General features: G+C 71.3%; 101 protein-coding genes, 1 pseudogene and 1 riboswitch (2 of these 103 cut by a window edge). Of the genes and pseudogenes, 66 read left to right on the forward strand and 36 right to left on the reverse strand.

Annotated elements, in window-relative coordinates; all coding sequences use genetic code 11:
• The 3 genes from B0675_RS17890 to B0675_RS17900 all read left to right on the forward strand — a co-directional run.
• Positions 1-624 carry the 3' portion of a response regulator transcription factor gene (locus B0675_RS17890; protein WP_081219815.1) on the forward strand. The gene continues 63 nt to the left of window position 1, outside the view, so the window shows 624 of its 687 coding nt (coding positions 64-687); its start codon lies beyond the left edge, outside the window; the stop codon is at positions 622-624.
• Between the two features lie 104 nt (positions 625-728).
• Positions 729-1,217: a DUF485 domain-containing protein gene (locus B0675_RS17895; protein ID WP_081219816.1), complete on the forward strand. Its 489-nt coding sequence runs from the start codon at positions 729-731 to the stop codon at positions 1,215-1,217.
• Positions 1,214-2,806, forward strand: a complete 1,593-nt coding sequence (locus B0675_RS17900; RefSeq protein WP_081219817.1) for a cation acetate symporter — start codon at positions 1,214-1,216, stop codon at positions 2,804-2,806. The genes B0675_RS17895 and B0675_RS17900 overlap by 4 nt, the downstream gene beginning before the upstream one ends.
• 115 nt (positions 2,807-2,921) lie before the next feature.
• On the opposite strand, the gene B0675_RS17905 is transcribed toward B0675_RS17900, so the two are convergent.
• Positions 2,922-3,614, reverse strand: a complete 693-nt coding sequence (locus B0675_RS17905) for a response regulator (protein WP_081219818.1) — start codon at positions 3,612-3,614, stop codon at positions 2,922-2,924.
• 161 nt (positions 3,615-3,775) lie between these two features.
• Here B0675_RS17905 and B0675_RS17910 point away from each other — a divergent pair, with 161 nt between their 5' ends.
• From B0675_RS17910 to B0675_RS17920, 3 genes are all read left to right on the forward strand, one after another.
• Positions 3,776-4,591, forward strand: coding sequence for an ABC transporter ATP-binding protein (locus tag B0675_RS17910; RefSeq protein WP_081219819.1), 816 nt, complete (start codon positions 3,776-3,778; stop codon positions 4,589-4,591).
• Entirely contained in the window at positions 4,581-5,444 is an 864-nt protein-coding gene (locus tag B0675_RS17915) for an ABC transporter permease (protein WP_081221853.1), read from the forward strand. The genes B0675_RS17910 and B0675_RS17915 overlap by 11 nt, the downstream gene beginning before the upstream one ends.
• A 74-nt stretch (positions 5,445-5,518) precedes the next feature.
• Entirely contained in the window at positions 5,519-6,580 is a 1,062-nt protein-coding gene (locus tag B0675_RS17920; protein ID WP_081219820.1) for an ABC transporter substrate-binding protein, read from the forward strand.
• Between the two features lie 36 nt (positions 6,581-6,616).
• Here B0675_RS17920 and B0675_RS17925 read toward each other — a convergent pair whose 3' ends face one another.
• From B0675_RS17925 to B0675_RS17940, 4 genes are all read right to left on the reverse strand, one after another.
• Positions 6,617-7,297, reverse strand: a complete 681-nt coding sequence (locus B0675_RS17925; protein ID WP_081219821.1) for a response regulator — start codon at positions 7,295-7,297, stop codon at positions 6,617-6,619.
• On the reverse strand, positions 7,294-9,012 hold the full coding sequence (locus tag B0675_RS17930) for a sensor histidine kinase (RefSeq protein ID WP_081219822.1): 1,719 nt from the start codon (positions 9,010-9,012) through the stop codon (positions 7,294-7,296). Before B0675_RS17930 ends, B0675_RS17925 begins: the two co-directional genes overlap by 4 nt.
• A gap of 250 nt (positions 9,013-9,262) precedes the next feature.
• Entirely contained in the window at positions 9,263-10,207 is a 945-nt protein-coding gene (locus B0675_RS17935) for a sucrase ferredoxin (RefSeq protein ID WP_081219823.1), read from the reverse strand.
• Positions 10,208-10,360: 153 nt separating this feature from the next.
• Positions 10,361-11,623 (reverse strand): citrate synthase, encoded by a 1,263-nt coding sequence (locus tag B0675_RS17940; RefSeq protein ID WP_081219824.1) that lies wholly within the window; start codon positions 11,621-11,623, stop codon positions 10,361-10,363.
• Positions 11,624-11,719: 96 nt separating this feature from the next.
• Between B0675_RS17940 and B0675_RS17945 the strand changes: the two genes are divergently transcribed.
• A complete protein-coding gene (locus tag B0675_RS17945) occupies positions 11,720-12,886 on the forward strand; it encodes a citrate synthase/methylcitrate synthase (RefSeq protein ID WP_081219825.1) in 1,167 nt (388 codons plus the stop codon).
• A gap of 244 nt (positions 12,887-13,130) precedes the next feature.
• Here B0675_RS17945 and B0675_RS17950 read toward each other — a convergent pair whose 3' ends face one another.
• Positions 13,131-13,367 (reverse strand): hypothetical protein, encoded by a 237-nt coding sequence (locus tag B0675_RS17950; RefSeq protein WP_081219826.1) that lies wholly within the window; start codon positions 13,365-13,367, stop codon positions 13,131-13,133.
• Between the two features lie 311 nt (positions 13,368-13,678).
• Positions 13,679-14,179 carry a DUF6082 family protein gene (locus B0675_RS17955; protein WP_081219827.1) on the reverse strand — a complete coding sequence of 167 codons (501 nt, stop codon included), beginning with the start codon at positions 14,177-14,179 and terminating at the stop codon, positions 13,679-13,681.
• Positions 14,180-14,502: 323 nt separating this feature from the next.
• Here B0675_RS17955 and B0675_RS17960 point away from each other — a divergent pair, with 323 nt between their 5' ends.
• On the forward strand, positions 14,503-15,576 hold the full coding sequence (locus B0675_RS17960; RefSeq protein WP_081219828.1) for a GTP-binding protein: 1,074 nt from the start codon (positions 14,503-14,505) through the stop codon (positions 15,574-15,576).
• A 26-nt stretch (positions 15,577-15,602) separates the two neighbouring features.
• Here the strand turns inward: B0675_RS17960 and B0675_RS17965 are convergent, their stop codons facing one another.
• Positions 15,603-18,062, reverse strand: a complete 2,460-nt coding sequence (locus tag B0675_RS17965) for a DNA topoisomerase IV subunit A (protein ID WP_081219829.1) — start codon at positions 18,060-18,062, stop codon at positions 15,603-15,605.
• Positions 18,063-18,417: 355 nt separating this feature from the next.
• Between B0675_RS17965 and B0675_RS17970 the strand changes: the two genes are divergently transcribed.
• From B0675_RS17970 to B0675_RS17985, 4 genes are all read left to right on the forward strand, one after another.
• Positions 18,418-19,764, forward strand: coding sequence for a pitrilysin family protein (locus B0675_RS17970; RefSeq protein ID WP_081219830.1), 1,347 nt, complete (start codon positions 18,418-18,420; stop codon positions 19,762-19,764).
• Positions 19,761-21,149 (forward strand): pitrilysin family protein, encoded by a 1,389-nt coding sequence (locus tag B0675_RS17975; protein WP_081219831.1) that lies wholly within the window; start codon positions 19,761-19,763, stop codon positions 21,147-21,149. Before B0675_RS17970 ends, B0675_RS17975 begins: the two co-directional genes overlap by 4 nt.
• Before the next feature lie 213 nt (positions 21,150-21,362).
• A riboswitch (cyclic di-AMP (ydaO/yuaA leader) is annotated at positions 21,363-21,521 on the forward strand.
• A gap of 12 nt (positions 21,522-21,533) precedes the next feature.
• Positions 21,534-22,298 (forward strand): M23 family metallopeptidase, encoded by a 765-nt coding sequence (locus B0675_RS17980; RefSeq protein ID WP_081219832.1) that lies wholly within the window; start codon positions 21,534-21,536, stop codon positions 22,296-22,298.
• Between the two features lie 197 nt (positions 22,299-22,495).
• Positions 22,496-23,191, forward strand: coding sequence for a GntR family transcriptional regulator (locus B0675_RS17985; RefSeq protein WP_081219833.1), 696 nt, complete (start codon positions 22,496-22,498; stop codon positions 23,189-23,191).
• 240 nt (positions 23,192-23,431) lie between these two features.
• Here the strand turns inward: B0675_RS17985 and B0675_RS17990 are convergent, their stop codons facing one another.
• The gene (locus B0675_RS17990; protein WP_081219834.1) at positions 23,432-23,713 is read right to left on the reverse strand and encodes an HPr family phosphocarrier protein; all 282 of its coding nucleotides are present in this window, start codon (positions 23,711-23,713) and stop codon (positions 23,432-23,434) included.
• Between the two features lie 177 nt (positions 23,714-23,890).
• Here B0675_RS17990 and B0675_RS18000 point away from each other — a divergent pair, with 177 nt between their 5' ends.
• From B0675_RS18000 to B0675_RS18015, 4 genes are all read left to right on the forward strand, one after another.
• Positions 23,891-26,728, forward strand: a complete 2,838-nt coding sequence (locus B0675_RS18000) for a bifunctional GNAT family N-acetyltransferase/acetate--CoA ligase family protein (protein WP_081219836.1) — start codon at positions 23,891-23,893, stop codon at positions 26,726-26,728.
• Positions 26,729-26,885: 157 nt separating this feature from the next.
• Positions 26,886-27,473 (forward strand): DUF5998 family protein, encoded by a 588-nt coding sequence (locus B0675_RS18005; protein ID WP_179165316.1) that lies wholly within the window; start codon positions 26,886-26,888, stop codon positions 27,471-27,473.
• Positions 27,473-28,660: a nucleotide pyrophosphatase/phosphodiesterase family protein gene (locus B0675_RS18010; RefSeq protein WP_081219838.1), complete on the forward strand. Its 1,188-nt coding sequence runs from the start codon at positions 27,473-27,475 to the stop codon at positions 28,658-28,660. The genes B0675_RS18005 and B0675_RS18010 overlap by 1 nt, the downstream gene beginning before the upstream one ends.
• A gap of 61 nt (positions 28,661-28,721) precedes the next feature.
• On the forward strand, positions 28,722-29,369 hold the full coding sequence (locus tag B0675_RS18015) for a thymidine kinase (protein WP_081219839.1): 648 nt from the start codon (positions 28,722-28,724) through the stop codon (positions 29,367-29,369).
• A gap of 42 nt (positions 29,370-29,411) precedes the next feature.
• On the opposite strand, the gene B0675_RS18020 is transcribed toward B0675_RS18015, so the two are convergent.
• A complete protein-coding gene (locus tag B0675_RS18020; RefSeq protein WP_081221854.1) occupies positions 29,412-30,215 on the reverse strand; it encodes a VOC family protein in 804 nt (267 codons plus the stop codon).
• 324 nt (positions 30,216-30,539) lie between these two features.
• Here B0675_RS18020 and B0675_RS18025 point away from each other — a divergent pair, with 324 nt between their 5' ends.
• Positions 30,540-31,367 carry a sulfurtransferase gene (locus tag B0675_RS18025; protein WP_081219840.1) on the forward strand — a complete coding sequence of 276 codons (828 nt, stop codon included), beginning with the start codon at positions 30,540-30,542 and terminating at the stop codon, positions 31,365-31,367.
• Between the two features lie 220 nt (positions 31,368-31,587).
• On the opposite strand, the gene sepH is transcribed toward B0675_RS18025, so the two are convergent.
• On the reverse strand, positions 31,588-32,673 hold the full coding sequence (gene sepH, locus B0675_RS18030) for a septation protein SepH (protein ID WP_081219841.1): 1,086 nt from the start codon (positions 32,671-32,673) through the stop codon (positions 31,588-31,590).
• 439 nt (positions 32,674-33,112) lie between these two features.
• On the opposite strand from sepH, the gene B0675_RS18035 reads away from it, so the two are divergent.
• Positions 33,113-33,922 (forward strand): hypothetical protein, encoded by an 810-nt coding sequence (locus B0675_RS18035; protein WP_081219842.1) that lies wholly within the window; start codon positions 33,113-33,115, stop codon positions 33,920-33,922.
• Here B0675_RS18035 and B0675_RS18040 read toward each other — a convergent pair.
• Both B0675_RS18040 and B0675_RS18045 read right to left on the reverse strand, forming a co-directional pair.
• Complete coding sequence (locus B0675_RS18040; protein ID WP_081219843.1) at positions 33,846-35,165, reverse strand: D-arabinono-1,4-lactone oxidase; 1,320 nt, start codon at positions 35,163-35,165, stop codon at positions 33,846-33,848. The genes B0675_RS18035 and B0675_RS18040 overlap by 77 nt on opposite strands.
• The gene (locus B0675_RS18045) at positions 35,125-36,363 is read right to left on the reverse strand and encodes an MFS transporter (protein ID WP_081219844.1); all 1,239 of its coding nucleotides are present in this window, start codon (positions 36,361-36,363) and stop codon (positions 35,125-35,127) included. The genes B0675_RS18040 and B0675_RS18045 overlap by 41 nt, the downstream gene beginning before the upstream one ends.
• 277 nt (positions 36,364-36,640) lie before the next feature.
• Here B0675_RS18045 and B0675_RS18050 point away from each other — a divergent pair, with 277 nt between their 5' ends.
• Both B0675_RS18050 and B0675_RS18055 read left to right on the forward strand, forming a co-directional pair.
• A complete protein-coding gene (locus B0675_RS18050; protein ID WP_081219845.1) occupies positions 36,641-37,768 on the forward strand; it encodes a ferrochelatase in 1,128 nt (375 codons plus the stop codon).
• Between the two features lie 8 nt (positions 37,769-37,776).
• A complete protein-coding gene (locus tag B0675_RS18055; protein ID WP_081219846.1) occupies positions 37,777-38,592 on the forward strand; it encodes an inositol monophosphatase family protein in 816 nt (271 codons plus the stop codon).
• Between the two features lie 155 nt (positions 38,593-38,747).
• Here B0675_RS18055 and B0675_RS18060 read toward each other — a convergent pair whose 3' ends face one another.
• The gene (locus B0675_RS18060; RefSeq protein ID WP_081219847.1) at positions 38,748-38,927 is read right to left on the reverse strand and encodes a hypothetical protein; all 180 of its coding nucleotides are present in this window, start codon (positions 38,925-38,927) and stop codon (positions 38,748-38,750) included.
• 416 nt (positions 38,928-39,343) lie between these two features.
• Between B0675_RS18060 and B0675_RS18065 the strand changes: the two genes are divergently transcribed.
• The 4 genes from B0675_RS18065 (at position 39,344) to B0675_RS18080 (ending at position 42,844) form a co-directional block, all read left to right on the forward strand.
• Complete coding sequence (locus tag B0675_RS18065; protein WP_081219848.1) at positions 39,344-39,997, forward strand: response regulator transcription factor; 654 nt, start codon at positions 39,344-39,346, stop codon at positions 39,995-39,997.
• Between the two features lie 5 nt (positions 39,998-40,002).
• Positions 40,003-41,232 (forward strand): HAMP domain-containing sensor histidine kinase, encoded by a 1,230-nt coding sequence (locus B0675_RS18070; protein ID WP_081219849.1) that lies wholly within the window; start codon positions 40,003-40,005, stop codon positions 41,230-41,232.
• 393 nt (positions 41,233-41,625) lie between these two features.
• Complete coding sequence (locus tag B0675_RS18075; protein ID WP_003997302.1) at positions 41,626-41,922, forward strand: DUF4193 domain-containing protein; 297 nt, start codon at positions 41,626-41,628, stop codon at positions 41,920-41,922.
• 13 nt (positions 41,923-41,935) lie between these two features.
• Positions 41,936-42,844 carry a hypothetical protein gene (locus tag B0675_RS18080; protein ID WP_081219850.1) on the forward strand — a complete coding sequence of 303 codons (909 nt, stop codon included), beginning with the start codon at positions 41,936-41,938 and terminating at the stop codon, positions 42,842-42,844.
• Positions 42,845-42,900: 56 nt separating this feature from the next.
• Here B0675_RS18080 and B0675_RS18085 read toward each other — a convergent pair whose 3' ends face one another.
• Entirely contained in the window at positions 42,901-43,383 is a 483-nt protein-coding gene (locus B0675_RS18085; RefSeq protein ID WP_081219851.1) for a DUF3093 domain-containing protein, read from the reverse strand.
• Between the two features lie 58 nt (positions 43,384-43,441).
• On the opposite strand from B0675_RS18085, the gene B0675_RS18090 reads away from it, so the two are divergent.
• The 9 genes from B0675_RS18090 to B0675_RS18130 all read left to right on the forward strand — a co-directional run bounded on the left by B0675_RS18090 (position 43,442) and on the right by B0675_RS18130 (position 52,346).
• On the forward strand, positions 43,442-44,026 hold the full coding sequence (locus B0675_RS18090) for a PaaI family thioesterase (RefSeq protein WP_081219852.1): 585 nt from the start codon (positions 43,442-43,444) through the stop codon (positions 44,024-44,026).
• Positions 44,023-44,547, forward strand: coding sequence for a dUTP diphosphatase (dut, locus tag B0675_RS18095; RefSeq protein ID WP_081219853.1), 525 nt, complete (start codon positions 44,023-44,025; stop codon positions 44,545-44,547). Before B0675_RS18090 ends, dut begins: the two co-directional genes overlap by 4 nt.
• A gap of 1 nt (position 44,548) precedes the next feature.
• Positions 44,549-45,313 carry a DUF3710 domain-containing protein gene (locus tag B0675_RS18100; protein ID WP_081219854.1) on the forward strand — a complete coding sequence of 255 codons (765 nt, stop codon included), beginning with the start codon at positions 44,549-44,551 and terminating at the stop codon, positions 45,311-45,313.
• Between the two features lie 252 nt (positions 45,314-45,565).
• Entirely contained in the window at positions 45,566-46,786 is a 1,221-nt protein-coding gene (locus B0675_RS18105; protein WP_081219855.1) for an alginate lyase family protein, read from the forward strand.
• A gap of 95 nt (positions 46,787-46,881) precedes the next feature.
• On the forward strand, positions 46,882-47,592 hold the full coding sequence (locus tag B0675_RS18110; protein WP_081219856.1) for an ABC transporter ATP-binding protein: 711 nt from the start codon (positions 46,882-46,884) through the stop codon (positions 47,590-47,592).
• A 180-nt stretch (positions 47,593-47,772) separates the two neighbouring features.
• On the forward strand, positions 47,773-50,316 hold the full coding sequence (locus B0675_RS18115) for an ATP-binding protein (RefSeq protein WP_081219857.1): 2,544 nt from the start codon (positions 47,773-47,775) through the stop codon (positions 50,314-50,316).
• The gene (locus B0675_RS18120; protein ID WP_081219858.1) at positions 50,313-50,996 is read left to right on the forward strand and encodes a response regulator; all 684 of its coding nucleotides are present in this window, start codon (positions 50,313-50,315) and stop codon (positions 50,994-50,996) included. The genes B0675_RS18115 and B0675_RS18120 overlap by 4 nt, the downstream gene beginning before the upstream one ends.
• 189 nt (positions 50,997-51,185) lie before the next feature.
• Positions 51,186-51,584, forward strand: coding sequence for an OB-fold nucleic acid binding domain-containing protein (locus B0675_RS18125; protein WP_081219859.1), 399 nt, complete (start codon positions 51,186-51,188; stop codon positions 51,582-51,584).
• A 3-nt stretch (positions 51,585-51,587) separates the two neighbouring features.
• Positions 51,588-52,346 (forward strand): DUF3159 domain-containing protein, encoded by a 759-nt coding sequence (locus B0675_RS18130; protein WP_081219860.1) that lies wholly within the window; start codon positions 51,588-51,590, stop codon positions 52,344-52,346.
• Positions 52,347-52,534: 188 nt separating this feature from the next.
• Here B0675_RS18130 and B0675_RS18135 read toward each other — a convergent pair whose 3' ends face one another.
• Both B0675_RS18135 and B0675_RS18140 read right to left on the reverse strand, forming a co-directional pair.
• Positions 52,535-53,212, reverse strand: coding sequence for a TrkA family potassium uptake protein (locus B0675_RS18135; RefSeq protein WP_081219861.1), 678 nt, complete (start codon positions 53,210-53,212; stop codon positions 52,535-52,537).
• Positions 53,212-53,883, reverse strand: a complete 672-nt coding sequence (locus tag B0675_RS18140) for a TrkA family potassium uptake protein (protein ID WP_081219862.1) — start codon at positions 53,881-53,883, stop codon at positions 53,212-53,214. The genes B0675_RS18135 and B0675_RS18140 overlap by 1 nt, the downstream gene beginning before the upstream one ends.
• Positions 53,884-54,307: 424 nt before the next feature.
• Here B0675_RS18140 and B0675_RS18145 point away from each other — a divergent pair, with 424 nt between their 5' ends.
• Both B0675_RS18145 and B0675_RS18150 read left to right on the forward strand, forming a co-directional pair.
• Positions 54,308-56,356 (forward strand): APC family permease, encoded by a 2,049-nt coding sequence (locus tag B0675_RS18145; protein ID WP_081219863.1) that lies wholly within the window; start codon positions 54,308-54,310, stop codon positions 56,354-56,356.
• A gap of 174 nt (positions 56,357-56,530) precedes the next feature.
• Entirely contained in the window at positions 56,531-57,859 is a 1,329-nt protein-coding gene (locus B0675_RS18150; protein WP_081219864.1) for a class I SAM-dependent RNA methyltransferase, read from the forward strand.
• Between the two features lie 540 nt (positions 57,860-58,399).
• Here the strand turns inward: B0675_RS18150 and B0675_RS18155 are convergent.
• Positions 58,400-58,570, reverse strand: a complete 171-nt coding sequence (locus tag B0675_RS18155) for a hydrophobic protein (protein ID WP_067385923.1) — start codon at positions 58,568-58,570, stop codon at positions 58,400-58,402.
• 130 nt (positions 58,571-58,700) lie between these two features.
• On the opposite strand from B0675_RS18155, the gene B0675_RS18160 reads away from it, so the two are divergent.
• Positions 58,701-59,918 (forward strand): PP2C family protein-serine/threonine phosphatase, encoded by a 1,218-nt coding sequence (locus B0675_RS18160; RefSeq protein ID WP_081219865.1) that lies wholly within the window; start codon positions 58,701-58,703, stop codon positions 59,916-59,918.
• Positions 59,919-60,007: 89 nt separating this feature from the next.
• On the opposite strand, the gene B0675_RS18165 is transcribed toward B0675_RS18160, so the two are convergent.
• The 5 genes from B0675_RS18165 to B0675_RS18185 form a co-directional block, all read right to left on the reverse strand.
• Positions 60,008-61,048, reverse strand: a complete 1,041-nt coding sequence (locus B0675_RS18165; protein WP_081219866.1) for a YdcF family protein — start codon at positions 61,046-61,048, stop codon at positions 60,008-60,010.
• Positions 61,049-61,171: 123 nt separating this feature from the next.
• The gene (gene dhaK, locus B0675_RS18170; protein ID WP_081219867.1) at positions 61,172-62,167 is read right to left on the reverse strand and encodes a dihydroxyacetone kinase subunit DhaK; all 996 of its coding nucleotides are present in this window, start codon (positions 62,165-62,167) and stop codon (positions 61,172-61,174) included.
• Between the two features lie 67 nt (positions 62,168-62,234).
• On the reverse strand, positions 62,235-62,891 hold the full coding sequence (dhaL, locus tag B0675_RS18175) for a dihydroxyacetone kinase subunit DhaL (RefSeq protein ID WP_081219868.1): 657 nt from the start codon (positions 62,889-62,891) through the stop codon (positions 62,235-62,237).
• A 118-nt stretch (positions 62,892-63,009) separates the two neighbouring features.
• Positions 63,010-63,861: an HAD-IA family hydrolase gene (locus tag B0675_RS18180; RefSeq protein ID WP_081219869.1), complete on the reverse strand. Its 852-nt coding sequence runs from the start codon at positions 63,859-63,861 to the stop codon at positions 63,010-63,012.
• 4 nt (positions 63,862-63,865) lie between these two features.
• The gene (locus B0675_RS18185) at positions 63,866-64,726 is read right to left on the reverse strand and encodes a class II fructose-bisphosphate aldolase (RefSeq protein WP_081219870.1); all 861 of its coding nucleotides are present in this window, start codon (positions 64,724-64,726) and stop codon (positions 63,866-63,868) included.
• A gap of 249 nt (positions 64,727-64,975) precedes the next feature.
• Between B0675_RS18185 and B0675_RS18190 the strand changes: the two genes are divergently transcribed.
• Complete coding sequence (locus B0675_RS18190) at positions 64,976-65,701, forward strand: CDP-alcohol phosphatidyltransferase family protein (RefSeq protein ID WP_081219871.1); 726 nt, start codon at positions 64,976-64,978, stop codon at positions 65,699-65,701.
• Here the strand turns inward: B0675_RS18190 and B0675_RS18195 are convergent.
• Positions 65,661-66,140: an adenylyltransferase/cytidyltransferase family protein gene (locus tag B0675_RS18195; protein ID WP_241539808.1), complete on the reverse strand. Its 480-nt coding sequence runs from the start codon at positions 66,138-66,140 to the stop codon at positions 65,661-65,663. The genes B0675_RS18190 and B0675_RS18195 overlap by 41 nt on opposite strands.
• A 366-nt stretch (positions 66,141-66,506) precedes the next feature.
• Here B0675_RS18195 and B0675_RS18200 point away from each other — a divergent pair, with 366 nt between their 5' ends.
• From B0675_RS18200 to B0675_RS18210, 3 genes are read left to right on the forward strand one after another with little or no spacing between them, the layout of a single operon-like run.
• Positions 66,507-67,712 (forward strand): glycosyltransferase, encoded by a 1,206-nt coding sequence (locus B0675_RS18200; protein WP_081221855.1) that lies wholly within the window; start codon positions 66,507-66,509, stop codon positions 67,710-67,712.
• Positions 67,709-69,400 (forward strand): lipopolysaccharide biosynthesis protein, encoded by a 1,692-nt coding sequence (locus B0675_RS18205; RefSeq protein ID WP_081219873.1) that lies wholly within the window; start codon positions 67,709-67,711, stop codon positions 69,398-69,400. Before B0675_RS18200 ends, B0675_RS18205 begins: the two co-directional genes overlap by 4 nt.
• Positions 69,397-70,710: a hypothetical protein gene (locus B0675_RS18210; RefSeq protein WP_347109072.1), complete on the forward strand. Its 1,314-nt coding sequence runs from the start codon at positions 69,397-69,399 to the stop codon at positions 70,708-70,710. The genes B0675_RS18205 and B0675_RS18210 overlap by 4 nt, the downstream gene beginning before the upstream one ends.
• A 38-nt stretch (positions 70,711-70,748) precedes the next feature.
• Here B0675_RS18210 and B0675_RS18215 read toward each other — a convergent pair whose 3' ends face one another.
• Entirely contained in the window at positions 70,749-72,239 is a 1,491-nt protein-coding gene (locus tag B0675_RS18215; protein WP_241539956.1) for an O-antigen polymerase, read from the reverse strand.
• Positions 72,240-72,374: 135 nt separating this feature from the next.
• On the opposite strand from B0675_RS18215, the gene B0675_RS18220 reads away from it, so the two are divergent.
• Both B0675_RS18220 and B0675_RS18225 read left to right on the forward strand, forming a co-directional pair.
• Positions 72,375-72,914: a WcaF family extracellular polysaccharide biosynthesis acetyltransferase gene (locus B0675_RS18220; RefSeq protein WP_081219874.1), complete on the forward strand. Its 540-nt coding sequence runs from the start codon at positions 72,375-72,377 to the stop codon at positions 72,912-72,914.
• Complete coding sequence (locus B0675_RS18225) at positions 72,911-74,020, forward strand: glycosyltransferase (protein WP_081219875.1); 1,110 nt, start codon at positions 72,911-72,913, stop codon at positions 74,018-74,020. Before B0675_RS18220 ends, B0675_RS18225 begins: the two co-directional genes overlap by 4 nt.
• A 64-nt stretch (positions 74,021-74,084) precedes the next feature.
• On the opposite strand, the gene B0675_RS18230 is transcribed toward B0675_RS18225, so the two are convergent.
• From B0675_RS18230 to gmd, 3 genes are all read right to left on the reverse strand, one after another.
• Entirely contained in the window at positions 74,085-74,774 is a 690-nt protein-coding gene (locus B0675_RS18230) for a hypothetical protein (RefSeq protein ID WP_081219876.1), read from the reverse strand.
• A 128-nt stretch (positions 74,775-74,902) separates the two neighbouring features.
• Complete coding sequence (locus B0675_RS18235) at positions 74,903-77,626, reverse strand: LamG-like jellyroll fold domain-containing protein (protein WP_081219877.1); 2,724 nt, start codon at positions 77,624-77,626, stop codon at positions 74,903-74,905.
• Positions 77,627-77,882: 256 nt separating this feature from the next.
• On the reverse strand, positions 77,883-78,896 hold the full coding sequence (gmd, locus tag B0675_RS18240) for a GDP-mannose 4,6-dehydratase (protein WP_081219878.1): 1,014 nt from the start codon (positions 78,894-78,896) through the stop codon (positions 77,883-77,885).
• A gap of 152 nt (positions 78,897-79,048) precedes the next feature.
• Here gmd and B0675_RS18245 point away from each other — a divergent pair, with 152 nt between their 5' ends.
• Complete coding sequence (locus tag B0675_RS18245; protein ID WP_081219879.1) at positions 79,049-79,993, forward strand: GDP-L-fucose synthase; 945 nt, start codon at positions 79,049-79,051, stop codon at positions 79,991-79,993.
• Between the two features lie 71 nt (positions 79,994-80,064).
• On the opposite strand, the gene B0675_RS18250 is transcribed toward B0675_RS18245, so the two are convergent.
• Entirely contained in the window at positions 80,065-81,468 is a 1,404-nt protein-coding gene (locus tag B0675_RS18250; protein ID WP_107482660.1) for an exopolysaccharide biosynthesis polyprenyl glycosylphosphotransferase, read from the reverse strand.
• 546 nt (positions 81,469-82,014) lie between these two features.
• On the opposite strand from B0675_RS18250, the gene B0675_RS18255 reads away from it, so the two are divergent.
• Both B0675_RS18255 and B0675_RS18260 read left to right on the forward strand, forming a co-directional pair.
• Positions 82,015-82,992 carry an LCP family protein gene (locus B0675_RS18255; protein ID WP_107482661.1) on the forward strand — a complete coding sequence of 326 codons (978 nt, stop codon included), beginning with the start codon at positions 82,015-82,017 and terminating at the stop codon, positions 82,990-82,992.
• 115 nt (positions 82,993-83,107) lie between these two features.
• Entirely contained in the window at positions 83,108-84,616 is a 1,509-nt protein-coding gene (locus B0675_RS18260; protein ID WP_081219882.1) for a glycoside hydrolase family 71 protein, read from the forward strand.
• Positions 84,617-84,722: 106 nt separating this feature from the next.
• Here the strand turns inward: B0675_RS18260 and B0675_RS41990 are convergent.
• Positions 84,723-85,052: pseudogene (locus tag B0675_RS41990) on the reverse strand (tRNA (adenosine(37)-N6)-threonylcarbamoyltransferase complex transferase subunit TsaD); the annotation flags it as partial.
• A 133-nt stretch (positions 85,053-85,185) separates the two neighbouring features.
• Here B0675_RS41990 and B0675_RS18270 point away from each other — a divergent pair.
• From B0675_RS18270 to B0675_RS18320, 10 genes are all read left to right on the forward strand, one after another.
• On the forward strand, positions 85,186-85,827 hold the full coding sequence (locus B0675_RS18270; protein ID WP_081219883.1) for a superoxide dismutase: 642 nt from the start codon (positions 85,186-85,188) through the stop codon (positions 85,825-85,827).
• 146 nt (positions 85,828-85,973) lie between these two features.
• Positions 85,974-87,440, forward strand: coding sequence for a WGR domain-containing protein (locus B0675_RS18275; RefSeq protein ID WP_081219884.1), 1,467 nt, complete (start codon positions 85,974-85,976; stop codon positions 87,438-87,440).
• 86 nt (positions 87,441-87,526) lie between these two features.
• The gene (locus B0675_RS18280) at positions 87,527-88,024 is read left to right on the forward strand and encodes a helix-turn-helix domain-containing protein (protein ID WP_081219885.1); all 498 of its coding nucleotides are present in this window, start codon (positions 87,527-87,529) and stop codon (positions 88,022-88,024) included.
• Positions 88,025-88,290: 266 nt separating this feature from the next.
• Positions 88,291-88,815 carry an SRPBCC family protein gene (locus B0675_RS18285; protein WP_081219886.1) on the forward strand — a complete coding sequence of 175 codons (525 nt, stop codon included), beginning with the start codon at positions 88,291-88,293 and terminating at the stop codon, positions 88,813-88,815.
• Positions 88,815-89,879, forward strand: a complete 1,065-nt coding sequence (locus tag B0675_RS18290; protein WP_081219887.1) for an LLM class flavin-dependent oxidoreductase — start codon at positions 88,815-88,817, stop codon at positions 89,877-89,879. The genes B0675_RS18285 and B0675_RS18290 overlap by 1 nt, the downstream gene beginning before the upstream one ends.
• A gap of 451 nt (positions 89,880-90,330) precedes the next feature.
• Entirely contained in the window at positions 90,331-90,912 is a 582-nt protein-coding gene (locus B0675_RS18295) for a hypothetical protein (RefSeq protein WP_241539809.1), read from the forward strand.
• A gap of 245 nt (positions 90,913-91,157) precedes the next feature.
• On the forward strand, positions 91,158-92,483 hold the full coding sequence (locus tag B0675_RS18300) for a hypothetical protein (RefSeq protein ID WP_081219889.1): 1,326 nt from the start codon (positions 91,158-91,160) through the stop codon (positions 92,481-92,483).
• A gap of 89 nt (positions 92,484-92,572) precedes the next feature.
• On the forward strand, positions 92,573-94,261 hold the full coding sequence (locus tag B0675_RS18305; RefSeq protein ID WP_081219890.1) for a hypothetical protein: 1,689 nt from the start codon (positions 92,573-92,575) through the stop codon (positions 94,259-94,261).
• Positions 94,262-94,778: 517 nt separating this feature from the next.
• Positions 94,779-96,053 (forward strand): AAA family ATPase, encoded by a 1,275-nt coding sequence (locus B0675_RS18315; RefSeq protein WP_081219892.1) that lies wholly within the window; start codon positions 94,779-94,781, stop codon positions 96,051-96,053.
• Complete coding sequence (locus B0675_RS18320; protein ID WP_081219893.1) at positions 96,050-97,318, forward strand: VWA-like domain-containing protein; 1,269 nt, start codon at positions 96,050-96,052, stop codon at positions 97,316-97,318. The genes B0675_RS18315 and B0675_RS18320 overlap by 4 nt, the downstream gene beginning before the upstream one ends.
• Before the next feature lie 246 nt (positions 97,319-97,564).
• Here B0675_RS18320 and B0675_RS18325 read toward each other — a convergent pair whose 3' ends face one another.
• Complete coding sequence (locus B0675_RS18325; RefSeq protein ID WP_081219894.1) at positions 97,565-98,344, reverse strand: SDR family NAD(P)-dependent oxidoreductase; 780 nt, start codon at positions 98,342-98,344, stop codon at positions 97,565-97,567.
• A 268-nt stretch (positions 98,345-98,612) separates the two neighbouring features.
• On the opposite strand from B0675_RS18325, the gene B0675_RS18330 reads away from it, so the two are divergent.
• The 4 genes from B0675_RS18330 (at position 98,613) to B0675_RS18345 (ending at position 101,487) form a co-directional block, all read left to right on the forward strand.
• Positions 98,613-99,002, forward strand: coding sequence for a cell division protein SepF (locus B0675_RS18330; protein ID WP_081219895.1), 390 nt, complete (start codon positions 98,613-98,615; stop codon positions 99,000-99,002).
• A gap of 318 nt (positions 99,003-99,320) precedes the next feature.
• The gene (locus tag B0675_RS18335; protein WP_081219896.1) at positions 99,321-100,478 is read left to right on the forward strand and encodes a biotin transporter BioY; all 1,158 of its coding nucleotides are present in this window, start codon (positions 99,321-99,323) and stop codon (positions 100,476-100,478) included.
• Positions 100,475-100,807 carry a nucleotide pyrophosphohydrolase gene (locus B0675_RS18340; protein ID WP_081219897.1) on the forward strand — a complete coding sequence of 111 codons (333 nt, stop codon included), beginning with the start codon at positions 100,475-100,477 and terminating at the stop codon, positions 100,805-100,807. The genes B0675_RS18335 and B0675_RS18340 overlap by 4 nt, the downstream gene beginning before the upstream one ends.
• 200 nt (positions 100,808-101,007) lie before the next feature.
• Positions 101,008-101,487, forward strand: coding sequence for a DUF6099 family protein (locus tag B0675_RS18345; protein WP_081219898.1), 480 nt, complete (start codon positions 101,008-101,010; stop codon positions 101,485-101,487).
• Between the two features lie 151 nt (positions 101,488-101,638).
• Here B0675_RS18345 and B0675_RS41390 read toward each other — a convergent pair whose 3' ends face one another.
• Together B0675_RS41390 and B0675_RS18350 are read right to left on the reverse strand one after the other, a co-directional pair.
• Positions 101,639-101,803, reverse strand: coding sequence for a hypothetical protein (locus B0675_RS41390; protein WP_179165317.1), 165 nt, complete (start codon positions 101,801-101,803; stop codon positions 101,639-101,641).
• Positions 101,804-102,160: 357 nt separating this feature from the next.
• Positions 102,161-103,084: an LLM class F420-dependent oxidoreductase gene (locus B0675_RS18350; protein ID WP_081219899.1), complete on the reverse strand. Its 924-nt coding sequence runs from the start codon at positions 103,082-103,084 to the stop codon at positions 102,161-102,163.
• 264 nt (positions 103,085-103,348) lie between these two features.
• Here B0675_RS18350 and B0675_RS18355 point away from each other — a divergent pair, with 264 nt between their 5' ends.
• Positions 103,349-104,338 carry an alpha/beta hydrolase gene (locus tag B0675_RS18355; protein WP_081219900.1) on the forward strand — a complete coding sequence of 330 codons (990 nt, stop codon included), beginning with the start codon at positions 103,349-103,351 and terminating at the stop codon, positions 104,336-104,338.
• A 20-nt stretch (positions 104,339-104,358) separates the two neighbouring features.
• Here the strand turns inward: B0675_RS18355 and B0675_RS18360 are convergent, their stop codons facing one another.
• Entirely contained in the window at positions 104,359-105,072 is a 714-nt protein-coding gene (locus tag B0675_RS18360) for an SDR family oxidoreductase (RefSeq protein ID WP_081219901.1), read from the reverse strand.
• Between the two features lie 98 nt (positions 105,073-105,170).
• Between B0675_RS18360 and B0675_RS18365 the strand changes: the two genes are divergently transcribed.
• The 3 genes from B0675_RS18365 to B0675_RS18375 all read left to right on the forward strand — a co-directional run bounded on the left by B0675_RS18365 (position 105,171) and on the right by B0675_RS18375 (position 110,119).
• On the forward strand, positions 105,171-105,782 hold the full coding sequence (locus B0675_RS18365; RefSeq protein WP_081219902.1) for a TetR/AcrR family transcriptional regulator: 612 nt from the start codon (positions 105,171-105,173) through the stop codon (positions 105,780-105,782).
• 318 nt (positions 105,783-106,100) lie between these two features.
• Complete coding sequence (locus B0675_RS18370; protein ID WP_081219903.1) at positions 106,101-107,579, forward strand: 3' terminal RNA ribose 2'-O-methyltransferase Hen1; 1,479 nt, start codon at positions 106,101-106,103, stop codon at positions 107,577-107,579.
• Positions 107,576-110,119, forward strand: a complete 2,544-nt coding sequence (locus tag B0675_RS18375) for a polynucleotide kinase-phosphatase (protein WP_081219904.1) — start codon at positions 107,576-107,578, stop codon at positions 110,117-110,119. Before B0675_RS18370 ends, B0675_RS18375 begins: the two co-directional genes overlap by 4 nt.
• Positions 110,120-110,609: 490 nt before the next feature.
• On the opposite strand, the gene B0675_RS18380 is transcribed toward B0675_RS18375, so the two are convergent.
• Together B0675_RS18380 and B0675_RS18385 are read right to left on the reverse strand one after the other, a co-directional pair.
• On the reverse strand, positions 110,610-111,503 hold the full coding sequence (locus B0675_RS18380; protein WP_081219905.1) for a hypothetical protein: 894 nt from the start codon (positions 111,501-111,503) through the stop codon (positions 110,610-110,612).
• The gene (locus tag B0675_RS18385; RefSeq protein WP_081219906.1) at positions 111,500-112,579 is read right to left on the reverse strand and encodes an SPFH domain-containing protein; all 1,080 of its coding nucleotides are present in this window, start codon (positions 112,577-112,579) and stop codon (positions 111,500-111,502) included. The genes B0675_RS18380 and B0675_RS18385 overlap by 4 nt, the downstream gene beginning before the upstream one ends.
• Before the next feature lie 165 nt (positions 112,580-112,744).
• On the opposite strand from B0675_RS18385, the gene B0675_RS18390 reads away from it, so the two are divergent.
• The 3 genes from B0675_RS18390 to B0675_RS18400 all read left to right on the forward strand — a co-directional run.
• On the forward strand, positions 112,745-113,968 hold the full coding sequence (locus B0675_RS18390; protein WP_081219907.1) for an arginine deiminase: 1,224 nt from the start codon (positions 112,745-112,747) through the stop codon (positions 113,966-113,968).
• A 220-nt stretch (positions 113,969-114,188) separates the two neighbouring features.
• A complete protein-coding gene (gene argF / locus B0675_RS18395; protein ID WP_081219908.1) occupies positions 114,189-115,196 on the forward strand; it encodes an ornithine carbamoyltransferase in 1,008 nt (335 codons plus the stop codon).
• A 104-nt stretch (positions 115,197-115,300) separates the two neighbouring features.
• Positions 115,301-115,343 carry the start of an amino acid permease gene (locus B0675_RS18400; RefSeq protein ID WP_081219909.1) on the forward strand. Its footprint extends 1,412 nt past the window's final position, so 43 of the gene's 1,455 nt are visible here — the first part of the coding sequence; the start codon lies at positions 115,301-115,303; its stop codon lies beyond the right edge, outside the window.

Here is a 115,343-nt window from a genome sequence, read left to right on the forward strand (position 1 = left end):
GTGCGTGAGGGCATCGTGATGCTGCTGGGCCTGCTGCCCGGGATCGAGGTCGTCGGCGCGGCTGGTGACGGGAACGAAGCGGTGGAGCTGGTGGCCAGGCTCGCTCCGGACGTCGTCCTGATGGACCTGCGGATGCCGCGCTGCGACGGGGTCGAGGCGACCCGGCGCATCCGGTCCGAGCATCCCGGGACGCAGGTGGTCGTCCTGACGACGTACGCCGACGACGAGTCGTTGTTCCCCGCACTCAGAGCGGGGGCCCGCGGCTATCTCACCAAGGACGCCGGGGGCGACGAGATCGTGCGGGCCGTGGAGAGCGTGCTCTCCGGGGACGCCGGCCTGTCGCCGAGCGTGCAACGAAGACTGCTGGAGCGCCTGTCGGATCCGCAACCGGAGCCGGGCCCGCCGCCGGAGGCGCCGGACGGGCTCACGTCGCGCGAGACGGAAGTGCTCCTGCTGATCGCCGAAGGCCTCAGCAACCAGGAGATCGCCCGGGCGCTCCATGTGTCCACGGCCACGGTGAAGACCCATATCAACAACCTCTTCGCCAAGACGGGGCTCAAGGACCGTGCGCAAGCCGTCCGTTACGCCTATGGGAAGGGTCTCGTACGGCCACCGGCGGGCTGAGTCACCTGATGGGGTGAAGAGCGCGGAGAGAAGAGTCCGGGATCTTCCCGATCTGCACATCCTTGGGCACGCGGCCGAAACGGGTCGCGGACAAGGAGAGTTCGGTGGAGAAGCACGACGGCGGCGACACCGGGGAGGTCCGGTTCGACGACCCCTGGTACGACGCGCTGGCTTCCGGTTGGGGTGAGTTGGACGGCACGGGAGCACCTGCTCCGGCCGTGCCGCCCGCCCGCTCGGAGCACGAAGGACGGACCGGCGGGGCGGCCGACGTCTATCTGGAGGTGCAGCGAAGTGCTGCTTTCCAGGAGGTGCGCAGCCGGTACCGCAGGTTCGTGATCCCTGCCGTCGCCGTCTTCTTCCCTTGGTACGTGGGCTATGTGGTGACCGCGACGACAGCGCCGGGGTTCATGGCGCGGCCGGTGGCCGGTGCGGTGAACGTGGCGCTGGTCGCGGGGCTCGGGCAGTTCCTGACGACGTTCGTCCTGGCCTGGGCGTACGCACGGCACGCGCGGTTGCGCAGGGACCGGGCGGCGCTCGACCTGCGCTGGGACACCCAGGAGCTGACGCGCAACGTCAGAGGCGGTGACCGGTGAGCGGGAACCATCAGACCCTGGCGTTGCTGCTGTTCAGCATGTTCGTGGCGGTGACGCTGGCCATCACGACGTGGGTGAGCCGCAACCGGCATGGCTCGGCGGAGGAGTTCTACGCCGGCGGGCGGTTGTTCTCGCCGATGGAGAATGGTTTTGCCATCTCCGGGGACTACATGTCGGCCGCGTCGTTCCTCGGCGTCACCGGACTCATCGCCCTCTACGGCTACGACGGCCTGCTGTACGTCGTGGGCTTTCTGGTGGCCTGGCTCGTCGTGCTGTTCCTGGTCGCCGAACTGGTGCGCAACTGCGGTCGGTTCACGCTCGCCGACGTCGTCGCCGCCCGGATGAGTGAGCGGCCGGTGCGGATCGCGGCGGGAACTTCCTCCGTGACGGTGTCCGTTCTCTATCTGGTGGCACAGATGGTGGGCGCGGGCAGTCTGGTCTCGCTGCTCCTCGGAGGCACGAGCGAGGCGGCGCGGAACTGGACGGTCATCGGGGTGGGCGCGCTCATGGTGATCTATGTGTCGATGGGAGGGATGCGGGCGACCACGTGGATCCAGATCGTCAAGGCGGTTCTGCTGCTGGGCGGGTCCGTCGTCCTCACCGTCCTCGTCCTGGTGCGGTTCCACGGGGACTTCAACGACCTGCTGCGTTCCGCCGCGGCGCGCAGTGGGCACGGCAAGGCCTTCCTCGTGCCCGGGCTGCGGTACGGCGGGGACTGGACGGCGCGCTTCGACTTCATGAGCCTCGGGCTCGCGCTGGTGCTCGGGACGGCAGGGCTGCCGCACATCCTGTCGCGCTTCTACACCGTGCCGACGGCACGGGCCGCCCGTCGCTCGGTGGTGTGGTCGATCGGACTGATCGGCGGCTTCTATCTGATGACCATCGTGCTGGGCTTCGGCGCGGCGGCGATCGTCGGTCCTGAGGCGGTCCGCGGGTCGAACGCGGCGGGCAACACCGCAGTTCCGCTGCTGGCCCTCGACCTCGGCGGCGGAGTCAACTCCACGGGTGGAACGGTTCTGTTCGCGGTCGTCGCCGCCATCGCCTTCGCCACCATCCTCGCGGTCGTCGCCGGAATCACTCTCGCGTCCTCGGCGGCGGTGGCGCACGACCTGTACGCGACCATGCGCCGGCGGAACGCGAAGCCGCGCAGCGAGGTCGCCGTCGCGCGTGCGGCCTCGGTCGGGATCGGCGTGGTCGCCATCGCCCTGGGGCTCCTGGCCCGCGATCTGAACGTGGCCTTTCTGGTGGGCCTCGCCTTCGCGGTCGCCGCGTCCGCGAACCTTCCTGTGCTGCTGTACTCCCTGTTCTGGCGCAACTTCACGACGCGCGGCGCCGTGTGGGCCGTATACGGCGGACTCGTGCCCTCGCTGCTGCTCGTCCTGTTGTCGCCTGTGGTGTCCGGGAGTCCCGGATCGCTGTTCCCGGGTGTGGACTTCCAGTACTTCCCGCTGGAGAACCCCGGTCTCGTCTCGATCCCCCTCGGTTTCGTGGCGGGCTGGCTCGGGACGGTCACCTCGCACGAGCCGCCGGACGAGGCCAAGCACGCCGAGATCGAGGTGCGCGCGCTCACCGGCGCGGGGGCCGTCTGACACAGGTCCGGCCGGTCAACATGAGGTGCCCGGGCCGCTGGGCGAAGGGGCCCGGGCAGGTCGTACGGCTGTCCGTCACGGCATCGCCCGAAGGATGCCGGCGCCTTGTGCCGCGCTAGGGCGACACCCAGGCGTACCGGTGTTCCGGGCGGCCCGTGTCGCCGTACTTGAGGGAGAGGCGCAGGCGGCCGACCTGTTCCAGGTGGCGCAGGTAGCGCTGGGCGGTGGACCGGCTGAGGCCCGTCTCGGCGGCCACCTCGTGGGCCGACAGCGGTTGGTGCGCGCGGTGCAGGACGCCGCAGATGAGATCGGTCGTCGGCTCCGAGTGGCCGCTCGGCAGCCCGGGAACGGACGGTGCGGGCGCGGCCCGCAGGGCGCCGAACATCCGATCGACTTGCTCCTGCCCGGTCACCCGTCGCCCACCCACCCGGTCCACGGTCCGGCGCAGGGCGGCGTACGAGTCGAGGCGGGTGCGCAGTGCGGTGAAGGTGAACGGCTTGACCAGGTAGTGCACAGCGCCCAGCCGCATCGCGGCACGGACGGTCGTCACGTCACTGGCCGCGGTGATCATGATGACGTCGGTGCCGTGGCCCTGTTCGCGCATCCGGTGGACGAGTTCGAGGCCCGTCAGGTCCGGCAGATAGTGGTCGAGCAGCACCAGGTCGACGGGCGTTCGCTCGACGGCGGCCAGAGCCTGGGCAGCGCTGTGCGCGCGGGCGACCACCCGGAATCCGGGCACCTTCCCCACGTAGCGCGCGTTGATCTCGGCGACGCGGAAGTCGTCGTCGACGACCAGGACGTCAATCATCTGGCCTCTTCCTCTCAAGGCCTGGCGAGCGTTGAGCCCGTGTTTCGGCTCCGCTGTTGTAGCGCGAGCAAAACGAGCACAACAGACCCTTGCAAGCAGAAGTAGGCCTTGTGCCCAGAAGACTGATGCTGTGGCCCGCGCCACATCTACGGTCCCGGCCCATGAGCGCAGACACCAGCCCCGCCATCGAGCTGCGGGGCGCGAGCAAGATCTTCAAGACCCCGTCGGGGGGTCTGCACACCGCCGTGCGGGAACTCGACCTCACCGTCGGACGCGGCGAGTTCGTCGCCGTCGTCGGCCCCACCGGCTGTGGAAAGTCCACCACCCTGACTCTGGTGAGTGGACTCGAGGAACCCACTGAAGGCGAGGTCCTCGTCACGGGGGAGCCCGTCTCGGGCGTCGGGAACAAGGTCGGTTTCGTCTTCCAGCAGGACGCCACGTTCCCCTGGCGCACGGTCCTGTCCAACGTGATGGCCGGGCCCCGTTTCCAGGGCGTGCCCAAGACCGAGGCGAAGGAGCGGGCCCGTGAGTGGTTGTCCCGGGTCGGGCTGACGGCGTTCGAGGACCGCTACCCGCACCAGCTCTCCGGAGGCCAGCGCAAGCGTGTCGCCCTCGCCGCGACCTTCGTCAACGACCCCGAGATCCTGCTCATGGACGAGCCCTTCTCGGCGCTCGACGTGCAGACCCGGGCGCTGATGTCCGACGAACTTCTCGAGCTGTGGGAGGGCACCGGCGCCTCGGTCGTCTTCGTCACCCACGACCTGGAGGAGTCCATCGCGCTCGCCGACAAGGTCGTCGTGATGACCGCGGGCCCCGCCACCGTGAAGCAGGTCTTCGACATCGACCTGCCGCGACCGCGCAAGGTCGAGTCCGTGCGGCTGGAGCCGCGGTTCATCGAGATCTACCGCGAGATCTGGGAGTCCCTCGGCGAAGAGGTCCGCATCACCCGCGAGAGGGGTGCCGCCGATGTCGCATGAGATTCTCAGCACCCCGGTCGTGGACACGGTGAAGACGCCGGGCCGCGAGCAGTCCCGCGTGCGGGCCGCGCGCAAGCGCAAGATCATGGTGAACGCAGCCCGGGTCGTGCTCCTGATCGCCGTCCTCGGCCTCTGGGAAGTGCTCTCGCGGGCGAAGGTCATCGATCCGTTCAACTTCTCGATGCCCTCGAAGATATGGGACCAGACCTACACCTGGATGACCCACGGAACCGCGCTCGGTTCCCTCGGCGAGCAGATCTGGTACACGCTGTACGAGGCACTGCTCGGCTGGGTCATCGGTGTCGTCGCCGGTGTCGTGTTCGGCATCGCGCTGGGGCGGATCACCTTGCTCGCAGACGTACTTGGTCCATACATCAAGGTGCTCAACTCGATACCGAGGATCGTCCTCGCGCCCATCTTCGTCATCTGGTTCGGGCTCGGGCCGGCCTCCAAGGTCGCCTCGGCCGTCGTGCTCGTCTTCTTCCCGGTGTTCTTCAACGCCTTCCAGGGCGCCCGGGAGGTCGACCGCAACCTCGTCGCCAACGCCCGGATCCTCGGCGCGAGCGACCGCCGCGTGACGCTCCAGGTCGTCATCCCGTCCGCCACGTCGTGGATCTTCACCAGCCTCCACGTCAGTTTCGGCTTCGCCCTCATCGGCGCGATCGTCGGCGAGTACATCGGCGCGACCAAGGGCATCGGCCTGCTCGTCGCGCAGTCACAGGGGACCTTCAACGCGGCCGGTGTGTACGCCGCGATGGTCATCCTCGCCGTCGTCGCCCTCCTCGCCGAAGGACTGCTCACCTTCGCCGAGCGCCGCATCTTCCGCTGGAAGCCGTCGGATTCCGACCGCTGACCCGCCACGGGCCCATCCGACCCGTGACCTGCCCCCGTACTGCTTCCCACCCCTTCACAAGGACGTGAATCCGCATGCGCATCACCGCCCGGTACTCCGCGTCGGCAGCCGCCGGACTGCTCGCTCTCACCTCGCTCACCGCCTGCGCCAATGACGCGGCCAGTTCGACGGCCGACTCCGGCAGCAACGGCGGTGGCGGCAAGGGGGAGCACGTCAAGATCATGGTCGGTGGCCTCGACAAGGTCATCTACATGCCCGCGATGCTCACGCAGCGGCTCGGCTACTTCCAGGACGAGGGTCTCGACGTCCAGCTCCTGAGCGAGCCGGCCGGTGTCCAGGCCGAGACCGCGCTCGTGTCCGGACAGGTGCAGGCGGCCGTCGGCTTCTACGACCACACACTCGACCTGCAGACCAAGGGCAAGGCGGTCGAGTCCGTCGTGCAGTTCTCGCACGCTCCCGGTGAGGTCGAGATCGTCTCCGACAAGCGGGCGGGTGACATCACGTCACCCAAGGACTTCAAGGGCAGGAAGCTCGGGGTCACGGGGCTCGGATCCTCGACCGACTTCCTCACGAAGTACCTCGCGGTGAAGAACGGTGTGAAGGTCAGCGAGTTCACGCCGGTGGCCGTCGGCGCCGGCCCCACGTTCGTCTCGGCTCTCCAGCAGGGTGCCATCGACGGCGGCATCACGACCGACCCCACCGTGGCCACCGTCCTGGCGAAGAAGCTCGGCAAGGTACTCGTCGACATGCGGACGCCCGAGGGATCGCAGGCGGCCCTCGGCGGCCCGTACCCCTCGTCCAGTCTCTACATGCAGACGGACTGGGTGAACGGTCACAAGGAGACGGTCCAGAAGCTGGCCGACGCCTTTGTGAAGACGCTTCGGTGGATGTCCACGCACAGCGCCTCCGAGATCGCCGCCAAGATGCCCGCGGACTACTCCCAGGGCGACAAGAAGCTGTACGCCGAGGCCATCCAGAGCACGCTCCCGATGTTCACCAAGGACGGCGTGATGCCCAAGAACGGTCCGGAGACCGTCGAGAAGGTCCTCAAGGCGTTCAACCCCAACATCCAGAACGCCGATGTGGACCTGAGCAAGACCTACACGACGGAGTTCGTGGACAAGGCCGCCGGCTGATCCCACGGACGCGGTCCGCCCGACCGTGCCATGCCGTCAGACGCGGGTCGCCCAGACATAGCGATGCTCCGGGCGCCCCGCGTCGCCGTATCTGAGGGTCAGTGTGGCCCTTCCGGTGCGCTCCAGCAGCTTCAGATAGCGCTGTGCGGTCTGCCGGCTCAGGCCGGTCTCCTCGGCGACCTCCTGCGCCGACAGCGGGCCCTCGGCGTCGATCAGGGCGCGCCGTACCAGCCCGGCCGTCGGGGGAGAGTGCCCCTTGGGCAGATCCGGTTCTGAGCTCGCCGAGAGGGTTCCGAAGATCCGGTCCACCTGCGCCTGTTCGGCCTCGCCGCCACCGTCCAGAGTGCGCCGCAGTTCCGCGTAGGCCTCCAGTTTTGTCCGCAGCCCGGCGAACGCGAACGGCTTAACCAGGTACTGGAGTGCCCCCTGGCGCATGGCCGCCTGAACGGTGGAGATGTCCCGGGCCGCGGTCACCATGATCACGTCCGTCTGACGGCCGCGCCGGCGCATCTCCCGGACCACCGAGAGGCCGGTCTCGTCGGGCAGGTAGTGGTCCAGGAGGACGAGGTCCAGGCGGGGCAGGGACTCCATCAGTCCCAGGGCCTCGGAGGCACTGTGCGCCTCTCCGGCGACGTGGAAACCCGGCACCTTCGCCACGTAGGCGGCGTTGACCCGGGCGACCCGGGTGTCGTCGTCCACGACCAGGAGCTCGATCATCGCGACTCCTCCTCGGTGTATCCGGTTTCCCGCGTTTCTTCCGTGCTCTCGACGGCCGCGCGCGCGGGATGGGCGTGCCCCGCGTCAACGGGCGTCTCCGCCGGCGCCTCCGTGAGCGCCTCGGGCAGCACGACGGTGAATTCGGCACCTCCGCCCTCCGCGTCCGCCACCTCCGCGCTGCCGCCCTGGCGTTCGGCGAACCGGCGCACCAGGGAGAGGCCGATTCCTCGCTTGCCGTGGGCCGGGGGCTTCTTCGTGCTCCATCCGTCGGTGAAGATCAACTCTCGCCGCTCCGCCGGGATGCCGGGTCCGGTGTCCTGGACTCGCAGCACTGCGGTGCGCTCTACCGACCGCAACTCGACCTCCACGCGTGCGTGGGGTGTGCCCGCGACGGCGTCCAACGCGTTGTCGACGAGGTTCCCCACGACGGTGACGAGCCCACGCGGGTCGACCAGCCGGTCCGGGAGCATCGTCCGGTCCGAGACCCACAAGGCCACGCCGCGTTCGGCGGCCACCGTCGCCTTGCCCACCAGAAGGGCGGCGAGGAGTGGATCGTGGATCTTCTCGGTGACCTGTTCCGCGGTGACCCGGTGGTCGCCGACCACCTCACCGACGAACTCCACGGCGTCGTCGTACATCTCCAGTTCGAGCAGCCCCAGAAGCGTGTGCATGCGGTTGGCGTGCTCGTGATCCTGCGCCCGCAGGGCATCGATGAGGCCGCGGGTGGAGTCCAGCTCGCGGCCCAACTGCTCCAGCTCGGTACGGTCGCGCAACGTGGCGACCGCACCGCCGTCGTCGGTGGGCATCCGGTTGGCGACCAGCACACGCTGTCCGCGGACGGTGAGCAGATCGGTGCCGGTGACCCGCCCGGCCAGTACGTCGGTCGTACGGCCGGATCCGAGCGCGTCGTCCAGCGGCTGCCCGATGGCCTCGGCACCGACGCCCAGCAGACGCTGCGCCTCGTCGTTCAGGAGGCGTACGTGACCGCCGCGGTCCAGGGCCACCACGCCCTCCCGGATGCCGTGCAGCATCGCCTCGCGCTCCGCCAGCAGTGCCGCGATGTCGGAGAAGGCCAGGTCACGGGTCTGCCGCTGCACTCTGCGGGAGATCAGATACGCGGCCAGCGCGCCGACGGCCATGGCTCCGCCCGCGTACGCGAACAACCCCGGGATCGCGTCGATCAACCGGGCCCGCACGCTGTCGTACCGGATGCCCACCGAGACCGCGCCGATGATCCTGTCGTCGGCGTCGCGCAACGGGACCTTTCCGCGCGCGGAGCGGCCGAGGGTTCCGGTGTCGATCTCCATGACGTCGCGGCCCTCCAGGGCCTTGCGCGGGTCCGTCGAGACCTGCCGCCCGATCTCCTTCGGGTCGGTGTGCGACCAGCGGATGCCCCGCGTGTCCATCACCACGACGTACTCGGCGTCGCTGGCCTTCCGTATCCGCTCCGCCTCGGCCTGCACGGGTCCGGCCGTGGAAGGACTCGTGCTCCTTAGATCCTCGGCGATCTGCGGCTGCACCGCCGTGGTCTGGGCGATCGCGAGGGCGCGCTGCATGGCCTGGTCGTCCAGTTGCGCGCTGAGCGGCGCCAGGAACAGGCCGGTGGCGAGAACGGCGACTCCCGCCGCGATCACGATCTGCATCAGCAGGACCTGCGAGAACACCCGCCGCGGCATGCCGAACCGCAGTCGTCGTGCGGGGGGAGTGGGCCTCATGCGTACGACCGTACGGGGGCGGGTGCAACGCATCGAAGGGGTTGTGGCAGGGATCTCTTGCTCCATACGGACCTGGTCCCCGCACGGAGGTCAACGCGAGGTGCGACTGGTCGACGATCGGCGATGGATGTCGATGAATGACGCGGCGCGGGTGTTCGTCGGCCGATCGATGATTGACGGAAGGCGGGTGTTCGTCGGCCGATCAACGGTTGTCGGCCGATCAACGGTTGACGGGCATGGATTCCGGCGATCAGCAGGCCACGGGGACGGCCGTCTCGTCCAGCTGCCGTACCGCCACCACGTCCATCCGGGCCGGGGAACCCAGCGCCGAGCCGCAGCTGTTGGGGCGGGGCGGCAATGAGGTTCCCTGAGCGACGGCCACCCTCCAGAGTCTGCCGTCGACATGGGCGACGGTGATCTCCCAGCGCGGAGCGGTTCCATCGGTCCGGACCACGGTCAGAGCGCCGGCGGCGTGCTCACCCGTCGCGTTTCGCACGGCCAGTTCGGCTGCCTGGCCGGGCCGCTCCCAGGCGGAGTTCCCACGGCACCCCTCGGTGACGACGCGGCCCTCGCGTACGCCCTGAAGGATCTCTTTGACGGCATGCGCTTCGGCACGGCCGTACGCGTAGCCGTGGGGCAGTACGAGCACCGTCGGGGAGAACCGATGACCGCCCAGATGAGTGACCTCCCACGCGCCGTTCACCCCGGAAGAGGCGAGTTCCGCCGCGAGAGGCCTGCCGAGCAAGGCACAGCAGCGGTCACGCTTTCCGTTCGTGCACACAAGGGCGAGCGGTTCGTCCGTGTGGGGCCGCGCGTCGAGGGCCGTGTCGAAGGACCGCGGGTCGCCCTGGCCGAGTGCGGCGAAGTCGAGGTCGAGGAGCAGCTCGGGATCGCACACCGTCGCGCCGTGCAGCCAGACGTTGCCCGGGGCTGTGTGGGCCGCGTAGACACGCCGCTCGGCGGGCGTACCGCAGTCCGCGTGGCGACCGGGGCGACGGATGAGCGCGATCCGCACGCCCGAGCCCTGCGCGGCCGCCTCGAGAGCGCGGCCGAGTGTGGGGTCCAGGTGGCTCGAAGTGAGCGCCTTGGCGCCCCAGGGCCCGGGCTGCTCGATCAGCAGCCATGTCCTCGCGGTGGCCGCGGTTCCCGCCAGGGGCTCGTCGAGGAGCCGCGACGCGCTTGTGCACGTACTCACAGAGGTGAGCCTAACCTGACTTCGACCGAAGTGGCTTCCTGCCGAGGCCACGGTCGGTGCACTCAGGGCGGTTGGCCGGCCCTTCGCATTGAGAAGAGGGCGGGCGCCGGGGCGGTTCTCGGCGGCACCCTCCCTGCTCGTCGGACGGGAGTCCTAGCTGCTGGGGAGCGGCTGTGGTGGGCGTTCGCCCACGTAGTGACCGCTCGGGCGCATTCTCAGCGGGCGTTCCGCGTACTCCTCCAGGGTGTGCGCGATCCAGCCCGCCGTGCGCGCGACGGCGAAGATCGTCTCTCCGGCGGAAGCCGGCATACCGGAGGAGACGGTGAAGGCCGCCAGCGCGAGGTCGACATTGGCGTGCAGGGGCGCGTGCCGGGCGGTGGTGGCCACGACGTCGTGCGCCGCCGCCACAGCCGGCGCCGCACCGGGTACGTCCTCCAGGAGTGCGAACAAGGCACGCGCGCGGGGGTCCTCGCCTGTGTACAGCCGGTGGCCGAGTCCGGGGACACGGCGGCCGGCGCGCAGCTCGTCCGCGACGACGGGGGCCGCGGTGCCCTGGTCGAGTACGTCGAGAAGCAAGCGGTGGGCGAGGCCGCTGGCCGCTCCGTGCAGCGGCCCTTCGAGGACGCCCAACCCCGCCGAAACGGCCGCGTAGGGGTGCGCCCGGGCCGACGCGGCGACCCGGACCGCCAGCGTCGACGCGGCCAGGTCGTGGTCCACCAGCAGCCCGAGTGCCGCGTCGAGGACCCGCAGTGACGGGACGTCGGGTGCGCGCCCGGTGAGCCTCGCCCACAGCCGACGGGCCAGAGGACCCTCGTCGCGGTGGTCGCGCCGGACCGGGGGCAGAGCGGCCACGAGGGTGGGGATGAGGGTCCGCCCGGTGCCGAGGACGGCGTTCTCGGAGAGGTCGAAGCGGAGCGGATCGGCGGCCGCCGCGGCGATCGCGGCGACGCGCAGACGGTCGGTGGGGCCGCTGTGCTCGGGCAAGGCGTCGACGCTGCGCCGAGCGGCGGTCACCGACGCCTCCGGGGCCGTGAACGTGACGCCTGGGCGCAGCTCGCCGGTCCAGAGCCATTCGGCGATCTCTTCATAGGAGTGGTGCGCCGCCAGCTCCGTCGCGTCGACGCCCCGGAAGTAGTAGCGGTCCTTCTCGATCAAAGTGATGCGCGTGCGGACGGAGAGTTCACCCGAACTTCCCGAACTGCCGCTGTTCTCGCGCCTGTTGCGTCGAGCGAGCGCCTCCACCTCCTTGGCGTCGAAGGTGCTTCCGCGCCCTCCTTGCTCGCGCCGGCTGCCGAGCTGTCCACGGCTCACATAGGCGTAGACGGTCTCCGGCTTCACGCCGAGCAACTCGGCGGTCTCCTTGGTGCTGAGCCGTCGGCCCTCGTGCCCTGGCGTTGCCGCTTCTCGATCCCTCATGGGCGCCACCGTATCTGTGGATCAAATATTGATCCAATCAATATTGACAGACATAGAGTCAAGCATGGACAGTCGAATCAAGTCCAGGGAGGAAACATGCCGATCAACCGAACCGCGTCCACCTCTGTCGACGTGCCGCGAGGACTCGCCGGTGTCGTCGTCACCGACACCGAACTGGGTGACGTCAGAGGGCTGGAGGGCTTCTACCACTACCGCCAGTACTCGGCCGTCGAACTCGCTCAGACCCGCGACTTCGAGGATGTCTGGTACCTCCTGGCGCACGGTGAACTGCCCGACCCGGCGCGCCGCGCCGCCTTCACGGAACGGACCGCAGCGCTGCGCCGGCTGCCGGACGACGTGGGCGCCGCACTGCCGGACATCGCCGCGGCGACCGGCCTCTCGGGTCCGCTCGCCGGTCTGCGCACCGCGTTGTCCCTGCTCGGCGCCTCGCTCGGATTCCGGCCCGTCTACGACATCGATGCGGAGCGCCGTCGCGACGACGGCCTCGCCGCGACCGCCGCCGTCCCGACCTTGCTCACCGCGCTGTACCGGATCGGGCAGGGGCTGGAGCCGGTCGAACCGCGCGAGGACCTGGGCTACGCGGCCAACTACCTCTACATGCTGACGGGCTCGGAGCCGGACACGCGCCGGGCCCGAGCGGTCGAGCAATACCTCATCTCAACCATTGATCACGGATTCAACGCATCAACGTTTACGGCACGGGTGATCGCGTCGACGGGGGCGGACGTCGCGGCCTGTCTCGTGGGCGCGGTCGGAGCGTTGTCCGGGCCCCTGCACGGGGGTGCTCCCAGCCGTGCGCTGGACACCCTCGACGCGATCGGAACGCCTGACCGCATCGACGGCTGGATCAGGGAACGCGTCCTCGCCGGCGACCGCATCATGGGCTTCGGGCACCCCGTCTACCGGACGGAGGACCCGCGTTCGCGGATGCTCCGAGGTATCGCCCAGGAGTTCGGCGGTCCTCTCGTCGACTTCGCCGTCGAAGTGGAACACCGCGTGGAGGCGATCCTCGCCGAACTGAAGCCGGGCCGCGAACTCCATACCAACGTGGAGTTCTACGCGGGCGTGGTCATGGAACTCTGCGGACTGCCCCGGGAGATGTTCACTCCCACGTTCGCCGCCGCCCGCGTCGTCGGCTGGAGCGCGAACATCCTGGAACAGGCGGAGGACTCGAAGATCATCCGCCCGGCGGCGCGCTACGTGGGGCCGGTCCCGCCGGTGACGGTGCCCATGCCGGACTGAGGGGTTCGGGTTCGGCACTCCGTGGACCGAGGGGCCCGGAGGCTCCAGGTTCGGGAGGCGGGGGACCCGGCGCGACGGGTGGCACGTAAAAGGCCCGGCCTCGTGACGATGCCGGGCCTCTGGTTCGCCGGGCAGGCCGACGAAGAAGTCCATCTGGTGGGGTGGGGCGAAAGCGGCGCGTGCTCCTCGTCGACCGGTCCGGGATCCACGTCCCGGCGCCCCGCGGGCGAACTCCGTTGCGAAGTCAGGCGTCCGGGATGTCTTTTTTGGCGCGCAACAGGGTGTCGCGGGTGATGATCACGATGCGCTCGTAATCGGCTCGTGCGGCGTCTGAGGGGAGCTCCGGGTCCAGCTCCTGGGTGGCCTCACGCCCGATGACGGCGAAATCACCGTCGGCGAGCTCGAAGATGTCGGGGCAGGACTGGCCAGAAGCGCTTCCGCGCTCGCGTGGACTGGCCCCGACACGTCGCACGATTCTCACGGGGTGCTACCAACCTTAGTTCGGGAACGACTGTCTGAGGTGTCGGCCGAGCGAAGGTTCCTCGGAGCGCGACGAACTCCGAGCGGAGATGTACGTCGGGGTAAGCGTCTCCGAGCGGGGGGTGTTCGTCGGAGGCATGGGTCTCCGAGCGCAGGGGTGTTCGTCCGGAGTGCTCAAAGATCTGGGCAGCGGTAACTTAGTTGATTTTTGCTGCCTGTGATGCATGAAACGTGAAACGTCAACCAGTCGGATGAATCTCGCCGACGCCGAGTTGACCAGAGTGGTGCGATCACCTGTGCCAGGCAGCAGGGTTACTCGTCGTCCGGCTCCCCGATCACCCACCATTCGTCGGCGTCGGCGTCCGCCTGATCCTGGATCAGTGTGTCCATCAGTCGGCCCAGCTGAGCCTCGTCCGAAGCGTCCGGCAGGCTCTTGCGGTGATGTTCCGTCGCCGCCCAGTACTCCCGGAAGATCGGGTTCTGGCAGATGATGCGGAAGTGACCGCGGAGCTCCGCCCGGTTCAGTGCCCCGATCCGGTGGAAGTACAGGGCATTGACGTAGAGCGCGTTCGCGAAGAGGTACTGGCGCTGCTTCTCGGGGCCGATCTCGGTCTCGTACGTGTTGAGGACGGCGGCGAGGGCGGGATCGTCCATGGCCTTGCACAACAGGTCGAAGTGGAGGCGGTGCTGCTCGGTGAGCACGGCACGCCTGCGATGCCGCACGCCGCGTTCCCTCACGGCGTGGGCCGCGGTGCCGATCCCGGCCCTGGCGGCCGAGCCGAACCTCCGTAGCGCGGAAATCTGTGTGGCCATGCCAACCCCCGAATCAGGCGACCGTCCGCCGGTCGTCGGTTGTGGGGCGACAGGGAGCGGACCGGCGAGCGGTGGGCGGCGCGCTTGCCGTCTCCCAGTCTTGCCGAGCGGCTCTGATCGGCAGGGAGGCGGAGAGGAGGCGCACGGAGGGACATGCGGATCGCGTTTCCCGGCGCCATGCCCAACGTGTGCCCCGCGAGCGCCGCGGACAATCGTTCAGTCAGGGGCGTTTCCTCCCGCTCGTATGCTGGGTCGGTATTCGTTCCCCGCGTGAGCGCCGGGCCCGTGAGCCGGTGCGCGCGCAGGTCTCAGAGAGGCGCACGTTGAGCCAGTCGAGCCCGCGGCAGATCCCCGTCATCGTCCTCGCAGGCTTCCTGGGCTCCGGTAAGACCACGCTGCTCAACCACCTCCTGCACCGCAGCGGCGGCAGCCGTATCGGAGCCGTGGTCAACGACTTCGGGGCGATCGAGATCGATGCGATGGCGGTGGCCGGAGCACTCGGCGACTCCACCGTGTCGCTCGGCAACGGATGCCTGTGCTGCGCCGTCGACGTGAGTGAACTTGATCAATATCTTGACCGGCTCGTTCGACCCTCCGCCCGGATCGACGTCATCGTCATCGAGGCGAGCGGCCTCGCCGAACCCCAGGAACTCGTCCGCATGGTGCTGGCCAGCGAGCACCCGGGCATCGTCTACGGGGGACTCGTCGAGGTCGTCGACGCCGCCGAGTTCGACGGGACGCGCGAGAAGCATCCCGAGATCGACCGACACCTCGCCCTCGCCGATCTCGTCGTCGTGAACAAGATCGACCGGGCCGATGACGGGGAGCGGGTGCTGCGCGTCGTCCGTGACCTGGCCGACCGCGCGGCGGTCGTACCGGCCACTTACGGCCGCGTGGATCCGGAGTTCCTCTTCGACTGCAGGCCGAGCGAGGAGCGCGTCGGGCAGCTCTCCTTCGACGATCTGCACGACCGGGAGAGCGACGGCCGAGACGTGGAGGGGCGGCCACGGGAGGGCGCGCACGAAGGCCACCTGCACAGCGCCTACACGTCCCTCTCGTTCACCTCCGACGTCCCCATGGACCCGCGGCGCCTGATGGCCTTCCTCGACAGCAGGCCCGAGGGGCTCTACCGGATCAAGGGCTACGTCGACTTCGGCGTCCAGGACACCCGCAACCGGTACGCCGTGCACGCCGTCGGGCGGTTCCTGCGGTTCTACCCCGAGCCCTGGGCCGACGCGGACCTGCGGCGGACCCAGCTCGTGCTCATCGGGTCCGCCATCGACACGGCGGCTCTCGACAAGGCGCTGGAGGGCTGCACGGAAGACGCCCCGCATGCCGACGAACACAGCATGTGGGGCGTCCTCCGCTACGTGCGGGAAACCGACTCCGAGAGCTGACCCGGACCGGACCGCGCCGGACCCGCCTACACCGGGCCCGCCACCACCGACACCGTCCGCCCCAGCGAGATGCCCGAGCCGTCACGGCGCGGGTCGATCTCCGGCAGGTCGACGGGCGTGCCGTTCTTCTGCGCCGCGCGTCCCGGCGTCGGGCCCGCCCAGGCCAGGGAGAGGCAGTCCTCGCCCTTCAGGAAGCGCTGGCAGCGCACGCCGCCCGTCGCGCGTCCCTTGCGGGGGTACTGGTCGAACGGGGTCAGCTTGGCCGTCGTCTGGACGGAATCGTCCAGCGTCCCCCGCGAGCCGGCCACCGTGAACACCACCGCGTCCACCGCGGGGTCGACGGCCGTGAAGGAGATCACCTTCGCGCCGTCGGTCAGCTTGATGCCCGCCATGCCCCCCGCCGCCCGCCCCTGCGGGCGGACCTGCGCGGCCTGATAGCGCAGCAACTGGGCGTCGTCCGCGATGAAGACCAGGTCCTCCTCGCCGGTGCGCAGCTCCACCGCGCCGACGATCCGGTCCCCGTCCTTGAGGGTGATGACCTCCAACTCCTCCTTGTTCGAGGGGTAGTCGGGCACCACGCGCTTGACGACACCCTGCTCCGTGCCGATCGCCAGGCCCGGCGACGACTCGTCGAGTGTGGTCAGGCAGATCACCGTCTCGCTCGGTTCCAGGCCGGACAGGAACTCCGAGACCGGAGCGCCTCCGGAGAGGTTGGGCGCCGACGCCGTCTCCGGCAGCCTCGGGAGGTCGATCACGTTCAGGCGCAGGAGGCGGCCCAGGGACGTGACGACACCGATCTCGCCGCGCGCCGTCGCCGGCACCACCGAGACGATCACGTCGTGCTTGGTGCGCTTGCCGTCCGGATCCTGCTCGAAGGGGTCGCCGTTCGCCGTGCGGGCCAGCAGCCCCGTCGAGGACAGCAGCACCCGGCACGGGTCGTCGGCGACCTGGAGCGAAACGGTCGGGGCCGGCGAGCCTGCGGACTCCAGGAGCACCGTGCGCCGGTCGGTGCCGAACTTCTTGGCCACCGCGGCCAGTTCGCCCGAGACCAGCTTGCGCAGCTCAGCGTCCGACTCCAGGATGCCGGTCAGCTCGTCGATCTCGCCCATCAGGCGGTCGCGCTCCGACTCCAGCTCGATGCGGTCGAACCGGGTCAGACGGCGCAGCGGCGTGTCCAGGATGTACTGCGTCTGGATCTCGGAGAGGGAGAAGTGCTCGATCAGGCGCTCCTTGGCCTGCGCCGAGTTGTCGCTGGAGCGGATGAGGCGGATGACCTCGTCGATGTCGAGGAGAGCGACGAGGAGACCCTCGACCAGGTGCAGACGGTCGCGCTTCTTGCCGCGCCGGAACTCACTGCGGCGGCGTACGACGGTGAACCGGTGGTCCAGGTAGACCTCCAGCAGCTCCTTGAGGCCGAGGGTGAGCGGCTGACCGTCCACCAGGGCCACGTTGTTGATGCCGAAGGACTCCTCCATCGGCGTCAGCTTGTAGAGCTGTTCGAGGACCGCCTCCGGCACGAAGCCGTTCTTGATCTCGATGACCAGGCGCAGTCCGTGCGCACGGTCGGTGAGGTCCTTCACGTCGGCGATGCCCTGGAGCTTCTTCGCGCCGACCAGATCCTTGATCTTGGCGATCACCTTCTCCGGACCGACGGTGAAGGGCAGTTCGGTGACGACGAGCCCCTTGCGGCGGGCCGTGACGTCCTCCACCGACACCGTGGCGCGGATCTTGAAGGTGCCGCGCCCCGTCTCGTAGGCGTCCCTGATCCCGGAGAGGCCGACGATCCGGCCGCCGGTGGGCAGGTCGGGGCCCGGGACGTGCTTCATCAGGGTCTCGAGGTCGGCCCCCGGGTACCGGATGAGGTGCCGGGCGGCCGCGATGACCTCGCCGAGGTTGTGCGGCGGCATGTTGGTGGCCATACCGACGGCGATGCCCGACGAGCCGTTGACCAGGAGGTTCGGGAAGGCGGCCGGCAGAGCCACCGGCTCCTGCTCCTGGCCGTCGTAGTTGGGCGAGAAGTCGACCGTGTCCTCGTCGATGGACTCGGTCATCAGGGACGTCGCGTCGGCCATCCGGCACTCGGTGTACCGCATGGCGGCCGGCGGGTCGTCGTTGCCGAGCGAACCGAAGTTGCCGTGGCCGTCGACCAGCGGCAGGCGCATCGAGAAGGGCTGCGCGAGTCGCACCAGGGCGTCGTAGATCGACGCGTCTCCGTGCGGGTGGAGCTTACCCATGACCTCGCCGACGACGCGGGCACACTTCACGTAGCCGCGATCGGGGCGCAGGCCCATCTCGTTCATCTGGTACACGATGCGGCGGTGCACCGGCTTGAGGCCGTCGCGGGCGTCCGGCAGGGCTCGCGAGTAGATGACCGAGTACGCGTATTCGAGGAAGGAGCCCTGCATCTCGTCCACGACGTCGATGTCGAGGATCTTCTCCTCGTACGAGTCGTCGGGCGGCGGGGTCTTCGTGCTGCGGCGGGCCATCGCTGCTGCGGCTCCTTCACAGTCTCTGCCGGGGCATGAACGGGTTCTGACGCGGACCATTGTGGACCGCCCCGCTGACAACGCCGACCGCGACCCGTCCGTAGCGGCCTCGCGGAGCGCCCCGCGGGTCCCGTCACGACCGTTCCCGAACCGTCGTCGTGACGTCCGCGGGACCCCTGCCTCACCCGTGCCGTCCCGGTGTCCGGGCGGTCCTCGGGGGCGTGCGGGGGGCGCTCGCGGTTCTCGCTCTCGGCGTACGAGGTGCGGGAACTTCGCCAGGCGTCCGCACGCTTGCATACAGTGGCAGGACCGACAGGAATGACGCAGTTCCGCGATCGAAGGGACGTACATGCCCATGGGTCACACGGCCACAGCTGAGGCAGGCTCCGGCGGCCTGACAGCGACCGAGCACCGCCTGGCCAACGGCCTGCGTGTGGTGCTCTCCGAGGACCATCTGACCCCGGTCGCGGCGGTGTGCCTCTGGTACGACGTCGGCTCGCGCCACGAGGTCAAGGGCCGGACCGGGCTCGCCCACCTCTTCGAGCACCTGATGTTCCAGGGCTCCAAGCAGGTCCACGGAAACGGGCACTTCGAACTCGTCCAGGGCGCCGGCGGCTCGCTCAACGGCACGACGAGTTTCGAGCGCACCAACTACTTCGAGACCATGCCCACCCACCAGCTGGAGCTCGCTCTCTGGCTGGAGGCCGACCGCATGGGCTCGCTGCTCGCCGCGCTGGACGACGAGTCCATGGAGAACCAGCGCGACGTCGTGAAGAACGAGCGCCGCCAGCGCTACGACAACGTCCCGTACGGCACCGCCTTCGAGAAGCTGACCTCGCTCGCGTACCCCGAGGGCCACCCGTACCACCACACCCCGATCGGGTCGATGGCGGACCTGGACGCGGCGACCCTGGAGGACGCCCGCGCGTTCTTCCGCACGTACTACGCGCCGAACAACGCGGTCCTGTCGGTCGTCGGCGACATCGACCCCGAGCAGACGCTCGCCTGGGTGGAGAAGTACTTCGGCTCCATCCTCGGGCACGACGGCAAGCCCGCCCCGCGCGACGGCTCGCTGCCCGAGACCATCGGCGAGCAGCTGCGCGAGGTCGTCGAGGAGGAGGTCCCGGCGCGCGCCCTGATGGCCGCCTACCGGCTCCCGGAGGACGGCACGCGCGCGTGCGACGCGGCCGACCTCGCTCTCACCGTCCTCGGCGGCGGTGAGTCCTCCCGGCTCTACAACCGGCTCGTACGCCGTGACCGCACCGCCGTCGCCGCCGGCTTCGGCCTGCTGCGGCTCGCCGGAGCGCCCTCCCTGGGGTGGCTGGACGTGAAGACGTCCGGTGACGTCGAGGTCCCGGTCATCGAGGCCGCCGTCGACGAGGAGCTCGCCCGGTTCGCCGAGGAGGGCCCGACGGCCGAGGAGATGGAGCGCGCGCAGGCCCAGTTGGAGCGCGAGTGGCTGGACCGCCTCGGTACGGTCGCGGGCCGCGCGGACGAACTGTGCCGGTACGCCGTCCTGTTCGGTGACCCGCAGCTCGCCCTGACCGCCGTACAGCGCGTCCTGGAGGTCACCGCCGAGGAGGTCCAGGAGGTCGCCAAGGCCCGCCTGCGCCCCGACAACCGCGCCGTGCTCGTCTACGAGCCCACCGCCCCCGAAGCCACCGACGCCGCTGACGACACCGACGAGGAGGCGGCGAAGTGACCGAGCTCGCCACCATGGACTTCCATCCGCAGCCCCAGGCCGGCCAGCCGAAGCCGTGGGCGTTCCCCGCCCCCGAGCGCGGCACCCTCGACAACGGCCTGACGGTCCTGCGCTGCCACCGCCCCGGCCAGCAGGTCGTCGCCGTCGAGGTGATCCTCGCCGCGCCGCTGGAGGCAGAGCCGGCGGGCCTGGACGGCCTCGCCACGATCATGGCGCGTGCCTTCTCCGAGGGCACCGACAAGCACTCGGCCGAGGACTTCGCCGCCGAGCTGGAGCGCTGCGGCGCCACGCTCGACGCGCACGCCGACCACCCCGGTGTCCGGCTGTCCCTCGAAGTGCCCGTCTCGCGCCTGCCCAAGGGCCTGGGCCTGCTCGCCGACGCCCTGCGGGCACCGGCCTTCGCGGACAGCGAGATCGAGCGCCTGGTGCGCAACCGGCTCGACGAGATCCCGCACGAGACGGCGAACCCGGCCCGCCGCGCGGCCAAGGAGCTCTCCCGGCAGCTGTTCCCGGCGACCGCGCGCATGTCGCGCCCTCGCCAGGGCACCGAGGAGACCGTCCAGAAGATCGACTCCGCGGCCGTACGGTCCTTCTACGAGAAGCACGTTCGTCCCGCGACCGCCACCGCCGTGGTGGTCGGCGACCTCACCGACGTGGACGTGGACGCGCTGCTCGGTGACACCCTCGGCTCCTGGACCGGTTCGACCGCCGAGCCGCGCCCCGTCCCGCCGGTGCACGCCGACGACACGGGCCGCGTGATCATCGTCGACCGCCCCGGCGCCGTCCAGACGCAGCTGCTCATCGGGCGGGTCGGCGCCGACCGGCACGACCGCGTGTGGCCGGCCCAGGTACTCGGCACCTACTGCCTGGGCGGCACCCTCACCTCACGCCTGGACCGCGTCCTGCGTGAGGAGAAGGGCTACACCTACGGCGTACGGGCGTTCGGCCAGGTTCTGCGTTCCGCGCCGGACGGCACCGGTGCCGCGATGCTCGCCATCAGCGGCTCGGTGGACACCCCCAACACCGGCCCGGCGCTGGACGACCTGTGGAAGGTGCTCCGCACCCTCGCGGCCGAGGGGCTGACCGACGCGGAGCGCGACGTCGCCGTGCAGAACCTGGTGGGCGTGGCACCCCTCAAGTTCGAGACGGCGGCGGCTGTCGCGGGCACCCTCGCCGACCAGGTCGAGCAGTACTTGCCGGACGACTACCAGTCGACGCTCTATCAGCAACTGGCCGCCACCGGCACGGTGGAGGCCACCGCCGCCGCCGTCAGCGCCTTCCCGACGGACCGTCTGGTGACGGTCCTGGTGGGCGACGCCGCGCAGATCGAGGAGCCGGTCAGGGCGCTCGGCATCGGTGAAGTCACCGTGGTCACCGCCGAGTAGGACCATGTGACCGAGATGGGCCCTGGTGACTGAAGAGTCACCAGGGCCCTCTTTTACGCGGACATCGCCCCCAAGATGTCCGTATTGGTACGGAGGTTGCCTTCTGTGCTGTGGGATGCGCTACAAAAACCGTGATCCGTTTGTTGTTCGAAAGATGCCACGTTTAGCGTCAGTCCGGCTGTTCGTCAGGCAGTGCGCCGCGCCCGCGGCACCGGACAGTCATCGCCGAGTCCCCGCATGGCGCGAGCCAGGGGAGCCGGGGACCCACGTAGTCCCTGGGGTGAATCGGACGCCCTCCCCGGAGGGGGTCCGTAGGAGACCTTCCTGCTCCGAACCCGTCAGCTAACCCGGTAGGCGAGAAGGAAGGAAAGGATCAGCCCTTACATGGCGTTCACCTGTGGCACCGGGAAGCACCGTCGTCCGAGCCGCGTGCAGCGCACCACGAAGAACGTAGTCGGCGTGGCGGCCCTCACCACCACCGGTGTCCTCGGAACCCTCGCGGCACCCGCGTTCGCCGCGGAGCCCTCCGCCGAGCAGACCGGGCTGACCCAGGCCATCACCATCGGTGACTCCGTGGCCGAGCAGATCGACGAGCAGGCCGACGCGCAGCAGCACGCGGCCGACGTGGCCGCCGCGCGGGAGAAGGCCGAGCAGGCCGCCCGCAAGAAGGCCGCCGAGCAGGCCGCGAAGGCGCGCGAGACCAAGGAGCGCGCCGCCCGTGCCGCCGAACGCAAGCGGCTCAACACCTTCGTCCTGCCGATAGCCGGCTCGTACGTCTCCACCGGCTACAAGACCGGCGGCAGCCTCTGGTCGTCCGGCAGCCACACCGGAGTCGACTTCCACGCGGCATCGGGCACCTCGGTGCACGCGGTCGGCGCCGGGACCGTCGTCACAGCCGGATGGGGCGGCGCCTACGGCAATCAAGTAGTGATCAAGATGCACGACGGCACGTACACCATGTACGGGCACCTGTCGTCCATCGGCGTCTCCGTGGGGCAGACGGTCACCCCGGGCCAGCAGATCGCGATCTCCGGCTCGACCGGCAACACCACCGGACCGCACCTCCACTTCGAGGCACGCACCACCGCGGAGTACGGCTCCGACATGGACCCGGTCGCGTACCTCCGCTCGCACGGCGTCAACGTCTGACGACCGCTTCGCGGCTTCTCCACCGTTTTCGATGCCCCGGCTCACCGAGCCGGGGCATCGTCGTTTCCGGAGGCCCGCTGTCCAAAAAATATCCATGGATTCAGGCCCGCCATCGGAAATTAAGGCTTCCTGCAATAGAGTCACTGAACAAGCGTCAATCGATGGCGTTTCGCGGGGATTAAAGCGGAGGTCCGGTCATGCGTATTCCGGCGCACTCGGTATGCACGGCGATCCGCGACGACATCGTCGCGGGCGTCTACGAGCGTGGCGGCCGGCTCACCGAGGAACTGCTCGCGCGGCGCTACGGCGTCTCGCGCGTCCCCGTGCGCGAGGCGCTGCGCACCCTGGAGGCCGAGGGCTTCGTGGTCACCCGGCGGCACGCGGGCGCCTGCGTCGCCGAACCCAGCGAGCAGGAGGGCGCGGATCTCCTGGAGATGCGCGTGCTGCTGGAGCCGCTCGCTGCCGCGCGCGCCGCGCAGCGCCGTACCGAGGCCCACCTCAAGGTGCTCCGCGGGCTGGTCAGGCTGGGCCAGGAGCGCTCCAGGAGGGGCAACAGCGAGGATCTGCGCTCCCTGGGCGGCTGGTTCCACGAGACGCTCGCACAGGCCTCCGGAAGCCCCGCGCTGACGTCGACCCTCTCCCAGCTGCGGCACAAGATCGCCTGGATGTACGTGGTCGAGGCGCCGGCCAACCCTGCCGAGTCCTGGGCGGAGCACGGCGGCATCGTCGACGCGGTCGCCCGGGGGGACGGCGAGCGGGCCCGCGCGATCACCGCGCTGCACGCGGAGCGCTCGGCGGCCGCGCACCGGCTGCGATTCCCCTCCGCCGCGGACCGGCAGGAGCGTGTGAGAACTTCGCAACATCCCGTAAACATGACGGGCCAGCGTCATTAACACGGGCACCGTATACAAAGAGGGTTATTCGGCGGGGCGCTATTTCTGCTGCCGTTTTATTCGCGTGCCGGGAATTTCCGGCACGCGTTCCTTTCGTTCACGCACGGTGTGATCCGGACGTGTCCCGTGAATTCCGGGACGGTGTACGAAAACGCGGGACGGCGTACGGAAACGGCTGAGCCGCGCCTCCCGGTGGGGGACGGCGCGGCTCAGCCGTGTGATGTCCGAGTGCCTGGGGGCTCAGACGGTCTCGGGGAGCTCGTCGAGCCCCTCGGCGACCAGCTTCGCCAGGCGGTCGAGGGCGGCGTCCGCACCCTCGGCGTCCGACGCGAGGACGATCTCCTCGCCGCCCTGGGCGCCCAGACCGAGGACCGCCAGCATGGAGGCCGCGTTGACGGGGTTGCCGTCGGCCTTGGCGATCGTCACGGGGACGCCGGAGGCCGTCGTGGCCCGGACGAAGATGGAGGCGGGGCGGGCGTGGAGGCCCTCAGCCCAGCCGACGTTGACGCGGCGCTCAGCCATGTGATGCTGCCCTTCAGCTGTTCAGGGTTGTCTAGACCAGTGTCCCATATCGTGAAGCCTGCCCGGACGGCACTGTCTCCGGCCCACGAGCAGCGTCCCACCGCGGCCCCGGTACGACGCCCGTTCCGCCCAGACTGCCTCGCGCCGTTGTCGTACGCGAGCCGTAGTCTGGGGCGCATGCAGACCCCGTCGGACCGGCACGAGTACCCCGCGCACTGGGAGGCCGACGTGGTGCTGCGCGACGGCGGCACCGCGCGCGTCAGGCCCATCACGGTCGACGACGCGGAACGTCTCGTCAGCTTCTACGAGCAGGTGTCGGACGAGTCGAAGTACTACCGCTTCTTCGCGCCCTACCCCCGGCTCTCCGCCAAGGACGTCCACCGTTTCACGCACCACGACTTCGTCGACCGGGTGGGCCTCGCGGCCACGGTCGGCGGCGAGTTCATCGCCACGGTGCGGTACGACCGGATCGACGCCCGGGGCCTGCCCGCGTCCGCGCCCGCCGACGAGGCGGAGGTCGCCTTCCTCGTGCAGGACGCCCATCAGGGCCGCGGTGTCGCCTCGGCCCTCCTCGAACACGTCGCGGCCGTGGCCCGCGAGCGCGGGATCCGTCGGTTCGCCGCCGAGGTGCTGCCCGCGAACAACAAGATGATCAAGGTGTTCACGGACGCCGGATACACCCAGAAGCGCAGCTTCGAGGACGGTGTCGTACGCCTGGAGTTCGACCTCGAACCCACCGACCGCTCGCTCGCCGTGCAGCGCGCCCGGGAACAGCGCGCCGAGGCGCGGTCCGTCAAGCGGCTCCTGGCGCCCGGCTCCGTCGCCGTCATCGGGGCGGGGCGCACCCCGGGCGGAGTGGGCCGCAGCGTCCTCGACAACCTCCGCGGGGCCGGCTTCACCGGCCGCCTGTACGCCGTGAACAGGGCACTGGAGGAGAAGGACCTCGACGGTGTCCCCGCGCACCGCTCCGTCCGGGACATCGAGGAGCCCGTCGACCTCGCGGTCGTCGCCGTCCCCGCCGAGCAGGTCCTCGACGTCGTCAGCGAGTGCGGCGAACACGGGGTGCAGGGGCTCGTGGTCGTCTCCGCCGGGTACGCCGAGAGTGGCGTGGAGGGACGCGAGCGCCAGCGCGAGCTCGTCCGGCACGCGCGCACGTACGGGATGCGGATCATCGGGCCGAACGCCTTCGGCGTCATCAACACCTCACCGGAGGTGCGGCTGAACGCCTCCCTCGCCCCGGAGATGCCGCGTCCCGGACGGATCGGGCTCTTCGCGCAGTCCGGCGCCATCGGCATCGCCCTGCTCTCCCGGCTGCACCGCAGGGGCGGCGGCGTCACCGGAGTGACCGGCGTGTCGACCTTCATCTCCTCCGGCAACCGGGCGGACGTGTCCGGCAACGACGTCCTCCAGTACTGGTTCGACGACCCGGACACCGACGTCGCCCTCATGTACCTCGAATCCATCGGCAACCCGCGCAAGTTCACCCGCCTCGCGCGCCGGACCGCCGCGGCGAAGCCACTGGTCGTGGTCCAGGGAGCGCGGCACGGCGGAGCGGCCCCCCAGGGACACGCCGTACGCGCCACGCGACTCCCGCACGCCACCGTCTCCGCCCTGCTGCGCCAGGCCGGCGTCATCCGCGTGGACACGATCACCGAACTCGTCGACGCGGGACTGCTGCTGGCCCGCCAGCCGCTCCCCAGGGGCCCCCGCGTGGCGATCGTCGGGAACTCGGAGTCGCTCGGCCTGCTGACCTACGACGCCTGCCTCGCCGAGGGTCTCCGGCCGCTGCCGCCGAAGGACCTGACCACGGCCGCCTCGGCGGCCGACTTCCACCGCGCGCTGTCGGACGCCCTCGCCGACGACGGCTGCGACGCCGTGGTCGTGACGGCCATCCCGGCGGTGGGGGAGACCTCCACCGCGGACGCCGCACTCGCCGAGGCGCTCCGCTCCTCCGCCGCGGCCGCCCCCGCCAAGCCCGTCCTCGTCGTGCACGTCGAGCTGGGCGGGCTCGCCGAGGCCCTCTCCGCCGCGGCCAGCACCGCCCCCCAGGCCGCCGAGGCGGCGACGGGCGGCGCGTCCGCCGCTTCCCGGCGCTTCCATCCCGCGGACGGGGCGCCGCCCGCCGAAGCGAGCGCCGACTCACCCGCGGACTCCCGGCTCATTCCCGCCTACCCCGCCGCCGAGCGCGCCGTCCGTGCCCTCGCGGAGGCAGTCAAGTACGCCCAGTGGCGGCTCGACGCCACCGAACCGGGCAAGGTCCCCGAGTACGAGGACATCGACGAGAAGGGGGCGGCCGAGCTGATCGACGGCCTCCTCGCGCGCGGAGAGGGACTGACCCTCGGCGGCGAGGACACCTGCGCCCTGCTCGGGCGGTACGGCATCGACGTGCACCGCGCGCTGCCCGCCTCCACCCCGGACGACGCCGTGGCCGCGGCGGACGCCATCGGCTACCCGGTGGCCCTCAAGACCACCGCACCGCACCTGCGGCACCGGGCCGACCTGGGCGGCGTCCGGCTGGACCTGGCGGATGAGGAGCAACTGCGCCGCGCATACGCGGAGTTGACCGAGCTGTTCGGGACCCCCGCGGTGCTGCGCCCGGTCGTGCAGGGGATGGCGCCGCGCGGCGTCGACACAGTGGTCCGCGCGGTGATCGACCCGGCGGCCGGGGCGGTGCTCTCCTTCGGGCTGGCCGGAGCCGCCTCCGAGCTGCTCGGCGACACGGCGCACCGGCTGATCCCGGTCACGGACCGGGACGCGACCTCGCTGGTCCGGTCGATCCGGACGGCACCGCTGCTGTTCGGCTGGCGCGGCTCCGCGCCGGTGGACACGGCGGCCCTCGAACAGCTGATGCTGCGGGTGTCCCGGCTGGTCGACGATCACCCGGAGGTCGTGGCCGTCTCCCTGGAGCCCGTGGTGGTCGCCCCGACCGGCGTGAGCGTCCTGGGCGCCACGGTGCGGCTCGCCCGCGCCCCGATCCGGGACGACCTGGGCCCCCGCACCCTTCCCGTCGTGTGACTCCGACGGCCGCCCGCAGGTCTCCACCCGGCGGAGTGACGTCCGACCGCGCGCGGACCCGGCCGCCCGGTCCCCGGGCCGGATCCGTGGGACCCGTCCACCACCGACCCGCCCGAGCGGTGCCTCGCAGTCAGTGGGCCCCCGTAGGATGGACGTCATGGCCAAGACCAGTACGACGACCCAGGGGCTGCGAGCGGCGATCGAGCGCAGCGGCTACTACCCGGCCCTCGTGGCCGAGGCGGTGGAGGCCGCGATCGGCGGCGACACCATCCGGTCGTACCTGGTCCATCAGGAGACGACGTTCGACGCGAACGAGGTGCGGCGCCACGTCACCGTGCTCGTCCTCACCGGCAACCGCTTCATCGTCAGCCACACCGACGAGCAGAACGCGGACACCACGTCTCCGACCCCCTACGCCACGACGTCGACCGAGTCCGTGAAGCTCGGCCGGATCTCGTCCGTCGTCGTCAGCCGCGTCGTCGCGAACCCCGAGTCGTACACCCCGGGCACGCTGCCCCGCGAAGTCGTCCTGACCATCGGATGGGGTGCCGTCAGCCGTATCGACCTGGAGCCCGCCGCCTGCGGCGACCCCAACTGCGAGGCGGACCACGGCTACACGGGCAACTCGACGGCCGACGACCTCAGCCTGCGCGTCAGCGAGGCGGGCGACGGCCCCGAGACCGTGCAGCAGGCACTCGCCTTCGCGCAGTCCCTCTCCGAAGCGACCGCGGACGTCACCCGCTGATGGCCCTGCCCACCTGGGACCACCCGGAACCGCTCGCCGTCGACTCCGCGCCCGTCCCCGAATACGGCGCCGGTTCCCTGGCCGACGTGCTGCCGACGCTCGCCGCCGGCATGTCCGTGCCCGGCATGACCGCCGCCATACCGGAACTGACCCCGGCCGACCGCAACTGCGTCTTCCTGATCGACGGTCTCGGCTGGGAGCAGCTCCGGGCCCACCCGGACGAAGCCCCCTTCATGACCTCGCTCCTCGCCTCCTCGCGCGGCGGCACGGGGCGTCCGATCACGGCGGGCTACCCGGCCACCACCGCGACCTCCCTCGCCTCCGTCGGCACCGGCCTGCCCCCGGGCGCGCACGGCCTGCCGGGCTACACCGCGCGCAACCCCGCGACCGGCGAGCTGATGAACCAGCTCCGCTGGAATCCGTGGACCGACCCGCGCGCGTGGCAGCCCCACCCCACGATCTTCCAGCTGGCCGACGCGGCGGGCGTGCACACCGCCCAGGTCTCCTCGCCCACCTTCCAGAACACGCCGCTGACGAAGGTCGCGCTGAGCGGCGGCACGTTCCACGGACGGCTGTCCGGCGAGGAGCGCATGGACCTCGCCGCCGAGCAACTGGCCGCGGGCGACCGCTCCTTGGTCTACACGTACTACGCCGAGGTCGACGGCAAGGGTCACCGTTTCGGCATCGACTCCGACCCCTGGCGCGGCCAGCTGATGTACGTCGACCGCCTCGTCCAGCGCCTCGCGGAGCAGCTCCCGCCGCGCTCGGTGCTGTATGTCACCGCCGACCACGGCATGATCGACATCCCGTTCGACGAGCAGCACCGCATCGACTTCGACGAGGACTGGGAGCTGCGCGCCGGCGTGGCCCTGCTGGGCGGCGAGGGCCGCGCCCGTCACGTCTACGCGGTCCCGGGCGCCCAGGCGGACGTGCTGACCTGCTGGCGCGAGGTCCTCGGCGAGCAGTTCTGGATCGCGTCCCGGGACGAGGCGATCGCGGCGGGCTGGTTCGGCCCGCGGGTCGACGAGCGGGTCCACGCCCGGCTCGGTGACGTCATCGCCGCCGCCCGCGACGACGTCCTGATCATCGCGTCCGAGCGGGAGCCCAAGGAGTCGGCGATGGTCGGCAACCACGGCTCGATGACCCCCGTCGAGCAGCTGGTCCCGCTTCTGCAAGTGCGTACCTGACGTCCGTCCCGGTCGCCGTTCCCGTCCCCCTGCCCCGCTGCCGAAAGGTGCTCGACTCCCCATGCCCGAGCTGGTGTTCTTCTCCGGAACGATGGACTGCGGGAAGTCCACGCTGGCTCTCCAGATCGAGCACAACCGCTCGGCACGGGGCCTGCAGGGCATGATCTTCACGCGCGACGACCGTGCGGGCGAGGGCAAGCTCTCCTCGCGCCTCGGCCTCGTCACCGACGCGGTCGAGGTGGCGGACGACCAGGACCTGTACGCCTACGTCGTCGACCACCTCTCCCAGGGCGGCCGGGCGGACTACGTGATCGCGGACGAGGCGCAGTTCCTCGCCCCGGGGCAGATCGACCAACTGGCGCGCGTGGTGGACGACCTCGACGTCGACGTGTTCGCCTTCGGTATCACCACCGACTTCCGCTCCAAGCTCTTCCCCGGCTCCCAGCGACTCGTCGAACTCGCCGACCGGGTCGAGGTCCTCCAGGTCGAGGCCCTGTGCTGGTGCGGAGCCCGTGCCACGCACAACGCCCGCACCATAGGCGGCGCGATGGTCGTCGAGGGCGCCCAGGTCGTCGTCGGCGACGTCAACCAGCCGGAGAACATCGGCTACGAGGTCCTGTGCCGCCGACACCACCGCCGCCGTATGACGGCCGCCACGGCTCACGCGGGCGCACTGTCGCCGGACGTCCTGCCGATCGCCCCTGTCTGATCCCGCGTGCCGCCCGCATGGATCACATGACGGTATTGATCATCACGTGACGGCATGGATCAACGAGAACATCGCCCCTTCGGGGTCCGCCACCGTCGCCACCCGTCCGTGCGGGGAGTCGTGGGCGGCCTTCAGAAGGTGCCCGCCGAGTTCCCCGACCCGCCGGACGGTGGCGTCGACGTCGGCCGCCTCGAAATAGGTCAGCCAGTGCGGCCCGCGGTCGCGCGGCAGGGCGTTCCCGACACCGTGGACGCCGGCCACCGGGACCCCGTCGATGTGCAGCGTCACGTAGTCGAAATCGGCGGAGACGGTCGGCTCCAGTTCGTACCCGAAGACCCCCTGGTAGAACTTGACGACGCTCTCGCTGTCCCGCGTCACGAGCTCGTTCCACGCCGGGGTGCCCGTCACACCCGTGATCGCGGTGCCGAGGTGGGCGGCTACCTGCCAGATGCCGAAGACGGCACCGGACGGGTCGGAGGCGATCGCGAGGCGCCCGGCCTCCGCCGCGTCGAGCGGACCCACGCCCACGGTGCCGCCGCTCTGCCGTACCGTCGCGGCCGTCCGGTCCGCGTCCTCCGAAGCGAAGTACGGCGTCCAGGCGATGGGCAGGTGCCGGTCGGGCGGCAACTGGCCGATGCCGGCCACCTCGTGGCCGTCGAGCATGGCCCGCGCGTAGGGGCCGAGCTGCTGCGGGCCCGGCTGGAACTCCCAGCCGAACAACTCTCCGTAGAACTCCTGGGTCGCGGCCATCTCGTGCACCATCAGGCTCACCCAGCAGGGTGCGCCGGGCGCGTGCCGAGCATGCGTGGTGCCGTTCAGGCCGGCCGACCCCCGTGCCTCGGTCATCGTCACTCTCTTCTCGGCCCCTCGCGGTGGCCGGTCACCTTCCGCCTACGAACACGCGTACCCAGTCGTGAACGTGCACGCCCCGTGCCCGATGTTCGCACCACCGGTCGTGCCGCGCGTCCTGGCCGCGCCGCCGTTCGGCGGCACACGGCCGGAGGATGCCCGGACTGCCGTTGCCCCGTCGTTTCGGAGCGATTGCCGCGTGGTGTCCATCGGTTGTACAGCATGTGCCCGATCCCGTACACGCGGTGACCGGACCTGCCCGGCCGAGCAGAGTAGCCGGACCTTGGCAACGCGGCCACCCCGTGCGCGAGGATGGTGGCCATGAACGCCACCATCACCGCATCCGAACTCGCGAGCGACCTCGCGGGACCGAACCCCCCGGTCCTCCTCGATGTCCGCTGGCAGCTGGGCGGCCCCGACCTGCGCTCCGCGTACGAGGAGGCACACATCCCGGGGGCCGTCTTCGTCGACCTGGATTCCGAACTCGCTGGTCCGGCCGGTGCCGCGGGGCGTCATCCGCTGCCCGACCCGGAGGTCTTCGGCGCGGCCATGCGGGCCGCGGGTGTCTCCGGGAACCGTGACGTCGTCGTGTACGACGGGGGGCAGGGCTGGGCCGCCGCGCGCGCCTGGTGGCTGCTGGGCCATTCGGGTCATCCGTCGGTACGCGTGCTTGACGGCGGGTTCGCCGCCTGGACCGGGCCGGTCTCCTCGGAGGTCCCCGCGCCGGCGCCCGGGACGTTCGTACCGGCGCCCGGTGCCCGGCCGTCGCTCGACGCGGACGCCGCGGCCGCGCTCGCCCGGTCCGGGCTGCTGCTGGACGCCCGCGCCGGTGAGCGCTACCGCGGCGAGGTCGAGCCGATCGACCGGGTCGGCGGACACATTCCCGGTGCCGTCTCCGCGCCGACCTCGGAGAACGTCACGGAGGACGGCCGCTTCCTGCCCGCTTCCGAACTCGCCGACCGTTTCACGTCGCTCGGCGCGACGCCCGCGGCCGAGGTCGGCGTCTACTGCGGTTCCGGTGTCTCCGGCGCCCACCAGGTGCTGGCACTCGCCGTGGCCGGGATCCCCGCCGCGCTGTACGTGGGTTCGTGGTCGGAGTGGTCCCAGGACGCGTCCCGCCCGGTCGCCGTGGGCCCCGACCCGCAGTAACGGCGGGCCTTCGCGAACCCGGGCCCGGAGCGACGGCGGGCCGTGGTGGTCCCCGGCCCGCCGTGGCGGCGGGGCTTGGCAACCCTGGAATCGAGCGAGCGTCGGGGCACGGTCCGCTGCTGTCCGCGACGACCTCCGGGCCGCGCGGCCTCTCGGGCACGAGGAGGACGTGGAAGGGGCCCGCACCGATCCGGTGCGGGCCCCTTCCACGTCCACGTGACTAGTCCTGCTTCTTCCGCCGTGTGCCGAAGACGATCTCGTCCCAGCTCGGGACGGCCGCTCTGCGGCCCGGACGGACCCCGTCGGCCTCGGCCTGGCGGTCGGTCGTGCCGACGAGCCGGTCGCGGTGGCTGCCGACCGAGCGGGGCATGAGGACGTCCGCGTAGGCGGACCCCGCGCCGGCCGAGGCGGCCGGAGCCGGGGGCTCCTCCTCCTCGGGCTCGGTGACGGGCTCCTCGCCGGCGGGACGCTCGGTGTTCGCCGGGCGCTCGGGCACCACCATGTCGCCGCGGAAGCTGGGCACCGCCTCCAGGAGACTGGTGAGCGAGTCCCGCTCGCCGGCCTCCTCGACCGGCTCCGGAGGAGCCGGGGGCAGGCTCGGCCGCTCCATCTGCCGGTCGAGCGCGCGGTCCAGCGGACGGTCTCGGGGGAGCCGGGCGATCCGCGGTACGAACGGGAAGCTCGGCTCGGGTGCCGCGAGGTCGTCGGACTCGCCGATCAGCGAGCGCGCCTCGTCGTCGACGGCCTGGACGAGCCGCCGGGGCGGGTCGTAGGTCCAGCTCGCCGCGTGCGGCTCGCCCGCGACGCGGTACACCAGCATGACTTCCCAGGTGCCGTCGTCGCGGCGCCACGAGTCCCACTGGACGGTGTCCTTCTCGGCACCCCGGATCGTCAGCCGTTCCTGAACGGCTTCACCGAGCTGAGGGCCGACGTTCTCGCCGGGCCGGCGCACGGGGGTCTTCCTGGCTCGCTCGGCCATGAAGGCGCGCTCCGCCAGGACGGGACCCTCGAAGCGGCGGACGCGGTCGACGGGGATTCCGGCGAGCTGGGCGACCTCCTCCGCGGAGGCGCCGGCACGTATACGCGCCTGAATGTCTCGGGGGCGGAGATGGCTCTCCACCTCGATCTCGATCTGGCCGAGGCGCGGACGGTCGCCGCGGACCGCGGCGCGCAGACGCTCGTCAATCGGAAGCGTGTACTCCGTGCTGTCCGCAGCCTTCAGCACCAGCCGTGTGCCGTCGTTAGAGACGGCCACGACACGCAGTTCGGGCATGGGGACCTCCCGGGTGGTGCCTGCCGACGTCACGTGCGTCGCTGCTTCCGCTAGTCGAGTGTGGCCTGCCCGGGTGCAGCCTGCCACAACCTTGCCGAGTTGCCCGGCGTGTCGGGCACGGGCCCGAGGCTGCCGTTATGGCACGGTTACCTATTCGCAACGCTAAGTGACGAACTCCATCACCCTGTGCAACGAGCCCCCTCCCGGCGGTCCTGCAAGGCCCCGGACACCCTGGCGGGAGTCCGGACCCAGGGCTCGCAACAGTACTCCATTCGGGCCACGCGCGTGGATCGCCGCGCCGCCCAACTTCGGGCGGGGGGTGGTAGTTGGCCGCCCCTGAGCGCGAATCCGGCGTCCGGGAACGTGGCGCACTTCACGGAATCACCAGAAACGGAACTAATCGTTTCGCCTGTACGTCCCTTTCTCGTGCGATCAGTCGATCAAGTACGGGAAAGGCAGGCAAGGTCCGGGAATGCGTGAGAAGCCGGGTGTCGGCGGCGAGGAGCCGGGTGCCGACACGGAACCGAGGAAGAAGAGGCTGGACCTGAGCGTCCCTCAGGTGGCGGGGAGCGCGGTCGCCGCGGTGGTCGCCGCGAAACTCGCGTCCTACTTCGGCGTCTACGGGACGATCCTGGGCGCCGGTCTGGTCAGTGTTGTCGCCACCAGTGGGGGAACGCTCTTCCAGCATTTCTTCCGGCGCACCGGGGAGCAGATACGCGAGGTGAGGGTGCAGCCGAAGCTGCGCACGCGGTCGCAGCAGGTGTCCGCGGCCGCGCCGGCCGGGACGCCGGGGGAGTTCACCCAGGGCACCGTCTACCGGGCCCGGGTCAGAAGCTGGAAGCGGCCACTGGTCGCCACCGCTCTCGTGTTCGGCGTCACGATGACCGGGATCACCACGTACGAACTGGTCTCGGGCAAGAGTTTCAGCGGGGACGGCACGAGCACGACCGTGGGCGACGCCTTCAAGGGGCACAGCTCGGGGTCGGGCGGTTCCGGCTCCGGCTCCGGTACGACACCGTCGCCGGACTCCTCGCCTTCGTCGTCGCCGCGGTCCCCTCAAGAACCCGGTCCATCCACCGGTGACGACGGCGCCGCTTCGCGGGAACCGGGAAGCGGCGGCACGACGTCACGGCCGACGCCCGATGGCGCGTCCTCGGACCCGGAGACCGGGGACAGCACCCCGACTCCGGACCCCAGCACGACCGCTACGACCCCAGCACCCTCCGCAAGTAGTCATTCGCAAAGCGCCGATCCGGGTCGAGTCGATCCCGGAGCGCCGTGAACTCGCCGAAGCGCGGGTAGACCCCGGAGAAGTACTCCGCGTCCCGCGTGTGCACCTTGCCCCAGTGCGGGCGCCCCTCGTGGGCGGTGAAGATCTGCTCGGCGGCGGTGAAGTACGCCTGGTACGGGGTGCCCCGGAACATGTGGACGGCGATGTAGGCGCTGTCCCGGCCGGACGCCGTGGACAGGGTGATGTCGTCGGCGGGCGCGGTGCGCACCTCGACCGGGAAGCTGACCCGCAGGGCGGAACGCTCGACCATCGACTTCAGTTCGCGCAGCGTCTCCACGAGGGCCTCGCGCGGCACGGCGTACTCCATCTCCACGAACCGCACCCGGCGCGGGGAGGTGAAGACCTTGTACGGGATGTCCGTGTAGGTCCGCGCGGAGAGCGCGCGGCTGGAGAGCCTCGCGATCGACGGGATGGTCACGGGTGCGGCGCGGCCGAGCAGGTTGACCACCTGGAAGAGGCCGTTGGAGAGGAACTCGTCCTCGATCCAGCCGCTGACCGCCCCCACCGGCTTCTCGGGGCCGGCGCTGCGGTTGTTGCGCTTGGTGTTGCAGTTGCCGGTGTGCGGGAACCAGTAGAACTCGAAGTGCTCGTTCTCGGTGAACAGTTCGTCGAAGTCGGCGGTGACCCTGTCGAAGGTCATCGGCTCCTCGCGGGCGGAGAGGAGGAACACGGGCTCCACGGAGAAGGTGATCGCCGTCACGATGCCCAGGGCGCCGATGCCTATCCGGGCCGCGGCGAAGACCTCGGGGTTCTCCTTCTCGGAGCACGTCAGCACCGATCCGTCCGCGGTCACCAATTCAAGGCCCTTGATCTGCGCGGCGATCGAGGCCGAGTCCCGGCCGGTGCCGTGCGTTCCGGTGCTGGTCGCGCCCGAGACCGTCTGCTCCATGATGTCGCCCATGTTCGTGAGCGACAGCCCCTCGCGCGCGAGGGCCAGGTTGAGCCTCTTGAGCGGGGTGCCCGCCTCGACCGTGACCGTCATGGCCTCCCGGTCGATCCCCCGGATGCCCGTCAACAGGTGAGGGCGGATCAAGACGCCGTCCGTGGCGGCGGCGGCCGTGAAGGAGTGCCCGGTGCCGACGGCCTTCACCGTCAGGCCGTCCTCGGCCGCCCGGCGTACGGCGGCGGTGAGTTCGTCGACCGAGGCAGGGGTGACCTCCCGTACGGGACGGGCGGTCACGTTCCCCGCCCAGTTACGCCACGTGCCGCTCTTCCCGCTCACTGTGGTGCTCATGAGACCCTCCCCGCTGCGGAACCGGCCTGCTGAGCCGGCGATACCCGAGGAAACCCACCGCGACCGCGACCGCTCCGGACACCGCCGGAACCAAGTACCCGGCCTTCGCACCGGAGGCGTCGATCACCCAGCCGGCCACGGAGGAACCGAGCGCGACCCCGACCGCGAGTCCCGTGCTCACCCAGGTCATGCCTTCGGTCAGTTTCGCGCGAGGTACGTGCTGCTCGATGAGGGACATCGTCGTGATCATCGTGGGAGCGATGGAGAGGCCCGCAACGAACAGCGCCACGGCCAGGAACGGCAAGTTTCCGACCAGTAGGAGGGGGATCATACTCACGGCCATCGCGCATATGCCCAGCAGCCACCTGCGTTCCGGCGCCCCCTTGAAGTGCAGGAGTCCGAAGACGGCCCCCGCGAGGCAGGAACCCGCCGCATAGATCGCCAGGACGATGCTCGCCCCGGCCTTGTGCCCCTGCTCCTCGGCGAAGGCCACGGTGACGACGTCGACGGCCCCGAAGATCGCCCCGGTCGCCACGAAGGTGGCCACCAGTACCTGGAGTCCGGCGGAGCGGAGCGCGGAACCGCCGGCGTGCTGCTCGCGCGGATGCGGTGCGGGCTCCGTCGCGCGCTGCGAGGTCAGCCAGAAGACACCGGCCGCGAGGAAGCAGGCGGCGAGCAGCGGACCGGCCTCCGGGAACCACACCGTGGACAGTCCGATGGAGATGATCGGCCCGAAGATGAAGCAGACCTCGTCGACCACGGACTCCAGGGAGTACGCGGTGTGCAGTTGCGGGGTGCCTCCGTAGAGGGCCGCCCAGCGGGCCCGGACCATCGCGCCGATGCTCGGGACGCAGCCGATGCCGGCGGCGCACGCGAACAGCACCCAGTCCGGCCACTCGAAGTGCGCGGCGAGCAGCAGGCCCGCCGCGGCGGCGAGCGCGAACAACGTGACGGGGCGCAGCACCCGCCGCTGCCCGTGCCGGTCGACCATCCTGGAGACCTGCGGGCCGAGCGCGGCGGCGGCCAGCGCCATGGTCGCGGAGAGAGCGCCGGCGAGCCCGTACCGCCCGGTGAGCTGGGAGATCATCGTGACCACGCCGATGCCCATCATGGACAGCGGCATCCGGCCGAGGAAGCCCGCTGCGGAGAAGCCCTTGGAGCCGGGGGCGGCGAACAGGGCGCGGTACGGGCTGGGCACGGGGGTCTCCGTCGGCTCGGCTCGGCCTCCCGGTCACCACGGGCGGCCCGAACGTCGGTAAGGCGTGAAGCTGGCTGATACAGCTTACGGGTTAGGGCACCCTAAAGCGCACGCCCGCAACGTGCCGGTCCGCACGCCCCCAGCGCCCCTGAACTCACCCGCGTCCGCGGCCGGAAGGGCCTGTCCCGCCGGCGCGCGGCGCGGCCCGCGGGCGTCGTTCCTCGTTCGCCACCCCGCCGTTTCTCGCATGTCAGTACCGGGTGGCAGGATCGGAGGCATGCCAGACGTGCTCGATGCCACCCCCTATGACGCCCTGTTGCTGCTCTCGTTCGGCGGCCCCGAAGGGCCGGACGACGTGGTCCCGTTCCTGGAGAACGTGACGCGGGGCAGGGGTATCCCCAAGGAGCGGCTCAAGGAGGTGGGGCAGCACTACTTCCTGTTCGACGGGATCAGTCCCATCAACGACCAGAACCGCGCCCTGCTCGACGTGCTGCGCAAGGACTTCGCCGACCACGGCCTCGACCTGCCGGTGTACTGGGGCAACCGGAACTGGGCGCCGTACCTGACCGACACCCTGCGGGAAATGGTCACCGACGGCCGGCGCCGGATCCTGGTCCTGGCCACCAGCGCCTACGCCTCGTACTCGGGCTGCCGGCAGTACCGCGAGGACCTCGCCGGGGCGCTCGCCGCCCTGGAGAGCGAGGGGCTGGAGCTGCCGAGGATCGACAAACTGCGCCACTACTTCAACCACCCCGGGTTCGTGGAGCCGATGACCGAGGGCGTCCTGCGGTCGCTGGCCGAGCTGCCCGAGGAGGTCCGCGCGGACGCGCACCTGGCGTTCACCACGCACTCCATCCCCACCGCCGCGGCGGACACCTCGGGACCGGTCGAGGGCCACGGCGACGGCGGCGCGTACGTCCGTCAGCACCTGGACGTGGCGCGGCTGATCGTGGAGGAGGTGCGCGAGCGGACGGGCGTCGACCATCCCTGGCGGCTCGTCTACCAGTCCCGCTCCGGGGCCCCGCACATCCCGTGGCTGGAGCCGGACATCTGCGACCACCTGGAGGAGCTGCACGGAGCCGGTGCCCCGGCCGCCGTGATGGTGCCGATCGGGTTCGTCTCGGACCACATGGAGGTCCTGTACGACCTGGACACGGAGGCGCGCGCCAAGGCCGCCGAGCTCGGTCTCCCGGTGCGCCGCTCGGCCACCGTGGGCTCCGATCCCCGGTTCGCCGCCGCGGTTCGTGACCTGGTCCTGGAGCGCGCCGCGGCCGAGAGCGGCCGCGGGGTGACACCGTGTGCCCTGGGCGCTCTGGGTGCGAGCCACGACCTGTGTCCGGTGGGCTGCTGTCCTGCCCGGACGCCCAAGCCCGCCGCCGCGGGCGCCGACAGCCCCTACGCATGAGGAGCCCCGTGACCGCGCCCCTGCAGACCGAACTGCTCCAGCTCGCGCACGAGGCGGCCCGCCGCGCCGGCGCGCTGCTGCGGGACGGCCGCCCCGCGGACCTGACGGTCGCCGCCACCAAGTCCAGCCCGATCGACGTCGTCACCGAGATGGACATCGCCGCCGAGAAGCTGATCACCAACCTGATCGCCGAACACCGCCCGCGCGACGGCTTCCTCGGCGAGGAGGGCTCCGCCACCGAGGGCACCAGCGGTATCCGCTGGATCGTCGACCCGCTCGACGGCACGGTCAACTACCTTTACGGACTGCCTACCTGGGCGGTGTCCATCGCGGCCGAACAGGACGGCGAGACCGTCGTCGGGGTCGTCGCGGCCCCGATGCGCGGCGAGACCTACCACGCGGTCCGCGGCCGCGGCGCCCGTGCCACCGGCGCCTGGGTCGGTGAGCGCCGGCTGACCTGCCGCCCGTCACCCGCCCTCGACCAGGCCCTCGTCGCGACCGGCTTCAACTACGTGACCGACGTCAAGGTCCACCAGGCCGACGTCGTCCAGCGGCTCATCCCGCTGGTCCGGGACATCCGCCGCTCCGGCTCGGCGGCGGTCGACCTGTGCGACGTCGCGGCCGGCCGCCTCGACGGGTACTACGAGCGGGGTCTCCACCCCTGGGACCTCGCGGCGGGGGACCTGATCGTCCGTGAGGCGGGCGCGGTGACCGGTGGACGCCCCGGAGAGCGCCCCGGAGGCGATCTCGCGGTCGCTGCCTCCCCGGGCGTCTTCGAGCCCCTCCAGCAGCTCCTGGAGGACTTCGGGGCCTGGCGCGACTGACGTAACGGAGCGGACGCGTCACGCACGGCGACCGGGGGCCCGCGGCGGCTCGCTGCCTGCCCGGTCACGGAACGCGGCGCGTCGGACGGCGGCGGAAAACGAAGCGGGACCCCGGCACTGGATCGATACCGGGGTCCCGCTGTCGTACGTACGGATCAGACGCGCGTCGCGCCCGCGCCGACCTCCACACCGTGCTCGGCGGCGAGGCGGTGCAGGTCGTCCAGCTCGGCCTGCTCTACCTCGGCGAGGAAGTCGTCACCTGTTTCGCGAGCACGCGTCAGGTCGGTCTCGGTCGCCCTTATGCGCTGCAGAAGTCCTGCGGTGAAAGCGTCCATGCTGCGCCCCCTCGTCCTGGGTCGTGGGTCGGGTGGCACGGGGGTGTGCCGATCGGAAGGGGCGATCACGTCTCCGAATGGGTGCCGCCCAGCGCAGCCCGGGCTGGGCGGCGACGGTGCCGGACACCCACGCCCGCTCTGCGGAAGCGGTTGGACGTACCACAAGGTGGCTTGCCACGTGCAGAGCGTGATCGCGGGGTGTAAAGCCGTCCTCCCCCCGCTCTCTTCCGTGGAAACCTCAACCCGGCGAGAAAATCCGGCATTCCCGGTCTCGCGCACCGGACGGTCGGCGCCCCACCCGCCTTACAGCCGGTTTATGGCCGAAAAGGGCAGGATGGAGCTCTCATCCGTGACAGACCTGCCCGCGGGGTGCCTGAAGACGTGCCGCGCCGGTGGACAGAGGAAGGACAAGCGACGTGCGCGTACTCGTCGTCGAGGACGAGCAGCTGCTCGCCGATGCGGTGGCCACCGGACTGCGCCGGGAGGCCATGGCCGTCGACGTCGTGTACGACGGCGCGGCCGCCCTGGAGCGCGTCGGGGTCAACGACTACGACGTGGTCGTCCTCGACCGCGACCTCCCCCTCGTGCACGGCGACGACGTCTGCCGCCGCATCGTCGAGCTCGGCATGCCCACCCGGGTGCTGATGCTGACCGCGTCCGGAGACGTCAGCGACCGTGTCGAAGGCCTGGAGATCGGCGCCGACGACTACCTCCCCAAGCCCTTCGCCTTCAGCGAGTTGACGGCACGCGTGCGTGCCCTCGGCCGCCGTACGAGCGTGCCGCTGCCCCCCGTCCTGGAGCGCGCCGGCATCAAGCTCGACCCGAACCGCCGCGAGGTGTTCCGGGACGGCAAGGAGGTCCAGCTCGCGCCCAAGGAGTTCGCCGTCCTCGAGGTGCTGCTGCGCAGCGAGGGAGCCGTCGTCTCCGCCGAGCAGCTGCTGGAGAAGGCCTGGGACGAGAACACGGACCCGTTCACGAACGTCGTCCGTGTGACCGTCATGACGCTGCGCCGCAAGCTCGGCGAGCCCGCGGTGATCGTCACCGTGCCCGGCTCCGGCTACAGGATCTGATCCGGGTGGCCACCACTCCCGCGCCGCCCACGGCGCCTCCCAAGCCCACCTGGGACCCCCGTCCCGAACCGCCGTTCCCCTGGCTGCGCCCGACCATCCGCATACGGCTCACGCTGCTGTACGGCGGCATGTTCCTGATCGCGGGCATCCTGCTGCTGTCGATCATCTACCTGCTCGCGGCGCAGGCGCTGAACGTCGGCAGCGAGCTCCCGTTCAAGATCACCGAGGGCAAGGTCACGAGCACCATGTGCAACCTGCCCGACAAGGCGTCTCCCGACGTGTTCAACAGCGCGATGAACGACTGCGTCAACGAACAGCGTCAACACGCCCTGGACAACCTGCTCAGCCGTTCCCTGCTGGCCCTGCTCGGTCTCGCCGTCATCGCCTTCGCGTTCGGCTACGCCATGGCGGGCCGGGTGCTGTCGCCGCTCGGGCGCATCACGCGCACCGCACGCGCGGTGGCCGGTTCGGACCTGTCCCGCCGCATCGAACTGGACGGCCCGGACGACGAGTTGAAGGAGCTGGCGGACACCTTCGACGACATGCTGGAACGGCTGCAACGCGCGTTCACCGCCCAGCAGCGCTTCGTCGGCAACGCCTCGCACGAACTGCGCACCCCGCTCGCGATCAACCGCACCCTCCTGGAGGTGCATCTGTCCGATCCGGGCGCACCCGTGGAGCTCCAACAGCTCGGCAAGACACTGCTCGCGACGAACGAACGCAGTGAGCAGCTGGTCGAGGGCCTGCTGCTGCTCGCCCGCAGCGACAATCAGATCGTCGAGCGCAAGCCCGTGGACCTCGCCGAGGTCGCCACCCAGGCCGTCGACCAGGTGCACGCCGAGGCGGTCGCCAAGAGCGTCAAGATCCACGGTGAGAGGCATCCCGTGATCGTCCAGGGCAACGGCGTCCTCCTGGAGCGGATCGCCCTGAACCTCGTCCAGAACGCCGTGCGGTACAACGTGCCGGAGGACGGCTGGGTCGAGGTCACCACCGAGGCCGAGCACGGTCAGGCGGTCCTGATCGTGTCGAACACGGGACCGGTCGTTCCCGCGTACGAGGTCGACAATCTTTTCGAGCCTTTCCGGCGGCTGCGCACCGAGCGCACCGGAAGCGACAAGGGTGTGGGCCTCGGCCTGTCGATCGCCCGATCGGTGGCCCGGGCGCACGGCGGTCACATCGTCGCCCAGCCCCGCGAGGGGGGTGGCCTCGTGATGCGCGTCACCCTTCCCGTCTGAGACCATGTCGCCGACACGCGTTGATGTTCGCTTTGCGCGGAATTTTCTGGTCGCCCACCCGGGCGGTCCGTGTGTGATCGATCACAAGGGCGAATTCCTGTCCATCCACTCTCCGTGATCATGCAAGCTGTCGGAAAGCCGGGAAAATCCGGGTTTTCGGGGGTCCTGATCACGGGAAGTACACGGTGGGACGCCTTTGATGTGCGGCCTTCGGACCGTGTACGGTCCGCATCGCCATCCAAGCCGATCACTCATGGGGAGTCCGGTTGGGTGTCGATTGAGTAACAGACCTTGATGTGAGGCAAAATCTCCGCCTCAGGTCGGGCACAAGTCCGGCCTCTCACGCGTTACGTGCGTCGAGACACCGCAGACACCCAGAGGGGGAGAGCTGACATGGCAACGGATTACGACACCCCACGCAAGACCGACGACGACGTCGACTCGGACAGCCTTGAAGAACTGAAGGCTCGCCGGAACGACAAGTCCACGTCGTCCGTCGATGTGGACGAGTTCGAGGCCGCAGAAGGCCTGGAGCTGCCCGGAGCGGACCTCTCGAACGAAGAGCTGGCCGTCCGGGTGCTGCCCAAGCAGCAGGACGAGTTCACTTGCATGAGCTGCTTCCTGGTGCACCACCGCAGTCAGCTGGCCCGCGAGAAGAACGGCCAGCCGATCTGCCGCGACTGCGACTGAGGCAGGGTCGGCCGTGACTGGCTCGACCCCTCCTTGGAAGCGCCGCTTCCCCAGGGGAGCGGACGGAGGGCCCCACGAGGGCCCTGAAGGCGTGCGTGACGACGAGCGGGGCTCTTCCGAAGAGGGATCAGCCTCGCTCGACCGGGCGGCCGCCACAGGCGACCTGACGGCCTCGCCGGACACTCCCGCACCCGCCGCGAGGCGGCGTGTGGCCGCGGTCCGGGACGGGGTCAAGAAGGGCGTCCAGAAGAGCGGCAGCCGGGCCAGGGCGGGCCTGGCGTATCTCGCCGACCGCATCATCGATCTCGCCCCGCGGGTTCCCGTTCGGGACCTCGCGACCCTCCGCAGGCAGTTCCCGGGCCTCGGCCCCGAAGAGCTCGCGGACAAGCTCGTGGCGGGTGCCGCCGCCGCGACCTCCACCGTCGGTGCCGGAGTCGGTGCCGCCGCCATGCTGCCGGTGCCGCCCGCCATGCCCACCGAGCTGGCCGCCGAGATCACCGGCGTCGCCGCGATCGAACTCAAACTGATCGCCGAGCTCCACGAGGTCTACGGCATCAGGCCGCCCGGCAACCTCAAGCAGCGCAGCACCGCGTATCTGAACTCCTGGTCGGGCGAGCGCGGGATCGACGTGACCAAGCCCGTGACGATCAATGCCGCGCTCGGCGGTCAGATGAAGCGCGAGCTGCGCCAGCAGATCATGAAGCGTACGGTCCGCGACCTGCCCAACCTGATGCCGTTCATGGTCGGCGCCGCGGTCGGAGCGGTGATGAACCGACGGGACACCAAGCGTCTGGCGGGTCACATCCGCAAGGACCTGCGCAAGATGCAGGTGCCGTGGGACGCCCTTCCGGAGCTTCCTCCGCTGGAGGAGCCGGCCGATCCGCTGCGGATCGGCGAGATCCCCAAAGAGCTGGGGCACTGACGAGCGGACGCCGGGAGCGTTCCCCAGGGCCTGCCGCCCGGATCAGGCCCTGGCGGTCATTCGTGCGGCGTGACCGGCCGACCGGACGCCCGCGCCGCTTCCAGAGCGGCGATCAGACGCTCCGGCTCCCGCGTCGACAGGTACAGGTAGGGCGTCGGGTCCGCCGGGTCCGTGACCTGGACGCGCAGGGCGGTCGGGATGTACGAGCGCAGCAGCATGAAGGCGCGGGTGTCGGCCTTGTGCGTGCGCCAGGCGCGCGCCTCCTCCTGGTCCAGGATCTCCGCGTCCCCGAGGGCCGCGACCGGGATCCTCGCGTCGCCGGCGATCAGCGCGTCGCCGACCACCCGGATGCGGATCGAGCCGTACGCGCTGGCCGCGACCGCCGCCACGGCGGTGCCGCCGACGAGGGCTCCCAGCATCGGAAGGGTGCCGAACGGGAGGAAGACCAGGGCCATCGCGAGCCCGACCAGGAAGCTGATCACCCACCACGACTTGGGTGCGGTGAGGCGTTCTTCGTACGGGGATGCGGAGAGCTGCATGAAGCCAAGCTTGGCACGGTGCGAAGACTTGGTGGACGCGCGGGTAAGGTCTGCGCCTGTGAGTGGTACTTCCGCAGCTCTGACGCCTCCCGCCGACGCCGTCGCGCCGGTGCGCCACCCCGACGCGCCCGCTCCCGGTGAGCCCCTCGGAGCACACTACGAACACTGTTTCGGGTGCGGTGGGGGACAGCCCCACGGACTCCATCTGGAGGCCCGCGCGGGGGAGGGCGTCCGCATCACCGCGGAGTTCACCGTGCGGCCCGTGCACCAGGGCGCCCCCGGTCTCGCGCACGGTGGTGTCCTCGCCACCGCGCTGGACGAGACGCTCGGCTCCCTGAACTGGCTGCTGCGGACGATCGCCGTGACGGGGAGGCTGGAGACCGACTTCGTGCGCCCCGTCCCCGTCGACACGGTGCTGTATCTGGAGGCCGAGGTCACCGCGGTGGCCGGCCGGAAGATCTACTGCACCGCCACCGGTCGGATCGGCGGCCCCGACGGGCCCGTCGCCGTCCGCGCCGATGCCCTGTTCGTCGAGGTGAAGGTCGACCACTTCATCGACAACGGACGCCCGGAGGAGATCCGGGCCGCCATGAACGACCCGGACCAGATCCGGCGAGCCCGTGCCTTCGAGGTGAACCCGTGACCCGTGACCCCCGCCCCGAACTCGACGTGCTGATCCGCCGCGTCGACCCGGACGTCCCGCTTCCCGAGTACGCGCTCCCCGGCGACGCCGGGGCGGATCTCCGGACCACCGAGAGCCGCGAGCTCAAGCCCGGCGAACGGGCCGTTCTGCCGACGGGCGTGTCCATCGCGCTGCCCGAGGGCTACGCGGCCTTCGTGCACCCGCGCTCCGGCCTCGCCGCCCGCTGCGGCGTCGCCCTCGTGAATGCCCCGGGGACGGTTGATGCCGGGTACCGTGGGGAGATCAAGGTGATCGTGGTGAATCTCGACCCGCACGAGGTGGTGCGGTTCGAGCGCTTCGACCGGATTGCTCAACTGGTCGTCCAGCAGGTCGAGAAGGTTCGCTTCCGGGAGGTGGCGGAACTTCCCGACTCGGCGCGGGCCGCAGGGGGCTTCGGGTCCACCGGCGGCCATGCCGTCATGGACAGCACAACGGGTGGGAATCGATACGCTTCGGTCGTATCCGACCGGGAAGGACAGTGACGTGTTCGGACGTCGCAAGAAGGGCAGTGCCGCCGAGGACGCGGCGGGCGAGGCCGAGCAGGTCGTCGACGGCGTCGACTCTGAGGTGGACGAGAACGAGGGCCGCGAGCGCGTGCGCCTCGAACCCGAGCCGCGCCCCGATGGACCCTGGGACGGTACCGAGGTCCGTGACCCCTCCGAGGGCCGCGTGGACCTGGGTGGCCTCTTCGTACCCGGAGTGGACGGCATGGAGCTGCGTGTCGAGGTCGCGGGTGACGCGATCGTCGCCGCGACCGTCGTCCTGAAGGACAGTGCCGTGCAGCTGCAGGCCTTCGCCGCTCCCAAGCGCGAGGGCATCTGGGGTGAGGTGCGCGAGGAGATCGCCTCCGGGATCACCCAGCAGGGCGGGGTCATCGACGAGGTCGAGGGCCCGCTGGGCTGGGAGCTGCGGGCCCAGGTGCCCGTGCAGCTGCCGGACGGCACGGGCGGTTTCCAGGTCGTGCGCTTCGTCGGCGTGGATGGCCCCCGCTGGTTCCTGCGCGGAGTGATCTCCGGGCAGGGCGCGGTGCAGCCGCAGGCCGCGGGCCTGCTGGAGCAGATCTTCCGGGACACGGTCGTCGTGCGCGGTGAGGGTCCGATGGCCCCCCGTGACCCGATCGTCCTGAAGCTCCCGAATGACGCGCAGATGGTTCCCGAGGGTGTCCAGCAGGAGGAGCAGAGCGGATCCCGCTTCTCCGGCGGCATGGGACAGCTGCAGCGCGGACCGGAGATCACCGAGGTTCGCTAGCGGGTCATCAGGCGGGCCGCATCCCCATCGGGATGCGGCCCTTTCCTGTGTCCGGGGTTCCCGTGGACACCCGGAGGCCCGGTGCCCGGGGGCCCGGGGCTGACCATCTCAAGTTCTCGTACATGAACGGCAGTTGAGCAGCGGGTCTTTCTTCAGGCCTTGACGGAAGCCTGGTCCGTACCTATGGTCACCGGCCAGCGCACATGTTCAGCATTCCATGCGTCGTTCACATACAAGAACGGATGGCTCTGCATGTCCGACACCCCCACACCCCGGCGCCACCGACGGCGTCCCGCGTTCCTCGTCATGGCGGCCGCGGCCACCGCCGCGCTCGTCGGAACGCTCCTGTCCGGTCCCGGCGCACACCGCGCCGAGGCCGCGCCCGCGGCCTTCGTCCATCCCGGAGTCACCGTCTCCAAGGGCCAGTTGGACTTCGCCCGCACCCAGGTACTGGCCGGCGCGCAGCCCTGGAAGGGCGCCTACGACCAGATGATGGCGAGCAGATACGCCTCGCTCACCCGCACCCCCGCGCCGCGTGCCACCGTCGAGTGCGGCTCGTACTCCAACCCCAACTACGGCTGTACGGACGAGCGCGAGGACGCCATCGCCGCGTACACCGACGCGCTCGCCTGGTACGTCACTCGCGACGAGCGGTACGCGAAGAAGGCCATCGAGCTGATGGACGCCTGGTCCGCCGTGATCAAGGACCACACCAACAGCAACGCGCCCCTGCAGACCGGCTGGGCCGGCTCCTCCTGGCCCAAGGCCGCCGAGATCATCAAGTACACGTACACCGGCTCCTGGGCCAACTCGGGCCGCTTCGCGACCATGCTGCGCACCGTGTACCTGCCCGAGATCATCAACGGCTCCAACTCCAACGGGAACTGGGAGCTGTCGATGATGGAGGCCGCCGTCGGCATCTCCGTCTTCCTGGAGGACAAGACGTCGTACGACAAGGCAATGGCGAGGTTCCGGACGCGCACCGCCGCGTACGTCTACCTGGCCGGCGACGGTTCCGTGCCCAAGACCGTGCCGAGCCAGAACCTCGACACCACGGCCAAGATCGTCAGCTACTGGCAGGGACAGTCCACCTTCGTCACAGGGCTCACCCAGGAGACCTGCCGCGACTTCACGCACACCGGGTACGGCATCTCCGCCATCTCGCACATCGCCGAGACCAGCCGGATCCAGGGCCAGGACCTGTACGGCACCGACGTGGGGGAGAGGCTGCGGCAGGCGCTCGGCTTCCAGGCGAAGTACCAGCTCGGCGCGGCCGTCCCGAGCTCGCTGTGCGGTGGCTCGCTCAACCTCGGGCTCGGTCCCGTCACCGAGGTCGGCTACAACGCCCTGCACAACCGCCTGGGCATCGCGATGACCAACACCCAGAACCTCACCCAGCAGAACCGCCCGGCCGGCAGCAACAACCTGTTCGTCGCGTGGGAGACCCTGACGCACGGCGACAATCCCGCGTGAACCGAAACGAGGGTCTCGTGCGATGAACCATTGAGGGACCGGGCGTCGGGTCGCGATACTGGCGCCCGGTCCACGGGGGATCACGGGGAGGGAACATGAGCCAGATCGTCACCGGTGCGCGCACCGCCACCGACACCATGCTGCGCGTCGAGAACGTCCACCGTACGTACGGCACCGGAGCCGCCGCCGTGCACGCGCTGCGCGGCGTCTCCTTCGACGTCCCGCGCGGGGAACTCGTCGCCCTGAAGGGCCGCTCCGGTTCGGGCAAGACCACCCTGCTCAACGTGGTCGGAGGACTCGACTCGCCGGACGAGGGCCGCGTCGTCGTGGACGGCCTCGACCTCTCCACGCTCGACGAGGGCGGTCTCCTCGGCCTGCGCCGCGAGCGCATCGGCTTCGTCTTCCAGTCCTTCGGCCTGATCCCCATCCTGACCGCCGCGGAGAACGTCGGGGTGCCGCTGCGGCTGCGCCGGGCCGCGACCCGCGAGCGCGAGGAGCGTGTCGAGCTGCTGCTCTCCCTCGTCGGCCTCACCGACCACGCGGCCCAGCGCCCCGGGGAGCTGTCCGGAGGCCAGCAGCAGCGCGTGGCCATCGCCCGCGCCCTGGCCAACGAGCCGGCCCTGCTCATAGCCGACGAGCCCACCGGCCAGCTGGACGCGGAGACCGGCCACGCCGTGATGGAGCTGATGCGCGCCGTCGTCCACAGCCAGCGGGTGACCGCCCTGGTCGCCACCCACGACGCGACCCTGCTGGACCTCGCCGACAGGGTGCTGGAGCTGAGCGACGGCGAGCTGATCGAGCACTAGGGGGCGGTGTCCGGGTCTCCCCTCGGCACGTCGCGGGGCGCGGCCCGCCGTGCGGGGCCGCTCGGGCATCAGGGTTGCGTCAAGGACGTCCTCCGACCGGCCTCTCGTCCCCTTTGCCGGAATTCCTGGCCGTAAGGTCGACGCTGCGTACACGGCGGTGACAGGAAGACAATAGGACTCATGGGACGCGGCAAGCTTCGGATCTATCTCGGTGCGGCACCGGGCGTCGGCAAGACGTACGCGATGCTCTCCGAGGCGCACCGCCGTGTCGAGCGCGGGACCGACTGCGTGGTGGCGTTCGTCGAGCACCATCACCGGCCCCGCACCGAGGTGATGCTGCACGGACTGGAGCAGGTCCAGCGCCGGGAGCTGGAGTACCGGGGCGGCGCCTTCACCGAGATGGACGTCGACGCGGTGCTCGACCGCGCCCCCGCCGTCGCCCTGGTGGACGAACTGGCCCATACGAACGTCCCCGGCTCGCGCAACGCCAAGCGCTGGCAGGACGTGGAGGAACTGCTCGCCGCCGGCATCGACGTCGTCTCCACCGTCAACATCCAGCACCTGGAGTCACTCGGCGACGTCGTCGAGTCGATAACGGGGGTGCGGCAGCGGGAGACCGTGCCCGACGAGGTGGTCCGGCGGGCCGACCAGATCGAGCTGGTCGACATGTCGCCACCCGCGCTGCGCCGCCGTATGGCCCACGGCAACATCTACAAGTCGGACAAGGTCGACGCCGCGCTGTCCAACTACTTCCGCCCCGGAAACCTCACGGCCCTGCGGGAGCTCGCGCTGCTCTGGGTCGCCGACCGTGTCGACGAGTACCTGACCGAGTACCGCAGCGAGCACCGGGTCTCCAAGATCTGGGGCTCGCGGGAGCGGATCGTCGTCGGACTGACCGGCGGCCCCGAGGGACGGACGCTGATCCGGCGGGCCGCGCGGCTCGCCGAGAAGGGCGCCGGAGGCGAGGTGATGGCCGTCTACATCGCGCGCAGCGACGGGCTGACCGCCGCCTCACCGAAGGAGCTGGCCCTCCAGCGCACCCTGGTCGAGGACCTGGGCGGCACCTTCCACCACGTGGTGGGCGACGACATACCCGCCTCCCTGCTGGACTTCGCGCGCGGGGTCAACGCCACCCAGATCGTCCTCGGCTCCTCGCGGCGCAAGACCTGGCAGTACGTCTTCGGGCCGGGCGTCGGTGTCACCGTCGCCCGCGAGTCGGGACCCGACCTGGACGTCCACATCGTCACCCACGAGGAGGTCGCCAAGGGCCGGGGGCTGCCCGTGGCACGCGGGGCCCGGCTCGGGCGCTCCCGGATCATCTGGGGCTGGCTGATCGGCGTGGGCGGCCCGGTGGTGCTGGCGCTGCTGCTGAACACCATCGACCTCGGCCTCGCCAACGACATGCTGCTCTTCCTGGCCGTCACGGTCGCGGCCGCCCTGCTCGGCGGACTCCTCCCGGCACTGGCCTCCGCCGCCTTCGGATCCCTGCTCCTGAACTACTTCTACACACCCCCCTTGCACCGGCTGACGGTCGCCGATCCGAAGAACATCGTCGCCATCGTGATCTTCGTGGGTGTCGCCGTCTCCGTCGCCTCGGTGGTGGACCTGGCGGCCCGCCGTACCCACCAGGCGGCGCGGCTGCGCGCCGAGTCGGAGATCCTCTCCTTCCTCGCGGGCAGCGTGCTGCGCGGCGAGACCAGCCTGGAGGCCCTGCTGGAGAGGGTCCGCGAGACCTTCGCGATGGAGTCCGTCGCGCTGCTGGAGCGGGTGAACGACGTCGAACCCTGGACCTGTGCCGGCAGCGTCGGACCGGATCCCTCGGCCCGTCCCGAGGACGCGGACGTCGACATGCCCGTCGGCGACCACATGGCGCTCGCCCTGTCCGGGCGGGTGCTGCCCGCCTCCGACCGCCGGGTGCTGGCGGCCTTCGCCGCCCAGGCCGCGGTCGTGCTCGACCGCCAGCGTCTCCAGCACGAGGCCGACCAGGCCAAGGAGCTGGCCGAGGGCAACCGCATCCGCACCGCCCTGCTGGCCGCCGTCAGCCACGACCTGCGCACCCCGCTCGCCGGGATCAAGGCCTCGGTGTCGTCGCTGCGCTCGGACGACGTCGCCTGGTCCGAGGAGGACCAGGCCGAACTCCTGGAGGGCATCGAGGACGGCGCCGACCGCCTCGACCACCTCGTGGGCAACCTGCTGGACATGTCCCGGCTCCAGACCGGCACCGTCGCCCCGCTGATCCGCGAGATCGACCTCGACGAGGTGGTCCCCGTGGCGCTCGGCGGTGTCCCCGAGGACAGCGTGGACCTGGAGATCCCCGAGAGCCTGCCGATGGTCGCCGTCGACGCCGGACTCCTGGAGCGCGCCGTCGCCAACCTCGTCGAGAACGCCGTCAAGTACAGCCCCCTCGACGCGCGGGTCATGGTCGCCGCGAGCGCCATCGCCGACCGCGTCGAGGTCCGGGTGGTCGACCGCGGCCCCGGCGTCCCGGACGAGGCCAAGGACCGCATCTTCGCGCCCTTCCAGCGCTACGGTGACGCCCCGCGCGGCAACGGAGTGGGCCTCGGCCTCGCCGTCGCCCGCGGCTTCACCGAGGCCATGGGCGGCACCCTCAACGCCGAGGACACCCCCGGCGGCGGACTCACCATGGTGCTCACGCTGCGGGCCGTGGCCCGCAGACCCGGCGTGGCCGCCCCGTCAGCAGTCGCAGAAAGGCAGGCCTCATGACCCGGGTCCTCGTGGTCGACGACGAGCCGCAGATCACCCGAGCCCTCGTGATCAACCTGAAGGCACGCAAGTACGAGGTCGACGCGGCCCCCGACGGAGCCACCGCGCTGCAGCTCGCCGCCGCCCGGCACCCCGACGTCATCGTCCTCGACCTCGGCCTGCCCGACATGGACGGCGTCGAGGTGATCAAGGGGCTGCGCGGCTGGACCCGGGTGCCCATCCTGGTGCTGTCCGCCCGGCACTCCTCCGACGAGAAGGTCGAGGCGCTCGACGCGGGCGCCGACGACTACGTCACCAAGCCCTTCGGCATGGACGAGCTGCTCGCCCGGCTGCGCGCCGCGGTCCGCCGCGCGGAGCCCACGGGAGGAGGCGAGGACGACGTGATCGTGGAGACCGCGGGGTTCACCGTCGACCTGGCGGCGAAGAAGGTGCACCGCGACGGCCGGGACGTCCGCCTCACCCCCACCGAGTGGCACCTGCTGGAGGTCCTGGTGCGCAACACGGGCCGGCTCGTCAGCCAGAAGCAGCTCCTCCAGGAGGTGTGGGGACCCTCGTACGGGACGGAGACGAACTACCTGAGGGTCTACATGGCCCAGCTGCGCCGCAAGCTGGAGGCCGACCCCTCGCACCCCAAGCACTTCATGACCGAGCCGGGAATGGGCTACCGGTTCGAGCGGTGACCCGCCTTCCCGTGCGAGGCGGGACGCGGTGTGCGGTGCGTGAACACGGGGAACGCCGGTTCGGGCGATCACGCGCGTGCATGTACGGAACGGGACGCCGCGGGCGGTCCCGGCGACCCCCGCGAGCCCCGGTTCGGCCCGGGGAAGCGCGGGTACGTAGGTGTCAACGCTCACCGGTAGGCTTTCGGTATGAGTGCTGTTCCTCGTTCCGAAAAGCCGGCGGGCCGGTTCCGGCGCATGATGGACCGGCTCTCCTCGACCCAGGAGGACCTGGAGTCCGAGGAGCTGCGGGAGGACACCGCGACCGCGGGCTGCACCCGTATCGGCGACTGCCAGGACCGGCAGATCGTCACGGTTACTGGTACCTTGCGCACGGTCACTCTGCGGCCGCGGGCCGGTGTCCCGGCCCTGGAGGCCGAGCTGTTCGACGGTTCGGCCGCCCTGGACGTGGTCTGGCTCGGCCGCCGCTCCATCGTCGGCATCGAGCCCGGGCGCAAGCTCATCGCTTCCGGCCGCATCTCGATGAGCCGGGGCCGTAGGGTGCTGTTCAATCCGAAGTACGAACTCAGACCGCTCGGACGGGAGTAGCCGGTGACGTCGCTCGACAAGCCGACCGAAGACCCCCAGCAGGATTCCAGGGCGGTGACGGAGGCCGCACTCTTCGAGGCCTTCGGCGGCGTGCGCGGCATGGTCGAGACGGTGGTGCCCGGCCTGCTCTTCGTCACCATCTTCACGATCAACAAGGACCTGCACTGGTCGGCCATCGCCGCTCTCGCCGTGTCCCTGCTGCTCGTCGTGGTCCGCCTGGTGCGGCGCGACACCGTGAAGCACGCCTTCAGCGGTGTCTTCGGCGTCGCCTTCGGCGTGGTCTTCGCGATGATGACCGGCAACGCCAAGGACTTCTATCTGCCGGGCATGCTCTACACGCTCGGGCTCGCCCTCGCCTACATCATCACGACCCTCGCGGGCGTCCCGCTGATCGGCCTGATCCTGGGCCCGGTCTTCAAGGAGAACCTCTCCTGGCGGACCCGCAACCCCGGCCGCAAGAAGGCGTACGCGAAGGCCAGTTGGGCCTGGGGACTGATCCTGCTCGCCAAGTGCGCGGTGCTCTTCCCGCTCTACTGGTGGGGCGACACCACCCAGTTCGGCTGGGTGCTCATCGCCCTGAAGATCCCGCCGTTCCTGCTCGCCGTCTGGCTGACCTGGGTCTTCCTGGCCAAGGCGCCGCCGCCCATCGACGTGTTCGCGGAGATGGAAGCGGAGGAGAAGGCCGAGAAGGAGCGCAAGGCCGCCCTCGCCGAGGAGCGCGGCGAGACCGCCGCCCCGGCCCGCCACCGCCGCGAGGCGTAGGCAGCGACCGGGCGGACGACGCGGGGAACCCCGCACCGCCCGGCGCTCACCTACCGAGCGGACGAGGTACACCGGCGGCACAGGCGGGGAAGCCCGCGCCGCCCGCCGCACTCGCGCCGGTACCTGTACGACGATGGGGGCGCCCCGAGCATCTCGGGGCGCCCCCATCGTCGTACCGCGAACGACCGCTAGTTCGACGCGTCCTCGCGGCGCACCGACAGCAGGTCCTCCAACTGCTCCTCGCGGGCCTGGGCGGCCACGAAGAGGAGTTCGTCGCCGGCCTCCAGGGAGTCCTCCCGGGAGGGCGTCAGGACGCGGGTGCCGCGGATGATGGTCACCAGGGAGGTGTCCTCGGGCCACTCGACGTCACCGACGGTGGTGCCGGCCAGGGCGGACTCCGGCGGAAGGGTCAGCTCGACGAGGTTGGCGTCGCCGTGGCTGAAGCGCAGCAGCCGCACCAGGTCGCCGACGCTCACGGCCTCCTCGACGAGGGCCGACATCAGACGCGGGGTGGAGACGGCGACGTCCACGCCCCACGACTCGTTGAAGAGCCACTCGTTCTTGGGGTTGTTCACCCGGGCGACGACCCGGGGGACCCCGTACTCGGTCTTCGCGAGCAGGGAGACGACGAGGTTGACCTTGTCGTCACCCGTGGCCGCGATCACCACGTTGCAGCGCTGGAGCGCGGCCTCGTCCAGGGAGGTGATCTCGCAGGCGTCGGCGAGAAGCCACTCCGCCTGCGGGACGCGCTCGACCGAGATGGCGGTCGGAGCCTTGTCGATCAGCAGGATCTCGTGGCCGTTCTCCAGCAGTTCGCCCGCGATCGAGCGGCCCACGGCCCCGGCACCGGCAATGGCGACCCTCATCAGTGACCCGCCTCTTCGTCAGGGCCCTTGGCGAACGCCGCCTCGACCTTGTCCACCTCGTCGGTGCGCATCATCACGTGCACCAGGTCGCCCTCCTGGAGGACCGTCTGCGAGGTCGGCAGGACCGCCTCGCCCAGCCGGGTGAGGAACGCGACGCGGACGCCCGTCTCCTCCTGCAGCCGGCTGATCTTGTGGCCCACCCAGGTGGGGGAGGTGTGCACCTCGGCGAGCTGGACGCCGCCGGTGGGGTCGCGCCACAGCGGCTCGGCGCCCGAGGGGAGCAGCCTGCGGAGCATCTGGTCGGCCGTCCAGCGGACGGTGGCGACGGTCGGAATGCCGAGGCGCTGGTAGACCTCGGCGCGGCGCGGGTCGTAGATGCGTGCCGCGACGTTCTCGATGCCGAACATCTCGCGGGCCACCCGGGCGGCGATGATGTTCGAGTTGTCACCGCTGGACACGGCGGCGAAGGCGCCGGCCTCCTCGATGCCCGCCTCGCGCAGGGTGTCCTGGTCGAAGCCGACTCCGGTGACACGACGGCCGCCGAACCCGGAGCCCAGCCGACGGAAGGCGGTGGGGTCCTGGTCGATCACGGCGACCGTGTGCCCCTGTTGCTCCAGGGTCTGGGCAAGAGCGGAACCCACTCTTCCGCAGCCCATGATGACGATGTGCACGACCGTCCTTCCGGATGTCAATGGTTAGAGCTCGGGCAAACAGGGTCTCAGACCGCCGCCCAAGCTACACACGCGCGGTCACCCGGCGGCACCCCTGTGCAGCGTCGCCTGCGCTTTTTCACAGGGCGGCCGGGTGACGGCGGCGAACGGCGGGTCTCAGCGCCGTGTGATGCTGCGAACACTCGCGAGGGTCAGGATTCCGAGGCCGACCAGTCCGACGGTGGCGCCGATGAGCTCCGGGCTCAGGTGCATGGGTTCTCCAAGGCGGTCAGGGTGCGGGGTTTTGTCATATAGACACGGGAGCCTCCGGGACCACGGAATCCGCAGCCGGAGAGGCCCCCGTTTTCACTCGGAGAGCAGATGGTGGGACGAAGAGGGACGGCGGGTGGGCGGCTGCCAGTTCGAGCCCTTACGATTCCCTGTTGTGTCCAAACTGACCGACGTGCCCAAACGGATTCTGATCGGGCGGGCGTTGCGCAGCGACCGGCTGGGTGAAACGCTCCTGCCGAAGCGCATCGCCCTCCCCGTCTTCGCATCCGACCCGCTCTCCTCCGTGGCGTACGCGCCCGGAGAAGTGCTGCTGGTCCTTTCCATCGCGGGCGTGTCGGCCTACCACTTCAGCCCCTGGATCGCGGTCGCGGTCGTCGTGCTGATGTTCACGGTGGTCGCCTCCTACCGCCAGAACGTCCACGCCTACCCGAGCGGCGGCGGCGACTACGAGGTGGCCAACACCAACCTCGGGCCGCGGGCCGGCCTCACCGTCGCCAGCGCCCTGCTCGTCGACTACATCCTGACCGTCGCCGTCTCCATCGCCTCCGGCATCGAGAACCTCGGCTCGGCGGTCCCCTTCGTGGTGCAGCACAAGGTCCCCTGCGCGGTCGCCGTCATCATCCTGCTCACGCTGATGAACCTGCGCGGGGTCAAGGAGTCCGGAAAGCTCTTCGCGATCCCGACCTACGTCTTCGTCGCCGGCGTCTTCATCATGATCGCGTGGGGCGCCTTCCGCGGTCTCGTCCTCGGGGACACCATGCGGGCGCCGACCGCGCAGTACCACATCAAGGCCGAGCACCAGGGGCTCGCGGGCTTCGCCCTCGTCTTCCTGCTGCTGCGTGCCTTCTCCTCCGGCTGTGCCGCCCTCACCGGCGTCGAGGCCATCTCCAACGGCGTCCCGGCCTTCCGCAAGCCGAAGTCGAAGAACGCCGCGACCACCCTCGCGGCGATGGGTCTGCTCGCCGTCACCATGTTCTGCGGCATCATCGCCCTCGCCATGGTCACCAAGGTGCGCATGGCCGAGAACCCCGCCACCGACCTGATCCACAACGGCATGGCCGTCGGCGCCGACTACGTCCAGAACCCGGTGATCTCCCAGGTCGGCGAGGCCGTGTTCGGCAAGGGCAGCTTCCTGTTCATCGTGCTGGCCGCCGCCACCGCGCTCGTCCTGTTCCTGGCCGCGAACACCGCGTACAACGGCTTCCCGCTGCTCGGTTCGATCCTCGCCCAGGACCGCTACCTGCCGCGCCAGCTGCACACCCGCGGCGACCGTCTCGCCTTCTCGAACGGCATCGTGCTCCTGGCCGGCGCCGCGAGCATGCTCGTGATCATCTACGGGTCCGACTCGACCCGGCTGATCCAGCTCTACATCGTCGGCGTGTTCGTCTCCTTCACGCTCAGCCAGACCGGCATGGTCCGCCACTGGAACCGCCACCTGGCCACCGAGACCGACCAGGCCAAGCGGCGCCACATGGTCCGCTCCCGGGCCATCAACGCCTTCGGCGCCTTCTTCACCGGCCTCGTCCTGGTCGTCGTCCTCGTCACCAAGTTCACGCACGGCGCCTGGGTCGCCCTGCTCGGCATGGTGATCTTCTACGTGACGATGTCCGCGATCCGTAAGCACTACGACCGCGTCGCCGAGGAACTGGCCGCCCCCGAGGGACCGTCCGACGACAGCGTCCGCCCCTCGCGCGTCCACTCCGTCGTCCTCGTCTCCAAGATCCACCGCCCCGCACTGCGCGCCCTCGCCTACGCCAAGCTGCTGCGCTCCGACACCCTCGAAGCGCTCAGCGTCAACGTCGACCCGGCCGAGACCAAGAACCTGCGCGACGAATGGGAGCGGCGCGGCATCGACGTCCCCCTGAAGGTCCTCGACTCGCCCTACCGCGAGATCACCCGGCCCGTCATCGAGTACGTCAAGGGCCTGCGCAAGGAGTCGCCGCGCGACGCGGTCTCCGTGATCATCCCCGAGTACGTCGTCGGCCACTGGTACGAACACCTGCTGCACAACCAGAGCGCCCTGCGCCTCAAGGGACGCCTGCTGTTCACCCCCGGCGTCATGGTCACCTCGGTGCCCTACCAGCTGGAGTCGTCCGAGGCCGCGAAGCTGCGCGCCCGCAGGCGCCAGGACTGGAGCGCGCCGGGTGCGGTGCGCCGCGGTCCCGCGCACGAGCGGCCCAAGGAGCCGACCGCCAAGAAGTGACGGCGGGCGACAGGCCGAGGCCCCGGCGGGCGAGCACTGCCTGCCGGGGCCGACCTGCGTCCTGGGGCGTGGCGATCGGCCGCCCGACGGGTGCGATCGGCGGGCGCCGGAAGCACGTAGACTGGTCGGCTGTTGTCCGGCCGTACCCCCCATCGCATCTGGAGTCACCCCACCATGCAGGCAGAACCGAAGAAATCGCTGGTGGGGGAGGAGTACGAGGTCGAGATCGGTCCCGTCGCGCACGGCGGGCACTGCATCGCCCGCACGGACGAGGGCCAGGTTCTCTTCGTCCGGCACACGCTGCCCGGTGAGCGCGTCGTCGCCCGCGTGACCGAGGGCGAGGAGGGCGCGCGCTTCCTGCGCGCCGACGCGGTACGGATCGTCGACGCGTCCAAGGACCGCGTCGAGGCGCCCTGCCCCTACGCCGGCCCCGGCCGCTGTGGCGGCTGCGACTGGCAGCATGCCAAGCCGGGTGCGCAGCGCCGCCTGAAGGGCGAGGTCATCGCTGAGCAGCTGCAGCGTCTCGCGGGCCTCACGCCCGAGGAGGCCGGCTGGGACGGCACGGTGATGCCCGCCGAGGGCGACAAGCTCCCCGCCGGTGAGGTCCCCGCCTGGCGCACGCGCGTGCAGTACGCGGTCGACGCGGACGGCAACGCCGGTCTGCGCCGTCACCGCTCGCACGAGGTCGAACCCGTCGAGCGCTGCATGATCGCCGCCGAGGGCGTCACCGAGCTCGGCATCGAGGAGCGCGACTGGGCCGGCATGGTGTCCGTCGACGCGATCGCCGCCACCGGTTCCCAGGACCGCATGGTCATCCTGGAGCCGCAGCCCGGCGCCCGCCTTCCGCTCGTCGAACTCGACAAGCCGGTCTCCGTGATGCGCGTCGCCGAGCAGGACGGCGGCATCCACCGCGTCCACGGCCGCGCCTTCGTCCGCGAGCGGGCCGACGGCCGTACCTACCGGGTCGGCAGCGGCGGTTTCTGGCAGGTCCACCCGATGGCCGCCGACACCCTCGTCAAGGCCGTCATGCAGGGTCTGCTGCCGCGCAAGGGCGACATGGCCCTCGACCTGTACTGCGGCGTCGGCCTCTTCGCCGGCGCCCTCGCCGACCGCATCGGCGATCAGGGCGCGGTCCTCGGCATCGAGTCCGGCAAGCGAGCGGTCGAGGACGCCCGGCACAACCTCGCCGGCTTCGAGCGCGTCCGCATCGAGCAGGGCAAGGTCGAGGCGGTCCTTCCGCGCACCGGCATCGCCGAGGTCGACCTCATCGTCCTGGACCCGCCCCGCGCGGGCGCCGGCAAGAAGACGGTCGAGCACCTGGTGTCGCTGGGCGCCCGCAAGATCGCGTACGTGGCCTGCGACCCGGCGGCACTGGCCCGGGACATCGCGTACTTCCGCGACGGCGGCTACAAGGTGCGCACGCTGCGCGCGTTCGACCTCTTCCCGATGACGCATCACGTGGAGTGCGTGGCGATTCTGGAGCCGGTGAAGAAGGACGCCTGATCCGTCGACGGTGTCGCGTCCGACGGTCGTTCGGGCGTACGGGGACGGGCCCCGCCGGAGTGTCTCCGGCGGGGCCCGTCTCTTGGTCTGGTGACCGGTGTCGCGGTCGGATGCCGCGCCGCGTCCGGTGGCGGCCGGCGAACCGCTCGGGGTGGCCGGTGCCGCCGGTGTGTTTGTCCTTGCCGGACTCCGGACCCTCCCACCGCATTGCGTTGCCGTCCGCGGTCGTGCTGTCGCGGCATATCGGGTGGCGTCGGAATGCGGTGACGTTCTTCGAGGACATTCTTCGAGGAAGCTGGGTTCCCGCGTTTCGCCGTTCCACACATCCGTGCCGCGGGTCGGGCGGACGGCCGGAGGCGGGGTGCTGGAGGGCCATGGTTCCTGGCGTCACGCCGCCTCCGGCCGCTGCGGCCCTCCTACCCCGAAAGGGAATGGTCATCCCATTCGTCCCGTGTGCGCCGGGACGACACATGGGTGGGGCCCGACGTCACGACGTCGGGCCCCACCCATGTATGGCTGTATGCGGGCTGTTCGGACCGGCTACCAGCGGTACCAGCGGCCACGCTTGCCGCCGCTTGCCGTCGGACGGATCACGAAGCCCAGGACCCACACGATCAGGACGATCACGGCGATCCACCAGAGCGCCTTCAGTGCGAAACCGGCACCGAAAAGGATCAGGGCGAGCAGAAGAACAAGAAGAATAGGAACCATAGTTATCAACCTCCGACCCGACGTGTGCCCTGCGGATCGATCTCCATGCACGCCGACCTTCTTCTCGTCTGTCAGTGCAGACGGATAGCGTGGAAGCCGCGAGGACAGAACGGGAAGGCGGAAGAGGAGAGTGGACAGCGTGAGCACATCCGAGCCGGTCGGGCCGGCACCGTCCGCGGAAAGCCTGCTGCGCGCCACTCCACCGCACGAGCTGGTCGCCACCGCCCGGCGGCTTCTCGCGGAACGCGTCGGGGCCGAGGACGTGACCGTCCTTCTCGCCGACTACGGACTGAGCGTCCTCCAGCCGGTCAGCCACCTGCCCCACACCGACGATCCGGTGCCCGCGCACAACGGGCCGGCCGGCCGCGCCTTCCTCAGCCAGACACCGGTCGTGGAGATCACGAGCGTCACCAGCCGTACCCAGACCGTCCATCTGCCCCTCAGCGTCCGCGGCGACCGGCACGGTGTGCTCTCCGTCCGGCTGCCCAGCAGTGCGACCGACACCACGACCGTGCTGCAACTCGCCGATTTCGCCACCGCTCTGGCGCACGAAGTGATCACCGCGGGCCGCGACACCGATCTGTATCTGCAGGCGCGTCGCACCCGACGGCTCACCCTCGCCGCCGAGATGCAGTGGCAGCTCCTGCCCGGCCGTGGCTGCGCACGCCCGGAGTACGTCATCGGCGCCCATCTGGAACCCGCCTACACCATCGGCGGCGACAACTTCGACTGGTCGACCGACGCCGACCACCTGACCCTCACCGTCACCGACGGCATGGGCCAGGGCATCGACGCCTCCCTGCTCACGAGCCTCGCCGTCGGTGCCCTGCGCAACGCCCGCCGCGCCGGGATCGGCCTCGCCGACCAGGCGTGCCTGGCCGACCAGGCGCTCTTCGCCCAGTACGGAGGAAAGAAGTACGCGTCGACCCTGCTGCTGAAGTTCGACCTGGACTCGGGCACCGTACGAGCCGTCGACGCGGGTTCGCCGCAGCTCTACCGCCAGCGCGGCGACACGATCGAGCAGATCGAACTCGAAGCCCAGCTCCCCCTCGGCATGTTCGAGGAGACCCCTTACGAGGAGCAGGTGTTCCAGGTCGAACCGGGTGACCGGCTGATCGTGCTCAGCACCGGGGTGCACGGCGCACTCTCCGGCGACGGCGGAACCTTCGCGGAGCGGGCCCTGCGTCAGACCCTCGGCGCCACAAGGGAAGAGCCCCCGCACGAGGCCGCCCGGGCCATGGTCGAGGGCCTGTTCGAACACTTCGGCAGCAGGGAACTCGCCGCCGACGCCTCGGTCGTCTGCCTCGACTGGAACGGTCGCGCCGACGCCGGTCCCGCCGAGGTGTGACGACGGGCGCCGGTGTCACCCGCGCTCCGGCGACCGCGGATGCCCGCCTCGGCCACCGAGGCGCACGGCACCTCGACCCGTCGGTGCGGCTACTGACCCGCCAGGGCGACCGCCCCCGTCGACGGCCACCCCAGCCACCAGATGAACAGGCCGCTCAGCAGGACGAGCAGGAAGATCGCCGCGTTGGTGCGGCGGTAGGCGACGAGGAGTGCCACGAACTCGCGGATCATGGCGCTCGGCCAGAAGTACGAAGCCGTCGGGGCGCCGATCACGTGGCCCCGGACGCCGGTGCGGCGGGCGGTGACCGCGGCGCGGAAGACGTGGTAGTTGTTCGTGACGATCACGCAGCGGTAGTCCGGATTCGCCTTCTCCATCAGGGCCTTGCTGAACGTCAGGTTCTCGTCCGTGGTCGTCGAGCGGTCCTCGCGCTCGATCAGGTCGGCGGGGAAGCCCTGGGCGACCAGGTAGTCGGCCATCGCGTGCGACTCCGGCAGCTTCTCGTCGGGCCCCTGTCCGCCGGAGGTGAGCAGCACCGGTCGCCGCCCCCTCCGTGAGAGCCGCGCGTGCTCCTTGCGGGCGCGGTCGAGGCGGCCGGCCAGCAGCGGGGGCACGGTGGTGCCGCCGATCAGGCCCGAGCCGAGGACCACCACGTAGTCCGCCCGGCGCCGGATGCGCAGACGCCCGTACAGCGCGCCGTAGAAGAGGAAGCACAGGAACATGAAGGCGACGTACCCGGCGAGCGCCACCGCTGTCGCCGCCACCACCAGGAGCGTGTGCGTGTGCAGCACCAGCGCCGTGACCAGCAGGGCGAGCAGGGCGACCAGCGCGACGCCCGCTCCCAGGGACAGCAGGTTCGCCGGGCTTCTGCCCTCCTTGCGCACCATGGTGATCCCGTTGGCGATGAGGAACCAGGCCAGCGTGACGACACCCAGAGCCGCCAGGGTCAGCAGCGCGACACCGAGGTCGTGGCCCAACTGGGCCTTCTCGGAGGCCAGGTGCAGGAAGAGCGCGATCGCGGCGAAGACGACGGAGAGCCCGAGGAGGACCGCGTTGCCGACCCGGCGGCGGTCCCGTACCACCCCTACGCAGAACAAGAAGAAGCAGACGAACGACGGTACGAAGGCCACCATGCGCCCATGCTACGAGGCGGGCACCGGGGCCGGCCGCCCCGGTCCCGATGGCCGTCCCGGCCCACGCCCGCGTCCGCGGGAGAGGCTCGGATCGCGGGCCGCCGTCGAGGGGTGGGTATTGTGTCAGAACACCCGGATGGGGATCTCAGCCGGGTCGCTCAGGAGTTCCCTGATCTCGTCGTCCAGGCGGACCAGGGTGATCGAGGCGCCGGCCATGTCGAGGGACGTGCAGTACTCGCCCACGTAGCTCCGCCAGACGCCGATGCCGCGTTCGGCGAGCTGCTTGTGGGCCAGTCCGTAGACCAGGTACAGCTCGCCGATCGGGGTGCCGCCGAGGCCGTTGGCCATCAGGGCCACCGCGTCGCCCGAGGCGAAGGGAAGGTCCTCGACCACCGCGTCGACCAGCTCCCCGACCATCGCGTCCGCCGACTGCAGCTTCTCCCGCTCGCGGCCCGGCTCACCGTGGATGCCCACCCCCATCTCGACCGCGTCGTCGGGGAGTTCGAAGAGCGGCGAGCCCTTCGCCGGAGGCGTGCACGCGGTGAGTGCCATGCCCATCGTGCGGGTGAGGGAGTTGACCTTCTCGCCGATCCGGTAGATCTCGTCGAGGTCGGCGCCCCGCTCGGCGGCCGCGCCGACCGCCTTCATCACGAAGAAGTTGCCCGCCACCCCGCGACGGCCGACCGTGTACGTCGAGTCCTGCACGGCCACGTCGTCGTCGATGAACAGGGTCCGCACGGTCACGCCGTCGGCCTGCGACAGCTCCTCGGCCATCTCGAAGGCCATCCGGTCGCCCGTGTAGTTGTTGACCAGCAGCAGCACACCCTTGGGCGAGGCGACCCGCTTGACCGTCTCGTAGACGAAGTCGGCGGGCGGCGCCGCGAACACGTCGCCCGGACAGGCCGCGTCGAGCATGCCCCTGCCGACCGTCATCACGTGCGCGGGCTCGTGACCGGATCCCGAGCCCTGCACGATCGAGACCTTGTTGTCCTGCGGGGCGTCGGCGCGCATGATCAGGTTGTACTCGGGGACGTACCTGAGGGTGTCGGGGTTGGCCAGCGCCAGTCCCTCCAGCATCTCGGCGACGTAGTCCTTCGGGTCGTTGACGAACTTCTTCATGCCGTGCTCCTCGTGATCTCGTCGCCCGGGGTGCCGGGGGCGGTTCGTGCGACGGTGCCGCCCAGGGTCAGTCGCGTGCCTCCCACTCGGCCGCGACACGCTCCGCCATCACCGCGACCGCCACCGCGCCGGGATCCGGGGAGCCGATGCTGCGCTCGCCGGTGTAGCTCTGGCGGCCGCGTCGCGCCCGCATCGGCGTCGTCGCGTCCGCCGCGGTACGGGCCGTGGTGGCGGCCAGCGCGGCGAGTTCCGCGGCCGAGGCGGGTGGTTCGCCCCCGGCCGTCCGCCGCTCCAGCGCGTCCGTCATCGGGATGAGCGCGTCCAGCAGCGTCTTGTCCCCGAGATCGGACCTGCCGCGGGCCTTGATCCCCTCCGCGGCGGCCCGGAGCATGGCGACCGCGTCCGCCGCGTCCAGCTCGTCGCGGTCCTTCACGGTCATGGCGGCCCGCAGGAAGGCGGTGCCCCACAGCGGTCCCGAGGTGCCGCCGACCCGCTTGGAGATCACCATGGCGACCTTCTTCAGGAACTCGGGCGGCGACTCCGGGCCGAGCGTGTCCCAGTCGGCGAGCACGATCTCGAAGCCGCGGGCGAGCGAGAAGCCGAAGTCCCCGTCTCCCGCGACGGCGTCGAGGTCCCCGAAGGCCTTCTCGTTGTCGACCGCGGTCCGGGCGATGGTCCGGACGACGAACGCGAGGTCGTCGGCGGATGTCGTTGGCGTTGTCATGACTCTCCTGACTGGCTCTCCTGACCGGCGCGCGATGTTGGTTCCGACGGGAGGGACGGGGGAGGGGCCCCGCACGGGCACGTGGACCACCGGCTCGGCCCGGGTGCGCCGTGCCCGGTCAACTCGGGGCGGGCGGTGCCGAACCAGGGGGGTCGGGCAGAGGGGCACCGGAGTGCCCGGCGACCGCGGCGTCTCCGGCCGTGAGCAGCACCGCGAGGTCCGCGAGCTCGACCCACGGTCCCGGGTGCACCCCGAGAGGATCGTTCAGCACCCGGGTCACGGTCTCCTCCGGCGGCGGGTCGCCGAGCGAGGTGACCACGAGGGAGGCACCCGCGAAATCCTCCTCGGCGGTGTACGCGCTGGTCGTGACGGCGCAGGCGAGACCGGCGCCGAGCGCGGCGAGCATGCCGTTGCGGCTGTCCTCGATCGCGACGACGGCCGCCGGGTCGAGGCCGAGCCGGCGCACGGCGAACGCGTAGATGTCCGGTGCCGGCTTCTTGCGCTGGACCACGTCACCGGCGAACACCGAGAACCGGGCGGCCAGTTCGGTGCCCATCGCGAGTTCGAGCACGCTGCGGACGGACGCCTCGGCAGAGGTGGAGGCGACCGCCAGGGTCCAGCCCGCCGCGTGCGCCGCCTCGGCGATCCGCCGCACCCCCGGGCGGGGCGGAATGGCTCCGCTGCGGATGATCCCGGTGTAGATCTCGGTCTTGCGCCGGTGCCAGCGGGCGACTTCCTCGTCCAGCGCGTCCCGGTCCGTGGGCAGGCCGGCCGCGGCGACGAAGCCGGGGGTCAGCAGGGTCTTCATCCGCTCCTTGCCGCCGCCGACCTTCACCTTCTCCGCGTAGTCCGTGTCGCTCCACCGCACCGGAAGCCCGAACTCCTCGAACGTGGCGTTGAACGCGGGCAGATGTCCGTAGCGCTCGGTGTCGGCGAGGACGCCGTCGCAGTCGTAGACCAGCGCGGACACGGTGTCATCCCGCCCGGCCGGCGCTGCCGAACAGGGTCATCAGCGAACCGGTCATGTCGATGACGTCCTGGCGCACGGACCTGAACAGCGAGGGCGGGTCCCACTTCTGCCGCTCCGCCGCCGTCTCCAGGAAGGCGAGGCTCGACTTCATGAACTTCTCCTTGAGGGCGGTGGAGATGTTGACCTTCGCGCAGCCCCGGGAGATCAGGTCGTGGAACTGCTCGTCGGACAGCCCGCTCCCGCCGTGCAGCGCGATCGGCACCGGATGCGCCGCCACGATGTCGGAGACCCGCTGGGCGTCGAGCACCGGAGCCTGCTTGTACGACCCGTGGGCGTTCCCGATCGCCGGCGCGAAGACGTCGACGCCGGTGGTCCGCAGGAACTCCAGGGCGACCTCCAGCGTCTGCTGTTCCGCCGCGGTGTCGCTGCCGACGCCGTCCTCCACGCCCGTGATCGACTCGATCTCACCCTCGACGGCCGCCCCGTACGCACGGGCCTCCGCGACCACCTCGACCGTCTGCCGCATGTTCTCCTCGACCGGCAGCTTCGAGGCGTCGAAGAGCACCGAGTTCCAGCCCCGTCGCAGACACTCCGTGATGACCTCCCGCTCCGGACAGTGATCGAGGTGCAGGGCGACCGGGACCTCGATGCCGGCGGTCATGGCGGTCCACATCGCATACAGAACGTCGCTGCCGATCGACTTCACCGTCTTGACGGAGGTCTGCACGATCAGGGGCGACCGCTGCTCCACCGCCGCGGCCAGTACGGCCTCCATCGTCAGGTCGTTGAAGACGTTGATGGCCGGTACGGCGTAGCGCTCGGCGAACGGTCCGGAGAGGATCTCGGTCAGCGGTGCAACACCCACGACGCCTCCACGTTTGCGGCCCCACGTCTTCCATTCCACGCCCGCCGACGACGCCCCGCCACTTTTGTCGGGGAAGCTCCGGGGAAGGGCGGGAAAGGGGTGGGGCTTCCGTCACCTTCCGTCAGTTTTCCGACGCGTTTCGTTTCCGGTCAGTTTTTCGATCGTTCGCCATCGCCCGTCGACTGCTGTGATGATGTGGATCAGGGGAGCGGCCGGGGAGGCCGTGCGTGATGAGGTCCGGGGGGATCCATGAGCACTACGACGACGTCCGCGCTGATACGGCTGAAGTCCGCGCAGAAGAGCGCCAAGGGCGTATCGCTGTATTCGCGGTTCGTGAACCGGCCGGTGGGCCGGTATCTCGCGGCCGGGGCCTACCGGCTCGGGCTGACGCCCAACCACGTCACGCTGATCAGCGCGACGTTCAGTTTCGCCGCGGTCGCGACGGCCGCGCTCGCCGCGCCCACCTGGGCCGCGGGACTCCTGGTGTGGCTCGGGCTGGCCGTGGGCTTCGCCTTCGACTCGGCCGACGGGCAGCTCGCCCGGCTGCGCGGCGGCGGCAGCGCGGCCGGTGAATGGCTCGACCACGTGGTCGACTGCGCCAAGATCACCGCACTGCACACCGCCGTGCTGATCGCCTTCTACCGCGACCCCGGCCACTTCGGAACCGGGGCCGACGCCTGGCTGCTCGTGCCGCTCGGCTTCCAGCTCGCCGCCGTCGTCACGTTCTTCGGCGGACTGCTCACCGAGAAGCTCAAGCCCAAGGCCGCCCCGGGCGACCGGGCCCCCGAGCCCTCCACGGTGCGCGCGGTGGCCCTGCTCCCGGTCGACCACGGGGTGTTCTGCCTGGTGTTCCTGCTGCTCGGCGGCGGCAGCGCCTTCCGGTGGGCCTACAGCCTCCTCGCCGTCGCCGCCGTGCTCTTCCTGGCCGCGTTCCTCACCAAGTGGTTCCGGGAGCTGTCCGCAGTTCGTCGTTGAACCGCGTCCCGTCCAGGGCGTCGATGGCGCGCCGCAGCTGGGTGCTCGACGTGTGCACGGTGTACGGGAAGTAGACGACGTCCACCCCCACGGTGGCGAAGTCCTTCTCCAGCCGCTCACCCTTCGGGGTGTCCCGCCAGTCGTCGCCCTTGAAGATGACGTCGAAGCGGACCTGCTTCCACGTCTCCAGCTTGTCCGGCACGGTCTCCACGAAGGCGGCGTCCACGTGCTTGATGCTGCGGACGATCTCCAGCCGCTCCACCAGCGGGATCATCGGAAGCCTGCCCTTGGCGTGCTCGGCCATCTCGTCCGAGACGACGCCGGCCACCAGGTAGTCGCACTGGGCACGTGCGTGGCGCAGGATGTTCAAGTGCCCTATGTGGAAGAGATCGTAGGCGCCCGGTGCGTAGCCCACGCGGTACGGCTTGCTCGATGGCACAAGTGCCCCCCTTGTTCGTTTTTGGCCCCCAGAGCGCACCCCTTTCCGGGGGATGCGCGGACTTTGACGATAGCGTTCATGCATGGTGCAGGGAGGGTGAACAATTAGGGTGCGTCCTGGGTCACTTTCGACCGGAGCGGGGACCGGGGGGTCCCGTGGGACGCAGACACACAGGGGAGGCCGCAGTGGCGGCCGGGGGGAAGGTTTCGTCGCGTGACACATACCCATGACGAGCGTCGTGACCGGAGCGGTACGGGGGTCGCCGGTCCGGCGGGGTCCGTACCGGTGCAGCGCACCAACGAGCCGGACATCGGCGGGCGCAGGGCCAAGGAGGGCGAAGCGGGGTCCTCCGGGCGCCGGTTGCTCCTGGTGTCCACCAACTACGCGCCCGAACACACGGGCATCGGCCCGTACGCCACCGGCATCGCCGAGCACTGGGCGAGCCGCGGCCACGACACCCATGTCCTCGCCGGGCTGCCGCACTATCCGTCCTGGAGCCTCGATCCCGCCTACCGCAAGGTGTGGCGGGCCACCGAGCAGCGGGCCGGCGTCACCGTGCACCGCAGGCGGCACAGCGTCCCGCCGCGCCAGAGCGCCCTGCGCAGGGCGCTGTTCGAGAGCTCGATACTCGCCCACGGCATGGTCGCGCCACCCCGCACCGGCCGTCTCGACGCCGTGCTCGCCCAACTGCCCAGCCTCGCCGGAGGCGTGCTCGGCGCCCGCGTCGCCGCCCGGAACCGGGCACCGTTCGTCCCGGTCGTGCAGGACCTCATGGGGGCGGCCGCCGCCCAGTCCGGCATCCAGGGCGGCGGCCGCGCCGCCGAGCTGGCCGAGCGCGCCGAGTCGTGGGTGCTGCGACGCGCCACGCTGGTCGGCGTCATCCACGAGACGTTCGTCGAGCGGGTGCGGGCCATGGGGGTGGACCCCGGCCGCATACGCCTGGTGCCCAACTGGTCGCACATACAGGCCCCTTCGGCGCCGCGCGACCGTACCCGCGAACGGCTCGGCTGGCGGCCGGAGCAGACCGTGGTCCTGCACTCCGGGAACATGGGTCTCAAGCAGGGTCTGGAGGTGCTGGTGGACGCCGCCCGCCGCGACCCGGACACCCGGATCGTCCTGATGGGCGACGGCAACCAGCGCGAGCACCTCGCCGCACTGGCCCAGGGACTGCCCAACCTGGAGTTCCTGCCCTCGGTGGACGACGCCGACTTCCCCGACGTCCTCGCCGCCGCGGACGTCCTCGCCGTCACCCAGCGGGCCTCCGTGCTCGACATGAGCGTCCCGTCCAAGCTCACCTCCTACTTCGCCGCCGGCCGGCCGGTGGTCGCCTCGGTCGCCGCCGAGGGCGGCACGGCCCGCGAAGTGCTGCGATCCGGTGCCGGAATGCTTGTGGAACCGGAGAATCCTGATCAGTTCTTGTCAGCGGTGCGTAGACTCGCCGAAGATCCGAAGATGGCGGACGAGTTGGGCGCGGCGGGTCCGCGCCATGTAGCGGCCCATCTGTCACGGGAGGCGGGTCTCGCGCGCATCGACGCGCTGATCGACGAGGCAATGGGGGGACTTGGAAGGTGAACGAGACACACGTTCCCGTCCGGGGAGAGGATGAGCCGGAGCAGTTGCGCGAGCAGTTCCGCCAACTGCTGCGCTACCGGTGGCTGATAGGCGGCGGTGTCGGCATCGGACTGCTGTCCGGAGCCTGGCTCGGCGTCACCGGCGCCGACAGCTACGCCGCCACCACCGACATCGTGCTCCGCGCCCCCACCAGCGACCCCTTCGCGCCGACGCTCTCCAGCGACAAGGCGCTCAACATGGGGTCCGAACGGCAGACCGCCCTCAGCCGCTCCGTCGCGCAGGGCGCCGCGAAGCAGCTCAAGATGAGCGCGGACGACGTGGACCAGCTCCAGCACGGGCTCCAGGTCACCAACCCGCCGCAGACCCTCGTGCTGCACTTCACGTACAACGCGTCCGACCCGAAGGAAGCGGCGCGCCGCGCCAACGCCCTCACCGCGTCGTACATCGACATGCGCAAGGACCAGTGGGAGTCCGTCCGCGACTCGATGCTCAAGAGTCTTCAGGACCAGCTCAACCCGGTCGCCAAGCAGAACGACGAGCTCGCCCGGCAGATCAAGCAGCTCCCCGACGGATCCGCCGCGGACTCCGCCTACGCGGTGCAGGCCAACCTGCTCAACCGCATCACCGACCTCCGCTCCAAGATCACCAGCCTGAAGGCGCTCGACATGACGCCCGGCAACGTGATCCGCAACGCCACGGTCCCCTCCTCGTCCGACGGGCCCGGACTGCCGCTGTCGCTCGGCCTCGGCGGCCTCGTCGGCGTCGGTCTCGGCCTGCTCGGCGCGTGGGTGCGGCTCGTCTTCGACCCCGCGCCGCGTTCGGCCGGCGACGTCGCGCGTGCCGTCCGCGGACCCGTCCTCGGCGCGCTGCCCCGCGGTTCCGCGGGCACCCTGGTGGTCGGTCACACCGACTCCCGGGCCGCCGAGGAGTACCGCTCGATCGCCTTCCGCCTCGCCTACGACGAGCGGTTCGCCGACCGGCGCCGGCTGCTCGTCGTCGCCCCGCGCGGCTCCATGGAGTCGAGCGTCGCCGTCGCGGTCAACCTCGCCGCCTCCTTCGCCGAGACCGGCAAGAACGTCCTGCTGGTCGAGGCCGACCTGCGCACCCCGTCGCTCTCCGAGCGGCTCGACGTGACCTCGGCCTCCCGCCCCCGCTGGAGCCGTACCGGCGAGCAGGCCGAGGGCGAGTGGCCCAGCCGCGGTCAACTCCTGGTCGACGCCGGGGAGTCGGGCGCCTTCGGGCTCGTCCCCGGCGAACGCGTGCGCAACGTACCGCGCGCGCTGACCTCCGCCCGGACCACCCGGCTGATCGCCGAGGCCGACGACCCGGACGCCACCGTCGTGGTCGTGGCGCCACCCGTCCTCGCCTATGCCGACGCCCTCGCGCTGGTCGACCGCGTCGACGGCGTCCTCATCGTCTGCGACCCGCGGACCGTGCACCGCGCCGACCTGATGCGCATCCGCGAGCTGATCGTCGGAGCGGGCGGCACCGTCCTCGGCGCGGTCACGCACACCGACTCCAAGCGGGTCCGGACACCCGTCGCGCGCCGCGGCAGTGGCCGCCGGGCGCCCAAGAGCCAGCCGGCCAGGACCCCCGAGCCCCCCAACACCCCCGAACCCGAGCGGCACTTCGACGGCGACGGCAGCGAGACCATCGCGCTGCGCACCGTCCGCTCGGGGGACCGGTGACCGCCCCGGAGGAACCGCAGCCGTCCGAGAAGCCAGCCGGCCCGCCGCGTACCCCGCGGCGGTCGGCGGCCGCGCTCGCCTCGGTGCTCGACCAGGCGGCGTCCAGCCTCACCAACATCGCCGTGCTGGTGATCGCCGCCCGCGTCTCCACCACCCACGGCTTCGCGACCTTCTCGATGGTGTACCTCACCTTCACGGTGCTGCTCGGCCTCAACATGGCGTACGTCGGCCAGGCCGTCGTCCTCACCCGGGGCGACACCGCCACCACCGGTGCCGCGTGCCGGTCCGCGATCGCCTTCACCTCCCTCGCGTCGACCGTCGTCGGTGTGCTGCTCGCCGCCGTCGGCGCGGTCACCGGCGCCGTCACCGGTGGCTGGGCCGGTCCGGGCGGAGCCTTCCTCGCCCTCGGGCTCGTCCTGCCGCTGGTCCTGGTGCAGGACGGACTCCGGTACGCGTTCTCCACCCTGCGGCGCCCCGGCCTGGCCCTGGCCGCCGACACCCTGCGCCTGGTGTGCGTGGTCCCCGCGCTGCTGCTCCAGCCCCGGCACGCCGCTCCCGGCCTGCTCGTCGCGGTGTGGGGCGTGTCGGCCGTCCCGGCGCTGCTGCTCGGCCTGCGACTGCTGTGGCCCCATGTGCGCGGAGCCCGGGCCGACCTGCGGCCCTACGTGCGCCGGGGTCACCTCGGCCAGCGCTTCGTCGTGGAGTTCGCCGTGGGCAACGCCTCCAGCCAGCTCGCGGTGCTGGGCCTCGGCCTGTTCGCCGCCCCGCTGGCGGTCGGCGCCCTGCGCGGCGCCACCACGCTCTTCGGGCCGCTCAACGTCCTGTTCAACTCCGTCAACGCCTTCGGACCGCCCCTGCTGAACCGGCTGGGCGGCCGGCGGGCCACCACCCGCGCCGCCGCGCTGCTCGGTCTCGTCCTCAGCGTCGTCGGGCTCGCCTGGGGGCTCGTCCTCTACGCCCTTCCCGACCACGTGGGGCGCCAACTCCTCGGCGCCACCTGGCAGTCGGCCGCGGCGCTGCTGCCCGCCTCCGGTGCCCAGTACGCGGTGATGGGCCTCGGCACCTGTGCCTTGGTGACCCTGCGCGTGCTCAGCCCGCGCGCCACCCTGTCGGTCCAGGTGGTGTTCTCGCTGCTCTCGGTCGTCTTCATGCTCGCCGGATACGCGCTGACCGGTTCGGCGCTCGGAGCGGCCTGGGGTCTGGCCGCGGGCTCCGCCCTCAAGGCGGTCGCCGCCTGGACCCGGGTCGCGCGCCTACGGGCGGAGGAACCGGCCCCGGCCACGGCGGTGCCGGCGGTCCCGGCGGGCTGAGAACCAGGGTAGGGCGCGCCCCGGTCCGGATGCCGGGGTCAGCGCAGTCCCGTCGCCCGGTCCTGGCGGAACGTGGTGATCAGAGCGATGCAGAACGCCGCGATGGCCACCCGGCCCGACGCCTGGAGCAGCGGGCCTCTCAGCAGGATGAAGGAGTAGCCGGCGACCAGGGGGACGGCCAGGGCGATCAGGCTGCCCGGCCGGGCACTGCGCACCGCGCGGCGGGCATAGCGCCGGTCGACCCGCGCCGCCGCGTAGCCGAGCGCCACGAACCCCGCCACCATGCCGACCGGACCGAAGTCGATCCACAGCTCGGCCCACACCGGCGACGAGAGGTTCGTGTTGGTCGCGCCCATCCACTGGCCGACCATGACCCCGGTGTCCATCGGCTTGTCGGGCCAGATCGAGCGGGGGACCGCGAACAGCACCGAGCCGGCCATCTGACGGCCGAAGGTGTGGCCGCTGCCGGACCGGACGTACGTGATGGTGTTGGCGAACATGCCGACCTGGTCGTAGTCCTTGAGGGCCAGCGGCTCCAGGGGCGACGTGGTCTGCACCGGGCGGTAGTTGGCGTCGTCGTAGCGGAAGCGGTCCGCGAACGGGAAGACGACCAGCGCCACGATGACGCCCAGGCTGAGCGCGATCCGGTAGAAGGCCGCGCTCACCGGGAAAACCGTGAACAGCAGCGAGAAGAGCACCGTGAGGAACCAGAAACGCGGGTTGGAGATCGGGTTGTTGACCACCGCGTTCAGGGCGGCCAGCGCGCCCCAGACCGCGATGATCACCACGGAGCGCCGCGCCCGTCGCGAGGTCACCAGCCAGCGTGTGTACGCGAGCCAGGCGATGAGCGCGGGCACGGTGCCGAAGCCTCGCACGATGGCCTGTCCGGCCTGCGAGTCCGCCTGGGAGAGCCCGGCCTCCTGGACGCTGCTGATGATCTCCTGGCGGCTGGTGAAGAACACCGCGGGGCCGCCCAGCTTGACGACGAGGAGCGCCGAGCCGAAGAAGGCGATCACGGTCAGCAGGTACAGCCGGCGCCGGTGCACGAGCGCCGGACGCAGCTTGTCCTCCCGCTTCCGCTCGGGCCGCTGGCGCGCCAGCAGGGTGCCGATGTCGAAGGCGACACAGCCGATCAGGACGAGGGCGACGGCCTCCGTCAGATCGGTGCGCGCGCCCACCACCGGGGTCGGTGTGCGGCCGAGGACGGCCTGCGCGAGCGGCGCGACACCCATCGCCATGTAGACGAACAGCCAGAACGAACCCGCGAGCAGTTTGCGCCGGTTGGAGAGGATCATCGTGGAGAGCCGGATGCCCGCGTACATGGTGAGCGCCAGCTGGAGCCACAGCGCCGAGTCGTGCAGACCGGTGCCGGGCTGGACCAGGACGAGCAGCGGCAGGAACACCGAGAAGCCGAGGACGAGGGGAACCGACAGCGCGCGGGAGAGGAGCGTCCGCGGCCGGAAGGGCGGCACCGCCGCCTGCCAGCCCCGCTCCGGTGACCCGGGCGTGCTGGTCGTGCCCCGGTCCATCTGCTGCGTCATGGCGCCCCCGCCCCGAAAGAGATCCCCGGCGCAGTCTAACGAGCCCTGGCCTGCGGTGAACGGTCAGCTACTAGAGTGTGGCGAAGTAGCGTCCGGGGAGACGCTGTTGGGGGGAATGGTTCGATGCGTGATCTCCCGGCCTTCACACTGGCCGGATACGACAAGGGGCGCGGGATACTCGTCCAGGCGCTCTGGTTCGCGGTGATGAACACGGTCTTCATGGCGTGGTTCACCCCGGCCCGGGTCAGGACGGCCCTGCTGCGCGCCTTCGGCGCCCAGATCGGCACGGGGGTGCTCATCCGTCACCGGGTGCGTGTGCTGTGGCCGTGGAAGCTCACGGTCGGCGACCACACCTGGATCGGCGAGGGGGCGTGGATCCTCAACCTGGAGCCCGTCACCCTCGGCGCCCATGTGTGCGTGTCGCAGGAGGCACTGCTGTGCACGGGCAGCCATGACCACCGCGCCGCCGATTTCCGGTACCGCAACGCGCCGATCACCGTCGACGACGGCGCCTGGGTCGCGGCCCGTGCCACCGTCCTCGCCGGGGTGAAGGTCGGCCGCTGCGCCGTCGTCGGTGCCGGAGCGGTGCTCCACACCGATCTGCCCGAGCTGACCCTGCACACCGCCGACAACCGGCGCCGACCCGTCGAGGAGCCGGCGTGAGAGTGCTGCACGCGGTCACCCTGCACAGCCCCACCCACGCCTTCGGCGGTCCCGTCCGGGTCGCCCTCAACCTCTGCAAGGGGCTGCGCGAACGCGGGCACGACGCCCGGCTCACCGCCCTCGCCGACGGCTTCGAACGACCCCTGCCCGAGGAGGTGGAGGGCGTGCCCGCCCGCCTCCACCAGGCGCGCAGGATCCTGCCGCTCGGGTTCAGCGGCCTGACCTCGCCCTCCCTCCTCGCCGGCGCCCACCGTCTCGTACGGCAGGCCGACGTCGTCCACGTGCATCTGGCGCGCGACCTGGTGACCCTGCCGGTGGCGCTCGCCGCGCTGCGCGCGGGGAAGCCGCTCGTCCTCCAGACGCACGGCATGGTCGACCCGAGCGGGCGGCGCTCGGCGCGCCTTCTCGACGCGGTCGCGGTGCGGCGGGTACTGCGCGGCGCGACCGCCGTCCTGCACCTCACCACCCGTGAACTGCGGGACCTGGAGGCCGTGGTGGGCGGGACGGGCCTCGCCCGCGCCGTCCGCCTGGTCAACGGCGTGCCCGCGCAGCCCGAGGGCCCGGCCCCCGAAGGACCGCCGCGCATCCTGTACGCGGCCCGGCTCCAGGCCCGTAAACGCCCCGTCGACCTGGTGGACGCGGCGCCCGCGATCCTGGCCCGGCACCCTGAGGCGACGGTCGTCGTGGCGGGACCCGACGAGGGGGAACTCGCCGCCGTGCGACGGCGGATCGACGAGCTCGGACTCGCGGCGCGGGTGAGCTGCCCGGGACCCCTCGACGGGGCCCGTATGACCGAGGAACTGCGCAGGGCGCATGTGTACGTGCTGCCGTCGGTGGACGAGCCGTTCCCGATGTCGGTCCTGGAGTCGATGGCCGTGGGCACACCGGTCGTGGTGACCGACTCCAACGGCCTGGCCCGCGACGTGGACCGGGCCGGGGCCGGCCGGGTGGTCACGGGACCCGACGGCATCGCCCCGGCGGTGCTGGAAGTGCTCGCCCCGGACGCCCGGCGCACCGCGTCGGCGGCGGCCCGCAAGCTCACCGCCGAGACGTTCGCCATGGACGCGGTCCTCGGCACGCTTCTCGACGTGTACGAGCGGGCCTAGAGGCGACGTCGTCCCCTCGTTCGGACCGGTGCGCACAACGCGCCGGTCCGAACGGCGACCCCGGCTAGGCGGGGAGCCAGGCGTAGCAGCCCGAGGAGACGAACGTGGCGGTCCCGGCCGGGATCTTCGCGGTGATCTTCTTCGGGGCGTCCGGGCCCGGGCCCGAGGCCAGCACCTTGTCGCCCGCGCCCAGGGCCTTCCAGGTGCAGCCCTTCGCACTGGTCAGCGCGCGATAGGTGCCCGGCGCCGGCTTCTTGCGGGTGCCGTCGGCGAAGCCGGTCGCGGCCTGGTCCAGCAGCGGCTTCTGCTTCGGGCACAGCTGGCCGATCGCGTCGTCGGCGGACGGCAGGTCCCCGGCGATGAGCGCGCCGATGGCGGCGTCCTTGTCGTGGGCCGCGGTGCGCTCGACGCGCTGACAGGTCTCCTGGCCCACCTGGAGGACGGCGGCGGGGTCCATGTTCTTCGGCACCCGGCCGTGCAGGTACTTCTTCTCCTTGGCGGTGAAGGAACCCGTCACCGGGGTGAGCTTCGCGTCGGGCAGGACCGGCCCCTTGGAGGGGCTCGACGACTCCTCGGGAGCCGGGCTCGCCTGGTCGTCCGGGACGCCGGCCGCCTGGTCGTCGGAGATGCTCCGCGTCGGCTTCGCCGCCGCGTCGGAACCGCCGTCCGAGCTGCAGCCCGAGAGCGCGAGGAGCGCGACGAGGGCGCCGGCGGCGGCACCGCGCCGGAGGGACCGGAGAGTACGAGTGTGCATGGTGGCTCCTGCGGCCCGCTCGGGCCGGGTATGAAGGCGGGCCCGCACACGCAGGTGCGGGCCCAGGTGGGGTGGTCGGGGTGCCGGGCACACGGCCCGGCACCCCGACCACGGGGACGCCGTGAGGGTTACGGCGCCCCGAAGGTCAGCACCAGCTGCGGGGTGTTCTCCGCGGCCGACGCCTCACTGGACCACACCCACAGCGCGTCCGTCCCGGTGCTCGTGAGCGCCAGGTCGTAGCTGCCCCCCAGAGCGGGGGAGAGCGCCGAGGTGTCGAGCGTCGCCGAGTAGACCGTCGACAGGTCGGTGGCCCCGGTGAGGGTGCCGACCGAGGTCGAGGAGACGGCGGGCCGTGACGTGTACGTGGTACCCGCCGCGGTCCAGCTCCCGGTCACCGGTCGTACGGCGATGTCGTCCGTGCTGCCCGCGGTGCTCAGCGTGGTCGTCTTCACCGCGAGCCGCGCGCTCTTGAGCACGGTTCCGGCCGGCGCCGCCGGCAGGGCGAAGCGCAGGTACGTCTCGTACGCCGCGCTGCCGCGTACCGCCAGCGAGGTGGAGGTGCCGTAGTTGGTGCTCGCGGCACCGGCGTTGACGTACGTGTCGTCCGTGGCGCGGACGGTCTGCACGCTGTCGGCCGGGGCCGAGGCCAGGGTGTAGTGGCTCTGCACCTGGACCGCGCTCAGCACCGACGGGTAGATCGCGGTCTCGTCGATCTGTCCGTTGAAGTAGTTGCTGGAGGGCTGGTTCGGCCACCCGTTGAGGTTGTCGCCGCCGACGTGCCAGTAGCCGCTGTAGGCCTGGCTGTTGGACTCGGCGAGCGTGCCGACCTGGCTGCCGTCCACGTACAGCGCCATCCCGGAGGAACCCTGGGTGGCGACGACGTGGTGCCAGGAGCCGTCGTTGTAGCCGTTGGACGAGGTGATGGTGCGGGCCGAGCCCGTCCACACGCCGTAGACCAGCCGGCCGTCGTTGCGCATGTAGACGTGCTTGTCGTAATTACCGCTGGCCCGCGTGGTGTTGTCACCGAACCCGACGAGCTTGCCGCCACTGGTCGTGGTCGTCTTGAACCAGGTCTCGATCGAGTACTGACTCGGCACCGTGGTGCGCTTGTCGCTGTACACGATCTGGTCCGAGCCGTTGAACCCGATGGCGGTGGACGGACCGGTCACGGCCGCCGGAGTCTGGCGCAGCGACGGCCCGTTGACGTGGATGCCGCTCTGGTCGCCGGACGAGGTGTCACCGACGAACGGAGTGGCCGACTCGTCGTAGCGCCAGTACAGGTTGGCACCGTCGTCGAGCACCTTCGCCGCGTACTTCTGCGCCGAGGTCGGCACCGTCACCGTGGCCGTGGAGGACAGCGCGGAGGCGTTGCCCGCACCGTCCGTCGCGGTCACCCGGTAGCTGTAGGTGGAACCGGCCGTGACGGTGGTGTCGGTGAACGACAGCTGCGGGCGCGACCACTCCACGGAGTCGCCGTCGACCGTGTACACCGGCGTGGAACCGCCGTTGCGGTACACCTTGTACGTCAGCTTGGTGTCGTCCGTGTCGAGGCTGGCCCGCCAGCGGACGTGCGCCTCGGTCGGCTTGACCGACTCGGCGCTGACCGAGGGCACCGTCGGCGCGCCGACGTCCGGCGTCGCCGCGAAGCGCGTCAGACCCTGGGCCGCCGAGCCGTTGACGGTGGTGAACTCGCCGCCGACCCACATGTACTTGTTGTTCGAGGTCTCGGATATCGCCATGGCGCGCGGGCCGATGCCCTCGCCGAGACCGTCGTTGGTGTCCGGGAACCAGCCCAGCTTGTTGGTGCCGGAGGTCGGCTCCGCGAGCAGGTGGTGACGGCGCCCGTCGGGGTACTCCCCGACGCTGGAGCAGTCGTGCGCGTGCGAGGCGCTGTACACGACGGCCTGGTACGACTTGACGGCCTGGGTGGCGCCCAGGCAGGTGTCGCGCCAGCGCTGGTTCAGCGTGGACAGGTCCAGCGCGATACGGCCGTCGAAGACGCCGCCGCCGGTGCCCTCGTTGCCGGTGTAGAAGCCGGTGGCGTCCGTGTCGAGCGCCTTGACCACCGAGTTGTTCTCGATGAATCCCGGGTAGGTGCGGACGTTGGCGCCCGTGGCGGAGTCGACGACGGCCAGGGCGTGCGAGTTGGCGCCGTTGACGGTGAAGAAGTCACCGCCCAGGATCACGTTGCTGCCGTCCGGGGTGACCGCGACGGCCCGGCCGGGCTCGTCGACGTCGGCCTGGAACGGCTTGACGGCGCCGCTGGTGGCGTCGACCGCCGCGTACCGCGCGTGCGCGGCACCGCCGACCGAGGTGAAGTCGCCACCCAGGTACACGGTGTCGTTGGTGACCGCGAGTGTCCGCACGGTGGCGGAGACGCTCGGGTGGAAGTTCGCCTTGGGCGTGCAGGTGGCGATGTCGATCGCGGCGAGGCTGCTGACCGGCGTGCCGTTGACCGCCCCGAAGTAACCGCCCGCGTACAGCGTCTTCTTGTCCGGCGAGACGGCGAGCGCACGGACCGTCGCGCTGCCGCTCCCGATCGTGAAGGACAGGTTGCAGGACGTCGGGTTGCCGGTCGCCGCGTTCAGCGCGACGAAGTTCACCGCGTTCTGCGCCGTGCCGCTGCCCCCCTCGGGCGGACGCACCTGCGAGAAGGTGCCGCCGGCGAACACGGTGCCGCCGGCCTCCGCCAGCGCCCACACGATGCCGTTGGTCTGCCACGTCGGCAGGTCGTCGGCGGTGAAGGCGACCGGCGCGGTGAGCGCTGCGGCCGGTTGCGGCATGGCCACCAGGCCCAGGCCTGCCGCTGTGGAAAGGACAAGGGCGGCGCTGAGCCCTCTGGATCTGTGCATGAACCCCCCGGCTTCCGGGCCCGCTTGCGGACCCATTGCCTCGGCGTGCCCGGCGGTGTTTCCCCTGATCCGCACGGGCCGCGTGAACTGTTTGCTCGCGAACCATACGAGTACATGACACGTCATGGAACGCACTTGACTCATCTGGTAGGAAATTTCAAGGTGTTCACGGCGTTTCCGTGACTCTCCCGAAGCCCACCAGACACGCACGGCCCCCTTTTCACAGGTGGCCGGCTTCCTCCGCAGGTGGCCCGCGTCAGCGGTCGATGCGCACGACGGCGCCCGCGAGCTCCCTCTCCACCTGCTGCACATCGGCGTCGACCATGATCCGCGCCAGCTCGTCGACCAGGACGGTCGGCTTCCAGCCCAGCAGTTCCTGGGCCTTGGACGCGTCACCGATCAGCGCGTCGACCTCGCTGGGACGCTCGTACTTGGGGTCGTAGCGCACGTGCTCGTTCCAGTCGAGCTCGGCGTGGGCGAACGCCGTCTCCACGAACTGCCGCACCGTGGCGGGGACTCCGGTGGCGACCACGTAGTCGGTCGCCTCGTCGTGCTGCAGCATCCGCCACATCGCCTCGACGTACTCGGGCGCGTAGCCCCAGTCGCGCACCGCGTCGAGGTTGCCGAGGTAGAGACGGTCCTGGAGGCCTGCCTTGATGCGGGCGACGGCGCGGGTGATCTTCCGGGTCACGAAGGTCTCGCCGCGGCGCGGGGACTCGTGGTTGAACAGGATGCCGTTGACCGCGAACATCCCGTACGCCTCACGGTAGTTGACCGTGGTCCAGTACCCGAAGACCTTCGCGGCGCCGTACGGGCTGCGCGGGTGGAAGGGGGTGTCCTCGTTCTGCGGGGGCGGCGTCGAGCCGAACATCTCCGAGGACGAGGCCTGATAGATGCGGGTCTCGACCCCGCTCGCCCGGATGGCCTCCAGCAGCCGCAGCGGGCCCAGGCCGGTCACGTCACCGGTGTAGAGCGGCGCGTCGAACGAGACCCGCACATGCGACTGCGCGCCGAGGTTGTACACCTCGTCCGGCTGTATCTCGCGCAGCAGGTTCACCAGCGCCACGCCGTCGGAGAGGTCGGCGTGGTGCAGCACGAAGTTCCGCTCGGCCTCCTGGGGGCCCTGGTAGATGTGGTCGATCCGCTCGGTGTTGAAGCTGGACGACCGCCTCACCAGGCCGTGGACCCGGTATCCCTTCGCCAGCAGAAGCTCCGCCAGGTACGAGCCGTCCTGCCCGGTCACGCCGGTGATCAGCGCGGTCTTGGTCATGCGGTGTTCCCCTCCCTGCCGGATCCGCCCAGCGGGCCGGTCCGGTCCGTGCGCCCGCGGGTCGCGGGTCGCATGTCATGAACTACAGGAAATTTCGGCAGAGTTGCCGATCCGGGCGATCCGGCCCCGCGGCGCCTGGCATGATCCGGCATATGACCGCATCGCTCCTGCCCGAACGCGCCCGTGTCTTCGTCGCCGGCCACCGTGGCCTGGTGGGCTCCGCCGTGGCCCGCCGGCTCGCCGCCGACGGGCACGAGGTGCTCACCCGTACCCGCGCCGAACTGGACCTGCGCGACGCCGCGCGCACCGCGGCCGAACTGACCGACCTGCGCCCCGACGCCGTGGTGCTCGCCGCCGCGAAGGTCGGCGGGATCATGGCCAACAGCACCCAGCCGGTGCAGTTCCTGGAGGAGAACCTCCGGATCCAGCTGAGCGTGATAGCCGGTTCCCACGCCGCCGGCGTGGGCCGGCTGCTCTTCCTGGGGTCGTCGTGCATCTACCCCAAGCACGCCCCCCAGCCGATCAGCGAGGACGCCCTGCTGACCGGACCGCTGGAACCCACCAACGAGGCCTACGCCCTCGCGAAGATCGCGGGCATCGTCCAGGTGCAGTCCTACCGGCGTCAGTACGGCGCGTCCTACATCAGCGCCATGCCGACCAATCTCTACGGACCCGGCGACAACTTCGACCTGGAGACCTCCCACGTCCTGCCCGCGCTGATCCGCCGCTTCCACGACGCCGCGGCCGAGGGGCGTGAGGAGGTCACCCTGTGGGGCAGCGGCTCCCCGCGCCGGGAGTTCCTCCACGTCGACGATCTCGCCGCCGCCTGCGCCCTGCTGCTGCGCTCCTACGACGGCGACGAGCCGGTGAACGTCGGCTGCGGCAACGACCTCACCATCCGCGAACTGGCCGCGACGGTCGCCGAGGTGACCGGCTTCACCGGACGGATCGGCTGGGACACCACCCGCCCCGACGGCACACCGCGCAAGCTGCTCGACATCTCCCGGCTCGCGGACCTCGGCTGGAAGCCGGCGATCCCGCTGCGCGACGGCATCGCCGCCACGTACGCCCACTGGCGCGGCGGTCTCGACGGCTGACGGGCCCGACGGGTCGCCGGACCCCGGCGCGCACCGCGCGCCGGGGAACTGTGCTCTCACGGGCGGCCCTCTCAGTACGCCCCGCGGCCGTCGACGACGGCGCGGAACGTGCGGGCCATGACGTCGACATCACTGGTGAAGGACCAGTTGTCGACATAGCTCAGATCCAGCTGAACCGTTTCGTCCCACGAGAGGTCCGAGCGGCCGCTGATCTGCCACAGCCCGGTCATGCCCGGCCGTACGCTCAGCCGCCGCCACTCGACCGGGGTGTAGTGCGCCACCTCGTCCGCGAGCGGCGGACGCGGACCCACCAGGGACATGTCACCCTTGAGGACGTTGACGAGCTGGGGCAGTTCGTCCAGCGAGGTGCGCCGCAGCCAGTGGCCGACCCGGGTGACCCGCGGGTCCCGGCGCATCTTGAACATCAGCCCGTCGTTCTCGTTCTCCTCGGCCAGTTCGGCCTTCAGCCGGTCGGAACCGACCCGCATGGTGCGGAACTTCCACATCACGAAGGAGCGGCCGGACCGGCCGATGCGCTCGTGCAGATAGAGGACCGGACCCCGTGAGGACAGTTTCACCGCGAGCCCGACCAGCAGGAGTACGGGGGTCAGCGCGAGCAGCCCCAGCAGGGCGATGCTCCGGTCCAGGAGCCCCTTGAGCAGCGGCTGCATGCCCTCCCGTACCGGAGGAGCGACGCGCAGCAGCGACATCCCGCCGGCCGAGCCGGTCTCCAGGCGCTTGACGGAGACCTCCACCAGACCGGGAGCGACGAACAGTTCGATGCCGGCGTCGTGCAGTCCCCAGGACAGCCGCCGCAGCCGCTCCCCGGAGGTCGCGGCGCCGGGTACGACCAGCACCAGGTCGGCGCCGAGCCGGTGCACCGCGCTGATCACGAGGTTGGCGTCCTCCGCCGGGGCTTCCGGCGCGGTGGCGGCGAGCCGCTCCACGGTCCTGATCCCCGAGTCGAACGGACCCGAGCCCACCGGGACGGCACCGACCGCCACGTACGGGTGGTCGGTGCGCGAGGCGAGATGCGCGGTGACGCCGTTCGCCGCGACCGGCTCGCCCACCACCAGAACCTTGATCACGGCCTGGGCGTTTCTGCGCACGGCGGCGAGATGGCGGTGAACCGCCTTGTGGCACAGCAGGGTCAGCAGCAGCGCCGGCAGCAGCGCCAGCAGGCACAGCGGTGCCCGCAGCCGGATCCCGGCCGAGGCATGCACCACCGCGAGCACGCCCAGCAGGATGAACCAGTCGTGGAGCACGGGCAGGGTGCCCCGGCTCTCGCCGATGCTCCGTGCCGCGTACCGCGAACGGAACAACTGGACGCCCGCCCACGCGAGTCCGGCGACGATGCCGCTCGGCACGGGCCACGGCTGGCGCGCGGTGGAGAACATGACGGTGACCGGTACGCCCGCGCCGACGAGATCGGTGATCAGCGACGCCGGAAGATACCAACGGGACTTGCGTCCCATCCAAAGTGAAGAGCGCGCCCGTGAGCGCGCTTTGCGTGATCTCTCGGATTCAGTGGCCTGAACATCCCACATGTACCCCCCCAGGCACATTCAGCTGCACGAGTCGCCGGATGTCGCGAACACCTATTCGTCGAACATGCGGCACGATGGTGAACAGTACGGCAAACTTGTGTACGCATGTGAGCGTTTACGTGAACGTCACCGAGAAGTGCCGAGCTGTACGAAATCGCGCCCCGGGTCCACCCGTTGATCTTGCGCGGCGCAGGACTTCCGGAAATTCGTACGATCATAGAAAGTGCTGGCTACAGCTGGCTACAGTGTGCGCCCGGTGCGGAAGGGGCCGTACCGGGGTGAGGCGGGGAGAACGTGGTGGGGGACAGGAACACGGCCGAGGCCGGTGTGACGGGCCGGGACGCAGGGGCGGGCCGGGATCGCGAGTTGGGCGGATCGGGACCGGATGTATTCGACCGGGTGAACGAGGGCGGTCGCGCGGAAGACCCTCCGACGAAGGGGGCCGACGCCCCCGCGGTGCCTCCGCGGCGTCGCATGAGCCGCACGCGGCGGGTGCTCCTCGGGGCGCTCGTGCTGTTCGCGGTGGCCCTGTTGCTGATGGGCGGCGTCGCCTGGTGGGCCGTCGACCACTACACCGGAAAGGTCGACCGCATCTCCGGGGTCTTCCCGAAGGTCCCCGCCGCGGCCCAGCCGGCCGCTTCCGACGGCGGGCAGACGTTCCTGCTCGTCGGCGTCGACAGCCGCTCCGACCTGCCGACCACCGGCCGTGACGCCAAGGCTCCCGAGTGGAAGTACGGCGCCCAGCGCAGCGACACGATGATGCTGGTCCACCTCCCGGCCGACCACTCCGGGGCGTACGTCGTCTCGCTGCCGCGTGACGCGTGGGTGGACATACCCGGACACGGCAAGGCGAAGCTCAACGCCTCCTTCTCCTGGGGCGGACCGCCGCTCCTCATCGACACCGTCCAGCGGCTCACCAAGGTGCGCGTCGACCATCTCGCGGTCATCGACTGGGACGGATTCAAGAAACTCACCGACTCCGTGGGCGGCGTGAACCTCGTCGTGGACGGCGCGAGCCGCCACATGAACGGCACGCAGGCACTGACCTACGTGCGGGAGCGGCACCACCTCGCGCGGGGCGACTTCGACCGGACGCACCGTCAGCAGTACTTCCTGCGCACGCTGTTGTCGAAGGTCATGCAGCCGTCCACCTTCAAGAACCCGGTCAAGGCGGGCGAGGTGCTGGACGACCTCACCGCCGCGGTGAGCGTCGACGACCGGCTCGGCGACGGCGACCTGCGGGACCTGCTCTGGGACAACAAGAAGGTCCGCCCCGGCAACATGGTCTTCATGAACGCCCCCGCCAAGGGGACCGGCACCATCTCGGGACAGTCGGTGGTCCTGCTCGACCAGACCAACGGATCCGACCTGTGGCGGGCGATGCGCGAGGACGCCCTCGACGTCTACCTCCAGTCCCACGACGTCGACAGGCTCGGCGCCACGACGTCCTGACCCGACGCCGATGATCACACACGGTTGCCTCTTGGGTGACTTTCCGTCACCCAACAGGCCTCCCGTGCAGTAGAGTTCGCCACCGGTGGCCCATCGGCGTCCGCGGAGGACACCCATGACGGATCAGCCCGCACGTCCACAGCGCCAGCACCGGAGGCCGCCTGGAAGGCGGCGGCGCACCGCGCTCGGAGCCGTCTTCGGCCTGCTCCTCATCGGGATCGTCGCCGGCACGGGACTGGCCCTCGACCGGCAGGACGGGACGCCCTCCGCGGAGCGGGCGAACGCCACGGCGCTGCCCTTCGACCGGCCCTCCGCCGACGTGCTGCGGGCCAGTCCCCACCTCGTCTTCGCGCACTACTTCACGCCGTACCCGCTCTCGCTGGACAACCAGCCCGCGTCCCGGGACTACTACACCCGCAACTACCTGACGCCCCAGGGCGAACAGGGCAAGCACGCGGCCTACGGCGGACTGCTGCGCGACCGGCCCGAACCCGTGACCCCGTCCGCCGGGAACTGGCAACTCGCCAACCTGGAGCGGGAGGTGAGGACCGCCCGGGACGCCGGGCTCGACGGCTTCACCGTCGACCTCCTCTCCCTGACCGGCCCCAACCGTGAGCGGGTCGACCTGCTGCTGCGCGCGGCGCACCGCGTCGACCCCGGTTTCCGGATCGTGCTGATGCCGGACATGACCTCGCTGCACACCGATCCGCGCACACTCGCCGACCAGTTGGCCCGGATGGCCGCGTCACCCGCCGCGTACCGGCTGGCCGACGGACGTCTCGTGGTCTCCCCGTTCAAGGCCGAGGCCCAGGAGCCCGCCTGGTGGAACCAGGTCACCGCGCGACTGCGCCAACACGGCATCGGCACCGCGCTCGTCCCCGTCTTCCTGAACTTCCGGGCCAACGCCGAACGCTTCGCGCCCATCAGCCACGCCTTCTCCTCCTGGGGAAACCGCAGTTACGCCCGCCAGGACAACGTCCCCGGCGACGTGCGCCTCGCCCACTCGCTCGGCAAGAAGTGGATGCAGGCCGTCTCCGTGCAGGACGCCCGGCCCAACCAGGGTGTCTACGACGAGGCCGGCAACACCGCCACCCTGCGGTCGACCTGGAACCACGCGATCTCCGACGGCGCGGACTGGGTGCAGCTCACCACCTGGAACGACTACTCCGAGGGAAGCCAGTTCGCGCCCTCGCTGCACAACGGCCACACGTACCTGGACATCTCCTCGTACTACCTCACGCGCTTCAAGACCGGCGCCTGGCCGAGGATCGTGCGCGACACCGTGTACGTGACCTCCCGGGTCCAGTTCACCGGGGGCGGTGGAGTGCAGCAGGCCCGGCTGATGCGACCCCGAGCGGGGACCGCGGTCCCGCGTGACCAGGTGGAACTGCTCACCTTCCTGACCGCGCCGGCCTCCGTGACCGCCCGCGTGGGCTCCGTGCCCCACGCCTATCAGGCTCCCGTCGGGGTGAACGCCCATGCCCTGCCTCTGAGTCCGGGCCGCACCCAGGTCGTCGCCCGCCGGGCGGGCGACACCGCGGCGGCCGTCACGACCCGCTATCCCGCCCGCCGGACGGCGACCGTGCAGGACCTGCAGTACTACGGGGTGTCGAGCGGGCGGTGACCTTCGCGCGGCCCGCCCGACGGCGCGACGGAAGCGGTGCTTCCCGCCCGGCGGGTCCGCGGTGGGCCGTCAGGCGGGCCCGATCGGCGGGGCCCGCGGCCCCGGCGGGATGCAGGGTGGCGTACTCCAGGGGCGCCGACGGGTCGACGGACACGTCGAGCGGGGCGGGTGCTGCCCCGGCGCGCACGAGGGGGTCGCCGACGGCGGCGATCATGGCGCCGTTGTCCGTGCACAACCACGGCGGCGGCATCCGCAGTTCGACGCCGGCCGCGCGACAGCGTTCCTCGGCGAGCGACCGCACCCGCGCGTTCGCGGCCACGCCGCCGACGATCACCAGCGTGTCCACGCCGTGCTCGACGCAGGCGGCGACCGCCGTGCGGGTCAGCACGTCGGCGACGGCCTCCTGGAGCGAGGCGGCCCCGTCGCCCACGGGCAGTTCACGGCGCGCGTTCCCTACTCGATTCCCAACACGACCGTCGACCCCATCGGGAACCCTCCTGCACTGGTTCTTCTCTTGCTGTTAGCGTGCAACTGCACATTGATTGCAATTATGGCGGAGGATGTTGGACATGGCGGTGTACTCGCTCCCGGAACTTCCCTACGACTACGCGGCGCTGGAACCGGTGATCAATCCCCAGATCGTCGAGCTGCACCACGACAAGCACCACGCGGCGTACGTCAAGGGCGCGAACGACACGCTGGAGCAGCTCGCGGAGGCGCGGGACAAGGAGGCGTGGGGGTCGATCAACGGCCTGGAGAAGAACCTGGCCTTCCACCTCTCCGGGCACATCCTGCACAGCATCTACTGGCACAACATGACGGGCGACGGCGGCGGCGAACCCCTGGCCGCGGACGGCGTGGGCGACCTCGCGGACGCGATCACCGAGTCCTTCGGCTCCTTCGCCGGCTTCAAGGCGCAGCTCACCAAGGCCGCCGCGACCACCCAGGGTTCCGGCTGGGGCGTCCTCGCCTACGAGCCGCTGAGCGGGCGCCTGATCGTCGAGCAGGTCTACGACCATCAGGGCAACGTCGGGCAGGGATCGACCCCGATCCTGGTCTTCGACGCCTGGGAGCACGCCTTCTACCTGCAGTACAAGAACCAGAAGGTGGACTTCATCGACGCCATGTGGGCCGTCGTCAACTGGCAGGACGTGTCCCGTCGTTACGCGGCCGCCAAGGAACGCGGCGACAGCCTGCTGCTCGCGCCGTGACCTCGGAAGGGGCTCCCCGGGGTGCCTACCCGGGGAGCCCCTTCGGGCGTTCGCGCTCCGGCGCTGTTGTCAGTGCCGACCTCTAGTTTGGAGGCACTGGAAGACGGCCCGTGCGGGCCGGCCCGGCTTTTGGGGAGGGGTGTGCTGTGTCCGCTGCGCAGACGCGACAGACGGGGAACACGACGTATCTGGAGCTGTCCCAGGACAGCGGCGGCGCCCACAAGTTCTACGAGGTGACGGTCGAGCAGACCACCGTCTCCGTGCGGTACGGCCGGATCGGGGTCGACGGCCAGCGCCAGACCTCCGGCTTCCCCACCGTCGAGAAGGCGCAGGCCGCGGCAGCCAAGAAGATAGCCGAGAAGGTCCGCAAGGGGTACGCGCCCGCGGTCCGGGGGCAACGCGCGGCCCGCCCGGTGACGCGCCGGCAGGTGGCGTCGGCGCCCTCCACGGCCCGCGCCACGGCGCCGGTGCTGTGGCGGTTCCGCACGGGAGCCTCGGCGTTCGGCATCCACGTCGACGAGGACCGCTGCTGGGTCGGCAACCAGCACGGCGACGTGTACAACCTGAGCCACGCCGGGGAGGTGCTCGCGCACTACTCCCTGCCCGACGGCGTCAAGTGCCTGGTGGCGGACGACTTCTGGATCTACGCGGGCTGCGACGACGGCCGGGTCTACGACCTCTCCTCGAAGGTGCCGTTCGCGGCCTACGAGATAGCGGCCGAGGTCGACATCTTCTGGCTGGACATCCACGCGGGCGTGCTCAGCGTGTCCGACCGCAGGGGCGGGCTGACCGTCATCGACCACGAGGACGAGCTCCAGTGGTCGCGCAACTCCGGCGGGGACCACGCCTGGATGGTGCGCGCCGACGACCACGCCGTGTACCACGGACACAGCCGCGGGGTGACGGCGTACGCCGCGGACGGCGCGGGCCTGCTCTGGCACACCGACACCGGCGGCAACGTGCTGTTCGGCTGGCAGGAGGAGAACGCGGTCTACGCGGGGACCGGACGGAGGCAGGTCCAGCGGCTCGCCAAGTCCACCGGCCGGGTCGAGGCCACGTATCTCTGCGACGCTCCCGTCTACTCGTGCGCCACGTCCCCCGGCGGCCGGTACGTGTTCGCGGGCGACTCGGCCTCCTCCGTCTACTGCTTCACGGCCGACGGCACCCGGCTGTGGAAGCTCGGCACCGGCGGCGGCTCCGCGCTGTCCATGCAGTACCGCGACGAGCGGCTGTACATCGTCTCCACGGACGGTTCGCTGGCCTGCATCGACGCGACGGAGAGCGCCATCCGTGCCGCCGAGTCCGGCACCGTCCCGGTCGCGGCGGACGTCAAGCTGGCGGCGGCCCTGCCGACCTACGCTCCGCTGACGACCGCCGCGTCCGTCGCCACGGTCAGCGCCCTCCCCGCGCCGGGGGACGGCGTGGTCGTCGAATGCGTCCAGGAGGGCGGACGCGTCCGGGTCCACGTGGTCTCCGAGGGGTACGAGACCGGCTGGAAGGTCCAGTTCCCGCGGGCGATACGCGAACCCGGCGCCCGCTATGTGGTGGACGCGCTGCACTCCTCCGTCGGCGGCTTCTACCGGGTGCGGGGAGAGATCAGGCGCCTCGTGTGACGGAGGAGGGCCGGTCCGGCCGCTCGCCGTGAGTCACCCCGTGCGAGCTGCTGGGTCCTATTCCTGGACCCTCGTATGCTGAACGCGTGAGGCGGACTTCTTTTGCGAACTGGCCCTGCTCCATCGCGCGCACGATGGACCTCCTCGGCGACTGGTGGACCCCGCTGGTGCTGCGGGAGGCCTTCTACGGGATCAAGCGGTTCGACGCGTTCCAGCAGGAGCTGGGCATCGCGCGCAACACGCTGACCGACCGGCTGCGCCGGCTCGTGGACGAGGGCCTCATGGAGAAGCGGGCCTACCAGACGGACCCGGTGCGCCACGACTACGTGCTCACCGAGATGGGCCGCGACTTCTTCGGGGTGCTGGCCGCCATGAACAGCTGGGGCAACCGCTGGCTCAGCGGTGAGCAGGGGCCACCGGTCGTCTTCCACCACGACCGCTGCGGACACGAGAGCGAGGCGGCCGTCGTGTGCGCCGACTGCGGCGAGCCGATGACGGCCGACGACACCCGGCCGCGCCTCGGCCCCGGCTATCCGCCGCACCTGGCCGAACGGCCGGACATCCGCAGCCGCTTCACGGACTGATCGCCCACTTCGCCGATCCCGGCCCCGATCCCCATCCCGAACCGAGCGCGAGGGTGGGCCCGATACCGAGCGCGACTCGGACTCCGCCTCCGCCGCCGAGTCCAGGCCCCGGTCCGCCTTCCCGCCCGACGCGTCGATTCCCTCCGTCCCCGGTCCGCGCGCCGGGGGCGGATTTCCTTGACAGGTCAGTTCATCTACGCAACTCTCAAGCTCAGGGCCCCTTTGGGGCAGATTCCCTGAACGCTGAGAGGAAGGCCGGACGACTCATGGAGTGGACGGGCGCGCGGTACGCGGATCAGCCGACGGTCGAGGTGCGGACACGGATCGACGCCCCGCCGCCGCGGGTGTGGGAGCTGGTGTCCGACATCGGGCTCATGCCGGAACTGAGCACGGAACTCCAGTCGGTGAGCTGGCTCGACGACGCGACGGCCCCCGCGGTCGGCGCCCGGTTCGTGGGCCGCAGCCGGCACGCGTCGCTGGGGGAGTGGGAGACCACCTCGTACATCGTGCGGTGCGATCCGTACCGCACGTTCGCGTGGGCCGTGGAGGACCCCGAACACCCCAGCTCCGTATGGCGGTTCAGCCTGGAGGAGAAGGACGGCGGCACCGAGCTGACCCAGTGGATGCGGATGGGGCCCGGCCGTTCAGGACTCTGCCAGGCCATCGACCGGATGCCGGACAAGGAGCAGAAGATCGTCTTCGTGCGGCTGCGGGAGTTCGAGCGGAGCATGACGGGCACCGTCGAGGCGATCAGGGAACGCGCTGAGAACCGGGAAGGGGCGGGCGCGTGATGCGTACCTCCACGACCGTCGAGGCGTCCGGGGGCGACTGGCGGGAGACCGTCGACTTCGTCGTCGAGGCCGAGAAACTCGGCATGGACATCTGCTGGGTGGCGGAGGCCTGGGGGTCCGAAGCGCCGTCCCCCATCGGCTACTTGGCGGCACGGACCGAGCGGATCCTGCTCGGCTCCGGCATCATCCAGCTCGGCACCCGCACCCCCTCCGCCATCGCCCGCGCCGCGATCACCCTCTCCAACATCTCCGGCGGGCGGTTCCTGCTCGGTCTCGGACCCTCCGGGCCCCAGGTGATCGAGGGCCTGCACGGCGTGCCGTTCGCGCGGCCGCTGGCGCGGATGCGGGAGACCGTGGAGATCGTCCGGCAGGCCGTGGCGGGGGACAGGATCGACCACCCGGGACGGGAGTTCACGATTCCGCTGCCGGGAGGCGAGGCGCGTCCCATGCGGCTGTCGATGCGGGCCGAGCACGACCTGCCCGTCTATCTCGCCACCCTCTCGCCCAAGATGCTGAGACTGACGGGCGAGATCGCCGACGGCTGGCTGGGGACCAGCTTCGTGCCCGAAGGGGCCAAGGAGGCGTACTTCGACCACCTGGACGCGGGCCTCGCGGCAGCGGGCCGGGGCCGTGCCGACCTCGACATCTGCCAGGGCGCCGAAGTGGCGTTCGCCGAGGACGAGGACGCGCTGCGCACCATGGTGGCGGGACGGAAGAAGGAACTCGCCTTCAGCCTCGGCGGGATGGGCTCCGCCACCACCAACTTCTACAACGCCGCGTACAGCAGGCAGGGCTGGGCGGACGTCGCCGCCGAGGTCCACCAGCGCTGGCAGTCCGGCGACCGGGACGGGGCGGCGGGACTCGTGACCGACGAGATGGTGCTCGGCACGACCCTGATCGGCACCGAGGACATGGTCCGCGAGCGACTCCGGGTGTGGGGGGCCGCGGGCGTCGACACCGTCCGCCTCTACCCCGCGGGCGAGACCCTCGACGCCCGGCTCGCCACGCTGGGACGGGCCCTGGACCTCGTCTCCCGGCAGAACGCTGAGGCGGACGCGGCCTGAGACGAAAGGCCCGCCGGGACCGAGGGCGGGAAGCCGACCGGGGGAGGAGCGCGAGAGGGGTGCGGGCCCGTCGTCGGCGACAGGCCCGCACGGTCGTACTGTCGCCCGCTCGGCGGCAGCACGGGTCAGGCCCGTCGTCGTGCCGTCGCACGGTCGTCCCGTCGGCGGCACCACGGTGGCAAAGCCGTCGTCGCACGGTCGTCCCGTCGGCGGCAGCACGGTGGCAAGGCCGTCGTCGTACCGTCGCCCGCTCGGCGGCAGCACGGTGGCATGTCCGTCGTCTCGTGCCGTCGCTCGATCGGCAGCGCCACGGTTGCGGGCCCGTTCGTGTCGTCACCCGGTCGGCGGCACCCCTCTGGCGGGGCGGGGAAGGGCGGCGGAGGCTCGAATTCCCCGATGCCTCCCGCACCGGGGACGGCCAGCGGCCGACAGCACAACGAGGTGGTCGAGCATGAGCCAGGACGCTTCGCAGCCCCCGACCCCGCCGCCCGGTGGTGGCACGGGACCCCAGCCGAGCGGCGGCGACATGCCGCTGTGGGGAGACCAGTGGTCCGGAGCCGCGCCCGCCGGAGGAGGTCTCGGGCCGCCGCCGTCGGGCGACGGCGCGTGGGTGGCCGGCGGCGTCACCTTCGCCGGTGTGCTCCTGCTGGTGAACGGGTTCCTCAACATCCTCCAGGGCATCTCCGCGATCGCCAAGGACGATGTGTACACCCGCGTGAACGACTACGTGTACCGCATCAACCTCACCGGCTGGGGCTGGATCCTGCTGGTCGTCGGTGTGATCGCCGCCGTCGTCGGCGCGGGCATCCTCAAGGGCGCCGCGTGGGCCCGGGTCACCGGTATCGCGCTGGCGGCGGTGAGCATGCTCTTCCACTTCATGTTCCTGCCGTACGCGCCGATCTGGTCGGTCATCATGATCGCGATCGACGTGTTCGTGATCTGGGCGCTCGCCGCCTACCGGCCCCACGGCCACCACACACCGTCCCGGCCGCAGTCACCGTCGCAGTCCCCGCGGCAGCCGCAGCCGCGCTGAACCGTCCCCGCTCCGGCCGTCCGGACATGACGGCAGCGATGTGACATCCCCGCACCCACGAGGCCCCTCCGCCCGCCGGCCGATCCGAAGCCACCGGGGGAGGGGCCGGCGTACCCGTCGTGCACCACCACCCAGCGCACCGAGCGGAACGAGAGCGCCATGGACGACCTGATCGACCGGACCCGCGCCGGTCAACGGTCCGCGCACCGGCAGCCGTGTCCGGCCGCCGCCCCCGCGGAGGCGACGTGAACGGCGACGACGCCCGGGAGATCGCCGAACTCCGGGCCCGGGTCGCGGAACTGGAGCGACGCCGCCCGACGGGCCAACGGCACTGGGTACGGCCGTTCTTCGCGGTCCTGCTGATCATCGTCGCGGCCGTGCTCACCCCGCTCAGCGCCGTGGCGGCCTGGTCGAGCGACCTGATCGGAGACACCGACCGCTACGTCTCCACCATGAAGCCGCTCGCCTCCGACCCCGACGTCCAGGAGGCCGTCGCCGACCGGGTGACCAAGGCCGTCATGCAGCACGTCGACATCGAGTCGCTGCTCACCTCCGTCGCCCCGGCCGACCGGCCCCGGCTGACCAAGGCCCTGGGCCCGCTGAGCGGTCCGATCACCAGTGGACTGACCGACTTCGTGCACAGTACGGCGGACAAGTTCGTCAGCAGCGATGCCTTCGCCACCCTGTGGACCGACCTCAACAGGACGGCCCACGCCTCCGTCGACAAGGCGCTCACCGGAAAGGGCGGCGGAGCCGTCAAGCTCACCGACGACGCCGTCGTCATCGACCTCGCACCGGTCATCGACCGCGTCAAGCAGGCCCTCGTCGACAGGGGACTCGGCATCGCCGCGAAGATCCCCGAGGTGCACACCGACTTCACGGTCATGACGTCCGACTCCATCGGCAAGGCCAAGAAGTTCTACCGGCTGCTGCAGATCGTCGGGTTCTGGCTGCCGGTGCTGACCCTCGTGCTCGCGGCCGGCGGCGTGCTCCTCGCCATCCGCAGGCGCCGCGCCCTCGTCACGGCGGCACTCGCGGTGGCCGCCGGGGCAGCCGTCCTCGGCATCGCGCTGTGGATCTTCCGCGGGATCTACCTCGACGGCCTGCCCTCGGGGGTCTCCCAGCCAGCGGCGGGCTCGGTCTACGACACCCTCGTGCGCTTTCTGCGGACGACGGTACGCATGGTGATCACCCTCGGCATCATCGTGGCCCTCGCCGCCTGGCTGACCGGCAGCGGCCGGGCCGCCACGCGGGTCCTGGCCGCCTGGCGGGGCGGCATCGGCGCCGTGCGCAACGCCGTGGGCCTCGACCTGGGTCCGGTCGGGGCCTGGGTGCACCGCGCCAAGACATGGCTCAACTGGACGGTCGTCGCGGTCGCCGCCGTCACCCTGCTCATCTGGAACTACCCCACGGCCGCCGTCACCGTCTGGATCGCCGTGGTGGCCCTGCTGGTGCTCGCCGTGGTCGAGTTCCTCGACGACGACGGGGCCCCGCACCTGACCGGCACCACCGGCACCACCGGCGGAGCGGGCGGACCGGCCGCCGGTGCGGGCCCGGTCGAAATCACCTGACAGTCGTCCGAACAGCGGGCTATGCTCCCGCCGATGACAACTCTCGCTGGTCACAGATTGGGGGCCCCGTCCGCGCAAGGTGAGTGCTGATGCTCACTCGGATCGCGTACGAGGACTCTCTCCTCGCTTCCTTCTGGCCGCGCGTGCGGGACTTCGCCGTGCCGCCCTCCATGATCGAGACCGCGACCGCCCGTCGCCGTGCCGGGGACTGGGCGGGGGCCTGCGCCGCCGCAGGCGTCGACGTCGATCTCCACCTCCGCTGCCTGGCTCGCACGCACGGACGTGATCTCGCGTCCCGAGTCCGGGCGGATCTGCGTCACTTGGCGCCGGATCTCCTGCGCTGGCACATGCCCCGGGTCGGCCCCGACGGACTGCTGCGCCCCGGGATCACCATGACGCTGGCGCGCTATGACAGGGCCTCGCCCGGGAGGGGCACGCCGACAGCTTCCGACCGGGCCGCCCCCGACACCGCCCACCCGCTGCACCTCGTGGTCCGCACGCCACCGGCCTGGGCCGACGGCGGCCAGCGGATCAGCCTCGCGCTGTGGGAGGCGCCCGACGGCGGTTCCCGCGGCGCGTGCTGCGACGGCGGGGCACGCCGGCATCCGCACTCCCGGCCCAGTCGGCGATTCCGTCTCGACCTGCACCGCCACCTCTGGGACGCCCGCAGGACGGACGAGCTGGGGGTCCGGTGCGGCGCGGTCTCCCCTGCCGGTGAACCCCGTTTCCCGGCCGGGGCCGAGGGCCTGCCGTTCCGGGCCGGGGTGGATGTCCCGCCTGCCGCTCCCCGCTTGGCGGACCTCGATCCATTCGGGCTCGTGCCGCCGGACCTCGGGTGTGCCGCGGACCGGTGGGCGGCCGAGGCCGCGATCCTGCTGCGGGCCGACGCCCGGACGAGGGGACCTGTCGCCGTACGCCTGGGATCGCGGTACCGCCTGCTCCTGGACGTGGACGTGGACGAGGTCCAAGGCCCGGACGTGGGCCGGGGGCGCTCGGCCCCGGGCCGGGTCAAGGACGGGGGTGTCGGCCCGGTCCTGGGCCCGGTCATGGACTCTGACGGGGACGTGGGGCCGGGCCCGGTCACGAGCTCGGGCGGGTACGAAGACGTGCCCCCGGTGTCGGACGGCCCGGGACTGCCCCGCCTGCGGATGCGCCCGGCCCCGAAGGGCGGCGGCGGCTCACCGCTGCCGGTCCTCCCCGACGCGGCGACCTGGGTGCTGCCCGACCTGCACCTGCTCCGCGCCGGCGCCATCGACGCCGATCGTCTGCATCCGCTGGTCGCGGCGGCCCTCGTACCCGGTCACCACCCCGTCGCCGTCCCCCGGGCACCCGACCCGCCGGGCCGCCCCCGGATCGTGGAGTGCCGGGGCGACCGGCACCGGATCGGCCTGGTCGACGGTGTCCTGCAACCCCTGGACCACGACCCGACCGAGATCCGGCGCGAGGAAATGCTGGTCGCGCTGACCGGCACGCCCCTGCCCTGCCTCCAGGCCATAGACGAGGCGCACCGGAGCCCGCACTGTCTGACCGGGGTCCGCGAACGACTCCACCACGGCGACACCGCCGGTGCGCTGGCCGTCGTCGAGGGACTGCTGGGACCCGAAGCGCTGCTGCGCGGCGGCGCGCTGCGGGACGAACTCCGGGCGGCCGCCGAGCGCCGGATCACCTACGGACTGTTTCGGGCGGGCCTGACCGGGCCCGCGCCCGGTCGTATCCGACCGGGGCCCACGCGGCCCCACGACCACCGGTCCCATCCGCGCGACACGACGGGCCGTTAGCCGGGCCCCGTACGTCACCGGTCTCGCTCCCGGTGTCCGACCGGCCGTCGGCCGGGCCTCGTCCGGGGGCGGCCCTTCACGCGGTGCGTCTTTCCGCTGATCAGGGTCGGTTCGCCACCGGGCGCGCCCGCGGGGAGCGACTGGCCGCCGTCCACACCGCTCACCATCCGTCCCCACCCTCGCGACACAACCGGCAGTCAGCCGGACCTCGTCACACCGGTCGCACCCGCGTGACACCAGCATTCCGTCGGTCAGGACCCGCCACCACCGATCCGGCCCGAGCGACACAACAGGGGCTCGGCAAAGCGCCGTTCACGGATCGCCGTTCACCGATCGCCGTTCTCGCTCACCGGACAGCCTCCTGCCGAGCGACGGCACCGTCCGTCGTCCGCGTCCACATCGCCCGCGAGCACCGCCCGAAGCCCCTCCCGTATCCCCTTCGCACAGTGGCCGGCCGCGTCCATCAGGCGCAGGTCCGCCGCCCTGCTATCCGCCACGAACCTCGAGGTGATCAGACATGCCCACACGCACTCCGTTCCTTGAAGCCGACCTCCCCCTCGATCCGGTCGATCCGGCCGGACCGACCCAACTCGACCTGGCGGAGACGCTGTTGTCGCTCCTCCGTGACACCGCAACCGAGCCGCGCCCCGACACACAGCTGGAGGCCCTCACTCTCTCCGTCGCCGCCGACCTGCCCGTCCTGCTGTGGGGCGAGCCGGGGATCGGCAAGACCGCTGCGCTGACCCAACTGGCCGAAACCCTCGACCTGCCGCTGACCACCGTGATCGCCAGCGTCCACGAACCGTCGGACTTCTCGGGGCTGCCCGTCCTCGGCGACGACCCCGTCGAACAGGGCGTTCCGATGGCCCCGCCGGACTGGGCGGTCCGTCTCGTGCGGGCGGGCCGCGGGCTGCTCTTCCTCGACGAACTGTCCACCGCACCCCCCGCCGTCCAGGCCGCCCTGCTCCGGCTGGTCCTGGAGCGGCGGATCGGTGCACTCCAACTGCCTCCCGGCGTACGGATCGTAGCCGCGGCCAACCCGCGCTCCTCGGCCGCAGACGGCTGGGAGCTGAGCCCTCCGCTGGCCAACCGGTTCGTCCACCTCCAGTGGATCCACGACCACGAGGTCGTCGTCCGGGGCCTCGGCGGCACCTGGCCCCGGGCGACCCTGCCGAGCCTGGACCCGCGGAGGCTGCGCGAGGCCGTGGTCTTCGCCCGCCGTGCGGTGTGCGCTCTGCTCGCCGCCCGCCCCGGCCTCGTCCACCGGCTGCCGAGCGGCGAGACCCGGCGCGGCGGTGCCTGGCCCTCACCGCGAAGCTGGGAGATGACCCTGCGCCTGATCGCCTTCGCGACCGCCGCCGGCTCCTCCCGCGAGGTGCTGTCCCTGCTCGTCCGGGGGACCGTGGGGGACGGACCGGGTTTGGAACTCCTCGCCAGTCTGGACCGGTTGGACCTGCCCGACCCGGAGACCCTGCTCGCCGACCCGGAGAGTGCCGAACTCCCCGAACGGGGTGATCTGCGCCAGGCCGTCCTCGACGGGGTGGTCGCCGCGGTCCGGGAACGTCCGGACAAGGCCCGCTGGGACGCCGCGTGGGCCGTGCTCGTCCGGGCGCTCGACACGGGCGCACCCGACCTCGTGGTCGTCCCCGCGACCACACTCGCCACCCTGCGCGAACAGGACTGGGACGTGCCCGCCTCCATCGAGCGGCTCGCCGGAGCGGTGACCCTGTCCCGGCGCGCGGACGACGCGGCGGCCCGCGTCGCGTCCGGCCCCGGAGCGGTACGCCGATGACGACACCCGACCCGCAGGGCGCAGCCCTGGACCTCGACAAGCTGTTCGCCGCCCGTCTGCACGCGGCCCGGGCACGTCCCTACCTTGCGACGGCCCTGTTCGCCCTGCACGCCGTCGCGTCGCGGCAGGTTCCCACGATGGCCGTCGACCGGTACTGGCGGTGCTATGTCTCGCCGGGCTTCGTGGACCGCACTCCCGTCGAGGACCTCGCCGGGGTCTGGGTGCACGAGGTGTCCCACTTGCTGCGCGACCACCACGGCCGCAGCGACCGCGTGGCCCGAGCCCGCGGCCTGACAGGCCCGGCGGAGCGGCTGCGGATGAACATCGCCGCGGACTGCGAGATCAACGACGACGCGTTCGGTGACGGCCTTGTCCGGCCCGAGGGCGCCGTCACACCCCAGTTCCTGCACCTGCCGCCGGGCGAGCTGATGGAGGAGTACCTGACCCTGTTCCGGCTCGGGCCGCGCACCCAGAGCCTGGCCTGGCTGGACTGCGGCAGCGGCGCCGACGGACGCGAACGGGACTGGGACCTCGGGCCGGACGGTGCGCACGGGCTCAGCGCGCAGGAACGCGACGCCGTCCGTTTCCGGGTGGCCCAGGGCATCAACGCCCGCCCCGGCCACGCTTCCCGAGGCTGGAAACGGTGGGCGGAGGAGGCCTTCCATCCGCCGCAGCCCTGGCGGGAGCTGCTGGGCGCGGCCGTCCGGTCCGCCGCCTCCGGGCCGGGCGCGGGCGAGGACTACACGTACGGGCGCCCGTCGCGGCGCGCCTCCTGCCTGCCCGGCCTCGTGCTGCCGAGCCTGCGTCGCAGACCGCCGCGGGTCTTCGTGGTCATCGACACCTCCGGCTCGGTCAGCGACGCGGAACTGGGCAGCGCTCTCCTGGAGGTGTCCGCCATCTCCCGCGCGGTGGGCGGCCGTCGGGACCTCGTGACGGTGGCCGCCTGCGACGCGGCCGCCCGGGTCGCCCACCCCCTGTGCCGAGCCGAGGGGATCACGCTGACGGGCGGCGGGGGCACCGACCTGCGCTCCGGGTTCGCCGCCGCGCTCCGGGCCACGCCCCGCCCCGACGTCGTCGTGGTCCTGACGGACGGGCAGACCCCGTGGCCGGACGAGCGGCCCCCGTACCGGACGGTCGTGGGCCGCTTCTCCCGGCAGGGGGGAGAAGGCTCCTGGGACGAGGACGACCCCTACTATGTGCCGGACACGCCGCCGGCCTGGGCGCGGGTGGTCGAGATCGGCGCGACGGCGGGGACGGGCAGGTGAGGACGGGGAAGGCGGCGGCGCCCCGGCCCGCGGGGTCGATCGGGCGCCCGGCCCGGGACCTTCCCCGGCCCGCACGGTCGACACCCCTGCCGCCCGGGGAGTTCGCACCTCGGGAACTGCCCGGCCCCGGGCCCGCTCGGCGTCCTGCCCGAGCGACTGGGACCCCTCGCTACCGGTGGCCCCCTTCGGCCGCCACCCACGGTCGACCGCGGCACCCCCGGCCCGGAGCCGACCCCCACGTCACCCTCACACGCTGTACCCCCCGTCCACCCCCAGCGCCTGCCCGGTGATGAAACCCGCGCGGTCCGAGGCCAGGAAGGCGACCGCTTCGGCGATGTCCGTGGCGGAGCCGAAGCGGCGCAGGGGGATGTTGCCGCGGGCGATCTGCAGCGCGGTGTCGTCGAGTTCGCCGGAGCCGATCAGCCGGGCGGCGATGCCGTCGGTCAGCATGCCGGGGGCGACGCAGTTGACGCGGACGCCGTAACGGCCCTCCTCGGCGGCGAGCGCGCGGGCGACCGCCTCGACCGCCCCCTTCGTGCCCGAGGAGAGTCCGTCGCGGACGGGGAACCGGCGCGTGGCCACGGTGGTGACCGCGACGACACTGCCCCGGCTCTCCCGCAGCAGGGGCAGCGCCGGGTGCACGAGATTGAAGAACGCACCCGCCTCCGCGTCGAGTTGAGTCCGGTACTCACTCGGCGCGACCCGGCTCAGATGCACCATCGGAACGTGCGGCCCCGCCGCGTGGACGAGGCTGTGCAGACCGCCGAACGTGGCGGCGGTCCCGGACACGGCGTCGGCCACCGCCCGCTCGTCCGTCAGGTCGAGCCGCAGCGAGCGGATCCGGCGCCCGAGTCCGCCGAGTTCCTCCGTGAGCGCGTCCGCCGCGGCCCGGTTGGAGCGGTACGTGAACACCACGTCGCTGCCCCGCTCGGCGAGCGTCCGTACGACCGCCGAGCCGATGCCCCCGGTGCCGCCCGCGACCAGCGCGACACCCTCACGCTGCGAGAAATCCGACGTGCCGGTCATCACGGTCTCCCCTGGGTTGGGCGATGTCGACCATCACGGCCCCACTGCGCCCGGCCCGGTGCCGGGGTCGCCCGTCGGCGAACGGCCCGACGGCGACGGGGTATTCCAGCACGGAGCGTCTCCGGCGAACAGGGGCACGGCACCGGAAAAACGGGCCGGAGGCACGCGAACCGGGTCGCGGACCGTGTCGCTGTTGGGCCGAACGGGTGACCATGCGTAAGAATTGCCCGGTGCAGACTACGAGTGCGAGCCAGGACGGGGTGGATCGATGAACAGCCACGACGTCACCGATGAACAGTGGAGAGGGCTCGCCCAGGTCGTTCCGCTGCGTGGCCGGGACGCCTGGCCCTCCTCGGTCGGCCATCGGTCGATCCCCGAGGCCCCGACGGAGGCGCGGCGCCGCTTCGTGGTCCTGCGGGTCAACGTCTTCGCGGACGCCCGCGACGTGGCCGAGACCCTCATGGCCGGCATCCCGGTCCTCCTCGACCTGACGGGCGCGGAGAGTGAAGTCGCCAAGCGCGTCCTCGATTTCAGTACGGGTGTGGTGTTCGGCCTGGCGAGCGGCATGCACCGCGTCGACCGGAACGTGTTCCTGCTGACCCCGCCGGGAACCGAGGTGCGCGGACTGATGGAGGAGGCGGGGGTCCCCGGGATCTGACACCCCCGCGCCGGGCCGGCGGGCGCTGCCCGACGTCATCCGCGATGTCAGCCGCGACGTCGTCCGCAACGGGGGACCGCAACCGACGCGGTGACCGGACACGGGTGAGCGGGGGGCGGCCATCACGTCGAGGTGACCGGATGCTCCGGCCTCCGCAGGGTTGCTGCCGTGACCATCGTGAACTCGGCTCCGGGTCGGGCGACCGAGGCCGGTGGCTCCCCTGAACTCGTCCTACGAACCGGTGGATTCGTCCCCCGATCGTAGGAAGGTTACCCAAGTGGAACGGTTCGTCCGGTGACGGAGGCCTACCGTCCGCATATGACCCTGTCCACGCCGGAAGCGCCCACCGTGGCGCAGGCGCGCCCCGACCGACCAGGCCTCACCGAACTGCGCCTCGCCGCCTTCGCCACCCATCGCCGTGTCCGGTTCCCCCTCGGACCGCTCACCCTCGTCACCGGCCCGAGCGGCAGCGGCAAGACGGCGGTCCTGCGCGCCTACGAGGCGCTGGCCCGGCTCGGCGGCGGCGCCGAACTCCGGGAGGTGTTCCCGGACCCGGTCGCCTGCGTGCCCGAACTGGCCCTGCCCGACGCGCAGCAGCGCCGCGGCTTCCGCATCGGCTGCACGGTGGACGGCCCCGAAGGACCGGTCCGCCTCGACGTCGCCGTCCAGGCCGAACCCGAACTGCGCATCGTGGGGGAACGGTTGTCGGCGGGCGGCCGCACCCTGCTGGAGACCGCGCTGCGTGACCCGGGCCGCCCGTCCGTGCAGGCGGCCTGGCACACCGGGGGATCGTCCGCCGTGACCCGCGGACCGCTCCCCGACGACCGGCTCGGCACCGCCCTGCTGCCCCTGCGCGTCGCGGGCCGCACCGCGGGCGAGTGCCAGGTCCTCGCCGCCGCCGAGCAGATGGTGCTCGCGCTGCGCTCCGTCTACGCCTGCGACCCGAACCCGCACACCATGCGCGGCCCCACCCCGCTGGGCTCGGGGCGCCTCCTGCGGAACTGCGGCAACCTCGCCGACGTGCTCCGGCGCACGCGGTCGGAGTGCGGCCACCGGTACGCCCACCTGGTCACGGCCGTCCGCGCCGGCTGTGCCGGGACCGTCACCGACGTCCTGGCCGAGGTGGTCGGCGACGGCCGGGTGCAGGGGCTCCTCGACCGAGGCGACGGCTCCCGTACGCCACTGGGGCTGCTCGGCGACGGCGAGTTGCGGTATCTCGCGCTGGCCCTCGTCCTGCTCACCGGGCCCGGGGTGCTGGAGGTCGATCCGGCGGGCGAGGTGCCGGCCGCGTTCCAGTCGCTGACGGTGCTCGCCGACGGCCTCGACCGCGGGCTGGACGCACGGCAGACCGGTGAACTGGTCCGGCTGGCCCAGCGCATGTGCGAGCGGGGCCACATCCGGCTGGTGGCCGCACTGAGCGACGGCGCACCGGCGTTCGGCGCGGCCGGCGCGACGGTGGTAGACCTGACGCCGTGAGCGAACTGGACGTGGCGACACTGCAACGCAGGCTGGCCGACTTCGCGGCCGCCCGGAACTGGCAGCCTTATCACACCCCGAAGAACCTGGTCTCCGCGCTGAGCGTGGAGGTCTCCGAACTCGCGGAGATCTTCCAGTGGTTGACCCCGGAGGAGTCGGCCCAGGTCATGGAGGACGCGGACCGCGCCCACCGCGTCCGTGACGAGGTGGCCGACGTCCTCGCCTATCTGCTGCAGTTCTGCGAGGTGCTGGGCGTCGACCCGCTCGCCGCGCTCGACGCGAAGATCGACCGCAACGAGACGCGGTTCCCGGCGCCCGGCGGCTCCTGAGGGGAGCGGAAGTCACCCGCACGATCACCGGGACGTAGCGACGTCACTCTCCGGAGTCGTTCAGTCGTCAACTCTCAACTCCGTGTCCACAGATTTCGGGCTTCCTCTGGCTTTTCGTCTCAAGGGACTTCACTCTGGGTAGTGAACCAGTGAGTTCGGGCGGACGCGTGCGAGCGCGTCGCGACAGACGGGGGCAGCGCATGGAAGCGGTGCGGCTCATCGTGACGAGCAGACGTGCCCTGGCGGAGAGCGGGGACACCCCGGAGGTGATGGCCGAGGCGTGGCAGGCGCATTCCCTGGCGCAGGCGATCGGCAGCCGTTTCGCGGTCTCCGGTCCGCCTGAACTCCGGGGCGAGGCCCTGGGTTTGACGGAGCTGGCGGGCCGTGGCTGCGGAGTGCTGGGCGCTCCCGCGCTCGGCGTCGGCGCCTTACGTGCCGCCCAGCTCACCGAGTTGGGCGATCCGCGGGAGACGCTCCTGTGCCTCGGCAGTCTCCTGGGCGAGGTCGGCATGGCCCTGGTCGGCGTCGCCTGTGCGGCGGACGACGAGGGGAGGTACTGGCAGTGCATGGAGGCGATCGACGCGGCGGACGAGTCCCGGGACCGCGTCCTGGAGATGCTCAGGCGCCTCGCGGTGCGGGACGAGAAGCGCGTGGTGGAGCGGGGTTCGGCCATGGGGTAGGCATGCGGCCCGTCCGGGCCCGTGCACCCCGCGGCCGGCGACCGGAGGACGCGAGCGAGGATGCGCGGGGCTTGGAGAGGCCGGGACGCGGGGCGGAGGACGCCGGGACCGGACGAGGGCGCGGCGACGGAGAGGCCGGGAGGCCCGGTCGTCAGGCGCTCTCGGGTTCGGGCGTCCGCGCGGGCCGTGGCGCGGACAGGTCCGCGTCCAGGCGGGAGAGATCCGCGTTCAGCGCCGCCATCAGCTCCTCCATCTGCTGGAGCAGCCCCTTCGGCTGGGCGGACGGGCCCTGTGGGGGCACGGTTTCCTGGGTCACGACGGCCTCCTCGGCCCCCGCGACGGAGGGCCACTGACGAGGGTGACGCCCCGGCGACCGCCGGCGACGGGTGCCGGGCGGTCCGGCTCCGCCCGAGCCAACGATCACCGTCGACCCGGGTCACTGGCGTGGCCGCGCACCGCACCCGGGATGACGGATTTTCACCCGCCCGTGGACGCAAGTGCCGTCGTGGCGGCCGCGAACGACCGCTCGGCCGACCGGGATCGACCCGATCCGTGGCGGCTCCCGCGGAGTCGGCCGGCTGTCGGCCGGACCGCCGCGGGTCCGGCCGGAGCGGGGCGCGTGCCGCTCGACGGCCGGACCGTGCGGCGCGACGGGCGGGGTCGGGCGAGCCGGTCAGTCCAGCGCCGGCATCACCTCGGCCGCGATCAACTCCAGCTGGTCCAGGTCGTCGAGGTCGAGGATCTGGAGGTACATCCGCTGCGCACCCACCGCCTGGTACTGGGCGATCCGCTCGACCACCTCGGCGGGCGATCCCGCGAGACCGTTCGCCTTCAGCTCGTCGACGTCACGGCCGATCGCGTCGGCTCGCCGCTTCACCTCACTGTCGGTGCGCCCGACACACGCCACGAGGGCGTTGGAGTAGACGAGTTCGTCGGCCTTGCGTCCGGCCTGCTGCACCGCCGCCCGCACCCGGCCGAACTGCTGCTCCGAGTCCGCCACGGAGGCGAACGGGATGTTGAACTCGTCGGCGTAGCGCGCGGCCAGGGCCGGGGTGCGCTTGGCTCCGTGACCGCCGATCAGTACGGGCACCTTCGACTGCGCGGGCTTGGGCAGCGCGGGCGAGTCCTTCAGCTGGTAGTACGTGCCGTCGAAGCTGAACCGCTCGCCGACGGGCGTGCCCCACAGTCCGGTGACGACGGCGAGTTGCTCCTCCAGCCGGCCGAACTTCTCCTTCGGGAAGGGGATTCCGTAGGCGGCGTGCTCGGCCTCGTACCAGCCGGCTCCCAGACCCAGCTCCACCCGGCCGCCCGACATCTGGTCGACCTGGGCGACCTGGATGGCGAGGACGCCGGGAAGGCGGAAGGTGCCCGCGGTCATCAGGGTGCCCAGCCGGATGCTGCTCGTCTCGCGGGCGATGCCGGCCAGGGTGATCCAGGCATCCGTGGGGCCGGGAAGGCCGTCGGCGGAGCCCATGTGCAGATAGTGGTCGGAGCGGAAGAAGGCGTCGTAGTGAAGGTCTTCGGCGGCCTTGGCCACGCGAAGCAGCGTGTCGTAGGTCGCGCCCTGCTGCGGTTCTGTGAAGACTCGAAGATCCATGTATCCATCATGCACCGGTCACGTCAGGCGTCCCCCGTCGAACCGCTGTGCCCGCCCGCCCCGATCCTCTCGTCCCGACAGTGCCGGTCGTCCCGACAGTCCGATCGCCCCCGTCGCTCTGTTTGCCGAAGCGGCAACATCGCTCGCGACGGCGGGGGCGTTCCACCAGGATCGGAAGCGATCTTGGCGCACCGACCCCGTACCCGGCACGCGGCACCGTGCCCCCGCGCCGGTGCCGGCCGGACCGAGGCCCGTGGAGGACTCATGCCGCAGCAGCTTCCGGACGTCACGCACCGGGTGGTCCCCGGACCCGCGGGGCGGATCCATCTCGTCGAGCAGGGCGAGGGGCCCCTGGTCCTGCTCGTGCACGGCTTCCCGGAGTTCTGGTACTCGTGGCGCCACCAGTTGCCGGTCCTCGCGGCGGCCGGGTACCGGGCTGTCGCCGTCGACGTGCGCGGCTACGGCCGCTCGTCCCGGCCGGAGGCGGTCGAGGCGTACCGGATGCCCGACCTGGTCGAGGACGGCGTGGCCGTCGTGCGGGCGCTGGGCGAACGGCGAGCGGTGATCGTCGGACACGACTGGGGAGCGAACATCGCGGCCGGCTCCGCACTGCTGCGCCCCGACGTGTTCCGGGCCGTGGGGCTGCTCAGCGTCCCCTACGCCCCGCGGGGCGGTCCGCGCCCCTCGGACATGTTCGCGGCCATGGGCGGTGAGGAGGAGTTCTACGTCTCCCGCTTCCAGCAGCCCGGCCGCGCGGAGGCCGAGATCGAGCCGGACGTACGCGGCTGGCTCGCCGGCTTCTACGCCGCCCTGTCCGGCGACACGAAGCCCGCGCCCGGAGCGCCCGACCCGCACTTCGCCGCACCCGGCGGTGTGCTCCGGGACCGCTTCCCGGCCGGCGTCCGCCCGGACTGGCTCGGTGAGGATGAACTCGACGTCTACACGGCCGAGTTCGAGCGCACCGGGCTGACCGGGGCGCTCAACCGCTACCGCAACATGGACCGGGACTGGGAGGACCTCGCCGACCACGACGGTGCTCCGATCACCCAGCCCTCGCTGTTCGTCGGGGGCGCCCTCGACGCCTCCACCACATGGATGGCCGACGCCATCGAGGCCTTCCCCGTCACGCTGCCGGGCCTGGTCTCCTCGCACGTCCTCGACGGCTGCGGCCACTGGATCCAGCAGGAGCGCCCCGAGGAGACGGGCCGGCTGCTGACCGACTGGCTGGGCGCGATCGGTGACGCCGCCCCGTAGCGGCCCGGGCCCGCCGCGGGCTACAGCTGCTCGGCGAGCTGCGGGTACAGGCCGCTGAGGTCGCCCGAGAGGCCGGCCTTGACCTGGCGGGTCACCGCGTCGGCGAGAACCTCGTGGGCGTCCGCCTCGATGCCGTCGAGGGCCTCGGCCGCGACACTGTGCGCGGAGACCTTGGGCACGTCGAGACCGGCGGTCAGATCCGTGTCGACATAGCCGACGTGCAGCCCGGTGACCTTGATCCCGCGCGGCCGGAGCTCCAGGCGCAGCGCGTTGCTCTGCGACCACAGGGCGGCCTTCGAGGCGCTGTATCCGTCCGTGCCGGGGACCGTCATCCAGGACAGCACGGAGTGGACGGTCAGGATGTGTCCGCCGCCGTTGCGCTCCAGGACCGGGACGAACGCCCGGGTGGTGAGCAGGGGACCGAAGAAGTTGATGTCGAACTCGCGCCGTACGTCCTCGACGGGGGAGTCCAGGAACGACGTCCGTCCCGATCCGCCCGCGTTGTTGATCAGGATCGTGACGTCCTGGGCCCGCTCGGCGGCGGCCGCGACCGACGCGGGGTCGGTGACCTCCAGCGCCAGCGGCACCGCGTCGGGGTGGGAGACCGACTTCGGGTCGCGGGCGGTCGCGTACACCTTGGCGGCGCCCCGCTCGTAGAGGGACTCCACGAACGCCTTGCCGATACCGCGGCTGCCGCCGGTCACCAGTGCCACGGAACCTTCGATGCTGGTCATGAGCTTGCCCCTTTCGGAAACCGATCGGTTTCCTTCGTCTCCGGGAACTGTAAACCGATCGGTTTCCGAAAGGCAACCGGAGACCGTAGGCTGTCCTCATGACACAGGCGACACCGGCCGCGGCCTCCACGACCGCCGCCTCCTCGACCACCACCCCCACGACCCGGGACCGACTGCTCGACGCTGCGGCCGGGCTCTTCTACCGCGAGGGGGTCGGCATCGGTGTCGAGGCACTGTGCCGCGAGGCCGGGGTCTCCAAGCGCTCGATGTACCAGCTGTTCGGCAGCAAGGACGAGGTGCTGGCGGCGAGCCTCGAACGCAGCGCACCCGCCCACCAGGCGTTCCTGGTGCCCGGCGCCGACGAGCGGCCGCCGCGGGCGCGCATCCTGCACGTCTTCGAGCGCCTGGAGCAGCTCGCCGACCGCCCGGACTTCCGCGGCTGCCCCTTCGTGTCCGTGAGCGCCGAACTGAAGGCCCCGGACCACCCCGCGAGCCTGGTGGCCCGCCGCTGCAAGGACACCCTGACCGCGTTCTTCCAGGAGGAGGCGGAGCGCGCCGGCGCCGACGACCCGGCGCTGCTCGCCCGGCAGCTGACCGTCACCTTCGACGGATCGGGCGTCCGCGCCGTCATGCAGGGCCGGGGACTCGACGGCCTCGCCGTCACCATGGCCCGCACCCTCCTCGACGCCGCGGGCATCGGCGACCGGTAGGCGGCCGCGGCGGAGGTCGTCAGGTACCTCCGGCCGACGTCCGTCACCCACCCCGGTGGCCCGAAAAACCCCGAGCCCACCTGGGACGTCGGCGGTACGTTGTGGGGGCGCGCCGAGACCAGGCGTCGCCCCGCGGCCGACCGCGGCGCGGTGGGGCCACGAGCCGCCGGGCCAAAGGAAGGCGCGCGGCGGCGACCCCGAGGCGTGCTCGCCCATCGCTGCGACCGGGCAGCGCCGGAGAGGCGCGCACCCGAGTGCGCCGAACCGCCGATCCGTGTGGGTCTCCGCAGCTCAGAAGACGTTTCGAGGCAGACGACAGTGTTCCTGACGATCAGTACCACCGGTACCCCAGAGCGCCCAGCGACCGATCTCGGCTTTCTGCTGCACAAGCATCCCGACAAGGCGCAGACGTTCTCGACGTCCTACGGCACGGCCCACGTCCTCTATCCCGAGGCGACCGCCGAGCGGTGCACGGCCGCGCTGCTCCTGGAGGTCGACGCGGTGGCCCTGGTCCGGCGCGGCAAGGGCAAGGGGCGTGGCGGCGCACCCGACGCCGCGCTCGCGCAGTACGTCAACGACCGCCCGTACGCCGCCTCCTCGCTGCTCGCCGTCGCGCTGAGCGCCGTCTTCTCCAGCGCGATGAAGGGCCAGTGCGCCGCTCGGCCCGAACTGCCCGCCGAAGCCCGGCCGCTGCGTGTCGAGGTGCCCGCGCTGCCCGCACGCGGCGGCGCCGGCCTCGTCCGAGCGCTTTTCGAACCACTGGGCTGGACCGTGTCGGCCGAGCCCGTTCCGCTGGACGAGCGGTTCCCGGAATGGGGTGAATCCCGCTACGTGAAGCTGGAGTTGGAGGCGCGGGAGCTGACGGTCGCCGAGGCGCTGCGCCACCTCTACGTCCTGCTCCCGGTCCTCGACGACGCCAAGCACTACTGGGTGGCGTCCGACGAGGTCGACAAGCTGCTGCGCGCGGGGGAGGGCTGGCTGCCCGACCACCCGGAGCAGAAGCTGATCACCAGCCGCTACCTGTCCCGGCGTTGGTCGCTGACCCGGGAGGCCATGGAGCGGCTCGAACTCGTCCGCCTCGCCGAGACCGACGACACCGACGTCGAGGAGATCGACAACGCGGTCGACGAGGAGACCGACACCGAGGAGAAGCCGGTGCCGCTCGCCGTGCTGCGCCGGGACGCGATCCTCGCCGCGCTGCACGCGTCCGGCGCGAGCCGCGTCCTCGACCTCGGCTGCGGGCAGGGCCAGTTGGTCCAGGCACTCCTCAAGGACACCCGGTTCACCGAGATCGTCGGCGTCGACGTGTCCATGCGCGCGCTCACCATCGCCGCGCGCCGGCTCAAGCTGGACCGCATGGGCGAGCGGCAGGCCGCGCGCGTCCAGCTCGTCCAGGGCTCGCTCGCCTACACCGACCGCCGGCTCAAGGGATACGACGCCGCCGTGCTCAGCGAGGTCGTCGAGCACCTCGACCTGCCCCGGCTGCCCGCCCTGGAGTACGCCGTGTTCGGCTCCGCACGCCCCCGGACCGTCCTCGTGACCACCCCGAACGTCGAGTACAACGTCCGCTGGGAGACCCTCCCCGCCGGACACAGCCGGCACGGAGACCACCGCTTCGAATGGACCCGCGAGGAGTTCCGGGCCTGGGCCCGCACGGTCGCCGAACGGCACGGATACACCGTGGAGTTCGTCCCCGTCGGCCTCGACGACCCCGAGGTCGGCCCACCGACCCAGATGGCCGTCTTCACCCTGACCACAGCCACCCCGACCACGAAGAAGGAGGAGAAGGCGGCATGAGCGACGAGACCTACCAGGGGCGCGTCCTGCCCGTCACCGACCTCTCCCTCGTGGTGCTGATCGGCGCGTCGGGATCCGGCAAGTCGACCTTCGCCCGGCGCCACTTCAAGCCGACGGAGATCATCTCCAGCGACTTCTGCCGCGGCCTGGTCGCCGACGACGAGAACGACCAGAGCGCCAGCGGCGACGCCTTCGACGTCCTGCACTACATCGCGGGCAAGCGCCTCGCGGCCGGCCGCCGGACCGTCGTCGACGCGACCAGCGTCCAGCAGGACAGCCGCCGGCAGCTGGTCGAACTCGCCCGCAAGCACGACGTGCTGCCCATCGCGATCGTCCTCGACGTGCCCGAGGAGGTGTGCGCCGAACGCAACGCGGCCCGCACCGACCGCGCCGGGATGCCGCGCCGCGTCATCCAGCGCCACATCCGCGAACTGCGTCGTTCCCTGCGGCAGTTGGAGCGTGAGGGCTTCCGCAAGGTGCACGTCCTGCGGGGCGTCGCCGACGTGGAGAACGCCTCGGTGGTGACCGAGAGGCGGTTCAACGACCTGACCCACCTCACCGGCCCCTTCGACATCGTCGGCGACATCCACGGGTGCGCCTCCGAGCTGGAGACCCTGCTCGGCAAGCTCGGCTACGTCGACGGCGCGCACCCCGAGGGCCGCACCGCCGTCTTCGTCGGCGACCTCGTCGACCGCGGGCCCGACACCCCCGGCGTACTGCGCCGCGTGATGTCCATGGTCGGGTCGGGCGACGCCCTGTGCGTGCCCGGCAACCACGAGAACAAGCTCGGCCGCTACCTCAAGGGCCGCAAGGTCCAGCACACGCACGGACTCGCCGAGACCATCGAGCAGCTGGACGCGCAGAGCGACGCGTTCCGTGCCTCCGTGCGGGAGTTCGTCGACGGGCTCGTCAGCCACTACGTCCTCGACGGCGGCCGGCTCGTGGTCTGCCACGCCGGTCTGCCCGAGAAGTACCACGGCCGCACCTCGGGCCGGGTGCGCTCGCACGCGCTGTACGGCGACACCACCGGCGAGACCGACGAGTTCGGCCTGCCCGTGCGCTACCCGTGGGCCGAGGACTACCGGGGCCGCGCCGCCGTGGTCTACGGCCACACCCCCGTCCCCACGGCGACCTGGCTCAACAACACCATCTGCCTGGACACCGGCGCGGTGTTCGGCGGCAAGCTGACCGCGCTGCGCTGGCCGGAGCGCGAACTGGTCGACGTACCGGCCGAGCAGGTCTGGTACGAACCGGCCAGGCCGCTCGCCACCGAGGCGCCGGGCGGTCACGAGGGCAGGCCGCTGGACCTCGCGGACGTGTACGGCCGCAGGGCCGTCGAGACCCGGCACGCGGGCCGGGTGGCCGTCCGCGAGGAGAACGCCGCCGCGGCCCTGGAGGTCATGAGCCGCTTCGCCGTGGATCCCCGGCTGCTCCCGTACCTGCCGCCGACCATGGCCCCCACCGCGACCTCGCACGTCGAGGGCTACCTGGAGCACCCGGCGGAGGCCTTCGCCCAGTACAAGGACGACGGGGTCGCACGGGTCGTGTGCGAGGAGAAGCACATGGGATCGCGGGCGGTGGCCCTGGTCTGCCGGGACGCGGACGCGGCGCGCGAGCGGTTCGGCGTGGACGGCCCCACCGGGTCCCTGTACACCCGCACCGGCCGGCCCTTCTTCGACGACGCCGCCGTCACCGAGGAGATCCTCGGCCGGGTGCGTGCCGCCGCGACCGAGGCCGGACTGTGGGAGGAGCTGGACACCGACTGGCTGCTGCTCGACGCCGAGCTGATGCCGTGGTCGCTGAAGGCGTCCGGTCTGCTGCGCAACCAGTACGCCGCGGTCGGCGCCGCGTCCGGAGCCGTGTTCCCGGGTGCGCTGTCGGCGCTCGAAGGGGCCGCCGCGCGGGGCATCGATGTCGGGGACCTGCTGAGCCGCCAGCGCGAACGGGCCGTGGACGCGGCCGCGTTCACCGACGCCTACCGGCGTTACTGCTGGACCACGGACGGCCTCGACGGCGTCCGCCTCGCCCCGTTCCAGATCCTGGCCGTCCGGGGACGGAGCCTCGCCGCGCTGCCGCACGACGGGCAACTGGCCCTGATCGACCGGCTCGTGGAACACGACGGCACCGGTCTCCTCCGGACCACCCGGCGCCTCTTCGTCGACACGGGTGACCCGGAGTCGGTGCGGGCGGGTGTCGACTGGTGGCTGGAGATGACCGGCCGCGGCGGCGAGGGCATGGTCGTGAAGCCGGCGGGGGCGCTGGTGCGGAGCGAGAAGGGGCGGCTGGTGCAGCCCGGCATCAAGTGCCGGGGGCGTGAGTACCTGCGGATCATCTACGGTCCCGAGTACACCCGTCCGGAGAACCTCACCCGCCTGCGCGGCCGCTTCCTGAACCACAAGCGGTCGCTCGCGCTGCGCGAGTACGCCCTCGGTCTGGAGGCGCTGGACCGCCTGGCGGAGGGAGAACCCCTCTGGCGCGTCCACGAGGCGGTCTTCGCCACGCTGGCCCTGGAATCCGAACCGGTGGACCCCCGCCTGTAGCGGGTACCCCTCCCCTCACCCCCACGGGGCCGGTACCCCGGCCACCGGCCGGTGAGGGTGGCCCGCGCAGTTCCCCGCGCCCCTGGGCGGGCCGTCGGTACCCCGGCCACCGGCCGGTGGGGGTGGCTCGCGCAGTTCCTCGCGCCCCTGGGGCCGCCGTCGGTGGTCGTCGACTGGCGGGCCGGTGGGGGTTGCTCGCGCAGTTCCTCGCGCCCCTGGAGCCGCCGTCGGCGGCGCCCCTGGGCGGCCGTAGGCCGCCCAGGGGCGCGGGGAACTGCGCGGCCCGCCCCCACCGGGGGTCAGTGGGCCACGGGCCCGGGCGGGGACTGAAGTGCGCTGCACGTGCAACGGGGGTGCGTGGCCCAGGGGCGCGGGGAACTGCGCGGCCCGCCCCCACCGGCGGTCAGCCGGAGACGGCGGCGCCCCGCCAAGGGCGAAGGGGCCCGGCGGGGTTCGGCGAAGGCGGGGCGGGGAGGGCCGCCAGGCCCGATCAGCCGACCAGCCGGAGCCGCACCCCGGCCACCCCCACCCGCACGGTCTGCCCCCACGTCAGTTCCACCGCATCCCCCTCCATCCCGTCCCCGAACACGATGAGCCGGTCCGACTCGACGGTGAGACACAGCCGCCCGTCGGCACCCAACTCACCGGCCACCAGCGACGTACCGGTGGCCGGCGAGGGCCACGCCTCGCGGACGAACCACAGCAGCCGCCGGTCGGTCGGGCCGGGCAGCGCGGGCCCCCCGCCCCGCTCCTGCCACACCGACCGGAGCCACCCGCTCGCACCGGTCCCGGTCCCCACCAGCACCCCGCTGGAGGCCTGGGGCTCGACGGCACCCCCGTACTCGTCGAGCCCCAGCCGATAGCGGGCCGTCTGGTGGCCCGCGGATCCCAGGTAGATCTCGTTGAGGGCGACCAGCCGCTGCGTGTCGTCGGCCACCGCCTCGACCATGGTCAGTTCGTCCGCCGCCCCCGCGAACGCGGAGCCGAGCAGCGCCTTGGCGTTGCCGGGACGGTGCCGCACCAGCACGCCCGGATTGCGCCCGGGGTCGGCGTCGATCCCCACGACCGGCTGGCCCGCCAGGTACTTGGCCACGTTCGCGACCAGTCCGTCCTGCCCGACGACGACCACGACGTCCTCCGGCGCGAACAGGAACCGGTCCAGATCGGCCCGCTCCACCCGCGCCTGACGCCAGGTCAGCGGCACGGCGGCGACCACCTCGGCGAGCGCCGCACGGGCCCGCCGGTGCCGTTCGGCGACCTCCGCGATGTCCCGGCCGCGCGAGGACAGGAAGAACGCGGCCTGCCCGTGCGTACCGTGCCGGGCCACCAACTCCTCGTACTCGCTGGTGCGATGGACGAGGACGACCCGGGGAGCGAGGCTCACGCCTGTTCTCCGCCGGCTCCGTTGCCCAGCTTGGCGAGCAGCCCGGTCAGCACGTCGGGCGACACCGTGACGCTCTCGATGCGCGGCAGGTTCTCCGCGAGCCGGGTCCCGGTGAGGGCGTGCAGCGTGGTGACGTCCACCTCCCCGTGCACCCGCAGCCAGGCGGCCTGCGCCTCGGCCCGGGCCGCGCCGACCTCGCGCTCCGCCTGCGCCTCGGCCCCCGCCAGCCGCACCTTGCGGCTCGCCTCCGCCTCGGCCAGCCGCAGTGAACGGGTGGCCTCCGCCTCGGCCAGCCGGACCGTGCGGGCGGCCTCCGCCCCGGCGCGCACGGCGTCCGCCGCCGCGTGCTCCTCGGCCTCGCGGCGCGCGTTCGTACCGCGCTGGTCGACCAACTGCTCCTCGCGCCGCGCGAGTTCGATCTGACTCGCGAGTTCGTTCTCGGCGATGGCGCGCTCCCGCTCGACGGCGACCGCCCGGCGTTCGTACGTCGCCTTGTCCGCGTCCTGCTGGATCTGCTCGCGGGCCGGGGTGCGCAGCGCGCGCTCCACCTCGGGCTCGGGGCGCAGCGCCACCACGCGCACGGCGACCACCTCGATGCCGGTGGCGGGCAGCCGGGGTTCCGCGGCGAGCCCCCCGGCGATCCGCTCCCGGACCGCCGCGACCCCGTCGACCAGCGCGGAGGCCAGCGACGTACGGGCGAGGACGTCCAGCGCGTGCTGCTGAGCCGTCTCGGTGAGCAGCGAGCCCAGTTGTTCGAGCGGGGTGCCGCGCCACGCGCCCGTGTCGGGGTCGATGGAGAAGTCGAGGCGGGCGGCCGCGAGGGAGGGGTCGCTGATCCGGTACGTGACGGTGGCCTGCACGGCGACGTCCTGGAAGTCGGACGTCCGCGCGTGGAAGGTCATCGCCAGCTCGCGGTCGTCGACCGGGACCTCGGAGAGGGCCGCGGTCAGCGAGCGGTACCAGAAGCTGAGGCCCGGGCCGTCGTGCACCAGCTGTCCCGACCGGTGGTGCCGGACGTGGGCCGTGGGACCCCCGCGCAGATGGCGCCAGCCGAAGCGACGGGTGATGTCGGCCATGAGTACCCCCTCGGCGCCGGGCGTTCCCGGCGACCTCTCGTTCCCTGTTGTCGTCACTGAGACGATAATCGGGGCACGTTCTTATCGTCAAGAGGACGAAATGAATGCGACGCGGCTCACGGCGATCCGCGGGTGAACGCGCGTCCGGATGGTCAGGATGGAGACATGGGATTCCACGTCGATTCCGAGGCCGGGCGGCTGCGCCGCGTCATCCTGCACAGGCCCGACCTCGAGCTCAAAAGGCTCACCCCCAGCAACAAGGACGCCCTCCTCTTCGACGACGTCCTGTGGGTGCGCCGGGCGCGCGCCGAGCACGACGGGTTCGCCGACGTGCTGCGCGATCGCGGGGTCGCCGTCCACCTCTTCGGAGACCTGCTCGCCGAGACGCTGGCGATCCCGGCGGCCCGGTCGCTCGTGCTCGACCGGGTCTTCGACGAGAAGGAGTACGGCCCGCTCGCCACCGATCACCTCCGGGCGGCCTTCGAGACGCTGCCCGCGCCGGAACTGGCCTCGGTCCTCGTCGGCGGCATGACCAAGCGGGAGTTCCTGGACGCCCACCCCGAGCCCACCTCCGTGCGCTTCCACGTCATGGACCTCGACGACTTCCTGCTCGGCCCGCTGCCCAACCACCTCTTCACCCGGGACACTTCCGCCTGGATATACGACGGGGTCTCCATCAACGCGATGCGCTGGCCGGCCCGGCAGCGCGAGACCGTGCACTTCGAGGCGATCTACCGGCACCACCCGCTCTTCCGCGACGAGGGCTTCAACCTCTGGTCGCAGGGACAGGCCGACTACCCGTCCACGATCGAGGGCGGCGACGTCCTCGTCATCGGCAACGGCGCGGTGCTCATCGGGATGAGCGAGCGGACGACGCCCCAGGCCGTCGAGATGCTCGCGCACAAGCTGTTCGCGGCGGGCTCGGCCACCACCATCGTGGCGCTCGACATGCCGAAGCGGCGCGCGTTCATGCACCTCGACACCGTGATGACGATGGTGGGCGGTGACACCTTCACCCAGTACGCGGGCCTCGGCATGCTCCGCTCGTACACCATCGAGCCCGGCGTGGGGGAGAAGGAGCTGAAGGTCACCGACCACCCTCCGGAGCACATGCACCGCGCCATCGCCGCGGCGCTCGGCCTCGACGCGATCCGGGTCCTGACCGCCACCCAGGACGTCCACGCGGCCGAACGGGAGCAGTGGGACGACGGCTGCAACGTCCTCGCCGTCGAGCCGGGTGTCGTGATCGCCTACGAACGCAACGCCACGACCAACACGCATCTGCGCAAGCAGGGCATCGAGGTGATCGAGATCCCCGGCAGCGAACTGGGCCGGGGCAGGGGCGGCCCGCGCTGCATGAGCTGCCCCGTCGAGCGCGATCCCGTCTAGCCCCGGTCTCGGGGAAGGTGGCGGGAGGGGGCGTCGGAGGGGCGGCGAGGAGCGGTGCGCAGGCGCTCGGTGGGAGGTGCCGGGGCGCTCCTCGGGCCGGTGGCGGGGGTCCGGGCGGGGTCGGCGCGTGAAGTCGAACACGGGACCGTATAGAAATGTCGGGCGTCGTATAGAATTCCAATCGTCCCTGCCCCCGTCCCCGTATCCCTGGAGCGCCCCCATGGCGACAGTCCCGACCGCCCTCGCCGGCCGCCACTTCCTCAAGGAGCTGGACTTCACCGACGAGGAGTTCCTCGGCCTGGTCGAGCTGGCCGCCGAGCTCAAGGCGGCCAAGAAGGCCGGGACGGAGCCCCGCCACCTCACCGGCAGGAACATCGCGCTGATCTTCGAGAAGACCTCCACGCGCACGCGCTGCGCCTTCGAGGTCGCCGCGGCGGACCAGGGCGCCTCGACGACGTACCTGGACCCCTCCGGATCGCAGATCGGCCACAAGGAGTCCGTGAAGGACACCGCGCGCGTGCTGGGCCGCATGTTCGACGCCATCGAGTACCGGGGCGACAGCCAGGCCTCCGTCGAGGAGCTGGCCGCCCACGCGGGCGTGCCCGTCTACAACGGCCTCACCGACGACTGGCACCCCACCCAGATGCTGGCCGACGTCCTCACCATGGGCGAGCACTGTGCCAAGCCGCTCGGCGGGACGGCGTTCGCCTACCTCGGCGACGCCCGCTTCAACATGGGCAACTCCTACCTCGTCACCGGCGCGCTCCTCGGCATGGACGTCCGCATCGTCGCCCCGCGCGCCTACTGGCCCGCCGACGAGATCGTCGCGCGGGCCCGCGAGCTGGCCGACAAGAGCGGCGCCCGCGTCACCCTCACCGAGGACCTGGCCGACGGAGTCCGCGACGCCGACTTCGTCGCCACCGACGTCTGGGTCTCCATGGGGGAGCCGAAGGAGGTGTGGGCGGAGCGCATCGGCGCCCTGTCCCCGTACGCCGTGACCATGGACGTGCTGCGCCTGACCGGCAACCCCGACGTCAGGTTCCTGCACTGCCTCCCGGCCTACCACGACCTCGGCACCGCGATCGGCCGCGAGATCCACGCGACCCACGGCCTCGACTCGCTGGAGGTCACCGACGAGGTGTTCGAGTCCGCGCACTCCGTCGTCTTCGACCAGGCGGAGAACCGGCTGCACACCATCAAGGCGATCCTGGTCGCCACTCTGGCTTGAAATCGTCCGTACGATGTCCGTCGGGCCTTGGAACCATCCCTTCCGAGGCCTGCCGTGCGACCCACCCCGTCGCACCGCACCACCAGAAACGAGCACTACCCCGCATGCCCGCTCCCCGCATCAAGTCCCCCGCTCACCTGATAGCCG

This window comes from Streptomyces sp. M41(2017), from assembly GCF_002078175.1.
Lineage (GTDB): Bacteria > Actinomycetota > Actinomycetes > Streptomycetales > Streptomycetaceae > Streptomyces.

Excerpts from the sequence above, each read along its gene's own strand:
- B0675_RS17905 (WP_081219818.1), bottom strand. The coding sequence starts at position 3,614 with ATGATTGACGTCCTGGTCGTCGACGACGACTTCCGCGTCGCCGAGATC.
- B0675_RS17910 (WP_081219819.1), top strand. The coding sequence starts at position 3,776 with ATGAGCGCAGACACCAGCCCCGCCATCGAGCTGCGGGGCGCGAGCAAG.
- B0675_RS17915 (WP_081221853.1), top strand. The coding sequence starts at position 4,581 with ATGTCGCATGAGATTCTCAGCACCCCGGTCGTGGACACGGTGAAGACG.
- B0675_RS17920 (WP_081219820.1), top strand. The coding sequence starts at position 5,519 with ATGCGCATCACCGCCCGGTACTCCGCGTCGGCAGCCGCCGGACTGCTC.
- B0675_RS17925 (WP_081219821.1), bottom strand. The coding sequence starts at position 7,297 with ATGATCGAGCTCCTGGTCGTGGACGACGACACCCGGGTCGCCCGGGTC.
- B0675_RS17930 (WP_081219822.1), bottom strand. The coding sequence starts at position 9,012 with ATGAGGCCCACTCCCCCCGCACGACGACTGCGGTTCGGCATGCCGCGG.
- B0675_RS17940 (WP_081219824.1), bottom strand. The coding sequence starts at position 11,623 with ATGAGGGATCGAGAAGCGGCAACGCCAGGGCACGAGGGCCGACGGCTC.
- B0675_RS17945 (WP_081219825.1), top strand. The coding sequence starts at position 11,720 with ATGCCGATCAACCGAACCGCGTCCACCTCTGTCGACGTGCCGCGAGGA.
- B0675_RS17955 (WP_081219827.1), bottom strand. The coding sequence starts at position 14,179 with ATGGCCACACAGATTTCCGCGCTACGGAGGTTCGGCTCGGCCGCCAGG.
- B0675_RS17965 (WP_081219829.1), bottom strand. The coding sequence starts at position 18,062 with ATGGCCCGCCGCAGCACGAAGACCCCGCCGCCCGACGACTCGTACGAG.
- B0675_RS17970 (WP_081219830.1), top strand. The coding sequence starts at position 18,418 with ATGGGTCACACGGCCACAGCTGAGGCAGGCTCCGGCGGCCTGACAGCG.
- B0675_RS17980 (WP_081219832.1), top strand. The coding sequence starts at position 21,534 with ATGGCGTTCACCTGTGGCACCGGGAAGCACCGTCGTCCGAGCCGCGTG.
- B0675_RS17985 (WP_081219833.1), top strand. The coding sequence starts at position 22,496 with ATGCGTATTCCGGCGCACTCGGTATGCACGGCGATCCGCGACGACATC.
- B0675_RS17990 (WP_081219834.1), bottom strand. The coding sequence starts at position 23,713 with ATGGCTGAGCGCCGCGTCAACGTCGGCTGGGCTGAGGGCCTCCACGCC.
- B0675_RS18000 (WP_081219836.1), top strand. The coding sequence starts at position 23,891 with ATGCAGACCCCGTCGGACCGGCACGAGTACCCCGCGCACTGGGAGGCC.
- B0675_RS18005 (WP_179165316.1), top strand. The coding sequence starts at position 26,886 with ATGGCCAAGACCAGTACGACGACCCAGGGGCTGCGAGCGGCGATCGAG.
- B0675_RS18010 (WP_081219838.1), top strand. The coding sequence starts at position 27,473 with ATGGCCCTGCCCACCTGGGACCACCCGGAACCGCTCGCCGTCGACTCC.
- B0675_RS18015 (WP_081219839.1), top strand. The coding sequence starts at position 28,722 with ATGCCCGAGCTGGTGTTCTTCTCCGGAACGATGGACTGCGGGAAGTCC.
- B0675_RS18020 (WP_081221854.1), bottom strand. The coding sequence starts at position 30,215 with ATGACCGAGGCACGGGGGTCGGCCGGCCTGAACGGCACCACGCATGCT.
- B0675_RS18025 (WP_081219840.1), top strand. The coding sequence starts at position 30,540 with ATGAACGCCACCATCACCGCATCCGAACTCGCGAGCGACCTCGCGGGA.
- B0675_RS18035 (WP_081219842.1), top strand. The coding sequence starts at position 33,113 with ATGCGTGAGAAGCCGGGTGTCGGCGGCGAGGAGCCGGGTGCCGACACG.
- B0675_RS18040 (WP_081219843.1), bottom strand. The coding sequence starts at position 35,165 with ATGAGCACCACAGTGAGCGGGAAGAGCGGCACGTGGCGTAACTGGGCG.
- B0675_RS18050 (WP_081219845.1), top strand. The coding sequence starts at position 36,641 with ATGCCAGACGTGCTCGATGCCACCCCCTATGACGCCCTGTTGCTGCTC.
- B0675_RS18060 (WP_081219847.1), bottom strand. The coding sequence starts at position 38,927 with ATGGACGCTTTCACCGCAGGACTTCTGCAGCGCATAAGGGCGACCGAG.
- B0675_RS18075 (WP_003997302.1), top strand. The coding sequence starts at position 41,626 with ATGGCAACGGATTACGACACCCCACGCAAGACCGACGACGACGTCGAC.
- B0675_RS18085 (WP_081219851.1), bottom strand. The coding sequence starts at position 43,383 with ATGCAGCTCTCCGCATCCCCGTACGAAGAACGCCTCACCGCACCCAAG.
- B0675_RS18105 (WP_081219855.1), top strand. The coding sequence starts at position 45,566 with ATGTCCGACACCCCCACACCCCGGCGCCACCGACGGCGTCCCGCGTTC.
- B0675_RS18110 (WP_081219856.1), top strand. The coding sequence starts at position 46,882 with ATGAGCCAGATCGTCACCGGTGCGCGCACCGCCACCGACACCATGCTG.
- B0675_RS18115 (WP_081219857.1), top strand. The coding sequence starts at position 47,773 with ATGGGACGCGGCAAGCTTCGGATCTATCTCGGTGCGGCACCGGGCGTC.
- B0675_RS18120 (WP_081219858.1), top strand. The coding sequence starts at position 50,313 with ATGACCCGGGTCCTCGTGGTCGACGACGAGCCGCAGATCACCCGAGCC.
- B0675_RS18125 (WP_081219859.1), top strand. The coding sequence starts at position 51,186 with ATGAGTGCTGTTCCTCGTTCCGAAAAGCCGGCGGGCCGGTTCCGGCGC.
- B0675_RS18135 (WP_081219861.1), bottom strand. The coding sequence starts at position 53,212 with ATGAGGGTCGCCATTGCCGGTGCCGGGGCCGTGGGCCGCTCGATCGCG.
- B0675_RS18150 (WP_081219864.1), top strand. The coding sequence starts at position 56,531 with ATGCAGGCAGAACCGAAGAAATCGCTGGTGGGGGAGGAGTACGAGGTC.
- B0675_RS18155 (WP_067385923.1), bottom strand. The coding sequence starts at position 58,570 with ATGGTTCCTATTCTTCTTGTTCTTCTGCTCGCCCTGATCCTTTTCGGT.
- B0675_RS18165 (WP_081219866.1), bottom strand. The coding sequence starts at position 61,048 with ATGGTGGCCTTCGTACCGTCGTTCGTCTGCTTCTTCTTGTTCTGCGTA.
- dhaK (WP_081219867.1), bottom strand. The coding sequence starts at position 62,167 with ATGAAGAAGTTCGTCAACGACCCGAAGGACTACGTCGCCGAGATGCTG.
- dhaL (WP_081219868.1), bottom strand. The coding sequence starts at position 62,891 with ATGACAACGCCAACGACATCCGCCGACGACCTCGCGTTCGTCGTCCGG.
- B0675_RS18190 (WP_081219871.1), top strand. The coding sequence starts at position 64,976 with ATGAGCACTACGACGACGTCCGCGCTGATACGGCTGAAGTCCGCGCAG.
- B0675_RS18215 (WP_241539956.1), bottom strand. The coding sequence starts at position 72,239 with ATGGACCGGGGCACGACCAGCACGCCCGGGTCACCGGAGCGGGGCTGG.
- B0675_RS18220 (WP_081219874.1), top strand. The coding sequence starts at position 72,375 with ATGCGTGATCTCCCGGCCTTCACACTGGCCGGATACGACAAGGGGCGC.
- B0675_RS18230 (WP_081219876.1), bottom strand. The coding sequence starts at position 74,774 with ATGCACACTCGTACTCTCCGGTCCCTCCGGCGCGGTGCCGCCGCCGGC.
- B0675_RS18235 (WP_081219877.1), bottom strand. The coding sequence starts at position 77,626 with ATGCACAGATCCAGAGGGCTCAGCGCCGCCCTTGTCCTTTCCACAGCG.
- gmd (WP_081219878.1), bottom strand. The coding sequence starts at position 78,896 with ATGACCAAGACCGCGCTGATCACCGGCGTGACCGGGCAGGACGGCTCG.
- B0675_RS18245 (WP_081219879.1), top strand. The coding sequence starts at position 79,049 with ATGACCGCATCGCTCCTGCCCGAACGCGCCCGTGTCTTCGTCGCCGGC.
- B0675_RS18250 (WP_107482660.1), bottom strand. The coding sequence starts at position 81,468 with ATGGGACGCAAGTCCCGTTGGTATCTTCCGGCGTCGCTGATCACCGAT.
- B0675_RS18255 (WP_107482661.1), top strand. The coding sequence starts at position 82,015 with ATGAGCCGCACGCGGCGGGTGCTCCTCGGGGCGCTCGTGCTGTTCGCG.
- B0675_RS18260 (WP_081219882.1), top strand. The coding sequence starts at position 83,108 with ATGACGGATCAGCCCGCACGTCCACAGCGCCAGCACCGGAGGCCGCCT.
- B0675_RS18270 (WP_081219883.1), top strand. The coding sequence starts at position 85,186 with ATGGCGGTGTACTCGCTCCCGGAACTTCCCTACGACTACGCGGCGCTG.
- B0675_RS18285 (WP_081219886.1), top strand. The coding sequence starts at position 88,291 with ATGGAGTGGACGGGCGCGCGGTACGCGGATCAGCCGACGGTCGAGGTG.
- B0675_RS18290 (WP_081219887.1), top strand. The coding sequence starts at position 88,815 with ATGCGTACCTCCACGACCGTCGAGGCGTCCGGGGGCGACTGGCGGGAG.
- B0675_RS18295 (WP_241539809.1), top strand. The coding sequence starts at position 90,331 with ATGAGCCAGGACGCTTCGCAGCCCCCGACCCCGCCGCCCGGTGGTGGC.
- B0675_RS18305 (WP_081219890.1), top strand. The coding sequence starts at position 92,573 with ATGCTCACTCGGATCGCGTACGAGGACTCTCTCCTCGCTTCCTTCTGG.
- B0675_RS18315 (WP_081219892.1), top strand. The coding sequence starts at position 94,779 with ATGCCCACACGCACTCCGTTCCTTGAAGCCGACCTCCCCCTCGATCCG.
- B0675_RS18320 (WP_081219893.1), top strand. The coding sequence starts at position 96,050 with ATGACGACACCCGACCCGCAGGGCGCAGCCCTGGACCTCGACAAGCTG.
- B0675_RS18325 (WP_081219894.1), bottom strand. The coding sequence starts at position 98,344 with ATGACCGGCACGTCGGATTTCTCGCAGCGTGAGGGTGTCGCGCTGGTC.
- B0675_RS18330 (WP_081219895.1), top strand. The coding sequence starts at position 98,613 with ATGAACAGCCACGACGTCACCGATGAACAGTGGAGAGGGCTCGCCCAG.
- B0675_RS18335 (WP_081219896.1), top strand. The coding sequence starts at position 99,321 with ATGACCCTGTCCACGCCGGAAGCGCCCACCGTGGCGCAGGCGCGCCCC.
- B0675_RS18345 (WP_081219898.1), top strand. The coding sequence starts at position 101,008 with ATGGAAGCGGTGCGGCTCATCGTGACGAGCAGACGTGCCCTGGCGGAG.
- B0675_RS18350 (WP_081219899.1), bottom strand. The coding sequence starts at position 103,084 with ATGGATCTTCGAGTCTTCACAGAACCGCAGCAGGGCGCGACCTACGAC.
- B0675_RS18355 (WP_081219900.1), top strand. The coding sequence starts at position 103,349 with ATGCCGCAGCAGCTTCCGGACGTCACGCACCGGGTGGTCCCCGGACCC.
- B0675_RS18360 (WP_081219901.1), bottom strand. The coding sequence starts at position 105,072 with ATGACCAGCATCGAAGGTTCCGTGGCACTGGTGACCGGCGGCAGCCGC.
- B0675_RS18365 (WP_081219902.1), top strand. The coding sequence starts at position 105,171 with ATGACACAGGCGACACCGGCCGCGGCCTCCACGACCGCCGCCTCCTCG.
- B0675_RS18375 (WP_081219904.1), top strand. The coding sequence starts at position 107,576 with ATGAGCGACGAGACCTACCAGGGGCGCGTCCTGCCCGTCACCGACCTC.
- B0675_RS18385 (WP_081219906.1), bottom strand. The coding sequence starts at position 112,579 with ATGGCCGACATCACCCGTCGCTTCGGCTGGCGCCATCTGCGCGGGGGT.
- B0675_RS18390 (WP_081219907.1), top strand. The coding sequence starts at position 112,745 with ATGGGATTCCACGTCGATTCCGAGGCCGGGCGGCTGCGCCGCGTCATC.
- argF (WP_081219908.1), top strand. The coding sequence starts at position 114,189 with ATGGCGACAGTCCCGACCGCCCTCGCCGGCCGCCACTTCCTCAAGGAG.